Genomic DNA, 110,572 nt, shown 5'->3' on the forward strand with positions numbered 1-110,572 from the left:
CCAGCAACAGCAAGCCGGCCAGCGCGGCGCGTGCGCGCAGCAACAGCAGCAGTTCGTATTTCCACAGCAGCATCAGCGCGCCACTCCCACACGCCGGCCGGCCACCACCAGCATGCACAGCGCCGCCAGCAGCCAGGCACCGACCAGGCCGAGCGCCGCGCCCGCGGCGCGCAATACCTCGGTGGTGGCCGGCGGCTGGAATGCGAACACCGGGATCGCGTGCCAATGCGCGGAGGAGATGCGCTTGCGTTGGTCGGCACCGGCATCCTGCGCGGTGTCGTCGGCCATGCTTACCGCATCGGCCTGCAGCTGGTTGAGCTGCTGCACTAGCGTGTAGCGGTAATGCTCGGCCTGGTCGAGAAACCGCTCGTGCGCACGCAGGTCGGTTTCTGCCAGCGTCATCGACAGCTCGCGCAGCGCGACCGTGGGGCTCAGCAACGCGAACGTGCGCACCAGCAGATTCTGTTGCTGTTGGATGGCCGAATCACGCGCCGCATAGCGCTCGAACAGGCTCGCGGTGAGCCGCTCGCCTTCCAGCGCCAGCAGGCCCTTGTAGTTGACCGGCAGCTCTTCCACCCGCTGCACGCCATAGCGCGCCAGTGTCTGCTGCTTGAACTGCGCAAAGTGCGGGTCATCCGGGTTGTGGCTGTCGCCGAGCGTGCGCAGGTCGCGCTGGATCGCCACATCGGTCTCCAGCCGCGTCGGCAGGCGGTACGCCGCACTGGCCGCATCCGGCGCCACGCGCGGCACCAGCAGGGCCAGCCACACCCACACCGCCAGCGACACCAGCAACGCATCGCGGCCGCGCCGGCACAGCATCGACACCGACAGCACCAACGCGCACCACACCAGCAGATACACCGCATACGCCAGCACCAGCAGCGCGACCCGCAGCGCCTGACCCGGCAACGACGCGATCGGCAGCAACCCGACCAGGGCCGGCAACAGGCAGGCAGCGGCCACCACCGCGAGCGCGAGATATTTGCCGCCGAACAATTGCCCACGCGTGGCCCCCTGCAGCAACAGCGCGCGCAAGGTGCCGGTCTCCTGCTCGCGCGCCACCACGCCATAGCCGAGAAACACCAGCAGCAGCGGCGCCAGCACCTGCAACACGAACGCCGGGGTGAGCTGGCCGAAGCGCACCAGCAGCGAGCTCTGACGCACATCGCCGAAGTTGGCGGTGTTCTGGCGATGGCCTTCCAGGAACATGCTGTTGCCGGTGAACGCGTCCACGCCGGCATCGAAGGCGGCCAGCGCCGGCAACGGGCGATAGATGAAGTGGCCGTAATGCACCACCCGATGCGGGTGGCGGTCCGGCTGCGCTTCGAAGGCTTGCTGCGCGGCCAGTTGCTGGCGCGCGCGGAACTCGGCCACCTCGCGCTGATGATGCGCGGCGGTCAATGCCGCCACCAGCGTGAGCAGCATCAGCAGCACCACACCGATGGCAGCGGAACGATTGCGCGCCATGAAACGCAGTTCCTCGCGCGCGACCAACAGCACAGGACTCATGCAGCCCGATCCTGCGCACGCGCAAAACGCGCATGCAAGCTACGCACGTCGAAGCCGCTGTCGCCGGCACCGGTGTCTTCGGCAATGCGCCCGTGTTCCAGGAACCCGATCCGGTCGGCGACATCCACTGCGCCGAGCAGGTCATGCGTCACCATCAGCACCGCGCCACCGCGCTCGCGCACGCTGCTCACCAAGCGGTTGAAGTCACCAATGGCGCGCGGGTCCAGGCCCGAGGTGGGCTCGTCCAGCAGCAACACCGGCACCTGGCGCAGCGTGGCCACCGCAATCGCCACCTTCTGGCGCATGCCCTTGGAAAACCCCGCCAGCCGCTGACGCCAGGCCTCACGCTGCAGGCCGGCAGCGGCCAGCGCCTGGCCGATCTCGGCCTGGCTGCGGCGCTGGCCGGCCAGCGCGAGCAGGTAGTCGGCATTTTCCAGCGCGCTCAGGTGCTCGTAGAGCGCGACGTTTTCCGGCAGATAGGCCAGCCGCGCACGTGCGCCGCCAGGGTCGGCGACCGGGTCGATGCCATCGACCCGCAGGCTGCCGGAGGTGGGTTTGACGAAGCCGAGCAAGCTGGAAAGCGTGGAGGACTTGCCGGCGCCATTGCCGCCCAGCAAGGCGTAGACACTGCCGGCGGCGACCTGCAGATCCAGCCCCTGCAGCACGGCGCGGTCGCGGTAGGCCACGTGCAGGTTGCTGATCGAGATGGCGGGGGCGACTGGGGGACTGGAAAGCATGGCAAGGCAATGGCTTAACGAAATGATACGTTATCACATTGCGTTCGACGCTTGCAGTGGACCGGGCGACGCCGCGCAAGCGCCAGCCGGAGCGGCGAACGCGCGGCGTTATCCCTCTCGGGCGACAGCACCACAGGAAGCAGGCTGCCCGCGCGGGTGCGCGACCGTCGACGCGAGCGCGGCCCGTCAAATGTTACTGTATTACGCAAATGTTCTGCTGCTTGCTGCAGCGCCGGAGGCAGGAACTCCCTGCACCGCGCGACCTGCGCCCAGGGAATGACCAGCCCTCCGCCCTCCGACCCACGCAGTCCGCTGCAACGCCGCGATGCGGCATGGCGGCCGTCGAACGCCGCTGCCGTCGCAACCACCCAGGAGCAGCAAGCCTTGCCACGTTCTCCCCTCAATAGAGATCCCGTACGTCCCACATGACTTCCGATACGCGCCCCTCTGCCCCGCACGCCTCGCCCCCTCCCGCACCCGCTTCCGGCAACGCCGCCGGACCTGCCAGCCGCAGCACCATACGTGCCGCTGCCGGCCTGCTCGCCGCAACCCTGTTGACTGCCGCCCAGGCCAGCGCGCAGTCCATCGATACCAGCGCGCCGCTGCCACCGGTACGTGCCTGGCATGGGGCCAGCGAGGCGTTGATCGTCACACCGGACGATCCGTGGAGCACGCCGGCAGAGCGCAACGATTTCGCCAGCACCCCCAGCTATGACGAAACGCGTGCGTGGCTGGAACGCCTGGTCGCCGCCTCGCCGCTGCTGTCGCTGGAGGTGTTCGGCAAGAGCAGCGAGGGCCGTGACCTGCTGCTGGTCCGCGCGCACAAGGGCGCGCCCGGCAAGCCGGTGGTGCTGGCGCAGGCCGGCATCCACGCCGGCGAGATCGATGGCAAGGATGCCGGCCTGATGTTGCTGCGCGATATCGCGCAACGCGGCAAGGACCACCTGCTCGACCAGGTGGATCTGGTGTTCGTGCCGATCTTCAATGCCGACGGTCACGAGCAGCGCGGCCCGCTGATCGGCGCCGCATTGCGCGGCCCGCAACAGATGGGCTGGAACACCACCACGCGCGGCATCAATCTCAACCGCGACTACCTCACCCTGGAAGCGCCGGAAACGCGCGCGATGGTCGCGTTGCTGCATCGCCTGGATCCGGCGCTCTACATCGACCTGCATGTCAGCGGCGGGCTGGATCACCAGTACGACATCACCTTTACCTTCGCCGGCTGGGGCACCTATGCGCGCTCGCGCGCCACCGCCGACTGGCTGCAGCAACGCTTTACGCCGGCGGTGAACACCGCATTGCGCAAACAGGGCCACGCACCGGCCATCTACCCGAGCCTGATCGACGAAAACGAGCCGCGCTCGGGCCTGCGTTACGCGCCGGAAGGCCCGCGCTATTCCACCGGGTATGGCGACTTTGCCGGCATCCCCACCGTGCTGGTGGAGAACCATCGCCTGAAGTCGTACCGGCAGCGCGTGCTGGGCGACTATGTGCTGCTGGAAGCAGCACTGCGCCTGGTTGCCCGCGATGCAGGCAACATCGATGCGGCCAAGCGCGCCGATCGCGCTGCCCGCCCGCAGGAACTGATGGTGGCCTGGGAACGCCTGCAGCAGCCGATCGCCCAGGTGCCGTTCAAGGGCGTGAGCTACACCCGCACGTTGTCGCCGGTGTCCGGGCGGCAGGAACTGCGCTGGGAGGGCCGCGATGAAACCTGGACCATGCCGGTGATCGGCTATCGCCAGACCCAGGCGGTGCGCTACCCGCTCGCCTGGTGGATCCCGCCCGGCAACGACGATGTGGTGGAACTGCTCAAGGCGCACGGCATCCGCTACGAACGCCTGCAGCAGCCGCGCCACCTCCAGGTGCAGCAGATCCGCGTAGTGAAGGATGCCGGCACGCAAACGCCGCACGCCGAGCACGTGGAAGAAACCTTCGCCGCCGGCAGCGTCCGCGTGCCTGCCGATCAACCGATGCGCATGCTGGCAGCCGCATTGCTGGAGCCGCAGAGCAGCGACTCGTTGCTGGCCAGCGGACGTTTCCGCAATGCCGGCAGCCCCGACAGCGGCTTGTACGGCGCCGAGTTGGTGGACTTCAGCGAGCGCGTGCTGCGCAGCGACGCCGCCCTGCGCGCCGCCTTCGAACGCAAGCTCGCAGACGATGCCGCATTCCGCGCCGATGGCGATGCACGGCTGCAATGGATCTATGCGCGTTCGCCGTATGCGGCGATCACCGGCTGGCGTTATCCGGTGCGGCGCCAGCTGGCGGAGTGACCCTGCGCATTGCCGATTGCACGCCGTGGGATCGGCAATGCGGCTTGAGCCTCTTTCGTATCGCGCATTGCGCAAGGCCAGTGGCGACGGCAACGGCAACGGCAACCGCAACCGCATCGGCATCGATACCGGCAGCAATGTCGCTTGCATGCCGGCAGACAGGATGCTTCACCACACACTGCGCGCTCCATCATGCGTGCGTGCCCTCAAGTCTGTCGCGCACGACCACGACCACATCAGCCACGCCACGCAGCGCGCTCAGCGCAGCGCCGGCGCTTCCACTGGCGCATGCTCGGCCATCAACGCACTCACCCACTCGATGAACACACGCAGCTTGGCACTGACATGCCGGTTGGGCGGGAACGCGATCGACAGCGGCATCGGCTCCATCCGCCAGTCCTCGAACAGCGGCACCAGTTCGCCACTGGCCACGTGCGCCCTGGCCATGTACACCGGCAACCACAGCACGCCCATGCCGGCCAGCCCGGCGGCCAGATAGGCATTGCCGTCGTCGGACGCCACCACGTAACGCCCTTGTAGATGCACCGCCTCGCTGCCGCGCTGCATGACATAGGGCACGGTCTTGCTGCTGCGCCAGCGCATGAAGCCGACACAGCGATGCCGGGTGTTTTCCAGCTCGCGCGGATGTGTCGGCATGCCCAGCCGCTGCAGATACGCCGGCGCCGCGTACACGCCCGCCTGCAGGTCGCCCACGCGGCGCGCGATCAGCGACTGATCGGTGATGGTGCCGCCGCGCACCACGCAATCCACGTGCTCGCCGATCAGGTCCACGCGGCGATCGCTCACGCCCATGTCCAGCTGGATATCCGGATAACGCGCATGAAAGGCCGGCAGTGCCGGCATCAGGATCAGGCGCGCCAACGGGCTGGGCACATCCACGCGCAGGCGGCCACGCGGCAGCGCCGACGCATCGGACAGGCTGGTCTCGGCATCGTCCATGTCCGCCAGCAGCCGCAGCACGCGCTCGTAGTACGCCGCACCATCGGCGGTGACATGCACCTGCCGCGTGGTGCGGTTGAGCAGCCTCACGCGCAGGCGTGCCTCCAACTGCTGCACCAGCTGGGTCACGCTGGCCCGGCTCATGTGCAAGGTCTCGGCCGCCTTGGTAAAGCTGCCGGTCTCCACCACCCGCGCAAACGCCTGCATCGCGTCGAACCGGTCCATCGCCACTCCCGACTCCAAGATTGTTTGGATTCTACAAACAGTGCTGGTCGGCATCGCCGATTTATCGCGCGCAGGCAAGCACCTACGCTGCCTGCCTGTTCCGATTCGCCACCCGATGGAGGTCACCATGGCAACACGTGAAGCAGTTTTTCCGCAGGGGCGGCACGCGCTGTACGAGCGCCACCGCTATTCGCCGGCAGTCCGCGCCGATGGCTTGCTGTTCGTCGCCGGCCAGGTCGGCAGCCGCGAAGACGGCTCGCCGGAGCCGGAGCTGGAGGCAGAGATCGCCCGTGCCTTCGCCAATCTCGATGCCATCCTCGCCGCAGCCGGCTGCAGCACGCAGGACGTCGTCGACGTCACGCTGTTCATGCTCGACCCCGACGTGGTGTTCGAAGCCATGTGGGACAAATGGGTGAGCTACTGGGGCCCGGCGCCCTACCCCACCGTCACCGCAGTGGGCGTGACCTGGCTGGCCGGCTTCCGCTTCGAGATCAAGGTCGTGGTGAAACTCCCGACACGGCAGCAGTAAACGTTTCCAGTAACTTGCCGACTGTATCTCGTCGCGTCTGCATGCAGCCGAAGCAAATCTTCGCCGGCCGCATCGCACCGGCGATAAAGTAACTGGCACACCCACGCGAAATAACTCAGAGAACGCCACGCCTGGCTCGCCAGGGCGTGGCTTTTTTTTGCGCGCGCACTTCGGAGCAAACGCCTCTTTGTCAATTTCCCCCGGGAAAAACTCGGTTTTTTGCTTACCTCGCCCTTCACCGGCTGCGCTACTCATCGGCAGGCCTGCGATGCGGACGATTATGTCCGCCGATATTCATCCCAGCTGTTCAAAGCACCTAAATCGCGCGCCTCGATAGGGCAAAACTATCGTCAGATTCTTGTGGCGCTTTGCTTTCTTAACCGGTTTTTCCAAGTTGTAAAAATCTCGCTAAAGCAATGATGCAGACGGCCGCTACCGCAATCCAGGGCGTTGCGACGCTCATTACCGTTCTGCCCGCGCGCCTCTCATGGCGCTGCGTCCATCACCCACTCAGCCGAGATTCTCAATGAAATTGACCGTCAAGCTTCTCAGTGGCGCCATCGCCCTGGCGTCGTCGACCTGCGCCTACGCGCAGCAGGACTCGATGTTTTCCTTCAGCGGCTTCGGCACGCTGGGCGTGGTGCATTCGACCGAGGACCAGGCCGACTTCACGCCCGACATCCAGACCGTGGAAGGTGCCGGTGCCAGCCACTCCACCTCGGCACGTCCGGACTCGCGTATCGCCGGCCAGGTCAATGCCAACTTCACCGACAAGTTCACCGGCGTGTTGCAGGTGACCAGTGAGTACGCCGAACGCGGCGATTACGATCCCAAGGTCACGCTGGCGCATGTGAAGTATCAGTTCGGCCCGCAGTTCGCTGCGCGCCTGGGCCGCATCACTGCGCCGCTGTACATGCTGTCCGAGTACCAGCGCGTCGGTTACGCCACCCCGTGGGTGCGTCCGCCGTACGAGGTCTACAACTACCTGCTGCCGATGGACGGCGTCGAAGGCGTGTACACCATCAACGCCGGCGAGAGTGTGGTCAGCGTGCAGGGTTTCTATGGCCGCATCAATTCGAAGAAGGCCGATGTGTACGCCATGCGCGGCCTGGCGCTGGGCCTGGAATCGGGTGCGTCCACGTTCCGCGCCGCCTACATCGTGGGCACCACCGATTTCGATACACCGTCGCTGGAGCGCCTGTTCTCGGTCTATCAGCGCATCAATCCCGCACTGGCCGATCGCCTGACCACCTATGGCGTGGACGGCAGCTTTGCCAGCCTGGGTTACGCCTATGATCCGGGCAGCTGGTTCCTGCGCAGCGAAGTGATCCGCGCCGATTACTCGCCCTCGCTCAACGGCAAGACCACCTCCGGTTATCTCAGTGTCGGCGGTCGCTTCGGCACGCTGACGCCGTCGATCACCTATGCCAACGTCGATCGCAAGGGCCCGACCATCGCGGCCGGCCAGGATCCGGTCGGCGTGATGACGCGCGCACTGGCGCAGGCCGAAAGCGGCCGTCACAGCTTTACCGCATCGCTGCGTTGGGACGCGCGTGAAAGCGTCGCGTTCAAGCTGCAGGCCAGCCACATCAACAACAACGCGGGCTCGTTCGGATCGTTGAACAACATCCAGCCGGGCTTCCGTCCGGGCGGCAGCTACAACCTGCTGTCGGCCTCCGTCGACTTCGTGTTCTAAGAGAGCCCCCATGACCATTTCCAAGTGTTTTGCAGTCTCCCTGCTTGCCGCGTTGTCGCTGAGCGCGTTCTGCGCCAATGCCGATGTCGTGGTGGTGATGTCGGCCAAGGGCGGCCCAGACAGCCTCAGCGCCGCGCAGGTGTCGCAGATCTTCCTGGCCAAATCCAACAGCCTGCCCGGTGGCGGCGCGGCGGTGCCGATCGATCAGGAAGAAGGCGTCGCCACCCGCGATGAGTTCTACAAGAAAGTGGCCTCACGCGACGCGGCACAGCTGAAGTCGTACTGGTCGCAGCTGATGTTCACCGGCAAGGCGCAGCGTCCCAAGCGTGTCAGTGGCGACGATGCGGTCAAGAAGGCCGTTGCCGCCACGCCCGGCGCCATCGGTTACATCAGTGCCAGCGCAGTCGACGCCAGCGTCAAGGTCGTCCTGAAGCCGTGACCCGCCACCTGCTCGAGACTCAAGTCATGAGACGCATCCTGTCGCTACCGTTGTTCTGGAAAATCCTGATGCCGGCCGCGGTGGCGATCCTTTGCCTATCGAGCTATGTGGCCTTCAGTACGCTGGTCTTTCACCGCAACAACGACCGCCTGGAAGCGGTACGCGACGTGCATTTCCCGATGCTCGACGCCATGACACGCAACGTGGCTGCGCTGGACAAGCTCATCAACGGGCTCAACGGCGCCGCTGCCGCCGGCGATGCCGACATGTTGGCGGCCACCAAGCCGGTGGCCGACGAGATCCACGCCTCCTACGTGAAACTGCAGAAATCCGATCCTGCCAATGCGACGGAGCTGGCACGCCTGGGCAAGGAGTTCGACCAGTACTACAGCCTGGCGCACGGCGTGGCCGCCGCGTTCGTGGAACAGCGCGAACCCGATGCGGCGCAGATGAGCGCCATGGCACCGGCACTGGAAACCTATCGCACCACCCTGACCGCCATGCAGAAGCGTGCCGATGCACGCTTCCGCGGCACCGTGCAGGAAGCGGTGGACAGCTCGGTGGCGGCAAGCATCGGCGGGCTGGTGCTGGGCCTGGTCGGTGCGGTGCTGTGCATCGCCTTCGGCTGGATCGTGGCACGCGCCATCACCCAGCCGCTGAACCGTGCGGTGGGCATTGCGCATGCGGTGTCGTCGGGCAAGCTGGACAACAGCATCTCGATCGACCGCAACGACGAGGTCGGCCAGCTGCTGCAGGCGATGGACAGCATGCAGCGCCAGCTGCGTCGCGTGATCCAGGCGCAGACCGACATGGGCGACAAGCATGAAGCCGGCATGGTCAGTCACCGTATCGCCGAGCAGGAATTCCCCGGCGAATTCGGCAGCATGGTGCGGGCCAGCAACGCGCTGGTGTCCAGCCATATCGCGGTGACGATGCAGATCGTCGCATTGACCGAGCGCTATGCCGCCGGCGACCTGTCGCAGCAGCTGGAGCCGTTGCCGGGCGAAAAGGCGGTGATCAGTCAATCGATCAACGATGTGCGGGCCAGCCTGTTGTCGATCAATGGCGAGATCAAGCGGCTGGCATCGGCGGCGGCGGCAGGCGACTTCAGCGCGCGTGGCGACGAGACCGCGTTCGAGCATGATTTCCGCCAGATCGTGGTGGACCTCAATCACCTGATGAGCAGCTCGGACCAGAGCCTGGGCGCGGTGTCGCAGGTATTGCAGGCGATTGCGAGCGGCGACCTGACCACGCGCATGCACGGTGACTTTGCCGGCGTGTTCGCGCGCATGCGCGACGATGCCAACACCACGGTGGACCGCCTGACCGACATCGTCGGGCGCATCCAGCATTCCTCATCGGAGATCGATACTGCAGCCGGTGAAATTGCCGCCGGCAATCAGGACCTGTCGCGGCGTACCGAACAGCAGGCGGCCAGCCTGGAAGAAACCGCCGCATCGATGGAGGAACTCACCTCCACCGTCAAGCAGAACGCCGAGCATGCGCGACAGGCCAACGAACTGGCACGCAATGCAGCCGGTGTAGCCTCCAAGGGCGGCGAGGTGGTCAGCCAGGTCGTCGGCACCATGTCGGGCATCGAAACCTCCTCGAAGAAGATCGCCGAGATCATCAGCGTCATCGATGGCATCGCGTTCCAGACCAATATCCTGGCCTTGAACGCGGCGGTGGAAGCCGCCCGTGCCGGCGAACAGGGCCGCGGCTTTGCGGTGGTGGCCTCGGAAGTGCGCACGCTTGCGCAGCGTTCGTCCGCTGCGGCCAAGGAGATCAAGGAGCTGATCGACGCTTCGGTGGGCAAGGTGGCCGAAGGCTCGGTGCTGGTGCACAAGGCCGGCACCACCATGACCGAGATCGTCGCCAGCGTGAATCGGGTCACCGACATCATGGGTGAGATCACCGCCGCATCCAGCGAGCAATCGGCCGGCATCGAACAGGTCAACCAGACGGTGATCCAGATGGACGAAACCACCCAGCAGAATGCAGCGCTGGTGGAGGAAGCCATGGCCGCGGCACGGGCGATGGAAAAGCAGTCCAGCACCCTGACCCAGCTGGTCTCGCTGTTCCAGCTGCAGCCTGCCAGCGCACCGCAGCTGGAAAAAGAGGTCGCATAGTCGACCGAGCGGATCGTCTCGCGACGTCTTTGACGCCCTCTTCTGCATGGACTGCAGAAGGGGGTTTTTTGTGCCCGCCAGCGGCAAACGCGGCGCAGGCCCGGCAGCGTCGCAAGGCGCGCATCTTGCGCCGACGAACGGCACTGCGCTGCTCCCGACCTGACGTCTGGCGGTGTCGCCTGCCGATGTGTGCTGGCGTATCCCGACCGCGAGGTGGGCGGTTGTCCGACAGCAGCAACCGCGCTCTGCTGATGGCGCAGCTATGCGTCATCGCACAAACCCTGGCGCGGAAGCACATCCGCACGCTCCAGGCATAACCAGGGGCTTATCGCCTGTCAGCCCGTATGCCGCCCAATGCGCGAGACCGGTCACAGTTTTGCCGGAAAAACTGACGCGACTGCACATTCCTCACGCCTACGTCACCACCAAGCAACATTTGCATGCGATAGCTGTCGCGCTCGCTAAAAAGGCGAGCCAACTGTCCCCCTTCCAGCGCGCGTTCCGCTGAGCGTCGATCTGCCCCCCGGCAGCCGGCGAAGGCGTCGTGCGTCCGATTGATTTTCCAGGAGATTCACTGCCCATGCGCTTCCGGACTTTCTTCGCCGTTCTGCTGTTCACCGCTGCCAGTGCCAGCGCAAACGCCCAGGTCGTCACCCTCAACAAGGGCGGCTACACCTTGCGCTACGACTGCACCAACCACACCGCGCTGCGCTACGAGTACGTGCTGCAGGCCGATACCGGCTCGGCCGCGCGCCCGTCCAGTTTCAATCTGGACACCGAACTGCCCAGCGGCTGCGCCGGCCAGACCTCCACCGCCTCCTACGCCAGCGTGCGCACCGGCTACGATCGCGGGCACCTGGTGACCTCCAACCACATGGACTACAACGCGACCTACATCCGTCGCGCCAACCTGATGTCCAACATCGTCCCGCAGGTGTCCAGCTTCAACCAGGGCATCTGGGTACGCGCCGAGAACGTGGCCGAGTGTTACCGCGACATCGCCAGCGTGCAGGTCTACGGCGGTGTGATCTACAGCGACACGACCAACGATTACTTCCTGAGCAGCCACGGCATCCGCACCCCGGACTTCTTCTGGAAGACGATCATCACCGCCAACCCGGGCGGCGGCACCCGCGCGATCAGCTGGCTGATTCCCAACAGCGCCAACCTCGGTTCGCTGGACAGCTACATCGTCAGCATCGACGAACTGGAAGACCTCTACGGCGCCAGCACCATCGGCATCACCGCACCGGCCGCCGTCAAGGCCATGCTGCCCGCCACCACCTGGCCGCAGCCGAGCAATTGCGACCTGGGCTGAGGCCGGCTGCCCGCTTCTCCAGCCACGTCGATCAAGAGCGGCTGACACCATGTTGCGAGCAGTCGTCAGGTGGGTGCGGATGGCGCGTCCAGCATCGGAGTGCCCGAATGGCCCTTGCCGATGTCGGGCACCAGCCGTACCCACCTGGCGTTGAGCGCAGCAGCCTGCTCAGCCGCTCTACACCGCTGGGCGTGCGATCCAGCAGACAAGGCCCGGCATTCCCGGGCCTTGTCGTTGCAGGCGGCGGCATACCTGGCCCGCCGCAACGCGCACTCAGGCCTCGGGCGCGGCAAGCGCCGCAAACCAGTCCGCGTATGGCGTGTTCTTGACCAGATGCCGATTGAAGTCTTTGGCACCATCGCTCCACCACACCGGGCCGCGCTCTCCCAGCGCCGTCTTGGCACGATCGACCGCCGCACGCGCTGCAGCCAGCCCCCCGGCATCCTCATCGCGCTTGGCCGCCTTGACCGCGCGTCGCGCGTCCATCAAGGCGCCGACCAGCCCGGCACGCACGTCTTCGCGCAGATGCGGGTTGGCGGTACGCCAGAGCCGGCCACGCACGATCAGATACCGGCCATCGGGCGTGGTGACTGGCGCAGCGGCGGCGGCCGTCATCGCCAACGCACTCGCAAACGGCCCTGTAACGTCGTGCAGACCAAGCCGCGCCTACTCGACCCGCGCAAAGCGGGGACGCGCAACGCCGTCCACCTCGACCTGCTCGACGAACATCGCATACGGCCGCACCCACAGACCGACCTCGCTGTCCAACGGGCGATAGAGCACCAGCGGGGCCAGCGTTTCGCTGCAACGCACGACGCCGAGCACGTCATAACGGCCGCCCTTGAAGTGGCGGTACTGGCCCAACGCGATGTTGGGCAATGGCGACAGGGAGGTGTCCATGGATGTCACAGGATGGGCAATCCGCAAGTCTAGGCAGCATGGCCGGCCACAGCCAGCACATGCCGCGCAACCGGTGCCCTCTGCCGGGTTCAGCGTTGCACGGCCGCGTGCAACGCTGCCACGCGCCTACTGGTCGTCGTCTTCGTCTTCGTCGTCTTCCGCGCCCAGGTCGTCATCGTCCTCGACCGGGTCTTCGATGCCATCGTCGTCATCGATCTCGCTGTCCTGTGCAGGCCCTTCCTGGATCGGTGTGTTGTCCCTGCCCGGTGCCTTGATGCCATTGGGCGGGGTCGGATCGTCTACGCCGCGGTTGCCGTTTTCGTCGTTGCTCATGGTCTGCTCCAGCGGTAAAAGACCGCACGGCCACCCTCCTCCCGCCGATGTGACGCGCACGTGTGTCCTGCACGATGGCAGCGCCACCGCGCGGCCATGCGTGGGACGAACGAGCGCGACTGCATCCGGCCGGCACCTGTGGCCGTAGTGATGAGAACGCCCACGGAGTCACCCGCATGCCGAGCCTGATCTGCGACCTGAAAGACCTGCTCGCCGCCTGGAAGGCCGAAGCCGGAACCTTCGATGCCTGCGACATGCCCGCCTCCGCGCTGGCCTTCCGCGACTGCCATCGTCGCCTGTCCGCGTTGCTGGACGACCATGCACGCCACGCGGCAGCGCCGACGGCCGCGCTGGCTGCGCACGAGCAGCCGGGCTCAGTGCCCCAGCTGCAGGCGCGCGCCATCGCGTCGATGGGTTCCTAAGGTTTCGATCAGCGTATCGCTGGCCTGATTCACGCCGATCACCTCGACCTCGGCGCCGTGCGCGCGCAGCTTGAGCACCACCCGATCCAGCGCCGCCACCGCGCTGATGTCCCAGAAGTGCGCGTGGCTCAGATCGATCAGCACCTTCGGCGGCGTGCCCGGGAAATCGAAGCTGGCCACGAACTGCCCGGCCGATGCAAAGAACACCTGGCCGCGCACCGCATACACGCGCACTCCGTCGTCACGCTCGCTGGCCTGCACCTGCAACATGCGCCCGACCTTGCGCGCAAAGAACAGCGCCGACAGCAGCACCCCGGCCAGCACGCCGCGGGCCAGATCGTGCGTCCATACCGTGACCACGACGGTGCCCAGCATCACCACCGACGAACTCCCCGGGTGCGTGCGCAGATCGCGTAGCGAGCCCCAGCTGAAGGTACCGATGCTGACCATGATCATCACCGCCACCAACGCCGCCATCGGGATCTGGCGCACCCAGGGCGCGCCATACACCACCATCAGCAGCAGGACGACACCGGCCACCAGGCACGACAAACGCCCGCGCCCGCCCGAGCGCACATTGATCACCGATTGCCCGATCATCGCGCAGCCGGCCATGCCACCGAAGCACCCGGCCAGCAGGTTCGCCAGCCCCTGCCCTGCGCATTCGCGGTTGCGCTGCGACGGGGTGTCGGTGAGGTCTTCGACAATCTGCGCGGTCATCAACGACTCCAGCAGGCCCACCACGGCCAGCGTCGTCGACACCGGCAGCAGGATGCGCACGCTGTCCCACGTCAGCGGTACGTCCGGCAGCAGGAACACCGGCAGGCTGTCGGGCAGACGGCCCATGTCGCCCACGCTGCGGATGTCGATGTGCCAGTACGCGCACACCGCCGTCAGCACCACGATGGCGACCAGCGGCGAGGGAATCGCCGTGGTGAAGCGCGGCAGCAGATAGATGATGACCAGGCCCGCTGCACACACCGCATGCACCGGCCATGGCATGCCGACCAGCTCCGGCAACTGCGCCAGGAAGATCAGGATCGCCAACGCATTGACGAAGCCGGTGATCACCGAGCGCGAGACAAAGCGCATCAATGCGCCCAGGCGCAATGCTGCGGCGATCAGCTGCAGCACGCCGGCCAGCACGGTGGCCGCCAGCAGGTACTGCAGGCCGTGGTCCTTGACCAGGTCCACCATCAACAACGCCATTGCGCCGGTGGCGGCCGAAATCATGCCGGGCCGGCCACCGGCGATCGAGGTCACCACCGCAATGCAGAACGCCGCGTACAGCCCGACCTTGGGGTCGACGCCGGCAATGATCGAAAAGGCAATGGCTTCGGGAATCAGCGCAAGCGCGACCACGATGCCGGCGAGCACATCGCCACGCACGTTGCCGAGCCATTGCTGGCGCAACGAGAAAACTCTGGACATTGAAACGACTCCGCGCACCGGCAAACACACGGCGCGAATACATGAACGTCAAACACCTGGACCTTCGCAGCAACTGCGAGCGCGTGATGCCTTAGGTCAGGGTGGTGTCATGTGTCGGAGGAAATCGCTCTGGACGAGGCTGCATGCTAACGCGCTGAGGTCGGTCTGCACAACCCGACGGCGCGCTGCTGCGCACGCGCGTCCAATAGTGGAGACCGAGCAACGCTGCCAATGCATGAGCAACATCAACGCACAGGCCGCTGGAAGCTGCGTGCTGGCATCGCATGCTGCCGCTGGCGATGGCACGCTGCATGCGTCGCGGGCGCAGGGCGTTGCGTGAGACACCTTCTGCACGCGGTAGATCTACCGGGCCAGCATGCGCCCCGTCGCTTCAGCCGCTGCCGGCAGCGCGTGGCTCAGTCGTCGCCGAGCACACGCTCGCCCATCAGTTCGCGTTCGCGCTTTTCCAGTTCTTCGGCATAGCGCTTGCGCACGAAGCTTTCCGACAACACGCCCAGCACCTTGCGTTGTGCATCGATCACCGCCAGCTCGTCGGCCTGCGTAGCGTCGAAGACCTTCATGACCGCCACGATGTCGGTGTCTGCCAGCAATGCAGCATCGCGGTGCTTGGCGTAGTCGCTCACCGGCGCATCGGCCTGCACGTTGTCCGCATACAGCACTGCCAGCGGCACCACGCCGGCGTAATGGCCGGCGGCGTCTTCCAGCACCACGCGCTGCGTGGACCCCAATGGAAACCGCCGGCGAAACTCGCTCACCGTGGTGTCGTGCGCAGTGTGGTTGGCGTCCTTGCGCATCATCTTGCCGGCCGACAGATTGCGCACCCACCCCACGTCGCGTGCGCTGCGGATGTTCTCGCCACGCAGATGCAGGCGCCAGGTGGAGAACGAATAGCCAAACACCTGGCGCACCACGGTATTGGCCACCAGCACCGCCACCATCACCGCGCTCGCCAGTACAAAGTCGTGCGTGCCTTCCAGGATCAGCATGGCCATCGTCATCGGCGCGCCGACAATGGCTGCCGCCAACGCGGCCATGCCCACCAACGAAGCGCTGGTGATGTCCACCGCCGCGGCACCGACCAGCAGGTTCAGGAACACCGCAAACAGGCTGCCCACCAGCGAGCCCATGAACAGCGAAGCGAAGAACAGGCCGCCACGGAAGCCGAAACCCAGCGAGATGCCCGACGCGATGCATTTGAGCACCAGCAAACCGGCCAATACCTGCAGCGTGCTGCTGCTGGTCAGGTCCAGATGCAGGGCGCCATGTCCCGACGACAGCACTTGCGGCGAATACATCGCCAACGGAATCAGCAGCAACCCGCCCACCACCGGGCGTCCCCAGATCGGCAGCTCGATCCGCCCCACGGCGCGTTCGATACCGGCCACCAGCCGCATCACCGCGATGCCGATCAACGCGCAGGTCAGCCCCAGCGCGATGTAGATCGCATAGTCACGCGGCTGCAATTGATAGGCGACCGCCGCCGGCAACGAATACGGCGCGGCACCGAGCGCGTTGGCCATGAACGCGCCGGCCAGCGCCGCCGCAGCTACCGGCGCAAGCGCCGACGGCGTATAGGCGCCGATCACGATCTCGAACGCGTAGAACGCACCGGCCAGCGGCGCCCCGAACGCACCGGCGATCGCGCCTGCCGCGCCGGCACCGACCAGCGTGCGCATGTCGGCCCGGCGTACCCGCAGGACACGGCCCAGCTGCGAACCGGCGCCTGCGCCCATCTGCGTGTAGGTCGCCTCCAGCCCCACCGATGCGCCAAAGCCGTTGGACAGCAGCGTCTGCACCGCAACGATCAGGTTGTCGCGCATCGACATGCGCCCGCCGTGCAGGGCGTTGGCTTCCACCGCATCCACCAGCGGCCGCTTGCGCCGCCGCGCCAGCAAGGCCACCAGGCCCACCAGCAGGCCGCCCAACGGCAACACCAGCAACTGGGTGGCGGTGATCGATTCGGCGGTACTGAGCCGCTCGCCCGGTGCAAGCGCGTACAGCCAGGCCTGCAGCGCATGCGCCATGCCGGCCTGCACCACCATCAGTGCCGCCGCAATCAGCCCCACCACGGCTGCCAGCCCGATGAACCACAGATCGTTGGCGCGCAACTGCCGGCGCAACCACTCCAGCGGCCGTCGCCAGGATTCTGCCGCCGGGTGCACGGCGTGCGTGGGGTTGTGAGGAAGTGGCTGCATGGAAGACCAGCGCTCCGCCGGATCAGGGTGCCGGCGCACGGGAGACGTCAGCGATGCGGCCTAGTGTGCAGCAAACTGGCTGACCTGCCGCAGTCTGGCCGCGGCAGTGCACGCAACGAACACAGCGGCGGCAGCGGGCGCAGGCCACGCGCCGGGGGACGGCGCGCTCACCCCAGTGCACACAGCGGCGTTTCCCCGGGGCGCAAGGTCAGCACACGCACACCGGTACGCGTGACCGCCACGGTGTGCTCGAACTGCGCCGACAACTTGCCGTCGCGCGTATGCACCGGCCATTGATCCGGCTCGGCGCGGATCGCCGCCCTGCCCTGATTGATCATCGGCTCGATGGTGAACACCATGCCTTCCTGCAGCTGCATCCCCGTGCCGGCATGCCCGTAGTGCAGGATCTGCGGCTCTTCATGCATCTGCCGGCCGATGCCATGCCCGCAATATTCCTTCACCACGCTATAGCCCTGCTCGCGCGCATGCCGCGCGATCGCATGACCGATGTCGCCCAGCCGCGCGCCCGGACGCACCGCGGCAATCCCCTTCCACATCGCCTGATAGGTGGCCTGCACCAGCCGCCGCGCCGGATACGCCACCTCGCCCACCAGATACGTCGTGCTGGAGTCGGCGATATAGCCGTCCTTTTCCAGCGTGATATCCAGATTGACGATCTGTCCGTTGCGCAGCACGTCCGCGGCCGCGGGCACGCCATGGCACACCACATCATCGATCGAGGCATTGAGCACGAAGGGAAAGTCGTACTGGCCCTTGCTGGCCGGCCGCGCGCCCAGTTCGTCGACAATCATCCGCTCGACGAAGTCGTTGAGTTCCAGCGTGCTGCGGCCTGCCAGCGGCAGCTGATCCAGCGCATGGAACACCTGCGCCAGCAGCGCACCGGCGTTGGCCAGCAGCGCAATCTCCGCCGGCTGCTTGATCATGTCCGCGCCGGTTTCAGGGATTGCGGCCGCACGCCTGCCGCGCGCAGTTCCTGCGCCACGATGTCCTGGAACGAGGATTCCGGATGCATCTCGCACAGCATGCCGACCTTGATCCAGAAAGTGGCCTGCGCGTTGATCGACCGGCTGGTCACCGTGCACGCGCGGCGCAGCTGATCGTGCAATTCGTCATCGATATTGACGATGCCCATGCAAGCTCCTGTGTCATGAATATACGAATCGTATATGAAACGTATAAACACCTGCAATGCCGGCAGTTGCCTGCGGCTGCGCTCGCTGGGTACCAGGCGAACGCAGCCGGGAAGACATCAGGCAGGGCAGCGCTAGTGACCGGCAACCGGCGAGCGCGCGCCCGCCGCAAAGCCGTGCTGTCGGGCACGCCATGCAATCAGCAGCCCGATTGCCAGCAGCAAGGCCATGGCAACCGGAAAGGTCTGCGCGCCCCATTGGTCCAGCAGTACGCCGCCCACCACGCCACCGCCAGCGATGACGCTGTTCCAGGCAACCACGTTGAGCGACAGCGCAACATCGGCGCCTTCGCCTGCGCTGTCGGCAAGCGCGGTCTGCAGCAGGGTCGCCGCGCCGCCAAAGGTCAGGCCCCACACCGCCACACAGACGTAGACCACAGGCTGCACGTTTTGCAGCAATGCCAGCACCACAGAAATCGCAAGGAACGTCGCCAACGACACCAACACCGTGCCACGCAGGTGCTGCTCCACCAACTTTGCTGCCACGCCGATGCCGACCAGTGCCGCAACGCCGAAGATCAACAGCAGCACGTCAACGCGATGTGCCAGCCCCGCGTGTGCGGCGAACGGCGCCACATAGGTGTACAGGATGTTGTGAGCCAGCATCCACGCCATCACGGTGGCGAGCACCGGGCGCACGCCGGGCGTGCCGAGCACCTTGCGCAGCGGCACCCGCTGCGCTGCGGACTGGCCGGGGTAGTCGGGCACCTTCAGCAGCACCCACACGATCAGAATGAGCGTCAGTCCGGACATCGCGGCGAACGCGCTGCGCCAGCCCAGTATGCCGCCCATCCAGGTGCCCAGCGGCACGCCGAGGGATAGCGCAACCGGCGTACCCACCATCGCAATCGCCATGGCCCTGCCCTGCTGGTCCGGCTGCACCATGCGCCGCGCGTAACCGGCAAGCAGGCTCCACGCCAGGCCTGCCGCTGCGCCGGCAAACAAGCGCGCCACCAGGGTCAGCGCGTAACTGGTCGACAGTGCGGTGACCGAGTTGAACAGCAGGAAGCCGACGATGGTGAGCAACAGGACGTTACGCCGCCTCCACTGCTGGGTCGCAATGGTCAGCGGAATTGCGGCAATCACCGACCCAAGTGCGTAGGCGGTCACCGTCTGCCCAGCCAGTGCCGGGCTGATACCGAGGCCTGCGGACATCTGCGGCAGCAGTCCTGCCGGAAGGGTTTCGGTCACGATGCAGATGAAGCCGGTCATGGCCAGCGCCAACAGCGCGGCGACTGGCAATGGCGGCGGGATCGCGCTGGCAGTGGATGCAGTTGGAGAGGTCACACGCTGTCCTTTATTGGGGAGGGGGATGCCGGTCAGGCCACTACATATATATCGATCGATACACATAAAGACCGAAAAAAGCAGGTCTTCGTCCTGAGACCTGCCGGCCGGCACCACTGAGTGCCTACATATGTATCGCTCGATATATATATCTACAGGTTGGCTGCATTGTCAACGACATCTGTATCGATTAGTCTTGATGTAGAGATCGGAGGGCGCCATGGCGCAAATGGGAAGGCCACGCAGCTTCGACCGTGACGCCGCGGTGGAAGAAGCGCTTCACCTGTTCTGGGAACAGGGCTACGAGTCCACCTCGTTGAGCCAGCTCAAGGCCGCGATTGGTGGCGGCATCACCGCGCCCAGCTTCTATGCCGCCTTCGGCTCGAAGGAAGCGCTCTTCAAGGAATGCATGGACCGTTACCTGGCGACCTACGCCAAGGTGACCCACTGCTTGTGGGACGCCGCGCTCGGTCCCAGGCAGGCGGTGGAGCTTGCGCTGCGCCGCTCCGCCAAGATGCAGTGCGAGCGCGGCCACCCGAAAGGCTGCATGGTCACGCTGGGAGTGATGAGCGCGCCGTCGCCGGAGCTCTCGGCACTGTGCACACCGCTGACGCGCTCGCGCGCAAGCACGCGCGCCGGCATCCGCGCCTGCGTGGACCGCGCCATCGCCGGCGGCGAACTCGGGCCCGCCGTGGACGCCGCCGCACTGACCTGCGTGTTCGACAGTTTCCTGCTCGGGCTATCCACGCTGGCCCGGGATGGCATGAGCTTCAAGGCGATGGATGCCGCGATCACGCAGCTCATGGGGTTTTGGGACGCCCAGGCGCGCTAGGTAGGCAGCGCTTCAACCTTGCCGCCGAGCAAGGCTGGAAGTCGATGCGCGTGTGCTCAAGCGTATCCGCAAGTGCTGTGCTGGAGCCCCAGCCACAGCCGGTGGCCCCGGCCAATCCCTGATGCACTGGTCCTACGGCGGTTGGTGCGCGGCACCGGCCTCCGCCGTGCAGGCGCAAACTGAACCAACTATTGCACTTTGCAACTATATTTGTAGAGTAGCGCAATGAAAGACGATTCCGCTGTCGCAGCCCTCTCTGCTCTCGCACACACCGATCGACTGGCCGCATTCCGAATGCTTGTTCGCGCAGGCCCTGACGGCATGCCGTCAGGGGAGATTGCCGAGCGGCTTACGATCCCCCCAACACGAATGAGCTTTCACCTCGCAACGCTGGAGCGTGCTCGCCTGCTGCGCTCCTGGCGCGATGGGCGACGTGTCCTTTATGCGGCGAGCTACGAGGACATGCGCCAGCTGCTCTCGTTTCTCACCGAGGACTGCTGCTCGGGGAACCCAGAGATCTGTGGTGTGGCCCTGACTCGTTGCACATCGGAAACCTGCGTTTGAGCCTTCCTCAGCCTTAATGCCCGTCGGCCTGACACGGCCCAGCTCAAGGAGATCATTGCGATGCTGACGATCTATCACAACCCTGCCTGCGGCACGTCCCGGAACGTCTTGGAGATGATGCGCCAGTCTGGCGAGGACCCTGAAATCATCGAATATCTGCACACCCCGCCGACGCGCGAGAAGCTGGTCGAGCTAATTGCCGCCATGGGCATCGCGCCGCACGATCTGTTACGCCAGAAGGGAACCCCGTACGCGGAGTTGGGCTTGGGCAACCCTGCCCTCACTGACGAACAGCTGGTGGACGCGATGATCGCGCACCCAATCCTTATCAATCGTCCCATCGTCGTTTCCGATCGGGGCGTGGCGCTCTGCCGGCCATCCGAGAAAGTGCTCACGTTGCTGGCCCACCCGGTCGCGTCCTTTACGAAAGAAGACGGCGAAGCGGTGACAACAGGCGGAGCGTCGAAGTGATGGGTGGCGTTGCCATGGATCTACCAGGCATCGATCCGACACACCTCACCCCAATCGACGTCAACGCACTGGCCACGCCCGGCGACCCCAGACATCCGCCCCGCATCCTCATCCTGTACGGCTCGTTGCGCGAGCGTTCCTATTCGCGGCTGCTGGCAGAGGAAACTGGCCGCTTGTTGCGCTGGTACGGCTGCGACGTACGCATCTTCGATCCGCACGATCTGCCGCTGCCCGACGGGGCGGCTCCAGACCACCCGAAGGTGAGTGAATTACGCGAGCTCGCCTACTGGTCGGAGGGTATGGTTTGGGTCAGTCCGGAGCGCCATGGCGCGATGACAGGGATCATGAAAGCGCAGATCGACTGGATTCCTCTCACCGAGGGCGCCAAGCGCCCGACGCAGGGCAAGACGCTGGCCGTCATGCAGGTTTGCGGCGGTTCGCAAAGCTTCAACGCCGTGAACCAGCTGCGCGTGCTCGGCCGGTGGATGCGCATGCTCACGATCCCGAACCAGTCATCCGTTGCCAAGGCGTTTCAGGAGTTCGATGAGTCTGGGCGGATGAAGCCGTCTGCCTACTATCAACGCGTCGTCGACGTTTGCGAGGAACTGGTGAAATTCACCTGGCTTGTGCGTGGCCGCTCGGCGTATCTGACCGATCGCTATTCTGAGCGAGTTGAAAACGCTGAAGAATTGTCCAAGCGCGTAAATCAGCGCTCCATCTGACCACTGCGGAGCGCTGCATGCTTGCCCTCGCGATTTTCATCGTCACCCTTGTTTTCGTCATCTGGCAACCGCGCGGGATTGGCATCGGCTGGTCGGCCCTCGCCGGTGCCGCAGTCGCTTTGGCTACCGGCGTCGTCGGGTGGAACGACGTCGGCACCGTGTGGGGGATCGTGTGGGATGCGACCTTTACCTTCGTCGCCCTCATCATCATCTCGCTCATCTTGGACGCGGCCGGCTTCTTTGCCTGGGCAGCACTGCACGTGGCTCGATGGGGCGGCGGCAATGGTCGGAAACTGTTTCCACTGATCGTTCTGCTAGGCGCCACGATCGCTGCGGTTTTCGCTAACGATGGCGCGGCACTTTTGCTGACGCCCATTGTTCTCGCCATTTTGCTGCGCCTGAATTTCCCACCTGCCGGCGCGCTCGCGTTCACGGTGGCATGTGGTTTCATCGCTGACACGGCAAGCCTTCCGCTCGTTGTCTCGAATCTGGTCAACATCGTCACGGCGAACTTCTTTGACGTGTCATTCGGACGCTATGCAACGGTCATGGTGCCGGTGAATCTAGTGTCGGTCGTAGCGACACTGATCGTGCTGTGGCTCTGGTTCCGGCGCGACATTCCTCGCACGTATCCGGTCAGCGATCTCGAAGCGCCGCGTGAGGCGATACGTGACACGGCGGTCTTCCGTGCTGCCTTGCCCCTTCTCGCGTTGCTACTTGTGGCGTATTTCGTGACCGGGCCGCTCGGTGTACCCATCGCTCTGGTGACGGGCGCGGCCGCGCTGATGCTGATGGCAATTGCTGGCCGCTGGGCGACGGGCGGCAGAGGCGCCACGATGCAGCTGACGAAGATCCTGCGCGAAGCGCCCTGGCAGATCGTGCTGTTTTCGGTTGGCATGTATCTGGTGGTCTACGGACTCGGCAATGCTTGGCTAACTAAAGCGGCAAGTGCGGTCCTTGAGTGGCTGGCGGCGCAGGGAAGCTTTGTGGCCACGATCGGCACCGGCTTCGCAGTGGCGGGACTCGCCTCGATCATGAACAACATGCCGGCAACGCTGGTGGGCGCGCTCGCCATCGATGGGGCCAACGTTCCCGATGCTACCCGCGAATTGATGATCTATGCCAACGTCGTGGGCAATGATTTGGGTCCTAAGCTCACCCCGATCGGCTCGCTCGCGACGCTTCTATGGCTGCATGTCCTAGCCGGAAAGGGCCAACGAATCACGTGGGGCCAATACATGAAGGTGGGACTGATACTGACACCGCCCGTTCTATTGGTCACCCTCGTCGCGCTTTGGATCTGGCTGCCACTATCGCAATGATGGTCTGGGCGGTTGCTTGGACTGATGCACAACAGGTTGATGATGGCGCAACGAAATCGGAGCCGAGAATTCTCAGCTCCCGTAAGTTTTACAGGGAGCCTAACCGATCGGACGCATAGCCCACAGAGTGGCTAGTCATCTCCACACCGGTCCAGCCGTATCCCTCAAGCTCGGCCGCTACCAGTGTCGTGCCGCTGCCGGCGAAGGAATCTAGGATTCGTCCGCCTGTCTCGCAGATCTTGACCAGCTGCCGCTTCAAATCGGTGGGTTTGCCGGTCAGGTGATGCTTGTCAGCCTTGCGCACCGATTCACGGATGACCCCCGGCAGCACAGGCGCGCGGCGATCCAGTGGCATGTTGCCCTTGCTGCCCCACACGATGTGTTCGGCTTGGTTCCAGCAGCGCCGCAACTGCGGCCGCACGCCTTCGGTCTTGTCCCACACAGTGATGTCGCGCCAGGCAAAGCCGGCGATCTACAGCGCGTCGGTGAACAGCAGCACCGGCGCGCCTTCCTTGAGCACGCGCGCGCACTCGGACAGCCACAGGTGCATCCACCCCGGCCTTGCACAGCAGGCGGGCGCATTCGCCACAACGGAGGTTCTTGAGCATTGCGTGGTCTTGCGGTGGGACAAGATTACGCCGCTGCTCGTGGCGTAATTCGGTCAGGCTGGCACTACTGAAACTGAAAAGTTGCTGCGTGGAGTGATGGCGCAATTCGCGCCGACATACGCCTATGTCGGCCAACACCGCCTTAAGGATCGCGGCGCTCACCAATCGTTTCGGCACCGCCACCGCTATGAAGTGTGTTGCCTCGAGACTATTGCTATAGCGTTGCGGATTTTCCCGTTGACACGCGCCGTGAGCTGGAGCGAGTATTCGGGCGTCGCCGCACATTCGGCGACCGGGATTGGCGTCCCGTAACCTGAGGCGCACCAGCGCCCATCGATCGATGCATGGCGCTTTTTTATCGCCCGCATCGTCGCGGGCGCATGCCGGCCAGCTTTATGGCGGGCGGTGCGCGGGGGCCGCAAGGCCTACCGGTCCTCAGGCCGGCACGCCAACCGCGTACCGTCCGCCACCCGGATTGGCGTCGGGGTGACGGATTTCCAAAACCTGAGGAGACCCGTATGTCCTACAACACTCAAGGAGCGCCCGCGTCTGCGGCGCGTCAGATGCCCCAGCATTTGGGCATGATCGCCAACACTCTCGAATGCAGCAATGCAGCGTGGCTGGGCCTGATAGCGCGCCTCGCAAGTGCACGCAAAGCCTTCCACACCTCCACGTTTGCCGACGCTGCTGCAGCGATCGCTGCAGTCGATGCCTTAGATGCCTTAGATGCCTTAGATGCGCAGGTGCGCAGGTGCGGCGATGAGCACTAGCAAACAGTTCCGCGTCTGCACCGGCGTCACCCTCAGCTTCGAAATGATGCAGGGCTATGTGCTGGCCATGTTGCATTCCCACGCGCAGCCTGGTCTGCCGCCGGTCCTGATCGCCTGCGAAGCCACCGGCCTTGATGACGTCTTGCCGGGCGGCGATGCGCAGAGCATCGTGCTGGGCCGGCTGCATGTCTGCATGCATGAAGACCCGGCAGTTGACGTCCTCACCTGGCTGCGCAGGCAAGCGCACCGTTACTGAGCGCCACGATGAATACCGCATACGCAATCGCTTATCGGAAAGACGCCGACTACGCGATCAGCGAAGAAGAACACGGCGTTTCCCGGTAGTTTCCGAGTCATAAAAAAGGCACTTGGGCGCGCGTCCAAGTGCCTGCTTTCTATTGGTGGGCCCACCAGGATTCGAACCTGGAACCAAAGGATTATGAGGCAAGGCAACTTACCTCACTAATCACTACGTTAGGCTCTTGAATTTTCCCGTTGCCGTATCTCAAGACCGTTGGCGTTGCGTGTTCTGTCAGGTCATTTTCCCAGCCGCTTACTGTCTTCTACTTGCCCGCAGCAGCTGCGCCAAGGTCAAACCGCGCGGCGCTCAGCGTAGAACTCACAGTGAGACCGAATCACGCACTCCTCGCACTTTGGACCTCGTGCGCGGCAGATCTGCATGCCGTGCTGGATGAGCCATTCGTGAGCATGACGCTTGTAGCTTTTTGGCGTGAGCTCGTTGATCTCTCTCGTTGTCACATCGGTAGAGGTGGTGTGGACGATGCCCAATCGGTTCAACAACCGGTGGATGTGCGTGTCGACAGCGATCAAAGGCTCCTCGAAAATGAAATTCATGATCAAGCTGGCAACCTTGAGCCCTACCCCTTGAAGTTTCAGCAGATCTTCTTTGGTGTTGGGAAGCTGCCCGTCGAAGTCTTCTATAATTTGACGGCACATCTCTTTCAGACTCTTCGTCTTCCTGTTGTAGTGCGCTACCGGCTTGATGATCGCGCGAAGCTCTTCGTCATCCATTGCATACAGTTCTTCGAAGGTAGAGACCTTTTTAAAGAGCGGCACGCAGGCTGAGACCACACGTTTTGTCGTAGTCATCGTCGACAGTGCACCTGAGACAATGCTTCGAAATGGCGTGCTGGATAGCCCGTTGGTCATCCAGGGGTCGTCCGTCTGGTCAAACGTCGTGTAGGTGCGACTGAGAGTACGGTAGATGGCAGTAATTTCTTTCTTGCTGGACATGAGTTGATCGCCGTGAGAATGCGATGACGCGTTGTCATCTGTTTGCGCTGCGCGTTCGAAAGCGAGCAACGATGTTTTCATAACCCCTACAGCGAGGTCAGATCTCCTCGTGCTTTAAGAAGAAGGATCGCGTCCTCAATCATCTCCGCTGCCCGCGAGTCGATTTGTTGTGGATCTCCACTAAAAGTTGCTTGGAACGACAGCGGCTGCAGCGCAACTTCGACGAAGCGAATCGCCGTTCTCTTAGCGCTACCATCGCCTTCTGCACCGTCTCCCGCAGGCCCCAGTAGTGCAGCTACGACACCGTCCACTGCCCCGCGAAAGCTAGACTCATACGCTTGCTGTGCAAGCTGCGGAAAGTTGTCAGCCTCGGCAGCAACAATGCGCATGAAGGAAATGCAGCGCGGCAGTCTGAAGCCATCTGCGAGCGCCTCTCCAACATGCCTAAGGCGGTCCTCAACATCGAGATGCGACGGCACCGGCGTCATATCCGAGAACATCAAGTGAATCGAGCGAAGGACGACCTCTTCGAACAACTCGCCCTTGCTGCGATACCTGCCATACAAAGCTGATTTCCCCACCCCGGCTTCTTTCGCCACTTGATCAAGAGTCGTCCGTCCAAATCCCTGTTCAAGGAACAGAGCGGTCGCGGTCTCTATCAGTTGCGCCTCTACCAGGCCGGCCTCGCTGGCTTTCGGCCTTCCGCGCCTTTGCGTCCGAGCGATCTGCTTGTTTGGTGTTGTCACCCGCCCCCCTAATGGACGATATCGTCCTTTAATGATGGCACGATCGACGTCAGCGGTCCCCGGGGTGCCCGATGAATGTTTAAGCGAGCTTTACCCTCTCGCACCGCCAGCGCGGCTTAGCCTCTTCTACGTTAGTATTTTTGCTAACTTAACTCGCAGTCTCGGCTCGTGAGACCTTGCCCCAAGAGAGTTCCACCATGTTGTCGCTGCCACCTCCTCACACCTACGCTCGGCTGATTGGCCCGGCATGCCTTGAACCGGCGCTGCTCGGTTTGCCCATGAGTGCGCTCCGGATCCAGCTCGGCTTTCCCTCGCCCGCCGAGGACTTTCAGGACGATGAGCTCGATCTCAATCAAGTGCTGATCCGCAACCCGCCGGCCACGTTTTTCTATCGAGCCGAGGGCTGGAGCATGCTTCTGGCTGGTGTTTGCGACGGGGACATCCTTGTAGTGGACCGCTCGGCACGCCCGATCACCGGCGACATGGTGCTTGCTGTGTGGGATGGCAATCAGCCGGTCTGCAAGATCCTGCACATTGCAACGGACCACATCGAGCTACACAGCCGGAGCCCGCACTGCGGGCCGATCGTCCTGGCGCCAGGCACAGAGGTCGAGGTGTTCGCGGTCGTGGGTGTGGTCCGTCAGGTCACGCGCGCTCATTCCCGCGCTGGCCGCTGATGTTCGCGTTGATCGACGGCAACAATTTCTACGCCAGCTGCGAGCGGGTGTTCCAGCCCGAGCTGCGCGGCAGGCCGTTGGTCGTGCTGAGCAACAACGATGGCTGCGCCATTGCTCGATCGGACGAGGCCAAGGCGCTAGGCGTGACGATGGGACAGCCCATCCACAAGGTGCCCACGCAGATCCGCCGGCGGCTGGCGTTGCGCTCCGCAAACTTCGGTCTGTACGGCGACATCGCCTCGCGCATCGGCGTGATCCTTCGCCAAGCCGCGCCGCGTGTGGAGGTGTACTCCATTGACGAGTCTTTCCTTGACCTGGCCGGGATGCGCGATCGCCGGCAGCTCGCCGTCGACCTACGCGAGCGCGTTCACCAATGGACTGGCATCCCGAACTGCATCGGCATCGCGCCGACGAAGACCCTGGCCAAGTTAGCCAACCGGGTCGCCAAGGATGCGGCGCGCAAACCGGGCAGCTACCCGGCCGATCTGGCCGGCGTCTGTGACTTGGCAGCGCTTAGTGCAAGCGAGTTCGATGCCGTGCTGCGGGCCACGTCAGTTGGCGACCTCTGGGGCGTTGGTAGGCGCTGGAGCGCCAGGCTGCAGGCACGCGGTGTGTACACGGCAGCGGATCTGCGGGATGCGGCTGCAGACGACCTGCTCGCGGAGTTCGGAGTGGTGATGGCGCGCACGCAGCGCGAGCTGCAGGGTCACGCCTGCCTCGAGCTTGAAGAGGTCGAGCCAGACCGGCAGCAAATCATGGTCAGCCGATCGTTCGGGACATGGGTAAGCGACCCGCAGGATATGTCAGAGGCGCTGGCCACCTTCGCCATGCGTGCCACCGAGAAGCTGCGCGCTCGCGGATTGACGTCGAGCGCGATTGGCATCTTTGCCGAAACGGACTCGTTCAAGCCGGGCGTACAGCAGCACAACCCATCGCGCACCGCCCCACTCGCCTCCGCCACCTCTGACAGCCGCATCGTGCTCACGACTGTACGCCGGCTGTTCCAGGGCTTCATGCGAGAAGGCTTCGCCTACAAAAAGGCCGGCGTGTGCCTGATGGATCTAGCCAAGCCTGAAGACCTGCAGGGCGACCTATTCACTCCGGCTCGCATCGGCGACGAGAAGCTGATGAGCGCCTTGGACGCTATCAACCGACGCTTCGGGCGGGGTACGGCCGGCCTCGGTGCAAGCGGGTGGCAGAACTCTCCAGCATGGGCTTCGCGGCAAGAGCTCTTGTCGGGACGCTTCACTACCTCACTGGCAGATCTACCGCGCGCCACGTGCTGATCGCGCGCCGGCAGGCCTGACTCAGGCGGCTCGGACTAGCTCCAATTTCTATGGCAGCGTGCAGGCCTGGCAATCCACGAGAGATGGGCGGTCGATGCGCTTGTGCTCAAGCGTATACGCAAGTGTGGTGGCCGCAGCCCCGTTCCAGGCCCCTAATAGGCAATTTTTGGGATGACCATCGGGAGGAGGTAATTTAGGTAATCCGTCCTCATAAATGCGAATATCCATATGGTTATCAAATACTTACACAAAAAAATCAAAGGTAATTAAAGGGTAACTTAGAGGTAATGGGATTACCTTTTAGGGAGGTAATTAAGCTTCCAAAAAATACCCTTAAAATTCAATGACATAACTTTTTTATGGGAGGGCAATTACCTCAAATCACCCCAAAAGGTAATCCATAATTTCCCATTGAAATCAGCCGCTTAGGCCCTGTTTCAGGTCTCGGATTACCGATTACCTTGTTCCGATGGTCATTTGCCGAAATGCGCCCGGCGGTCAAGCCAAGGAAAGCAGCCGTACCCACCCGCAAAGCGCCCTAGGCGCGCAGGGATCTGCAGGGAAGAGAGGCCCCCCTTGAATCGTACGGGTCGGTAACAGCAGCGCGCCCTAGGCGCGCCCTGCGGGGGTGCAGCGAAAACCGTGCATGAAGCCCGCAGGCGTGGCGGGGCGACGATTGCGCGCGCCGACGCGACCGGGACAAGCTGTTGAAGATGGACCGTCGACAGTAGATGGGCGGAGCGGCTATTGACGGGCAAGCATGTGGCAGCTGATAAGAGCCGCCTATCAACCGGCGGCAGAACGATGGCTATCAACAGCGAATGGATAGAGCGGCTTGTGCAGGACCAGGTGCAGGAGTCGCTTCATTTGGACTTCAAGCGCGAGCTTCCGACCAAGCGAGAAGACAGCCGAAAAGAATTGCTGAAGGACGTATGCGCCCTGGCAAATACCGAGGGCGGCCGAATTGTTTATGGAGTCCGGGAAGGTAGCGATGGCCTCGCTGAGGCAATCGTTCCTATCGCTAGCGAGGACCGAGATGATGCACAGAGGCGCCTGGATCAATGCATTGCAGACGGTATCGAGCCGCGGGTAGTTGGATATACCGTACTGGCGATCTCAGTAGACGGCGGATACGTGCTTGTAGTCGAAGTTCCGCAGCAGTACGGCGGTCCGTTCCAGACCAATTTCAACAATCAGAGAAAATTTATCTATCGGCAGGGAACGATGAACTTGGAAATGAACTACGGCCAACTTCGCGCAGCATTTCAGCTTCGCGGAAGAGCATCACAAGCCGCAACTGAGTGGCGAATTGGGCGTCTCGCTCACCTGGATCGTTCAATCCAGAAACGGCAGCTTGAAGACGTAGCTTGGCTTACCTTGCACATCGTTCCACACCAAAGCTTATTTGGTGATTCACAAATAGACATCCATGCCGTTAGAAATAGACATCGATCTCTAATTGAGGGCGACCATACGCTTTCATCTACCTTCACTGCCGATGGCCTACTTTACACAGACGCAGGACGCGGCGAGCCGAAGAGCAAATTCATCCGTATGTTTCGGTCGGGTCTGGTTGAAGTGGTTTGGAAAGGCAGAGCTAGACAGGAGCCAGGGAAACTTGTCATCCACGGCTACACTGCCACGGCTCTGATGAGAAATGCATCCAAAAACTGCGCAATAGCGCTTGGCCAAGTGGGTATTAGCGGGCCAGCGTACATCGCTCTCTCGGGCATTAATGCAGAAGGGTACGGCCTACTTTATCCTGGACCGGACTTCCTACAAGAGGCAGCGGCGCCATGGGAGCCGGCGATCGAACTACCCATGCTTGAGGTGGATAGTCTTGCTCAACTTGCAACCGATCCCGACATCTGGTGCCGCCAACTGGCTAACATGTTATTCCAAACATTTGGACTTGAAGAATGTCCATTTTATTCAGCAGATGGCAAATGGATCTCCAGAGGGTAAGAGAGATAAATCTCTAGCAACTTCCTGTGTTGGACGAGCTTATGTAAGGCTGAATGGTGGGTTGGAGGGCATAGAACATCGTGATCGGAAATAAGTAAGAGGGCGGCTATGCGCCCCCTCATTTCTTAGACACCGCCAAGACGATCGCGCGCCACAGCAGCGTATTGGTCGGTCATCTCAATTCCAACCGCCTCGAAGCCTTCCAACTGGGCAGCAATTAAGGTAGTGCCAGACCCGGCGAAGGGATCAAGCACACGCCCACCCGCCTCGCAGATCCGCACCAGCTGTCTCATCAAGTCGGTGGGCTTGCCGGTCAAGTGATGCTTATCAGCCTTGCGCACCGACTCACGGATGACACCAGGCAGCACAGGCGCGCGGCGGTCCAGCGGCATGTTGCCCTTGCTGCCCCACACAATATATTCGGCCTGGTTGCGGAAGCGGCCCAGCTGGGGCCGCACGCCTTCGGTTTTGTCCCAGACAGTGATGCCGCGCCAGGTGAAGCCGGCGATCTGCAGCGCGTCGGTGGTCAGCGGTAGCTGCCGCCAGTCGGTGAACAGCAGCACCGGCGCGCCGTCCTTGAGCACGCGCGCGCACTCGGATAGCCACAGGTGCATCCATTTCAGGTGCGAGCGCTGGTCGCGCTCGTCGCCAACAAAGTCCGCATGGAGATGCGGACCGCCGCCCTGGACGTATTTCTGCGATGGCGACTTGGCCCGTGCAGCAGCGGTGAGGCCACCGCTGGCATACGGCGGGTCAGTGATCAGCGCGTCGAACGAATTCGCTTCGAGCGTGGGTAGGATGGTCAGGGCGTCGCCCTGGAGCAGCTGGTTTTTCATGGTGAGAGCCTTCTTGGATTCGCTCGCGGCGATCGGAGGTGAGGCTCTCGGCCTTCAGGTGATTGAGCGTGCCGCAGCGCGGGCACTTGATCTGGATTTCCTCGAATGCGCCGGCCTTGCACAGCAGGCGGGCGCATTCGCCACAACGGAGGTTATTGAGCATTGCGTGGTCTTGCGGTGGGAAAGGATTACGCGGCCGCTGGCGGCGCGTAGGGGGCGAAAGAGATCACCTCATCGCCCACCCAGTCGTTGATCTTCAACATGCGCGCCTGCAGCGGTTCCAGCTCATTGGCGGCCCAGACGGCAGCGGCCTCACGGATGGACCCGAAGCCGCCGGCGTTCTGCGGCACGATGCCCATGAGCTGCGGCGGGATCCGCAGCGCGGCCAGCATGTCGTCGCGGGTGATGCCCTTGATGCCGCTGAACTCGTCTTTGGCTGCCACCTCGCTGACCGGTATCAGCTTCAGTCCATCCTTGTTGCCGCCTGGCGAGTACAGGAACAGGTTGCGGAAGTTGCCCGGCCCCTTGGCGCCCTTCATGGCGTTGCGTAGCGCGTCCACGTCCTCCTGGCTCTGCTGCGGGTCGGTCAGGTACAGGATGAAACCGGCATGCGAGCCGTTGTTGTAGTACTTGCGGCGGAACAGCGTGGCCGATTCGTTGAGCAGCGCCGACTGCATGGCCGGCATCCACTCGGGCAGGCCGTAGAGCTCCTGATCGACATCGGCTTCGCGCAGCTGGAACACGCTGCCCGGCTCGAACACGTGCTCGTCGTGCCAGGTGCGCACCTGGAAGTACTCGCCCTCGGTGATACCGCGCCGCATGTACTTGGACAACGGCGCAGCCAGCGACAGCGCACCGCCCATGCGGTTGCGGCGGCGCTCAAGGTAGCCATTGCCCAGGGTGATCCAGTCCAGCGACAGCTGCTCGAAGGCCTCACGCGTCAGCAACCGGTGCGGCTTGAAGGTGCGCGCCAGCATATTGCGCTTGAAGATCAGCCCGGACTGCAGGAACGGATTGCTGCGCGTGGTCTTGGACAGGCCATCCAGCGCCACCGGCGGTTCGTACCAACGCCCGTTCTGCCAGCACTCCAGATAGTCCAGCACCCCGCGCCCATCGAGCACCGGCGTCGGGTCGCCAAAGGTGAAAGCCTCGGCACGCGTGGGCGCTGCAGGCCCAATGGCGGGCAGCTGGTCGGTCGACATCAAGAGATCTCCATGAAGCCGGAGTTGCGCGCGGTGCGCCCTTCCAGCGGTTCGTTCTGCAGCGCGTGGAACAGTGCCCACGCCAGGTCGGCGTGGCCGGTCTCTTCGGAGCGGCCTGCCGTGAAGGTGGATTGGCGGCCGCTGGCCGTCATCGTCTTGCGGATGGCCATCAACGACTGCGCCACGTCGGTCCAGCCGGCATCGAATTCCAGCCGCCCGTTGTGGATCACATCGAACGCCTTGAGCACCAGGCGCGTTTTGACCTCTGGCGAGTAGCTGAAGGTGACCAGATTCGGGAAGAACTGCTTCACCAGCTGCGCCACGCCGCTGCCCATGCCGGTGGTGTCGATGCCGATGTAGGTCACCCAGTACCGGCGCGTGATGCGCTCGATCTCAGCCGCCTGCTTGGCAAAGTCCATGCCCCGGAACTGGATGCGCTCTAGCAGCCGGAACTTGCCGCCTGGCTGCTGCGGTGGCGCCACCACGACCAGGCCGGCGGTGTCGCCGGTCTCGGCCGGGTCGTAACCGATCCACACCGCGCGATCGCCGTAGGGGCGCGCGGCAAAGGGCTTGTAGTCCTGACCCCACTCGACCCAGCTGTCGACCATGCACGGCTGCAGCATCGCCAGCGGGAAGATGCTGGCGCCGTCGTCGACGAACTCGCACATCAACAGGTTGGCGAAGGCGTCCGGGCTGTATTCCTCGCGCAGCTCGTCGATGTCGAACAGGTCGCAGCCACGGCGCTGGGCGTCGAGGATGTTAACGATCTGCCGCCAGGCGCGGTCCTGGCAGCGGCGGCCACCGGCCAGCGCCTCATGCGACACATCGATCTGGATCCGCTGCGCGGCCGGCTTGCCCTTGTTGCGGCGCTCGCCGGTCCAGAACGTGTAGGCCTCGTGCGCCATGCTCGATGGCGTGCTGAAGTAAGTCTTGCGCCACTTCTTGTGCATCGCCATGCCGCTGGCGACCTTGTTCAACTCGTTGAACCCGTAGGTCCAGAAGAACTCGTCGAAGTAGAAATTGCCGTGGTAGCCCTGCGCGGTGCGCGCATTGGTGCCCAGGAAGAACAGCTCCGCGCCGTTAGGAAACACGATGCTATCGCCGCCGGAAAGCGTCTCGTCGATCGTCTCGCGCACGAACTGCTGCATGTAGCCGCGGAACAGATGCGCCTGCGCCTTGGAGGCGCTGAGGAAGATCTGATTGCGCCCGGTGGTGAGTGCATCGATCAGCGCCTCGCGGGCGAAGTAAAACGTTGCACCGATCTGGCGCGATTTGAGGATGATGCGGGTGCGTTCGTTGCTGGCCCGATACCAATCGCGCTGATAGTCGAAGCAGCCGTCGACGAACGCCGTGGTCAGCTGCTCGACCTGTTCCTCAGTGAAGTCGTTGCGCTTGGGCTTCTTCTTCGGCGCGGCATTGCGATTCGCCACAGCCGGATTCAAGTCGGCTTCGTTGCCACCACCCTGGTAGCGCTGGATGCGTGCTTGGCGCTCCAGCTGCCGATGCAGCAGATCAATTTCTTTGAAGTCGCCGCCGGACTTTTCCGGCTTCATGATCAGCACGACTAGCCGCGCTTCGAGCGCGCCACCGATGCGCTCAACATTGTCTGCGCGATCCCACTCGTCACGCGACTTCCAGCTGTGTACAGTCTTCTCGTTCTCGCCGATGGCCTGTGCGATTTCCACCACGCGCCATCCCATCCAGTACAGGAATTTCGCCTGTCTGCGGGTGTCCATCGGGAGCTGGGTGGCAACGCTTTGCATGCCAATCAGGGTGCGGCACACCTCTTAATCCCGACAGCTGACTGACACGTAATTGCTTGGCGTACATGGCGATTTCGTTGCTGCGCTATGCCTTGCGTTTGACCATGGATCCATCGCAACGCAAACGCATCCAGCGCAGAGGATCCCCATGTCGGGCAAGACCAAGAAGTTCCGTTCCAACTGGTTCCGTGTGGCCGTCGAAGGTGCCACCACCGATGGCCGGACGATTCAGCGCAGCTGGATCGACGACATGGCCGCGACCTACAACCGCGAGACCTACGGTGCGCGCATCTGGATCGAGCACATGCGCAGCCTGCTGCCGGACTCGCCGTTCCGCGCGTATGGCGACGTCACCGCCGTCAAGGCTGAAGAGGTCGAGATCGATGGCGCCAAGCGCCTGGCGCTGTTTGCCCAGATCGAGCCGACCGCCGACCTGATCACCATCAACAAGTCCAAGCAGAAGCTCTACACCAGCATCGAGGTGCAGGAGAAGTTTGCCAACACAGGCAAGGCGTATCTGGTTGGCCTGGCAGTTACTGATTCGCCGGCAAGCCTGGGCACCTCCATGCTCAGCTTCGCCAGCCAGAACCCCGAGGCCAACCCGCTGGCCGATCGCAAGCAGTCACCGGGCAACCTGTTCACCGTCGCCGAAGAAACCGCGCTGGAATTCAGCGAAGTCAGCGAAGGCCCCGTCGCCAATCTGCTCAGCCGGATCCGCACCGCGCTCAAGAGCGAGGATGCCACCAGCATCACCGCCGAGCAGTTCGCAGAGCTTGGCGAAGGCGTTGAAGAGATCGCCGAGCACGTGCGCGGCCAGGACGAACGCTTCAACCGCCTGCAGGCCGAACACGCCGAGCAGAAGACCAAGCACGAGCAGCTGGCGAACGACCTGGCGCAGCTGCGCGAGTTGCTGTCCCAGCAGCCCGACCCCGCACAGCCCGCACGCCCGGTGGTCACCGGCGGCGGCGCGGCTGTGCTGACCGACTGCTGATCCCACACCACCACACGCACACGCCGCCAGCGCCACATCTTCGGAGCCACCATGCAAAACGCCACCCGCCTGCAGTTCAACCAGTTCGCCGAGCAGATCGCCAAGCTCAACGGCATCACCTCCGCCTTCCACTCGTTCGCCGTCGATCCGACCGTGCAGCAGAAGCTGGAAACGCGCATGCAGGAATCCAGCGAGTTCCTGTCCAAGATCAACATCATCCCGGTGGACGAACTGTCCGGCCAGAAGGTGGGCATCGGCGTCACTGGCAGCATCGCCAGCCGCACCGACACCGGCGCCGGCAAGACCCGCACCCCGCGCAACGTCGCCGCGCTCGACAAGAACGAGTACGTCGCCAAGAAGACCGACTTCGACACCGCCATCCCGTATGCTTTGCTCGATGCCTGGGCCAAATTCCCGGACTTCCAGGCGCGGCTGCGCGATGCCATCGTCAAGCGCCAGGCGCTGGATCGTCTGCAGATCGGCTTCAACGGCACGCACGCCGCGGCCGACACCGACCGCGCGGCGTTCCCACTGCTGGAAGACGTCAACATCGGCTGGCTGCAGCAGTACCGCACCAATGCCGCCCAGCGCGTGTTGGCCAGCGGCAAGACGGCCGGCAAGATGACCATCGGCGCCAGCGATGGCGCGGACTACCGCAACCTCGACGCGCTGGTGTTCGATGTGGTGAGCAACTTGCTCGACCCGTGGCACCGCAAGGATCCGAGCCTGGTGGTGGTGCTGGGCCGCGACCTGATGCACGACAAGTATTTCCCGATGGTCAACAAGGACCAGCCGGCCAGCGAGAAGATCGCCACCGACCTGATCTTGAGCCAGCGCCGCGTCGGTGGCCTGCAGGTGGCCGAGGTGCCGTACCTGCCGGACGGCGCGTTGATGGTGACCTCGCTGTCCAACCTGTCGATCTACTACCAGACCGGCGGCCGTCGCCGTTACATCCAGGAAGTGCCCGCCCGCGATCGCATCGAGAACTACGAGTCCTCCAACGATGCCTACGTGGTCGAGGACTACGGCCTGGGCTGCGTGGTCGAGCACATCGAGATCGAGGCATAAGCCATGGCCGACAGTCCCGCCAAGCGCCACCACAGCCGCGTGCTCGCCGAGCTGGAAGCCGCCCAACGCGCACCGCACCAGCTGATGGCCGGCGCTACCGCGTACGAGCAGCACATGGCGCAGCTGCAGAGCGATCGCCTGCGGCTGAAGCAGATCCAGTCCACTCAGGGCAAGGCTGCGCTCAAGCTGCAGCTGCTGCCGACCTACGTGCCGTATCTGGCCGGCGTGCTGGCCGGCGGCCAGGGCGCGCAGGACGAGATCGTCATGACCTGCATGGTGTGGCGCATTGATGCCGGCGACTATGCCGGGGCGCTGGAGCTGGGCGCCTATGTGCTCAAGCACGGCCTACAGATGCCCGACCGCTTCTCCCGCACGGTGGGCTGCGTGCTGGCCGAAGAGATCGCCGAGGCGGCGCTGTCTGCGCAGAAGACCGGCCAGGTGTTCGATGTGGCCGTCTTGGCCGACACCGCCACGCTGACCGCCGAGCAGGACATGCCCGATGAGGTGCGCGCCAAGCTGCACCTGGCGCTTGCCCGCGCCTCGCTGGCAGACCTCACCGACGAGACGCCCGCCGACCAGGCGCAGCCGATCGCCGCCGCCGCTGTGGCCAACCTGCAGCGCGCCATCGCACTGCATGGCAGCTGCGGGGGCAAGAAGGATCTGGAGCGCGCCGAGCGCCTCTTGAAGAAGTTCAGCGTTGAGCCTGCGGGCACCAGCGCATAACCGAGCGTCCCCGCAACCCTCGCCGGCTCGGGGCTGATCCACAGCAACGCATCGCTGCGGTGACGCCCCGACCACCGGCGATCTCTTCCGAGCCATCCATGAGCGGATTTACTGCCACCGGCACCACCAGCGCCACGCCTGATGCGATCGCCAATGCGCCGTTCTGGCCGGCGATCGCGCCGGGTGCCGTGCGCGCGAGCATGCGCCTGGATGGCACCGTGACCGATGCGCGCCTGCGCCACGCCATCGTCGCCGCCATGCTCGCGGTGAACGATGAGCTGCAGACCTGGGCCGACACGCAGCAGCAGGCCGGCTTCACAGCGCTGGCCGATGTGCCCAGCACCACGGTGGATGGCATCTCGCGTCGCGTGCAGCTGTATCTGCGCGCAGTGGCATGCGCCACCGCCGTCGAGGTGGCAGAGCGTTACCGCAGCTTCGACGCCACTGACAGCGCCAATCAACGCGCAGACGACCTGTCGCCGAGCATCACCGAGCTACGCCGTGACCAGCGCTGGGCCGTGCGCGATCTGCAGAACCTGCCGCGCAGCACGGTGGAGCTCATCTGATGCGCGTGCATGCCATGCAAGGCGACACCGTCGACCTGCTGTGCTGGCGCCACCTGGGCAGCACGGCCGGCTTGGTCGAGCGCACCTATCTCCTCAATCCCGGCCTGGCCGAACTGGGCGCCGTGCTCCCGCACGGCACGCCGGTGGAGTTGCCCGAGGTAACCACCACCACGGCGGCGATGACGCCGCTTGTGCAGCTATGGGACTGACCTGATGACCGAACCCACCTCCGTATCGAGCGGCTTTCTGATCGCCACCGGTGTGGGCCTTGCCTCCGTGCTGCCTGGCATCGACGGCGATGCGCTGATCGGCGCGTTTGCCGGCGGCGCCTTGTTCGTGGTGTCGGCCGCCAAGCAGCCGCTGTTGGCGCGGCTGATCTATTTCCCGGTGAGCGTCATCGCCGGCTACCAGCTGGCGCCGGAGCTGCTGCGCTGGCTGCCGATCAAGTCCAGTGGCGTCGCCGCCTTCGCCAGTGCCGCGTGCGCCATCACGGTCACGCTGGGCCTGATCGAAAAGAGCAAGTCGTTCGACTTTTCCTTCCTACGTCGTGGAGGTCCGCCCAGTGCATAGCCTGGTCACCGTCCTGACGTTGATGGCCTCACTGGCCATCTGCGTCCGCCTGCTTACCTACCACCGGCCCGTCGATGCGCGTCACCGGCGTGGCGCCGGCTGGTGCGCGTGGCTGCTGATCGCCAGTACCGGCGGTCAAGCGCTGCACATCCTGCTGGCCGGCGCAGGTTCGCAGGTCAGTCCCTGGCACCTGGGCACGTTGACCGTGCTGGCAGTGCTCACCTACCGCGCCCAGGGCAACGTGGCGCGCATCCTGAAGGTCGATTGATGTTCACCGATACCCAGCTCGCCTCGATCATGCAGTGCTCGCCGCAACGCGCCCAACGTTGGCATGGCCCGCTGCTCGCCGCTGCCAACCGCTTCGGCATCACCACCAAGCGCCGCGCCGCGCATTGGCTCGGCCAGGTCGGCCACGAAAGCCTCAGCCTGTCGCGCATGGAAGAAGGCCTGCACTACACGACCAGCGTACGACTGCTGGAAGTCTTCGGCGCACGCATCACCCCGGCGCAGGCGCCCAAGTTCCTGCGCAACCCGGTCGGCCTGGCCAACTTCGTCTACGCCGACCGTCTGGGCAACGGCAACGAAGCCAGCGGCGATGGCTATCGCCACCGGGGTCGTGGTCCGATGCAGCACACCTTCCGGGGCAACTACCGCCGCATCGGCGTGCTGATTGGCCTGCCGGTGGAAGAGCAGCCGGATCTGCTGCTGCAGGTGGAGCCCAGCGCATTGGGCGCAGCGGCGTACTGGCACGACAACGGTCTCAATGTGCTGGCCGATGCCGGCGACGTACTCGGCCTGGGACGCAAGATCAACCTGGGCAACGTGCGTGCCAAGCGCTTGCCCGAAGGGCATAGCGATCGCGTCACGCGCACGCAGCGCGCCTTGCAGATCCTAGGCGTGAGCTGATGATCACGCGCGTGATCATCCTGCTGGCCCTCATTGCCGCGCTCGTGGGCGGCTGCGTGTGGCAGGAGCAGCGCGTCAGCGCTGCGCAGAAAGACCGCGACGCCGCGCTGCAGGCAAAGCGCCAGGCCGAAGCGGAACGCGATAGTGCCAAAGGCTCCACCACCGTCGTCACGCAGTACGTCGACCGCGTGCAGATCGTGCGCGAAGCCGGCGCCACCATCACCCGCGAGATCCCGATCTATGTCACCCAGAAAGCAGACGCTGCTTGCGCTATCCCTGCTGGCTTTGTGCGGCTGCACGACGCCGCCGCCACGGGCCAGCCTGCCGGGCCGCCCACCAGAGATCCTGATGCGCCGGCCGCCGGCATTACGCTCTCTGGCATTGCCGGCACCGTCGCCGACAACTACACCAGCTGCCACGCCACCGCCGCGCAGCTGAGCGCACTGCAGGACTGGATCGACCTGCACGCACCGGAGCTGGCGCCGTGATCAAGCCCGCCAGCCTGCGCGCGCATCTGGTCGCGGCACTGCCGGACCTGGCACGTGATGCCGACCGGCTGCTGGTGTTCATTGACGCCGGCAGCCTGGTCAGCACGTTTCAGCCGGGTCTGTCGTTCGAGTACCAGTACACGCTCAACCTGATCCTGACCGACTACGCCGGCCACCCGGACAGCGTGATGTTGCCGCTGCTGGAATGGGTGCAGGTCAATCAGTCCGAGCTGCTATCCAATCCGGCGCGCCGCGGCGAGATTGCCTTCGAGGCTGACATCCTCGCCAACGATGCCGTGGATCTGTCGATCAAGTTGCCGCTGACCGAGCGCGTCGTCGTGACGGCGAAGGACGGCGGCGGCTACGACATGACACATGCGCCTGAGCCGCAGATCGACCATACATGGATGAGCTGAACGCGCTGGAGACATGGGCCGCGCCGCTGCTTGCGCGTCTGCAGGAGGGCGAGCGCCGCAAGCTCGCGCGCAAGATCGGCACCGCGCTGCGACGATCGCAAAGCCAGCGCATCGGTCGGCAACAGGCACCTGACGGGACGCCCTACGCACCGCGCAAGGAGCAGCTGCGCGATAAGTCCGGCAGGGTCAAACGCAAGAAGATGTTCGCCAAGCTGCGGCAAACCAAGTTCCTCAAGGTCAGCGCCAGCCCCAACGAGGTGAGTGTTGGGTTCGTGGGGCGCGTGTCACGCATCGCGCGGGTGCATCAAGAGGGATTGAATGAGAGCGTGAGGCCTGGTGGTCCGAGGGCACGGTACGAAAGGCGTGTGCTGATGGGTTTTACTGCAGACGACCGGCAAATGGTCTACGACCAGCTTTTACATCATCTCGTCTAGGAAAGGCAGCAGAAGCCACTTGGCAACGGACACGACCATAAGATCGTTGAGTGAATTATATCTAAATGATAGTGTCGGGTCCTGACCCGTGCCGTATGCAGGATTCTTCCGTGAAGACGCTCAAGTCATGGACCAATTTTCTGAGAATGGATTTCTAAAAAACATGACAGTGATTCGTGAAGAAAATACGATTCGGTTTCAAGGTAAATATCGAGATGCCGACCTTCATGCACCGTTAGCTTGCGTTCACCAAGCCGTGAAGGACCTGGGGTATCGGGACGTCATTCTAGATTTTTCTTCATGTACCGAGACTTATCCGGGACCCATGCTCAGCCTCTGCGCTGAGGTATTACGTCTGCGGACAGAAATGATCGACACACAGTTGGTGTTGCCAACCAAGCCAGAGCTTTCCCGCCTCTTCATTAATGCTAACTGGGCCCACATCCTTGAGCCAAGGGCATACAGTGCATCTCGCTTTCGTGGTCACAGCCAAATCCCGGCAACCCAATTCACAAATCCCACCGAACAGAATGACGCTGTAAATCGCATCGTCAACGCAATACTAGGCGGAATACCAGGAATTAGACGGGAGCATTTTGCTGCCTTAGAGTGGGCTGTAAACGAGCTTACCGATAACGTAATTGTCCACTCACAATCGGTCATCGGCGGGCTAGTTCAAGTCTCCAGCTTCAAACGTGATTCCAAAGTTGTTGAATTCACCATCGCTGATTCTGGCCTTGGAATTCCCGCAACCCTAAGATCCGGCAAAGAATTCTCCGGCTCTGATACAGATGCTCTGGACAGAGCGATCAGGGAAGGTGTGACACGAGATAAATCAGTAGGCCAAGGCAACGGCTTATTTGGTAGCTATCAGATTTGCTCTCATAGTGGTGGCGCATTTCAAATCGAGTCAGGGCATGCACGACTTCTTTTGAGGCCGGGCCAGCAGGGCCTACTAGAGATCCGCGACCAAAAAATTCCTGTGAAAGGGACTCTCGTTATCGCTAAGATAAATTTTAGCGACCCTGACCTCCTAAAAGATGCCCTTAATTTTTCCGGAAAGTCTCATAAACCGGTTGACTACATCGAGACAAAATATGAAGGCGACTCAGATAACATAATTCATGTCTCTCTAATAGAAGAGACACAATCATTTGGCAGCAGGGTTGCTGGCACGCCAATACACATTAAACTTCACAACCTGGTTCTAATGTGCCCAGGACAGCCTATAGAGATTGACTTCTCCGGAGTTCCATTAATCTCTAGCAGCTTCGCTGACGAAGTGTTTGGAAAGCTATTTGTTAAACTAGGACCGCTGGAATTCATGCAAAGAATCAGGTTCAAGAACGTTGAGCATACAGTCCGTATGCTTATAGATAAGGCAATATCTCAACGCGTTAGTACCGGACTAGGAAGCTAAATATCAATTTTAAAAATTTACTTTCATGACCCTTGCACCAGCCGCAAAGGTAATTAAATGAATGAAGGTTGCGATATCGATACCGTCTTGCGGTGTGGCTTGCAATCAACAGCTGAGTGTCAAAACTTCTTACGAAGCATGGTTATGAAGTGCCCAGCATGAAAATTCCGTAATCAGGTGTTCTACATAGAAGAACGGTAGAGCAGTCAGATCCACAAGCGAAGAATGTAGCTTCGCACGTGGACCCGCCATGGCTTCTTTCACAGCTGTCGATCTATCAAAACTTCAAGCGCCGGACCTAATCGAAGCGCTGGACTTCGAGACGATTCTTGCCGAGGCGTTGGCCCAGTTCCGACGCCTGATGCCCGAATTTTCTGCGCTCACGGAAGCCGACCCTGTCTACAAGCTACTGCAGCTGTTCGCTGCACGCGAGCTGCTGCTCCGCCAGCGCGCCAACGACAAGGCGCAGCAAACCATGCTGGCCTTTGCCACCGGCACCAACCTCGATCACCTTGGCGCGTTATTCGGTGTCGCACGCCTGGTGCTCGATCCGGGACAACCCGAGATCGACATTGCGCCGACCTACGAGTCGGACGTGGACTTCCGCCGCCGGATCCAGTTGGCGCCGGAGGGCTTCAGTGTTGCCGGCCCCGAGGGCGCCTACATCTATCACGCGCTCAGTGCGGCGGCCGATGTCATGGACGCCAGCGCCACCAGCCCCGCGCCTGGCCAAGTCCTGGTCACGGTCCAATCGCGCACCGGCGATGGCGCTGCTCCCCAGGCGTTGCTGGATGAGGTCGCTGCGATCCTCACCAACGATGATGTGCGCCCGCTGACAGACAATGTCACGGTCCAGAGCGCCGAGATCGTCCCGTACGCCATTCGTGGGCGCGTCTACACCTACGCTGGCCCCGACTCGGCGGTGGTCATGCGCGAGGCCATGCGCAGCTTGCTGGCCTATCTTGCCGAGGCCCACCGCATTGGCCGCGACGTCCCCGAGTCAGCGATCAAGGCCAAGTTGTTTGTCGATGGCGTGCAGCGTGTTGAGCTGGACTCGCCTGCAGCCGACATTCGGATCAGCCGCACGCAGGCTGCGTACTGCACATCAATCGACATCGTGCACGCCGGCATCGATGAGTAGTTCACCGCTGCCGCCTAATGCCACGCCGATGGAACGCGCCCTGGCGACCGTCACCGAGCGCCTGGAAGCGATCCCGCTGCCATATCCAGACCTGTGGAATCCGGACACGTGCCCAGCCGGCCACCTGCCGTGGCTGGCGTGGACGCTATCGGTCGACGACTGGAAGGCCGACTGGAGCGATGCGGTCAAGCGCTCGCGCCTGCGTAGCGCCATGGCGATCCAGCGCCGCAAGGGCACCGCCAATAGCGTGCGGATGGTGGTCGAGTCGTTTGGCGGCGCGGTGGCCATCCGCGAGTGGTGGCAGACCGAGCCGCGCGGCCAGCCGCACACCTTCGAGCTGGCGCTGACGCTGACCGGGGCCGATGGGCAAAGCGCCAGCGCCCGGTTCGTCGAGGAAGTCATCGCCGAGGTCGAGCGCACCAAGCCTGTGCGTTCGCATTTCAGCTTCACCCAAGGATTCCAGGCCGAAGCACGACTCAACGTCGTGGCGCGCGGCAGAACCACCTTGTTCCTGCGCCTGCAGGGCGAGGCGAGCTAGAGAGCACACATGCCCGGACTCAAACTCAAGATCACCACCGCCGGCCGCCAGGCCCTGATCAATGCCAAGCAGACCGGCACCCAGGCGGTGACCATCGCCGCTGTCGGATTGACCAGCGCGGCCTTCGTTGCCGATGCCGCGCTCACCGCACTCCCGTTAGAGATCAAGCGCCTGACCACCATCGGCGGGACGGTCACGGCCAAGGACACGATGCACGTCTCGGTGCGCGACGAATCCAACGCCGTCTACAGCTGTTACGGCTTCGGCCTGTACCTGGCCGATGGCACGCTGTTTGCCGCTTACGGCCAACCCGCGTTGCTGGTGGAGAAGTCCGGTGCCGCCTCTGTGCTGCTGGCGATCGACGTGGTGCTGGCAGACGTGGACACCGCGCAGATCACCTTCGGAGACACCAACTTCACCGATCCAGCGGCGACATTGGACGTGCCGGGTGTGGTGCGCTTGTCCACCGACGCGCAAGCAATCGAAGGCCTGGACAAAGAGCGGGCGGTGTCGCCGGCCAATCTGATTGCCGTATTGAATGCGCGCCTGGGCGATGCTGCGCCTACCGAGTTCATCAAAGGGCTACTGGCCCGACCGACTGCGGCAGCGGCACGCAACATGCTCGGCCTTCGCTCTGCGGCGACGTTTCATGTTGGCCCTGGCAATGGCTTGGATGCTGATCTCTTGGATGGGCAGGAGGGCGCGTGGTATCGCGACTTCCGCAATCTGCAGAACGTCCCCAGCTCGTTCCTGCTGCCGGGCCAGATCGTCATCATGGCGTCGCTCTTTCCGCCTGCAGGCCTGCTGCTTTGCGACGGCACAGCAGTCTCGCGCACCAAGTATTCGGCACTATTCGCTGCCATCGGCACCGTCTACGGCGCCGGAGATGGCAGCACCACGTTCAACCTGCCGTTGATGCGTGAGGGCACCACGGTCACACACACCAACTCCTCCCAGTTTGTTGGCGTCCACAGCAGTGGGCAGATGATCAGCCACACCCACAGCGCCACCGCCGCTGCTGTAGGCGACCATGCGCACTACACGGCACTCGGCGCGGCTGGCATCCACGCACACGGTGCCAGCGCCAATCCAGCCGGCGATCACGTACACGGTGCGTGGACCGATACGCAGGGCCACCACGGTCACGGTGGTAGCACCAGCGCCTCGGGCGACCACCAGCACCCCGGTGTTATCCCATCCGGCGCTATCAACGGCTATGGCGTGTATCGGGAACGCGACAACGATGCATCTCCCTCTGACGGGTGGACAGGTGCAGGAGGCAACCACGCCCATAGCTTTGGCACCGACGGCGCCGGCAATCACGCCCATAACATCGGCATGAACGGTGTCGGCAACCACACCCATGGCATCGGCATCGCCGAGGGCGGTAATCACGTACACGTGGTGGACCACCGCGGCGCTGGCGCCCACACCCACGCCATCACCGTCAATGCTGCCGGTGGCGCAGACAACTTGCCTGCTGGCCTGCGCATGACCTACTGCATCGCCTACTGAGGAATGACCATGACCAACCCGCTGCCACGCACCAGCACTGCATACGCCTACGACGCTACCACCGGGGAATACACCGGTCCGGTGACCGTCCACCTCTCCGAATTGGAGGGACGCTACCCGCTGCCACCCAACACCGTCGCCGTCGCGCCGGCGCAGCCCGCAGGACTGTATCAACGCCACCGCATAGCGGCGCAGTTGGGGACGTGGGAAGTGGTGCCAGACTACCGCAGCGTGATGCTCTACAGCACCGACACCGCAACGCCTATCGCTAACACGCTTGCACTGGGCGACACGCTGGCGGCAGGGTGCACCACCTCTCAACCCATCGCGTTCCTGCCCACCGACTATCGCCGCAATGTGTGGGACCATGAACGTGCCACTTGGCGCGCGGAGCCCGACTACAGCGCGGCCCTGGTCTGGGAAAAGGCCACCGGTGCGGTCGCACCACGCCTAGCCGCAGGCATCGCGTTACCAGGTCAGCTGACCACCGTGGCGCCGCCTGTGGTGGTCGATGGCACACTGGTGTGGGATGAGGACGCGCAGGCATGGTCCGTGCAACCCAAAGCTCCGGATCCCGCTGCACTGTAGTACCGCGCGTTACGCGGCAAGCACAGTGCGCCACAACATGCAGCCACCGACCATGGCTGCATGGGCAACGCATCCTCCGCACTAAGTAACGCTATTCGTCTGGGCACCGTCGCTGAGGTGAACCTGACGAACGCACGTTGCCGCGTGCAGGTCGGCGAGATGCTGACCGACTACCTGCCGTGGGTGGTCACGCTGGCCGGCACCACCATCATCTGGTCGGCGCCGGCGGTCGGCGAACAAGTGGTGGTGCTATCGCCTGCAGGCGACCTGGCCGATGGCCTGGTGCTACGCGGCCTGTACTCCGACCAATTCGCAGCTCCAGCTGCCTCGGACACGTTGCACGTGCTGCGCTTTGCAGACGGCGCGCAGATCCATTACGACACTGATGCGCATGCGCTGCAGGCCACGCTGCCCAGCGGCGGCACCGCGACCATCACCGCCGATGGCGGCATCACGCTCAACGGTCCGCTGACGGTCAATGGCGCCACCCAAATCAATGGCGAGGTCGGCATCACTGGCACCGCGACCGTCGACACCGACGTGGTGGGCGGTGGGATCAGCCTCAAGAACCACAAGACCACCGGCGTGACCGCCGGTACCGCGCTCAGCGGGGGCCCGCAATGATCGGCATCGACGCCACCACCGGGCGGGTGATCGAGGGCGAGCAGCACCTGGCCCAGTCGATCGCCTGCATCCTCACCACGCCGATCGGCACGCGCGTGCATCGCCGCGACTTCGGCTCGCTGCTCCCCGAGCTGATCGACCAGCCGTTCAACGGCGCCACCCGCACGCTGCTCTACGGCGCGACCGCCACCGCGCTGATGCGCTGGGAGCCACGCCTGCGGCTGACACGCGTCGGCTTGGTCGTCGGTGATGCCCCCGGCAGCTTCGTACTGACCGTCGAAGGCCAGCGCACCGACGTTGCGCCTGCCAATGCGCGCTCGCGCCTGACCATCCCGCTCCGCTTCCGCTCGTCCTGATCGAGGAACCTATGTCCACTGCCTACCACCACGGCGTTCGCGTCATCGAAGTCAGCGCGGGCACGCGCACCATCCGCACCGTCTCCACCGCCGTTGTCGGCCTGGTCGCCACCGCCGCCGATGCGGACGAGACCCTCTTTCCGCTCAACAAGGCTGTGCTGCTTACCGACGTGCTCGGCGCGATCGCCAGCGCCGGCACCAAGGGCACGCTGCGCGCAACGCTGCAGGGCATCGCCGACCAGACCAACCCGGTGACCATTGTCGTACGCGTGGCCGAGGACGAAGACGCGGCCAAGACCACCAGCAACGTCATCGGCGAGGCCAAGTCCAGCGGCTATACCGGCCTGTATGCCTTGCTCGCCGCGCAGGCGCAGCTGGGGGTGCGCCCGCGCATCCTGGGCGCGCCTGGCCTGGATACGCTGCCGGTCGCCAAGGCACTGGCGACCATCGCCAAAAAGCTGCGCGCCATGGCCTATGTGCGACCGGTCGCCGACACCGTCGCCGAGGCAGTCACCTACCGCGGCCAGTTCAGCGACCGCGAGCTGATGCTGATCTGGCCGGACTTCCTAGCCTTCGATACCACCACTAGCACCACGACCGCCGCGTATGCCACCGCGCGTGCGCTCGGCCTGCGCGCCAAGATCGACACCGAACAGGGCTGGCACAAGAGTCTGTCCAATGTGCCCGTGGCCGGCGTCACCGGCATCTCCAAGGATGTGCACTGGGATCTGCAGGATCCGGCCACCGATGCCGGCGTGCTCAACGAAGGCGACATCACCACGCTGATCACCTTCAACGGCCAGCGCTTCTGGGGTTCGCGCACGTGCGCCGAGGACAGCATGTTCGCGTTCGAGACGGCCACGCGCACGGCGCAGATCCTGGCCGACACGATCGCCGAGGGCGTGGCGTTCTACGTCGACAAGCCGATGCATCCCTCGCTGGTCAAAGACCTGCTCGAAACGATCAACGCCAAGTTCCGCGATCTCAAGTCCTCCGGCTATCTGATCGATGCCAACGCCTGGTACGACGGCACGGTCAACAGCGCCACCACGCTGGCCGATGGCGCGCTGCGGATCGATTACGACTACACGCCGGTACCGCCGCTGGAGAACCTGCAGCTCTACCAGAAGATCACCACCAGCTACCTGGCCGACTTCGCCGACCGCGTCAACGCGTAACGCACCTGATCTGATTCCCGGAGAAACCCATGGCTTTGCCCAAGAAACTCAAAGCGCTCAACCTGTTCAACGACGGCGAGAGCTATCTCGGCCAGGTGGTCGAGGTGAAGCTGCCAACGCTCACTCGCAAGATGGAGGAGTACCGCGGCGGCGGCATGAATGGCCCGGTCGATATCGACTTCGGCCAGGAAAAGATCGAGCTCGAATGGAAGTGCGGCGGTCTGATGCGCGGTGTGCTGAATCAGTACGGCGCCACCACCCACAACGCCGTGCAGCTGCGCTTTGCCGGCGCCTACCAGCGCGACGACACCGCAGAAGTCGATGCAGTGGAGGTGGTCGTGCGCGGCCGCCACAGCGAGATCGATCCGGGCACCGGCAAGTCCGGCGATGACACCGAGTTTTCGGTCAAGACCTCGGCCAGCTACTACAAGCTGACCATCAACGGCACCACCGTGATCGAGATCGATTTCGTGAACATGACCGAGATCGTCAACGGCGTGGATCTGCTCGCCGCCCAACGCCGCGCCATCGGCGCCTGACCCTTCCGGCCTGGCGCCGCCGGGCCTATGTCCTGAGACCATTCCGATGACCCCGACATTTTCCCCAGCCGTTCTCCTCGACCAGCCCATCGTGCGCGGCGAGCAGACCATCACCCAGATCAACGTGCGCAAGCCTGGCGCCGGCGAGCTGCGCGGCCTCAAGCTCACCGACGTGCTGCAGCTGGATGTCACCGCACTGGCAACGCTGCTGCCGCGTATTTCCTCGCCCACGTTGACCACCGCCGACGTCAACGCGATGGATCCGGCCGATCTGCTGGCCGTGGGCCAGGAGGTGCAGGTTTTTTTCTTGCCCAAGGCACAGAGGGAAGCGGACTTCCCGACTGCGTAGAGGATGCGATGGCCGACATCGCGGCCATCTTCCATTGGCCGCCGTCTGAAATGGACGGCTGGTCGCTGCACGAACTCACGGCGTGGCGCGAGCGTGCCCGCCTGCGAAGCGGAGCCGAATGATGCCCCACCCGAATCCCGAGGCCGCCTAAATGGCGGCCTCTGACAATCTGCGCCTGCAGGTCATCCTGGCCGCAGTCGATCGCGCTACCGGTCCGTTCCGCCGCGTGCTCAATGGCAGCCGTGGCGTTGCCACGGCGCTACGCAACCAGCGTGATGCGCTGCGCCAGCTCAACAGCCAACACCGCGACATTGGCGCCTACCGCGAGCAGGTGGCTATGGCGCAGCGCGCCAAGGCCGCGCTCGATGCGCAGCGGCAGTCGGTGCGCACGCTTGCCCAACAGATGAAGGCCGCCGGCACGCCCACTGCGGCAATGAATGCCGAGTTCGAGCGCGCCGTACGCACCGCTCGTGAGCTCAAGGCCGCTCATGGTGCACAGGAAGCCGGCCTGCAGCGGCTGCGCGGCCGGCTGGAGACGGCCGGGATCAGCACGCGCGACCTGGTCACCCACGAGCGCCGCTTGCGCAGCGAGATTGAGAGCACCAACACCGCCATGCGCGCCCAGCAGCAGCGCCTGGTGGCGATCGATGCTGCACAACGACGCAGCGCCCGCATCCAGAGCGCCGGCCTGCAGGCGAGCGCCTATGGCGCCGGTATGGCGTTCGCCGGCCAGCGGGCCTTGCGCGCCTCCGCACTGCCGATCAGCGATGCGATGGAATTCGAGTCGGCGATGGCAGACGTGCGCAAGGTCGTGGACTTCAGCACGCCGCAGCAGTTCGCCCAGATGGGCCGCGATGTGGAGAACCTGTCCATGCGCCTGCCGATGCTGCCGGCCGACATCGCCAAAATCGTCGCGGCCGCCGGTCAAGCGTCCATCCCGCGCCAGGAGCTGGTCCGCTTCGCTGAGGACGCCGCCAAGATGGGCGTGGCCTTCGACAGCAGCGCAGAGGAAGCCGGCCAGACGATGGCGACCTGGCGCACAGCGTTTCGCATGGGCCAGGCCGAGGTGGTCGTGCTGGCCGACAAGATCAACTACCTCGGCAACACCGGCCCGGCAAGCGTCAACAAGATCAGCGCGGTGGTGAACCGCATCGGTGCCCTGGGCGAAGTCGCCGGCCTGCAGAGCGGCCCGCTGGCGGCCTTGGGCGCCACGATTGCCGGCATGGGCATCGAGTCGGAAGTCTCGGCCACCGGCATCAAGAACATGTTGCTCACCCTGGCCTCGGGCGAGTCGGCCACCAAGAGTCAGCGCGAGGCCTTCGACAAGCTTGGCATCAAGGCCACCACCATGGCCCAGGTGATGCAGAAGGACGCCGGCGGGGCAATCATGTCCGTGCTGCAGAAGCTGCGCGCACTGCCCAAAGCCGAGCAGGCTGCGACCATGACGCAGCTGTTCGGGCGCGAGTCGATCGGTGCGATCGCACCGCTGCTGACCAATCTGGAGCTGCTGCAGGGCAACCTCGCCAAGGTCGCCGACGCGCAGCGCTACGGCGGTTCGATGTCGGCCGAGTACGCATCGCGGGTGGCCACCTCGGCCAACTCGCTGCAGCTGCTGAAGAACACCGCCGTGGTGGTGTCCCAATCGATCGGCCAGACCCTGCTGCCGCAGTTCAAGGAATTGACCGAGCGCACCGCCGCCGTGGTCGGCCAGGTCACAACGTGGATCCGCGCCAACCCAGCCCTGGTCGGTGCGATCGCCAAGGTCGCAATCGGTGGCGCGGCGTTGCTCACCGTCCTGGGCGGGCTGCTGGTCGCCGGCGGCGTGGCCGCGATGGCGTTCTCGCAGATCCACGGCGCCGTCGCACTGCTGTCGGGCGGCGGCGGATTCGGCGCGCTCATTCGCCAGGTCCTGTCTTTTGGCGGCCGCGTGCTGCCCATGCTCGCCAACGGTGCGCGCCTGCTGCTGCCGCTGCTCGGCGGCGTCAGCCTGCCGGTGCTGGCGATCGGTGCAGCCGTTGCGGCGGTGGCGCTGCTGGTGTGGAAGTACTGGGGGCCGATCAAGGCCTTCGCCATCGGCGTGTGGCAAGGCATCGTCGATGTGGCCGCGCCGGTGCTGGCCGAGCTGCAGACCGCGCTCGCGCCGCTGGGCCCGGTGTGGGACACGGTGGCCGCCGCGATGGGCCAGGCCTGGGCGTGGGTGAAGCAGCTGCTGACACCGTTCGAGGCCACCACCGCGCAGTTGCACGGTGCAACGCAGGCCGGCCGCGGCTTCGGGCAGATCCTGGGCGCGGTACTGGTCACCCAGCTGCAACTGGCGGTCAAGGCGATCGGCTGGCTCGTGCAGGCGTTCGTGTTCGTGCTGCCGGTGATCAAGCAGATCCTCGGCGGCGTGTGGCAGACCGTCCAGGGCACGTGGTCGCTGATCGTGGGCGTGTTCACCGGGAACGGCGATCGCATCCGCCAAGGGCTGCTGCAGCTGTGGGCCGGCATCAACCTGCAGCTAGCCAACTGGCCGGCCCGCATGCTGCAGGCCGGCGCAGACATGATCAGCGGCCTTGTCCAGGGCATCCGCTCCAAGCTCGGCGCCGCCGGCGATGCGATCGCCAGCGTCGGCAGCGGCGTGGTCGATCGCTTCAAAGGCTTGCTGGGCATCCACAGCCCCTCGCGCGTTTTCGCCCAGCTGGGCGACTTCACCATGCAAGGCCTCACCGTGGGCCTGCAGCGCGGCCAAGGCGCGCCTGTGCAGGCCGTGACGGCGCTTGGCAACCGGATGCGTGCGGTGGGCACTGGGCTGGCCCTGGCGACCGCCACAGCGCCGGTGGCAGCGATCGACAGCCGCGCGCCATTGACCGCACCTGCGCGCGCACCAGGCGCGCCTGCAGGCGGGAATAGCTACGTCATCCACGTCCACGCCGGGCCCGGCATGGACGCCACCACACTGGCGCGCGAAGTCGCCCGCCAACTTGAAGAGCGCGACCGGCGCACAGCGGCGGCCCGCCGCTCCAGCCTGCGCGACGACTGAGGATCCACCCCGATGATGATGTCCTTCGGCACCTTCGTGTTTTCCCTCGACAGCGCCGCCTTCCTGCAGCTGCAGCGGCAGATGAGCTGGCGCCATGCCACCAGCGAGCGCGTCGGCGCGCGGCCAGCCAGCCAGTTCCTGGGCCCGGGCGACGACACCATCGACCTGTCTGGCTTGATCGCACCCGAGCTCACCGGCACGCGCGCGTCGCTGGACACGCTGCGCGAGCTCGCAGCCGATGGTGAGCCGCTGCCGCTGGTGGATGGCGCAGGCGTGGTCTACGGGCCGTATCTGCTGCTGTCTATCAACGAGACAGCCTCGCTGTTCTTCGAGGACGGAACACCGCGCCGCATTGAGTTCCAGCTGAGCCTGCGCCGCGCAGACGACAGCACCCCGGAGGCGACCGCCGCATGAGCTACCCGATTCCGCAGTGGCGCGTGGTGCTCGATGGCATCGACCTCACCGAGCGCATTGCCCCGCGCCTGCTCGACCTCACGCTCACCGAGTGCCGCGGCGGCGAAGCCGACCAGCTGGATCTACGCATCCACGACCACGACGGCAAGATGGCGCTGCCCAAGCGCGGCGTGCGCCTGGCCGTGGCGTTGGGCTGGAAAGATACTGGCCTGGTCGACAAAGGCACCTTCATCGTGGACGAGGTCGAGTACCGCGGTGCGCCGGACATCATCACCGTGCGGGCGCGCAGCGCGGATCTCACCGCCGACATGCGCACGCGCCGCGAACGCAGCTGGCACAACACCACGCTCGGCGCCGTGCTCAACGCGCTGGCCGGCGAGCATGGATTGACGCCGCGTGTGGCAGAGGCGCTCGCACGCACGAAGCTGCCGCACCTCGACCAGGCAAACGAGAGCGACATGAATCTGCTTACCCGCCTGGGGCAGCGCTTTGATGCAGTGGCCACGGTCAAAGCAGGCGCGCTGCTGTTTGCGCCGATCGGCGCGGGCACAACTTCAACCGGCAAGCCACTACCGACCGTCACGCTGACGCGCCGCGACGGTGACCAGCATCGCTACTCGGTAGCGGACCGCGACGCCTACACCGGCGTGCGTGCGTACTGGGTGGACAAGGCCAAGGCGCGGCGGCAATCGGTGCTGGTGGGCACGGACGACAATGCCAAGCGCCTGCGCGAGTCGTATGCCGATGAGGCTACCGCACGCCAACATGCGCACGCGGAGCTGGAGCGGGTGAAACGCGGCTTGGCGAAGTTCGACTACACGCTGGCGATCGGGAGAGCGGATCTGTTCCCAGAGCAAATCCTCACGGTGAACGGATTCAAGCTGGAGATTGATAAGCAACGTTGGCTGATTGCAAAGACTACCCACACGGTCAACGGTTCGAGCGGCTTCACCACTGCACTTGAGTTAGAGAGTGCGTCTTAAGCCGTCGCGCACCCTTATCACGAGAGCATCATCCGCTCCTGTGTGACACGTCAACAACGAACCATCGCTCGATACTCTGCACCTCACCAACTGTTCCTGTGCATGCGCAACAGCCTGGGCATACGTAGCAAAACCAGCTGTTGGGAACTGGTGTCTATGCAACGTCAGACCGCCGCACCTTGATACCAGCACTTCCGAAAAAAACATAGCGCCGAGGGTGGCAGCATGCGCGGTCAGAACGTAATCACCAAGCTGTCGAATCATATGTGCATCCATGCAAAGCCGTTCTAGCAGTTGGACATTTTAAGACACTGCAGAGCACGCTTCATCGGCGCATTTCCTACCGAAAATATAGGAATTACCTGATAGCCGAACAGACCCAGCCTGTGTAGCGTCGGCAATGGATGTCAGGTCATCTCGCGCTGCCAGGACGGCGGCGAAAGGATCGCACGGAGCTACGCGCCGACACCTGGAAGCCGCCGGAACTTTCCGGCGGCTTTTTTTTAGATGCCCGCAATAGTCCCAGACAGGCTGGCTCTTCTGCCCCAGCGGAGCAGCAAGCCATGCCGAGTGGTTGGCACGCTATCTACTCAAGAGGACTCGGAGGCGCGCTTTTTCGCGCACGATCTGATGATGTAAGTCCGCCATGCTCCCCACTTCCGCTTTGATCACGTGCCGCCACTGGTCTCGCTTAGCCTTTAACTGATCAGGCATACAGACACGAGTGGCAAACGGAATGAAGGCAAAGACCATTACGTAGACGAGAAGATCAAACGGCCCAGAGTTGGGTGGCAGCTGATGGGGCAGCACAGCCCATAGAAACGCCGTCAGCCCCATCCAGGGCAACGCGCACACTGCGGACCAGAGACGCGCCTGGCGCAGCGTTTCTTCCGACGTGCTGTAAGCAAGCTGCAAAGCAGACAGGCTTGGGGCTGCTGGTGCAACCGCCTCAACGTGGTAGTGCTGCACGATGCGCTCAGCGACGTTGAGCTGCCCGACCTCCGAGTCGTTCACCCCGACATGCATCGACTCGTTTTGCGAATTTGTTCCCATTACTGCCACCTTCTCAACCTAACCCCTAAAACTCACCGGGCAACCGCCGATAACGCACTCTTTTGCGAGGACCAGCTGTCCGATCTGCAGTTCAATTAGGACTTCTTTTTTTTCCGATCGCCCATGTTGATCTGCATGTTGTTTTGATTGATCGCGCCCGTGCTGGTCACCATAGTACCCACCCGGCTGTTGTCGTTGAACGTCACCGTAGGCGCATCCCTTTCGCTAACACTCCTTGCAAGTCCAAGGTTGTCCAGCATCGCAGCGCGCATGTCCTGCGGCGCCGCGCGGAACGCAGCCACCAGCGCAGCCTCGCACGGGTCTAACTCCATCCGCTGTTCCAAGAGCACGTACGTGATGTCTACACCACGCGCGTGCGCAGCCAATAAATAAGCTCCTCCGGGCATGTTCTGGTCTTTCTCGAAGTACAGCTGCGCCCACTTCGAGATGCCGCACGCGTCGGCCATCTCTTGCTGCGTCAAGCGCAGACGCTTTCGCTCTTCCTTCAGGCGTTTCCCTACAGTCACTAAGGTTTTTCCTCATATTGACAAAGTTGGTGTTAACACCAACAATTTCCAAAACCGCAGACGACCGCCAACGATGCCCCGCAAAGAGCAACCTCAGCAGCAGTTCCACCCCCGAACCACAGCAGAGGCGCGGCAATGGTTGGTGTCCAACGGCATCACGGTTTCAGGATTCGCCCGGCAACTTGGGGTGAATCGCACTGTTGTCGACGATCTGCTCCGAGGCCGCTCACAAGGCAAGTACGGCGATGCGCACACGGCTGCGATTGCTCTTGGCCTCAAAGCACCGCCGAATTATGCCGCAAAAGTCCAAACTTCCAAGCGCTCTAAGGGGTGAGCATGTTCGGTCGGAAAAAAATCGTTTTTCGCTGCGAGGCGTGCAGTGCAAGGCTGATCAAACGCACAAGCTTCCTCGCGCACAAGTTCCTTCGACACGACTCCTATGTGTGTGAGAACCCGATGTGTGGCGCGACCTATACAGGCCATTCGGAGTTGACCGGCATTGCCAGCCCCAGCGGTGTGCCCACATCTCACAGCGAGCTTCCACCGACACCCGCGTATGAGCGCGCACAAGCGCTGCAGGCTTACCGCGAGTCGTTAGGCGACCGCCAGCTGGATCTGATTCCTCTCAGCGGCGAGCCGCTCTTCCCTCACATCTGAGGCATTTCTAATGCGAAAGACCCTTGATTGGGCGGCATTGCCGCCCACGGCGAAGCTTTGCCTGCAGGTCGCCCTCATCCACGGCGGGCTGGTGAAAACCGAGTACGGCTACATCGGCCGCACAGCCTCGCCAGACACGGATCAGCGCTTTGGCGCGGTCGTCGTTGCCACGCTGATGCGGGAAGGGCTTGCGACCTCTGCTGATGATCGCCTGGTCGTGCTGACCGACACTGCCACCGTTCTGTCTCATCTCCACCGCGCGAAGAGTGGGGTAGGCTCGTGAGGCATGCCAATAGTTGGTTCACCGCACAGGAGCCGCGCTTCGTCGATGCGGCGAGCAACGTCCCACAGCGCGTTGCTCCGCATGCCAAGCACGAGGAAGCGCGCCTGCTCGCCGCCGCAGTTGATGCGCACCGTCGTGCAGGCGGCGCGTATCACGTGATCGACAACGCCACATCTCCGCCTGCGCCTCGGCGCGTGCTCGGCGTTTAAGGAAGCTCGATGCAAGAGGATCTGCGACAACAGGTGCTGTCCCGGCTGGAACGGGATTACGGACTCAAGCACCGTAGTGGTACTGAGTACATGCGCGGCGGCAAATGCCCCTCGTGCAGCAAGAAAGAGCTCTACACCCACCATCTCAAGCCGTGGGTCGTGAAATGCGGCCGTCAGTCCAAGTGCGGCCGCGAACTGCACGTCAAGGATCTGTACGACGACCTGTTCGACGACTGGTCCAAGCGCTTCCAGCCAACGGCTGCGGCGCCCAATGCTGCGGCCGACGCTTACCTGCAGTTCTCGCGCGGCTTTGATTTGGCGCCGCTCAAGGGCCTCTACAGCCAGGACAGCCACTACGATCGCAAGATCAGCGCCGGCACTGCGACCGTGCGCTTTGCGCTGGTCAAGGGCGGCTGGTGGGAGCGACTAATCGACCGCCCGCATCGCTTCGGCAAGCAGAAGGCGCGCTTTGCGCCAGGTCAGAGCTATACAGGGGTATGGTGGGCGGCGCCTGCCTCGCTGGCAGCCATGCAGACGGCACGCGAGGTGTGGATCGTTGAGGGCATCTTTGATGCGATCGCGCTCCTGCAGCACGGCGTGTGCGCCGTATCGGCCATGTCTTCCAACGCATTCCCAGAAGAATCGCTGCGGGAGCTGGCCAAGGCACGCATGGCCGATCTTCCGACGCTCGTCTGGGCACTGGACAACGAGCCAGGCGCCCGTGCTTACACGCACAAGCACATCAAGCGCGCCCAGGGGCTGGGCTTCAATTCCCGAGCCGCGCAGATCGTCCAGCGCGATAGCAAGAAAACAGACTGGAACGACCTGCATCTGCGCGCCATCGCGTCCGACGAGCCCAAGCAGTGGGACAACGACGTCAAGGAAGCGCGCTACCAGGGCGATCTGCTGGTGGCCCGCTCGGCAGTGGACAAAGGCCTGTTGATGTTCGACCACGACGGCCGTAACGACTTCTGGCTGGAATACCGCTCCCGCCTGTACTGGTTCGACTTCGACACCCAGCGCTTCGACAAGCTGCGCAAAGAGAAGTTGGGGGACGTCGACGCTGACGATGCGGACGACTTGCAAGCCGAGGATCTGCGGAAGATCAAGCGGGCCGCTTGCTCTGTACAGAAGATTGCCAACTGCTTCCCGGAAGCCCTGTATTTCCAGCGCCAGGAGGTCACCGACGAAAGTTGGTACTACTTCCGCGTCGACTTTCCGCACGACGGGCCCAGCGTCAAAGGCACCTTTACAGGTGGGCATGTCGCCAGTGCCTCCGAGTTCAAGAAGCGCCTCATCTCCCTGGCCGCCGGCGCGATGTTCACCGGCAGTGGCCACCAGCTGGACCGCCTGATCGAAGAGCAGACCGAGGCAATCAAGACGGTGGACGCTATCGATTTCGTCGGCTACAGCAAGGAACACCGCGCCTATCTGCTCGGCGATATTGCCGTGCGCGACGGTGAGTTGGTGACGGCCAACGAGGAGGACTACTTCGAGTTCGACAAGCTGCGCCTGAAGACCACGCAGAAGTCCATCCGCCTAGAGATCCAGCGCGACGCCGAGGCGTTCCGCGTGGATTGGCTGCCATGGCTGTGGCAGTGCTTCGGCACACACGGCATGGTCGCGATGACGTTCTGGTTTGGCTCACTGTTCGCCGAGCAGATCCGCACTGGGCACAAGAGCTTTCCCTTCCTTGAAGCCACCGGTGAGGCCGGCGCCGGCAAGACTACGCTGCTGACCTTCCTGTGGAAGCTGTTGGGCCGCTCAGACTACGAGGGCTTCGACCCGGCCAAGTCGTCTAAGGCCGGCCGTGCCCGCGCCATGGGCCAGGTGTCAGGTATGCCTGTCGTCCTGCTGGAGGCCGACCGCAGCGAGCCAGACAAAGCGCACTCCAAGACGTTCGAGTGGGATGAGCTGAAGGACTTCTTCGGCGGCGGCACCCTGGCGACACGCGGCGTGCGCAACGGCGGCAACGAGACCTACGAGCCGCCATTTCGCGGCACCATCGTGATCACCCAGAACGCTGCCGTGGACGCCAGCGAAGCAATCCTGACGCGCATCGTGAAGCTGCATTTCAAGCGGCCGCAGGTCACCACCGAAAGCCGCATCGCGGCCGACAACCTCAACGCGCTGCAGGTCGAAGAAGTCAGCCACTTCCTCGTGCGTGCCGTTCGGCAGGAGCGCGCAATCCTCGATCTGTTCGCCGAGCGCGTGAAGGTATTCGAGGCCAAGCTTCGCGCTCAGCAGGATCTTCGCCTCGAGCGCGTTATCAAGAACCACGCGCAGATGCTGGCGCTGTTCGACTGCCTGCGCCTGGTCATCGCTATCCCTGACGAGATGGTCGAGCAGACGCGGCTCGCGTTGTTGGACATGGCGCTGGAACGGCAGAAGGCGATCAGCGCTGACCACGCGATGGTCAACGAGTTCTGGGAGGTCTACGAATACCTGGAAGCAACAGGCCACGGTAAAGCCGTCGTCAATCACAGCCGCGATGCACAGCGGATTGCGATCAACCTCAACCACTTCGCTGCGCGGGCTGCGCAGTTCAGCCAAGCCGTGCCCGACCTCAAGGTGCTGCGTGCGTTGCTCGGTGATTCGCGCCGGCACAAATTCATCGGAGCGAACGTGGCCGTCAACAGTGCCGTCCTCAAGGACGATCTGACGGGTGTCGGCACCACCGTGAAGTGCTGGGTGTTCCAGAAATGAGCGCGCTCGCACACGTTGGAAATTTTGGGAAATTTTCGTTGACATCAACCTGGGAGCGGAGCAACCATTACCCGGTCGCCGCACAATCGGCGACCGGGTTTAGCAGCCCGACTAGGAGGCGCACCAGCGCCCATCGATCGATGCACGGCGCTTTTTTTATGCCCGCTGTGTCGACGTGGGCACGTGCCAGCCAGTTCTATGGCGGGCGGTGTGCGGAGGCTTTCGGGCCTGCCGGTGACTCCTACCGGTCTGCTAACCGCGCACCGTCCGCCACCTCGTTTAGCAGCGATGTGCCGGACTCCAATGACTTAGGAGCCCGCATGTCTTACGACGCCCAAGAAGCGCCGGCTAATGCCGCGCGTCAGATCGCCCATTTCTTCGGCTTGATCGCCGACACCCTCGACTGGAACCACACCGCCTGGCTCGCCCTGCAGGCGAAGCTGCAAGCCACGGGCAAAGCACCCGAGGCACTGACCCTGGCCGATGTCGAGGCCGCCATTTCCAGCATCAATGCCGACCTGGCCGAGGTGCACCAGTGAGCCGGCGCGACCTGCACAAGGCGACGCGCATCGCTCCAGGTGTCTACCTGCTCCTGCAGATCCGTGCGACGGATGTGCTGGCCGAACTGTACGCGGACTGCCTGCATGACCGCCCGCCGGTGATGTTCGCCTGCAGCGCGATCGAGGAACCGAGCGAATTGTTTGTTGTCGATGACGGCACCGGCTTGGTCATTGGCTCGTTGCACGTGGTCATGCCGGAGGCCGAGGCCGTCGCGCTGCAGAAATGGGTGATCGAGCGCATGCCTGCATCGGAGGTGGCTTGATGGACACCGCCCACCCGAACACGCAGCTGCCAGAGGATGCTGATTTTTCGATCAGCGAAGAAGATCAGTCCCGCCTTTGGCTCGCCTACCACGCGACCACATTGCTCGCCGCGCTGACCAACGATATTGCGACCGAGGCGGGCATCAATCACGACGGGCCAGCCGCGGTGGCCGAGTACATCCGGCACGAACTGCTCGATGTCCTCAGCAACGCGCAGCGCCTGCGCGAGCCTGATCCCAGCATTCCGCCATCTGGCGCCGACCTGATCTAACCCCGTAACAGCGGGGCCGGCGGGCGGTGCTCGAACACCGCCCCAAGGCCCTCCACCAACGCAACTTGGAGAGTCGATATGCAACAGCAAACTGGAACACGTCCAGCCGCGGCAGCACGTCCGTTGGCTTTGGGCACCGGACCCGGCGCGGAGGCTACCACGCCGGCTGTCATCGCCTACGACAGAGGCACGGGCGACTGCTCAGCGACCATCACCATGCACGTCACGCATGGCTCGGTCGTGGTCACTGCCGCTCTGAGCATGGGACCGCTTCGGGAAGCTCGCCAGTCTTGGGAGCGCCGCCGTGGCCCTGGCAGCGGCTGGAAGCTCATAGACGGCCCTCGCTTGTGGACCAAGGCGGAAAGCTGCATCAGCACAGAGCTCGCCGAATTCATGGACGGCCTGGACTTCCCCTTTGACCTGGCCAACATGCTGCCGCGCAGGCCGACAGCCGCCGCAATTGCCGCTGTGGCCCAGGCCGCACGGGAGGTGGGCAATGGTTGAATTGCTCGCTTTGGCGATGGTCCTGGCACCGGCGGCTGGTGGCGCCCTGGTGTACAGGCTGTGGACCACCCGTCGCCCGCGCCTTACTCAGACCGGCCTGGCGGTGGGCCAGGTACCGCAGCGGCTGCGCCGCCGCGCTCGGATGGCCGTTCGCCGGGAGGTCGCTCATGGCTAAGTCCGTCGTCGTGATCGGCCCCCAGGGAAGCGGCAAGACACTCAACGCGGAAGCCATGCGCCAGCTGTTTGACCTGCAGGCTGTCGTCGACCTCGACGAAGTGCTCTTCGGGCTGCGCGCCGATCGGGTGGAGCCAGAAGGGCAATTGATCTTGACCTGCAACGAGCAGCAAGCCCGCACGTGGTCAGTGCGCTGGGGCCTGACCGTTGTGCACATCGATGTTGTGCGCGCCCGCCTGGGCGCCGCCTGGAGGGCGACCCTATGAATCTGCAGCGCACGATCGAGATTGCCCGCGCCGCCGCGCGGTTGGGAGAGCCCGGCCCGCTGTCCACGGGTGAGGCACTCACCGCCGCCCTGGTGCTGAATCGGCACGACTGGCTGGCCGAAATGGGCTACACCATCGCTCAGGCGTTGGATCGGATCGACTCCGACACCGCGCAACTTCTTCGGGACGCCGAGCGCGTGCTGCGCCTGGATGTGCCATGACGCAGCGTCAGGTCGACCACGACAGTCCTCTGCCGCCGTGCACGAACGGCCACCTGGCTCGCCACATGCTCGACGCCCGCCGCCCCGAGGCGGGCGGCGGGCATTTCATCGAGTGCGTGTGTGGGCGCACGCAGAAGCATCCCAGTTACGAGCTGGCCATGACCGAGTGGCGCCGAGCTCATCGGATCCGCGCACCGCGTCAGCCACATCCCTGCGCGCCAAGCGTCGTGCAGCTTGGTCTGCGCTTCACTGGTACACGGCTGCGATGATCGATGGCGCAAATATGGAAGCATTTCGCAGGGCTTGCGAGGCGCGCCACTGGCTACGGCAGGGCTACATGGACGCGGCCAAGGTGCGAGAGCTACGGCTCCGCATCGCTGCCCAGCGCGGCTACGCCGCTGCTGACTTGCTCGTCGAGGAAATGCGAGAGCAATGGCGGCGCAGGCGAGAGTGGACCAAGGAGCAACATGCATGAGCGGAGGTGTACTGACATTTGAGGATCTACGGCGCCTATGCGCGCCGGTTGGCCCCTCACCGCGAGCAGCGACCGTAGTGCGTTGGGCCAACGATCAGGGCATCCGTTACAAGTACGACGGTCGAGGTGGAATCTGGACAACGCTAGATGCCCTCAATGCCGCCCTTGGATTGCAGCAAGACAATGACATTGAGATGGATACAGAACAGGAGCTGATGTAATGGCACGAGGCCGCAAGCGGAAATTCAATCCACTCATACCAGCCCATATTGACCAGGCCGCGCTCCCGCGCGGCCTGTATTGGGAGGATGGCCGGTGGTACGTCGTCGAGCCGCATCCAGAAGGCGGCGCCACACGAAAGCAAACAGTGGCGTACGCTGGAGCTCGTCTATCGGAATTGCATGGAATCGTTGAGGAACGTGCCGGCAAAGGCACGCGTGGCACGTTGCGTTATCTCTTTGATCGCTTCCATGAGTCATTGGAGTTCAAGGAACTAGCGACCGACACACAAGATGACTACAGGCGCTATGCCAATTCCATTGCCGACTATCTCCGCAAGGACGGATCGAAACTGGGCTCGGTGCAGGTCGATCGCATCACCACGCCTGTGATCCAGCGACTCGTGGAAGTCTTCGCAATGGGACGGCTTGCCAACCGTCACCAACCCGCGCTTCCAGCAACGCCCAGTAAAGCAAATCACCTTCACCGCTACTTACGTCGCACCCTCGCATGGGGTATGCGTGTCGGCCTATGTAGATCGAATCCAGCCATCGGCGTGAGGCAAGCACGCGAAGCAAAGAAGCACCGGATGCCAACGCCGGCCGCATTCGACAAGGTGTTGACCTTCGCCCGTGAACGCGGTTCCCGTCCACCACACACAAAAGGCAGTTGCCCGAGCTATCTCGCGCCAGTCATGGTGCTGGCGTATAGCGCGCGCTTACGCGGTATCGAAGTATGCACACTCAACGACACACATAAGCAGCCGAAAGGCATACATGCTCAGCGGCGCAAGGGATCACGCGACACGCTTACCGAGTGGGATCCAGAGATGATCGCAGCGTGGGATTTCCTTGTAGCGCGACGCACCGCCATCTGGACCAAGAACGGCCGCAGCTTTCCAGTCCCTATCAAGGCTGAGGATCGGCGGCTACTCGTTGAGCAGTCTGGTAACCCAATGGCTAAGTCTTCGTTGGACAGTGCCTGGCAGCGATTTATCACCCTCGCAATGACTGAAGGGATCATCACAAAGCAAGAGCGCTTTTCTCTGCATGGCCTCAAGCATCGCGGCATTACGGACACAGTGGGCAACCGGGGTGACAAACAAGACGCTGCGGGGCACGTGACACCAGCAACAACAGGTCGCTATGACCATGCGCTGCCGGTAGTAAAACCGCCCAAGCGCAGCTAATTTTCCCGGCAATTTTCCCGGTAGCCTCAAATCAAGGTACTTAGCACGAGCTAAGCCCTTGATTTTATGGTGGGCCCAGAAGGATTCGAACCTTCAACCAAAGGATTATGAGTCCTCTGCTCTAACCGTTGAGCTATAGGCCCGGCAGGGTGGGTGGCGAGATGCGGGGCATGTCGGACCGTCCAGCTGAGGCGAAAGTTTACCTGTCCGCGCGCGTCGCTGTCTGCTGACATCAGGCATTGATGAGGAGAAGCGCCCGCACCCACCCGTGCCCGTGCATGCCCACAAAAAAAGCCCGGCGCGAGCCGGACTTCTAAATTTATATGCGATGACCGCGCCTTGCGCACCATTCGCGGTAGGTGATCCGGTGCTACAAGCACCTCAGCAATCAGCTCCTCAGCAATCCCGAATCCCCACTCCCCAATCCCGGCCTCTAAGCCACCTCAAGCTGCGCATCGACCAATTGCCGGCCTGCACGGAATCCCTGCGCGATGGCTTCCTGGTAGGTCTCCCATCCCTGTTCCCGGCCACCGATGCGTGGCTGGCGTTTGCCGCCCAGTGCATACACGTCGACCCACAACGTCCACCTGGCGCCCGGGGACGCCTGCTCGGTGCGTACGCGAATCTCGTGCTCGCGGTATGTGGTGGTTTCAAAGCGGCTTTGCCTGCTCATACGACGGCCTCGTTCCATTCGTCCATCAACTTAGAAGCCACGGCTAGAACGTCACGTGAGTCAGGCAGAAACATCGGCTTCATGTTGCGCCGCTGTCTGGCTTCGTCGCCGGGGCGTGAATGTCGCCTGCGCCATCCCCGGCGCGTCCGTGCTTCGGCGACGTCCACCCGGGCAAGCATAGCGCGCAGCATGCCCCACAACGCAACAGCCCCGCATGTGCGGGGCTGTTGTGTGATCACTGCACCGATACGGCTACCGGATCAGTCGATGTCCAGGAACGAGCGCAGCTGTTCCGAACGGCTCGGGTGACGCAGTTTGCGCAACGCCTTGGCCTCTATCTGACGGATCCGCTCGCGGGTGACGTCGAACTGCTTGCCCACTTCTTCCAGCGTGTGATCGGTATTCATGTCGATACCGAAGCGCATCCGCAGCACCTTGGCCTCGCGCGGGGTCAGCCCTGCCAACACGTCCCGCACCGTCTCGGAGAGATTGATGTTGGTGGTGTTGTCGATCGGGGACTCCACGTTGGTGTCCTCGATGAAGTCGCCCAGATGCGAATCCTCGTCGTCGCCGATCGGGGTTTCCATCGAGATCGGCTCCTTGGCGATCTTCATCACCTTGCGGATCTTGTCCTCGGGCATGTCCATTTCCTTGGCCAGCTCCTCCGGCGTGGCCTCGCGGCCGAACTGCTGGAGCATCTGGCGGGAAATGCGGTTCAACTTGTTGATCGTTTCGATCATGTGCACCGGAATACGGATGGTGCGCGCCTGATCGGCGATCGAACGGGTGATGGCCTGACGGATCCACCACGTCGCATACGTCGAGAACTTGTAACCGCGGCGGTATTCGAACTTGTCCACGGCCTTCATCAGGCCGATGTTGCCTTCCTGGATCAGGTCGAGGAACTGCAGGCCGCGGTTGGTGTACTTCTTGGCGATGGAGATGACCAGGCGCAGGTTGGCCTCGACCATTTCCTTCTTGGCCTTGCGTGCCTTGGCTTCGCCATAGGCCATCGCGCGGCTGATCTCCTTGATCTCGCCCAGGGTCAGGTAGTTGGCCTTCTCCATCTCGATCGAGCCCTGCTGCTCGGAGACGATCTGGTCCTTGACGTCGCGCAGCGCCGACGACCACTTCTGCTTGCGCTTGAGCGCGTCTTCCACCCATTCCAGGTTGGTCTGGTTGCCTTCCCAGGAGCGGATGAAATCCTTGCGCGGCATGCGTGCCACGGTGGTGGCCAGGTGCAGCACCTTGCGCTCGTGATCCTTGATGCCGTTGACCACGCCACGCAGCTGGGTGACCAGCGCATCGGTCAGCGGCAGCGGCAGCTTGAGCGTGGTGAAGATGGCGGCCATGTCCTCGCGCGCCTTGACCACGAGCTTGTGCTCGGCGCCGTTCTTGGCATAGATCTTCTTGAACTTGGCGTATTCGTTGGCCAGGTTCTCCATGCGCGTGGCCACTTCCACCGGGTCCGGACCGGTCGGGCCGGCCTCTTCCTCGGCAGCGTCGTCATCGCCGTCTTCGTCGTCGTCTTCATCGACCGCGTCTTCGTCGACGGCGACCGGGCCGGCGGCGGCCAGCGCAGCAGCGGCGGCGTCGGCTTCTTCGATCAGGTCGTTGAAGCCGACCACGATCTCGGCCAGACGCTTCTTGCCTTCCTTGTGCGCTTCGTAATCAGCCAGCAGCATTTCGGTCGACAGCGGGAACACGCCCAGCGCTGCCTGGACCTGGCTCAGGCCTTCTTCGATACGCTTGGCGATGGCGATTTCGCCTTCGCGGGTCAGCAGCTCGACCGTACCCATTTCGCGCATGTACATGCGCACCGGGTCGGTGGTGCGGCCACCTTCGGTGTCGAGCGCGGTCAGCGCGGCGGCAGCTTCTTCGGCTGCGGTGTCGTCAACCTCGCGGTTGCCGGTGTTGCCATCGTTGAGCAACAGGGTTTCAGCATCGGGGGCAACTTCATGGACATCGATGCCCATGCCGTTGATCATGCTGATGATGTCTTCGATCTGCTCCGGGTCGACCAGGTCGTCGGGCAGGTGGTCATTGACTTCGGCGTAGGTCAGATAGCCCTGTTCCAGGCCCTTGCTGATCAGTAGCTTGATGTCGGATTGCTGGGCAGGACGTTCGTTGGCCATGAGTGCTCGCGCCACCGGCTTTGAGATTGGAAAGAGAACCTAGCATTATACCAGCGTGAAGCCCGGTCTGCCGGATTCAAGACAGGACCGCTGGTGGACGTGGGTTTCTAGGGTCTGAGAAGGAAGGTCACCGGGCCATCGTTGACCAGGTCGACAACCATATGGGCACCAAAGCGCCCGGTTTCCACCCCGCCGCGATGTTTTTGCCGGCAGATCGCCACCAATTGATTGAACGCCCGTTCAGCCTCCAACGGCGGCGCGGCCGTGCTGAAGCCGGGGCGATTGCCGGAACTGGTGTCTGCGGCCAGGGTGAACTGGCTGACCAGCAGCAGGCCGCCGCCGGTGTCGGTGAGTGAGCGGTTCATCTTGCCGGCGTCGTCGGCGAACACGCGGTAGCCAAGCAGGCGCTCGGCCAGGCGCCGGATCTGCGCGTCGCTGTCGCCGGGTTCGACCCCGACCAGGGCCAGCAGCCCGGGACCGATCTGCCCGACGGTCTGCGCATCGACCGTGACGGCGGCGCGGGTGACACGTTGGATCAGCGCAAGCATGGGCACTCTCCGGCAGCAAACTGTGCCGCGCAGCATGCCCAGCAAGGTTGGCACTGTCACGCGCGGGTCATCGCCGGCCGCGCTGTTTAGAATTGCGCGGATGAAACCCGATGTTCGCGCTCGCCTGCTCTACGCCACCGCCGCCACCGTGGGCCGCCTGCCGTGGCCGTTGCTCAAACGTGTGGCCGACGCGCTGGCCTGGAGCTGGCGCAAGCTCAATGCGCGCGAGGCGCGCGTGGCACGCCGCAACCTGGAACTGGCGTACCCGGAACTGGATGCCGGCCAGCGCGCGCAGCTGCATGCGCAGGTGCTGCGGTCGACCGCGCGGCAGACGCTGGAAGTGCTGCGCACCTGGACCCGCCCGCCAGCCGAGAACCTGGCGCGGCTGCAACGCAATGGCCAGGCGCTCTACGACGCCGCGCTGGCTTCCGGGCGTGGTGTCATCGTGGCCGCGCCGCACTTCGGCAACTGGGAGCTGCTCAACCAGTGGCTGTCCGAACGCGGGCCGATCGCCATCGTGTATCGCCCGCCCGAATCGGACGCGGTGGACGGCTTCCTGCAACTGGCACGCGGCGGCGACAACGTGCGCCAGGTGCGTGCCGAAGGCCCGGCGGTGCGGCAGTTGTTCAAGGTGCTCAAGGACGGTGGCGCGGTCGGCATCCTGCCCGACCAGCAGCCGAAAATGGGCGATGGCGTGTTTGCGCCGTTCTTCGGCATCCCCGCCCTGACCATGACCCTGGTCAACCGACTGGCCGAGCGCACCGGCGCGATCGTGCTGTATGGCTGGTGCGAACGTGCCGGTGGCGACCTGCAATTCGCGTTGCATGTGCAGCCGGCCGACCCGGCAGTGGCCGACGCCGACCCGGTGCGCGCCGCCAGCGCGCTCAACGCGGGCATCGAACAGATCGCCCGGCGCGACCCGGCGCAATACCAGTGGACCTACAAGCGCTACACGCTGCGCCCGCCGGGCAGCGGCGAGCCCAACCCGTATGCGACCGAGCGGCATCCGCACTGACGCCGGCTGGCTGAAGACGGAGCCGCTCGCACACAGCGCGGCGGCGGCGGCGGCAGCGGCAGCGGCAGCGGCTCAATCGTCGTGCGGATCGGCCGGCGTGGCGAGGATGCGCTGATAGAACGCCAGGTCCAGCCAACGCCCGAACTTGAAACCGGCCTCGCGCACGGTGCCGGCATGGGTGAAGCCGAACTGTTCGTGCAGGGCGATACTGGCCTGATTGCTGGCATCAATGCCGCCGACCAGCACATGCACGCCGCGCTGCTCTGCCGCCGCGATCACGCCCTGCAGCAGCAGGCGTCCAAGCCCCTTGCCGCGATGGTCGCGGTGCACGTAGATCGAATGCTCCACGCTGTACTTGAACGCCGGCCAGGCGCGGAAGGTGCCGTAGCTGGCGAACCCCATCAGGCTGCCGTCGGCCGCTTCCACCCCGATCACCGGAAAGCCGCCCGCGCGCTTGGTCGCAAACCAGCCGACCATGCTCTCCGGTGGCCGCGGCTTGTAGTCGTACAACGCGGTCGAGTTGGCGATGGCGTCGTTGAAGATCTCCAGGATGGCGCTGGCGTGGCGGTCTTCGCTGCAATCGATGAGAGACATGGGGTCCGGTGCGGGCAGAGGGTCTTGGGATTAAAAGGCATTGCCGGGCGATGAACAACGCAGCCGGCACGCAACCAATCCACGCCTGCCGCGCAACTCAAACGGCGGGCGCTGGATGCAGCGTTCCACCCGGCCGTGGCGACTGGCGCTTGCGAACCACGCGACAATGGCCGCACGCGGCAGGCAACGGCCGCAGCGGCGTCCGCCTTGAAGCGGCCGTGGCAATCCCCATCTGGAGTCGTGCATGAGCAGCCCCGTCCCCTCCCCCAGCGCGCAGGCCTTCGGTGATCCGGCCGCGATCCGTTGCGAGCGCGCCGCCTCCGAGCTGCGCGCCGGCCGCCCGGTGCTGCTGACGGCGGCCAACGGGCAGGCGCGCGCGGTGCTGGCGCTGGACAGCAGCACCGCGCAGTCGTACGCGGCCTTCGCGCGTGCGGCGCAGGGGCGGCACTATCTGTTCGTCACCCCGACCCGCGCCCAGGTGCTGGGCCTGAGCGCGCCGCAAGGCGCACGTGTGGCGCTGGTCGAACACGACTACGACCAGCTCGCTGCCCTGGCCTACCTGCGCGACACCCCGGTACCGACGCAATGGACCCCGGGCGATGCGCTGGATGCCGGCGCGGTGGAAATCGCGCGGCTGGGACTGCTGCTGCCGGCGATGCTGGCCGTGGAACTGCACGACGCGGATGACCACGCCGCCTTCGCCGGTTGCCAGTCGCTGGCACTGGACGATCTGGGCAGCGGCTGCGCCAAATCCGCCGCGGCCGGCTACGAGCTGGTCACCCGCACGCCGGTGCCGCTGCGCGGGCTGGGGATGAGCGAGTTCGTGGTGTTTCGCGGCGGGGTGGCGCAGCGCGACCAGGTGGCGATCGTGGTCGGCCAGCCCGACCTGTCGGCCGCAGTGCCGGTGCGCGTGCATTCCTCCTGCCTGACCGGCGATCTGTTCGGTTCGCTCAAATGCGATTGCGGCGACCAGCTGCGGCATGGCCTGGCCAAGCTGAAGGAACTCGGCGGCGGCGTGCTGCTGTATCTGGACCAGGAAGGCCGTGGCACCGGCATCGCCGCCAAGATGCGCGCGTACGGTTACCAGCATGCCGGCCTGGACACCATCGATGCCGATGCGCAGCTGGGCTTTGGCCCGGACGAGCGCCGCTACGGCAGTGCGGTGGCGATGCTGCGCGGCCTGGGCATCGGCCGGATCCGGCTGCTGACCAACAATCCCGCCAAGGCCGAGCGTCTGCGTGCGGCCGGCATCGCGGTCGAAGACCGCATCCCGGTGACCGGCGACATCACTCCGGAGAACGAGCAGTACCTGCGCACCAAGGCCGCGCGTGCCGGGCATGCGCTGGATGTGGACGCGCTGATTCTGGCCGCGCAGTAAGCGCCGCTGCGCCGGATGCGCCCGTCCGCGGCGCCCGGCTATGCTTGCGCACCGCTCCTGCAGGCCAACCTTGTGCACGACGCTCCACCGCCGCACCCCGAGGTCATCGTCGCTGCCGCGCCGGCACAGGCTCCGGCGATGGACCACACCCAGTGGCAACCGCTACCGCAACGCGGGGCGTATGTGGCCGGCGTCAACGGCGCGCTGGGCGGCGGATGTGCCGGGCTGATCGCCGCCGGCGTGACCGTCATCGTGCTGCACGCCTGGCATGACTGGCCGGCGGTGCTGGGCGTGACCGTGGTGGCCGCGCTGCTGGGTGCGTGGTTCGCGGTCAAACGGCATCGGCTCACCCACTGGAAACTCGACCAGCACGGCCTGGCGCTGCAACGCGGCCATCTGTGGCAGAGCGACACGCGCATCCCGATTTCGCGCGTGCAGCACGTGGACCTGCGCCGCGGCCCGATCGAACGCGCCACCCGGCTGACCACGCTGGTGGTGCATACCGCCGGCAGCCGGCTCAACGCGGTGGCCTTGTCCGGCCTGGATCAGGGCGATGCCGAACGCCTGCGCGACCGCCTCGCCCGCCAGCTCGATCACGACGACGACGCGCTGTGAGCGCCATCGAACACTCCGGCCAGGACGAGCAGCGCCTGCATCCGCTGTCGTGGGTGTTCGTGTTGTTGCAGCAGATCCGCCAGTTCCTGATTCCGCTGGCGGCCCTGGTGCTGTTCGGCAGCCGCGATGGCAGCCGCGACTCGGCCGACCACATCGCCACCGGCGTGGTGATGGCAGTGCTGGTGGCAATCTCGGTGCTGCGCTATTTCACCTACCGCTACCGCATCGGCACCGATGGCGTGGCGATCCGCAGCGGGCTGCTGGAACGCAGCCGGCGCGATATCCCGTTCGCGCGCATCCATAACGTGGTGGTGCATCAATCGCTGCTGCACCGGCTGGCCGGCGTGGCCGAGGTACGCCTGGAATCGGCCGGCGGCCACAAGCCCGAAGCGGAAATGCGCGTGCTGCGGCTGGACCAGGCACTGGCGCTGGAAGACCTGATCCGTCGCCGCACGCATGACGCCGATGCCGGCACGCCGCAGATCGAGGCCGACAGCAACACGCTACTGCGTCTGCCGTTGGGCGAAGTGATCCGGCTGGGGCTGATCTCCAACCGCGGCATGGTGGTGGTGGCTGCCAGCTTCGGCGTGATCTACCAGATGATTCCGCGCCGCACCGTGTCCAACTTCGTCGAGCACAACGGCGAGCTGGCGTACCGCTACGTCAGCCAGATCCATCCGGGGGCGGCGGTGACCGCCGCGTTGGTGGTGCTGGGCGCCCTGGCCGTATTGGTCGCGATGCGCGCGCTGTCGGTGGCGCTGGCGGTGGCGCAGTACCACGGCTTCCATCTCAGCCAATCCGAGCGCCGCCTCACCGTGGAGCGCGGCCTGCTGACGCGCATCCGCAGCAGCGTGGCGCTGCGGCGCATCCAGTCGTGGACACTGTACGAAAGCCGCCTGCATCGCCTGTTCGGCCGTCGCCAGTTGCGGGTGGAGACTGCAGTAGCCGGCAGCGCCGACCGCGAAGGCAGCGCATTGAAGGAGCTTGCGCCGATTGCCGACCCGCAGCGCTGCGATGCCTTGTTGCAGCGCCTGCTGCCGGGGATCGCCTGGCCGCCGGCACAGTGGCAGGCGATCGCCACGCATTGCTGGTGGCGCTTGAGTCTGCCCACGCTGTTGTTGCTGCTGCCGCTGGTGATGGGCCTGGCCTGGCAGTTCGGCAACCAGGCGGCGTGGTTGCTGCTGTGGTTGCCGTGGAGCGCATTCAAGGCGCATCGCCAGGTGCACCGCATGGGCTACGCGGTGGATGCACGGTTTGTCGCCGTGCGCGGCGGCTGGTGGAAACGCTGGTGGCGGCTGGCCGAGCTGGACAAGCTGCAGGCGCTGCAACTGCAACGCTCGCCGCTGGACCGTCTGTCCGGCACCGCAACGCTGTGGCTGGACACTGCCGGCGCCAGCGCGGCCGGCCCGGGGTTGCGGCTGCGCTTCGTGCCGTTGGCGCAGGCGCAGGCACTGCAGGCGCAGTTGGGTGCCGCGTTGGCGCGACGCAAGCTGCGTTGGTGATTGGGAATCGGGATTGGGTGAAGTGCTGATTGGTAGCGGTATCTCGTCGATGCGCAACTCGCAGCGATCAGCGTTGTGCCGGGCCCCAGTATCCGAGTTCGCGGCGGATCTGCAGGCCTCGCCACACTGCGCCCAGCGGCTTGCGCCGCAGTGGGCCGAGCTTGCCGGCGATGAAGTCCTCGGTCGCTGCGATCACCCGCTCCGACGACTGCCCGTCGCGGTACGGGTGGATCGCATCGGCATAACGGGCGAGCGCATCGCGCAGCGACGCATCCGGCGCCAGCGCGCGCGCCAGCTGCTGCGGCAATTGCCCGGGCTGCTGGAAGTCCAGCATATGCGGCTGCGGCACGCGGTTGCGGAAGGTCACCACCGGTTTGTGCTGCACCACGAACTCGGACACGATCGACGAGGTATCCGACACCAGCACATCGGCCGCACGCTGCGCGGCCATCACTTCTTCGGGTTCGACAAAGCGGGCATGCGGCCCGGCCAGCGCGCGATAGCGATCGAACAGCTCCGGCGCGCACTTCGGATGCAGCGTCAGCAGCCAGTAATGCGCACCGCGTGCGATATCGGCGGCGATCTCGTCGTAGAGCGCGGGCGCAGCGCTCAAGCGCTCGGTAAACGTGGAACCGAACAGGATCACCGGCCGCCCGTTGGCCGGCGCGCGCAGTGCAGCGCTGCGGCCGCCATCGTCGCGGAACACCGGGTCGAGCTTGGGCCAGCCGGTTTCGACCACGGCAAAATGCCCTTCGCGCTCGGCGAGCGCGCGAAACGGCGCCGTGGTGGCCGGGCCCTGCGTGCAATACAGATCGAACAGCCCGCGCACGCGGAAGTGCCCGCGGTTGTCTTCGCGTTTCTGCACATTGAAGCCATGGAACAGCTGCACCTTGGCGCCCGCAATGAACGGCGGCACCCAGTTGGCCGCGCTGAACACCGCACGCGGGCGCAACGCCAGCGCCTCGCGCAGGCCGACCTCGCGCACCTCCGGCAACACCAGCCCGCGCGCACCGCCCTCCAACCACGCCGACACGGCGTGCCCGCGGGCCTGTAATGCCTGCGCCAATGGCGCCAGAATAGGCAACGCGTAACGTTCCGTTGCGAACAGCAGGTATTGAGCCATCACATGTCCTCTTCGACCGCACCCGACGAACGGCCGCGCATCAGCGCCTGCATTATCGCGTTCAACGAGGCCGATCGCCTACGCGACTGCCTGCGCTCGCTGGCGTTCTGCGACGAGATCGTGGTGGTGGACTCCGGCTCCACCGACGCCACCGTGACGCTGGCCACCGCGCACGGCGCACGCGTCCTGCAGCGCGCCTTCGATGGCTACCGCAGCCAGAAGGCGTTCTGCGTTGCGCAGGCCAGCCACGACTGGGTGCTGTGTCTGGATGCCGACGAACGCGTCAGCGATGCCTTGCGGGCGTCGATCGTTGCCGCGCGCGATGGCGGCTTTGCCAATGCCGCCGGCTATCGCTTCGCACGGCTGTCGGATTATTTCGGCCGGTTCCTGCGCCATGGCAATGCCTATCCGGATCGGGTGCTGCGCTTGTTCGATCGACGCCGCGGCGGCTGGCGCGGCAAGCGCGAGATCCACGAGGCGGCCAGTGTCGACGGTGCAGTGGTGACCCTGGCGGGCGATCTGATCCACTATCCGTACCGCTCGCTGGCGCAGCAACTGGCCAAGACCCAGCGCTATGCGCAGATGATGGCCGAACACGAGCATGCGCGCGGCAAACGCGCGACCTGGAGCAAGCTGGTGCTGGCGCCGGCCTGGCGCTTCTGGCGCGGCTACCTGCTGCGCGGCGGGTTTCGCGATGGCTGGCACGGGTTGATCTATGCCTACGTGCGCGCCAACTACGTGCGCCAGAAGACCATCATGTTGTGGCTGCTGCAGCACAACCAGCCGGTGCAGGATCCGCCGCGTGCGGACGAGCGGCGCGGCGACTGAGAGCGGTCAGCAACACGACTGCGCTCGCCGCTACCTCGGCGCAAGACGCGCTCGAAGCCGGCACTCCACCACGTCAATTCCGGTGACGAGCGAATAACCCATCGCCACCGCAAGCCCGCTTGCTAGACCTTGTCGGCCTCTCGAGCCGGCAACTCCTGCGCCTGACGCGCTGCCAGCCCGACCAGCACACCGACCATCGCCGTGTAGAAGCTGGCCGACACCTGGTGCGCAAACATCGACTGGGTCAGTCCGCACAGCGCATAGCTCACCACGATCATCACCCCGGCCGCGGCCGGTCCGCGGAACTGGCGCTGGCCGCTGCGGCGATGCAGCCGCACGAAGACCCATAACGGCACCCCGTAGACCGCAAACAGCAGCAACAGGCCCGGCACGCCCTGGGTGGCGCCCCACTCGGCCAGATCGTTGTGCGCATGGCCCAGATGGCAGCGCAGCAGCCAGGTGTCGCCGGCGCACACCGGCAGCTCGCGCATCGCATCGTCGAAGCGCCCGACGCCGATGCCGGTGAGCGGATGCGCGCGCAAGGTGTCCCAGGCCACATGCAGGCGCTCGATCCGGGCACCGGCGGACGAGTCGCTGTCGCCGACCTCGTAGCGCTGCAGGTCGCTCTGCAACTCGCCCAGGCGCATCTGCTGGGTCAACGCCGGCACGCTGAGCACCACGCCCACCGCCAGCACCGCACTGCCGACGAAGGTCAGCAAGCGCATGCGTGCGCTCTGCCAGGGCGCGCCCCAGATCAGCACGCCCAAGGTCACCAGCAGCGACAACCACACCCCGCGGCTGCCGCTGAGCACGATCACCACCACCGTAGCGATGGCTGCGCCCACCAGCCAGCGCACCTTGCCAGGCGGGCGGCAGAACACCGCCACTACCAGCAACATCAGCGCGATATCGGCAAATACAATCGCATTGGTCCAGCCTTCCGCGCGGTCGGCACCGTTCATCACCTGCAGCATGGCGATCAACATTGCCGCGAACACGCCGGCCAGCGCGCCACGCCATAGCCAGACCTGGCGCGGCCGCAGTGCGTACGCCCACACCGCCGCCCACGGCAGCACCAGAAAGCGCGAGCGGTTGTCGACATCGCGCAGCCCGTGTTCGAACAGCACGATCGACAACAGCGACATCGCGATCACCGCCGCGGCCAACCACCCCAGCGCACGCAGCGACCAGGGGCGCATGGCAACGCCTGCGCGCAGGCTGCGCCACCCCACCAGCGAGCCAAGCAACAGGCACAGCCCGAACGGCAGCAACCCGCTCGGCATGCTGACCACCAAGGCGGTCAACGCGAACACGCCCAGTTCGGCAATGCCCACACCTGCAGGTGATGCGATGGGGGCCGACGAGGAAAGCGCAGCGGGCTGGGTGGGCAAGGAATTCATTCAGACATCGGTGGCAAGTGGGGGTGACATCGGGCAACACGCGTCAGCGACGCCGGCCAAGCTAACGATGCCCCGCATGAATCCATGCTAGACAGCGGCCGGCGACGGCATTGACGGGCCGCCGATCGCGGCAGACACCTGCGCTGCGCCGGCTCATTCGGTGTCCAGGTTGCCCTGCTCCTGCGCTTCCACTGCCCGCTGCTCGGAGCTCGCCACGCAGCTGCCGTGCACGGCATCGGCCGGCACCAGCCACCAGCGACGGCGGTTGGCCACCCCCACCATCTGGCTGCGGCTGCGGTCCACGCAGGTCAGCAGCGCGGTCTCCTGCGCCATCAGCCAACGTCGATCGGGACGCTCTGCCTGCCAGGCCACCGCGCGCTGCAGCTGTTGTTCCCACGGCACCTTGAAGCCGAAGGTCTGCGCGGGGCGGTCGGCCATCAGCAGGTTCTGCTCTTTCCAGGCCACCAGCCCGAGCTGCGCGTCCGGGCCGATCCGGCGCCCGGCCTCGCGCATCACCGCGCCCGCCGAACTGGAGTCGTTGAAGATCGGATAGCAGACCAGGCCGAACGCCACCCACCACGCGCCCAGCAGCGATGCAGCGGCAAGCGCGGAGCGGCGCACCCGCAGCAGCAACAGGCTGGCCACGCCCCACAGACCGACCGCCAGCAGCAGCCAGCCGAGCGGGTCGGTGGCCTCGCTGCCGACCCCGCGGCTGTCCATGATCTTCTGCTCGAAGCCCGGATGCCCGATCAGCATCGCCGCGCCGCCGGCAGCGAAGGCCAGCGTCAGCAGCAGCACGAATCCGAACAGCAGCCGCTGCACCCCGGCGCGGCGCAGCAGGCCTGCCGCCAGCGGCGCCAGCGCCAGGCAGAACATCGGCAGCGCCGGCAGGATGTACACATCGCGCTTGCCGCTGGGAATGGTGAAGAACACCAGCACCAGCAGCCACCAGGCCAGCGGCAACAGATAGCGCGCATCGCGTCGCTTGAGCCGGCGCCACCAGGCCGGGATCGCCCAGGGCAGCACCAGGATGGTCGGCAGCCACATCGTGGCCATGCCCTTGAAGTGGTACCAGACCGGCTGCGCGTGATCCCAGGAATTGGCATAGCGCTTGGCGGTCTGGCGCAGCAGGATGTCGTTGAGATAGACGCGGTACTCGGGCTGGCCGGCGGTCAGCGCGGTCACCATCATCGGCACGAACCACAGCAGGATCGCGACGAAGAAGAACAGCGGCCCCAGCCAGAAGCGCCGATCGCGCACATGCACGCGCACGCCCGGCCAGCCGCGCGCCGCCGCAATGCCGGCCGGGATCAGCATCAGCAGGGCGATGATGCCGACGCCCTTGGTAATCACGCCCAGCCCGGCGGCAAACCAGCCCAGCGTCCACCAGCGCCAGGCCGGCCCCAGCAGCAGATGGCGCAGCAACCCGTAATTGGCCAGGGTGATCCAGAACACCACCAGCGGATCGATCTGCGCCTTCTTGGCCTGGAAGGTGAAGTGCAGCGTGAACAGCAGCATCCACGCCGCATACGCGCCCACACGCCGGGTCCACAGGCGCCGCCCCAGGTCGTACACGCAGGCCAGCGTGCCCAACGCCGCCAGCAGCGACGGCAGCAGGAACGCCACCCGCCAGTTGCCCAGCAGCGTGTAGAACAGCGCCTGCAGCCACATCAGCATCGGCGGCTTGTCCGAGTACAGCTCGTTGCCGCGATGCGGGAACAACCAGTCGCCGCTCATCACCATTTGCTTGGCGACCAGTGCAAACCGCGGCTCGTCCGACGGCCAGGGGTCGCGCAGTCCCAGGCCGGCGCCGATCACCAGAACGGCGGTGATGGCCAGCAGCCAGAAATCCTTGGAAGCACGAGTCTTGAGCATGACGGGCGGCAGTGGATGCGAAGGTGGAGCGCCGGGGTCGGCGCGCGGTCAGGACGCTTTTAGCAAAAGCGCGTAGAAAAAACCGTCGCAGTGCTGCTCGCCGGGGAAACGCTGACGTCCGGCACCGGCCGCATGACCGAATTGCGCGCCCAGCGGCTGCGCCTGTGCATCGGCAGTGCGTTGCAGGAATGCCTGCACCTGCGCCTGGTTCTCGCGCGCAAGCAGGGAACAGGTGGTGTAGAGCAGCTGCCCGCCCGGTCGCAGCGTGCGCCAGGTGGCATCGAGCAAGCGCGCCTGTAACGCGCACAAGACGTCGATATCGTCGGCACGGCGATGCAGCAGCACGTCGGGCTGACGGCGCACCACGCCGGTGGCCGAACACGGCGCATCCAGCAGCACCGCATCGTACGGCTGGCCGTCCCACCATGCGGCGTTATCGGCGGCGTCAGCGGTGTGCAAGGTCACCTGCGCGCCCGGCACGGTGCGCTGCAAGGTCTGCTGCACCCGCTCCAGCCGGCGCGCATCCACATCCAGCGCGGTGAGCTGCAGGCCAGGATGACGTTCCAGCAGATGCGCGGCCTTGCCGCCGGGCGCCGCGCAGGCATCGAGCACGCGTGCCGACGGCGCCAGCGCCAGCGCATCGGCAACCTGCTGGGCAGAGCCGTCCTGCACCGAGACATCGCCGTCGGCAAAACCCGGCAACTGGCTCACCGGCACCGCCCCGTGCAGACGCACCGCATCCGGCAACAGCGCATCCGTGTCCGCGCCGATGCCCAGCGCGGCCAGCCGTTCGACATAACCGGCCGGGTCGATCCGCGAGCGCTGCACGCGCAGCCACATCGGCGCCATCTGCGCGCTTGCCACGAAGATGCGTTCGGCCTGCTCGCCCCAATCGGCACGCAGTTGCTTGCGCAGCCAGGACGGCCAGCCCGCATCGGCGGACACCGCCGGAAACCCCTCGCGCTGGGCGCGCCGCAGGATCGCGTTGACCATGCCGGCCTGGCGCGGCCGGCCCAGCGCGCGGCACGCGTCCACGGTGGCCGACAAGGCCGCATGCGCGGGCAGCTGCAGCACGTCGAGCTGGGCGAAGCCGGCCATCAGCAGCGCTTTCAGTTCCGCATCGCGCGGCGGCAACGGGCGTTCCAGCCACTGCCGCAATGCCACGTCATAGGCCGGGCGGCGGCGCAGCACCGCAAAGCAGATCGCCTCCACCAGCGCGCGGTCGCGTGGATCATCAAGACCGGGCAAGGTCGCGGCCAGTTCGGCCTTGAGCGAGCGGCCCTGGTCGAACACCGCCGTCAGCACCCGTGCTGCGGCCAGACGCGAGCCGACGCCGGCGGTTGCGGTCTCTGCCGACATCAGCGCAGCGCCGGCAGGTCGCGGCGCGCGTTGAGGTAGTCGGCAGCGGTGATCGCCTTGCCGCCCTCGCGCTGCAGCACGCGCACCCGCAGCGCGCCCTGCCCGCAGGCGATGTCGATGCCCTGCTTGCTGGCGGCGAGCAGGGTGCCCGGCGCCTGCTGATGGGCCAGCTCCAGCGCCACCGCACCATGCAGGCGCACGCGCTCGCCGGCCAGGACCGCCTCGGCCACCGGCCATGGATTGAACGCGCGTACCCGCCGCGCCAGTTCCTGCGCCGGCTGGGTCCAGTCCAGCCGCGCCTGCGTCTTGTCCAGCTTGTGCGCATAGGTCACGCCCTCGGCCGGCTGCGGCTGCGCCACCGGGCGGATGCCGGCACGCAGCAGGCCCAGGCCATCGGCCAGCACCTGCGCGCCCAGCGCGGCCAGGCGATCGTGCAGCTGCCCGCCGGTTTCCTGCTCGCCGATGGCCAGCCGCTGCGACAGCAGCACCGGGCCGGTATCCAGCCCGGCTTCCATCTGCATCAGGCAGACGCCGGTTTCGGTATCGCCGGCCTCGATCGCGCGCTGGATCGGCGCCGCGCCACGCCAGCGCGGCAACAACGAGGCATGCACGTTCCAGCAGCCATGGGTCGGCGCGGCCAGCACCGCCTTGGGCAGGATCAGGCCGTAGGCCACCACCACCATCAGATCGGCATTGAGCGCGCGCAGCGTGGCCAGGGCCTCCGGCGAGCGCAGCGTCTGCGGCTGGAAGACCGGGATCCCGCGCGCAATCGCGTCCAGCTTGACCGGCGACGGCGTCAACCCGCGGCCACGGCCGGCCGGCCGATCCGGCTGGGTGTAGACCGCCACCACTTCATGCCGCTGCGCGGCTGCGCGCAACGAGGCGACGGCAAAATCCGGCGTACCGGCGAATACGATTCTCATAGGGTGGGGATTCGGGAGTGGGGATTTGGGAGTGGCAGCAGCGGCGGCGGGGAATGGGGATTCGGGCATCGGGATTCACAGCAGGGGGCTTGGGCAACAGCGCAGTGGCTGGCCAATCCACATCCCCAATCCCGACGTGTCGCCCCATCCGTGTACACGGAGCGCGCGCAGCGACGGCCTGCGCCATCGCCTCAATCACACGCAAGAATGCCGCGCCTGGCGATTGGGCTTGGGTGCCAACGGATCCGGCAAGCAGCCAGAAAACCCGCTTCACCAATTCCCAATCCCAACTCCCCAATCACTGCCCTCAGGCCACGTGCTTACGCTGCTTGGCCAGTTTCTTGCGCACCATTTCGCGCTTGAGCGGCGACAGGTAATCGACGAACAACTTGCCGTCGAGATGGTCCATCTCGTGCTGGATGCACACCGCCAGCAGGCCGTCGGTGCTCAGTTCCTGCGCCTTGCCCTGGCGGTCAAGATAGCGCACGGTGATCGCATCGGCGCGGGCGACGTCGGCATAGATGCCCGGTACCGACAGGCAACCTTCCTGGTAGACCTGCTCGCCCTGCCTGCTCACGATCTCCGGGTTGATGAACACCTGCGGGAGCGTCTTCTCCTCGCTGACGTCGATCACCATGAAACGCTTGTGCACGTCCACCTGACTGGCGGCCAGGCCGATGCCGGGCGCCTCGTACATGGTCTGGAACATGTCGTCGAGCAGGGTCTGGAATGCCGGGCTGGTGAGCTCGGCAGCATCGACCGGCACGGCCTTGGTGCGCAGCCGCGGATCGGGGAATTCGAGAATAGGGAGCAAAGCCATGGGATTACCCGTCTGGGAACACCGGCGCTGCGCCGGCAAGACGCTGTCATTCTAGCGCAATGCTTGCGTGACGCCCCGGTTTCTGGACTATAGTGCGCAGACCTGTTGGGGAATCAGGCAAGAAGGCACTCATGTTGAACCGACTTCGTACGGTCGTCGCTGCGGCGATGCTGACCGTCGCGACCTACGCTGCCGCGCAAGCGGTGGGCGAGCATCCAGAGACTTACGTGGTCCGCAAGGGCGATACCCTGTGGGACATCGCTGGACGTTTCCTGCAAAAACCCTGGTTGTGGCCGGAAATCTGGCAGGCCAACCCGCAGATCCAGAATCCGCACCTGATCTATCCCGGTGACGTGATCAGCCTGGCCTACCTGGATCGCGTCGCCAAGGGCACCGTCCAGCCCGGTCCGCGCCAGGAAGCGCCGATCAATGCGATTCCGCTGGCCGATGTCGAGCCGTTCCTGAAGAACCTGCGCGTCACCGACGACTTCGACCAGCTGCCGTACGTGGTGGGCCTGGAAGGCGGCCGCACGCGCGCCACCACCGGCCAGGTGGCCTATGTGGTCGGCCTGGACGATGCACAGCCGGGCCAGCGTTTTGCGGTGGTGCGCCCGACGGTGAAGTTCAGCTTGCCCAAGCACAACGAAGACCTCGATGCGGCCGGCAACATCACCGCAGGCGCCGGCAACATCTGGAAGAACTACATCGCGCCGAGCACGCGCCGCGAGTTCCTCGGCTACGAACTGGCACAGGTCAACGTCGGCACCATCACGCGCAGCGCGGCGGGCGGCAACTCCAAGGCGGCCACCCTGCTGCTGCAGGACAGCGGCCGCGAAGTACGCGCCGGCGATCGCATCGTCGCCGTCGAGGCGCAGCCCTACGACCTGCAGTTCATCCCGCATCCGCCGTCGGAACAGGCCCTGCAGACCGAATTGCGGGTACTGGCCATCTCCGATGCCTTCACCGTCGGCGGCACCCGCGACGTGATCGCTATCTCCGGCGGTGCCCGCGAAGGCATCAACAACGGCACGGTGTTCTCGATCTGGCGCAAGGGCCGCACGGTCAGCGACCGCGTCAAGCACTCGCGCTTCTCGCGGACCGACGACGACTTCAGCGGCCCGGCCGGCTCCACCGTCGGCCTGCCCGACGAATACGCCTCGCACGCGATGGTGTTCCGTACCTTCGACAAGGTCAGCTATGCGCTGGTGATGGAAAGCGTCAAACCGACCGGCCTGGGCTACTTCGTCAAGCATCCCGACGCGCAGTAAGCGAAAATTCCGATGCGGTAATACGACGGCGCCTGAGGGCGCCGTCGGCGTTTGCGGTTCAGGCTGGACGTATGGCCCTCCCCACTTCCGACCTGCGCGCGCTCCTGACCCTGCTCCTGGCGGGCGGCCGCAGCCCGCCGCGCCATGCGCTGCTGGACTGCTTCGCCAGCCCGGCCGAGCTACTGGCGGCCGGGCCCGAGGCCTGGCTTGCCGCCGGCTGCGACGAGTTGCAGGCGGCACGGCTGCAGACTCCCGATGCGCGCGCGCTGGACGCCGCCCTGCAGTGGTGCGAGCAGCCCGGCCATCACCTGATCGGCCTGAACGATCCCGACTACCCCGCCCTGCTGCGCCACATCGTCAATCCGCCGCTGGCCCTGTTCGTGGACGGCGACCCGAACGCGCTCTGGCACCCGGGCGTGGCCGTGGTCGGCAGCCGCTCCGCCACCGCCGGGGGCCGCGACCACACCCGCGCGTTCGCCTCCGGCCTGGCCGGCGCCGGGTTGGCCATCGTCAGTGGCATGGCCGCCGGCGTGGACGCGATCGCGCACGAGGCCGCGCTTGGCCGTGCCGGGGCCATCACCGTGGCAGTGGTGGGCACCGGCGCGGATGTGGCCTATCCGGCAAATCACCACTCCCTGCGCGATCGCATCGCCGCGCGTGGCGCGGTGGTCAGCGAATACCTGCCCGGCACCGGGCCGGTCGCGGGGCACTTCCCGGCCCGCAACCGGATCATCGCCGGGCTGGCCCTGGGCACCCTGGTGGTGGAAGCGGCCATGCGCTCGGGCGCGCTGATCACCGCGCGGCTGGCGGCGGAGGCCGGGCGCGAGGTGTTCGCCCTGCCCGGCTCGCTGCACAATCCGCTCGCGCGGGGCTGCCATCACCTGATCCGGCAGGGCGCCACCCTGGCCCAGGAGCCGGCCCAGGTCATCGACGGCCTGCGCCTGCTGTCGGGCGAACTGGCAAGCGCCTTGCGCCAGCGCCTGGCCGCCCCCACTGATCAGGCCAGGACACCGCCGCAAGCCGGCCCGGCGCGCCCGGATCCGGACTACCAGCGCTTGTGGCAGGCGCTGGGCCATGACCCAACCCCTATGGATTCCCTGGTCGAACGCACCGGATTGACGGCCGCCGCGCTGTCCTCCATGCTGCTCATCATGGAACTGGAGGGAGACGTGGTCACCGAGCACGGTCGCTATACCCGCAATCCCTAGTTTCTTCACCTCCACAGCGTCGCGCGACGCAGGCCGAGGGGCAATGAAAGAGAGCATTCTTGATGTACTGCTGTACCTGTTCGAACATTATTTCAGCGAAGATGCGGACCTGGTCCGCGACCGTGACTCGCTTCAGAATGGCCTGATCCAGGCCGGTTTCAGCCCCGCAGAAATCAGCAAAGCCTTCGATTGGCTGGACGCGCTCTCCGAGCAGCGGCCTAGCGTGGCGCGCCCGCATGTCGATGGACCGGTACGCATCTACCACGGCCCGGAGCTGGACAAGCTCGATGTGGACTGCCGTGGATTCCTGCTGTTCCTGGAGCAACACCGCATCCTCGACGCCGACCAGCGCGAGCTGGTGCTTGATCGCGCCATGGCGCTGGACCAGGACGAACTGGACCTGGACGACCTCAAATGGGTGGTCTTGATGGTGTTGTTCAACCAGCCGGGTGCCGAAGCGGCCTACGCCTGGATGGAAACGCAGATGTTCCTGGACGAGCCTGAACCCGTACACTGAGACGGAAGCCGCAACGGACGCGTGCGAGGGGACGGCAATGAGTAGTTGGTATTACGCCGAGGGCAACCGCCACCGGCGTGGCCCGGTGGCCGACGAGGCCTTGCTGGCGCTGTATCGCGATCACGCGATTGCACTGGACACCCTGGTCTGGCGCGAAGGATTTGCCCGATGGGTGCCGCTGTCTGCATGCACCGACGAGCTCGGGCCACCGATTTCCACCGATCTGCGCGCCGCAGCGCTGCCGCCGCCCCTGCCGTCGGTTCCGCCAGCGGCTGTTCACAACGCAGCCGCCAGTGCACCCTCTTCGTCAGCACATCGCCTGCCTGGCAACGGGCCGGGGTGGCCGCTGGCGTTGGTGCTGGGCGCGGTGGTGGGCATGTTCGTGCTGGTGGCGATGATCGGCATCCTGGCGGCGATCGCGCTGCCGGCGTACCAGGACTACACCACGCGTACCAAGGTCGCCCAGGCGATCGCGGCGCTGACGCCCCTGAAGCCGCAGATCGCCGAATTTCTCGCGCAGCAAGGCCGTTGCCCGGTCAACGGCGACGCCGGCTTTCTCGCGCCCGAGCAGTATGCAAACGATGTCCTGAGCAGCGTGCGGATCGGCCGTTTCGACACCACCAACTGCGGAGTCGAGGCGCTGCTGCATGCGCCGAAAATGACCAAAATTGACGGCAAGGCGCTGTGGCTGGATTTCGACGCGGACGCCGGCAGCTGGCAGTGCAGCTCCGAGATCGACGACAACCAACTTCCGCCGGACTGCCGCGGCTAGTCAATCGCTTTACGCAAGGGGACTTCAATGACGCAGTGGTATTACGCCGACGCACAACGCGAGCGCCAGGGGCCGGTGGACACGGACACGCTTCGCGCGCGCCTGTCGGAGGGCCTGATCGATGCATCCAGCCTGGTCTGGCGCGAAGGCTTTCCGCAGTGGGTGGCACTTGGCGAGGTCATGGCCGAGCTGGGGATCGACACCGCCGTTCCAGCGCCCGCCGCGCCGAGCGTCGGAGATGTGCCGGTGAACGTTGCGCACAGCGAGCCGCAGGCGACGGTTCACCCGACCAGCGTCGCGGTGGATCACACGCCTGGCGCAGATGCGCCGTTTGCCGACCCGGCGGCAGACGCTGCGCTCGGGCGGTCCGACTCCGGCCTTGCCGATCAGCCTGCCGCAGTCGATCACCAGCAGCGTCCGCCGAGCGTTCAGGCTGCGCTGACAGATCCAGCGGCGTGGCCCACCACGCCGGCAGACCCTGCGGCACCCCCGGCGGCATCGAGCCCGCTCCTGACCGACACCTCCCACGCGCCTGCAACACCCGCGCATGCCGTGTCGCAACCACCGGCCGGCGCGCCGCTTCCAAGCGCCTGGGATTCCGTCGCCGCGCCCGCGGCAAGCGTCGCATTGCACGATGCCCCGGTCGTCTACGCCGGCCTGTGGCGGCGCGTGGCCGCCAGCATCCTGGACAGCCTGATCACCAGCTTTGCGGTGTACCTGATCGTGATCCCGCTGGTGTTCGTCGTGGCGTTGGCGACCAGCCGGGGCGATTCCGGCTCGGCGCTGGACGACGGCAGCGCGCTCAGCATCGCCATCCTGGTGATGTCCTACGGCATCGGCCTGGCGATCCCGACGCTGTATTTCGCCTGGATGCAGTCCAGCCGGCACCAGGCCAGCCTGGGCAAGCTCGCCTGCGGCATCAAGCTGGTGCGCGCCGACAGCAACGGCGGCCGGGTCGGTTTCTGGCGCAATGTGCTGCGCTACTTGGCCTACATGCTGATCAGCGTGCTCACCCTGGGCATCGGCGTGGTCGTGGCCGCGTTCATGGCCGGCATGACCGCGCGCAAGCAGGCTCCGCACGACAAGGTCTGCGACACCCTGGTGGTGGACCGCTGGGCGTTTACGGATCACCCGGAGCGCCAATCCAGGGGTCTGGACACGGTCACCATCGTGGTGCTGGCCATTTATGCGGTGATGCTGGTGATCTCGGTGGTGGTGGTGGGCTTCATGCTGGCCGCCATCGGAATGAGCCAGAGCTAGCAGTTGGCAGCCCTGGCCGCTTGACACGGCGGCGTCCGCCGTGATCTTTCTAATAAGAGAACTGAACGCCCGGGCTCGTTTCCCGGGCGTTGACCTGTGGGAAACGGTCGATCTGCTTCCCTCCACCGGCCAATTAGGCCACGCTACCCGCCCCCCGGGCCCTGCCCAAAGAATTCGCCACCATGCCCAAGCACCTGCTCATCGTCGAATCGCCTGCCAAGGCCAAGACGATCAATAAATACCTCGGCAAGGACTTCACCGTCCTGGCCTCGTATGGGCACGTGCGCGATCTCGTCCCCAAGGAAGGCGCGGTCGATCCGGACAACGGCTTCGCAATGCGCTACGACCTGATTGAAAAGAACGAGAAGCATGTCGAAGCCATTGCACGCGCGGCCAAGAGCGCCGACGACATCTATCTGGCGACCGACCCGGACCGCGAGGGCGAGGCGATCAGCTGGCACATCGCCGAGATCCTGAAAGAGCGCGGGCTGCTCAAGGACAAGACGATGCAGCGGGTGGTGTTCACCGAGATCACCCCGCGCGCGATCAAGGAAGCCATGCTCAAGCCGCGCGCGATCGCGGCCGATCTGGTCGATGCGCAGCAGGCCCGTCGCGCGCTCGACTATCTGGTCGGCTTCAACCTGTCGCCGGTGCTGTGGCGCAAGGTGCAGCGCGGGCTGTCGGCCGGCCGGGTGCAGTCGCCGGCGCTGCGCATGATCGTCGAGCGCGAGGAAGAGATCGAAGCCTTCATCGCGCGCGAGTACTGGTCCATCGATGCGCATTGCCGGCATCCGTCGCAGCCGTTCAATGCGCGCCTGATCAAGCTGGACGGGCAGAAGTTCGAGCAGTTCACCGTCACCGATGGCGATACCGCCGAAGCGGCGCGGCTGCGCATCCAGCAGGCCGCGCAAGGCGTGCTGCATGTCACCGATGTGGCCAGCAAGGAGCGCAAGCGTCGCCCTGCCCCGCCGTTCACCACCTCCACGCTGCAGCAGGAAGCCTCGCGCAAGCTCGGCTTCACCACCCGCAAGACCATGCAGGTGGCGCAGAAGCTGTACGAAGGCGTGGCGCTGGGCGACGAAGGCTCGGTCGGTCTGATCAGCTATATGCGTACCGACTCGGTGAACCTGTCGCAGGACGCGCTGTCGGAAATCCGCGATGTGATCGCGCGCGATTTCGGTACTGCCTCGTTGCCGGACCAGCCCAACGCCTACACCACCAAATCCAAGAATGCGCAGGAAGCGCATGAGGCGGTGCGCCCGACCTCGGCGCTGCGCACCCCGGCGCAGGTGGCGCGCTTTTTGTCCGACGACGAGCGCCGCCTGTACGAGTTGATCTGGCGCCGCGCCGTGGCCTGCCAGATGATCCCGGCCACGCTCAACACCGTCAGCGTCGATCTGTCGGCCGGCAGCGAGCACGTGTTCCGCGCCAGCGGCACCACCGTGGTGGTGCCCGGCTTCCTGGCGGTCTACGAGGAAGGCAAGGACACCAAGAGCAGCGAGGACGAGGACGAAGGCCGCAAGCTGCCGCTGATGAAGGCCGGCGACAACATCCCGCTGGACCGCATCGTCACCGACCAGCATTTTACCCAGCCGCCGCCGCGCTTCACCGAAGCGGCACTGGTCAAGGCACTGGAGGAATACGGCATCGGCCGGCCGTCCACCTACGCCTCGATCATCCAGACCCTGCAGTTCCGCAAGTACGTGGAAATGGAAGGCCGCAGCTTCCGTCCCACCGACGTGGGCCGCGCCGTGTCCAAGTTCCTGTCCGGGCATTTCACCCGTTACGTGGATTACGACTTCACCGCCAAGCTCGAAGACGACCTGGATGCGGTCTCGCGGGGCGAGGAAGAGTGGATCCCGCTGATGGAGAAGTTCTGGGGCCCGTTCAAGGAACTGGTCGAGGACAAGAAGGATTCGCTGGACAAGACCGACGCCGGCAGCGTGCGCGTGCTGGGCACCGACCCGGTCAGCGGCAAGGAAGTCAGCGCGCGCATCGGCCGGTTCGGCCCGATGGTGCAGATCGGCACCGTCGAAGACGAGGAAAAGCCCACCTTCGCCTCGCTGCGGCCAGGCCAGAGCATTTACTCGATCTCCATCGAAGACGCATTGGAGCTGTTCAAGATGCCGCGCGCACTGGGCCAGGACAAGGACCAGGACGTCAGCGTCGGCATCGGCCGGTTCGGCCCGTTCGCGCGCCGCGGCAGCGTCTATGCGTCGCTGAAGAAGGAAGACGACCCATACACCATCGATCTGGCGCGCGCGGTGTTCCTGATCGAGGAGAAGGAAGAGATCGCGCGCAACCGCGTGATCAAGGACTTCGACGGCAGCGACATCCAGGTGCTCAACGGCCGCTTCGGCCCGTACATCAGCGATGGCAAGCTCAATGGCAAGATCCCCAAGGATCGCGAGCCGGCGTCGCTGACGTTCGAGGAAGTGCAGCAGCTGCTGGCCGACACCGGCAAGCCGGTGCGCAAGGGCTTCGGCGCCAAGAAGGCCACGCTCAAGAAGAACGCGGTGAAGGATTCGGCCAAGGAAGCCAAGGACGCCGCTGCCAAGAAGACCGCGGTAAAGAAGACCGCCACCAAGACCGCGGCGAAGAAGGCGCCGGCCAAGAAGGCCGCTGCCAAGAAGGCCAGCAAGCGCGTGGTCAAGAAGACCGCGAGCAAGGCCGCAAGCTAAGGCCGCCGCATGCAGCACACGCTCAGCCTGGACAGCGCCGTCGCCACCCTGACCCGGGGCGGCGTGATCGCCTATCCCACCGAAGCGGTGTGGGGGCTGGGCTGCGACCCGCGCCAGCAGGCCGCCGTGCTGCGACTGCTGGAGATCAAACGCCGCCCGGTCGACAAGGGCGTGATCGTGGTGGCCGCCAGCGTGGATGTGCTGCACGACTGGGTGGATCTGGACGCGCTGGCGCCGGCCCGCAAGCAGGAGGTGCTGGCCAGCTGGCCAGGCCCGCATACCTGGATCCTGCCGATCACCGCCCAGGCGCCGCGCTGGGTCACCGGCGCGCATGACGGGCTGGCGGTGCGCATCAGCGCGCACCCGCTGGTCGCCGCGCTCTGTGCGGCCTGGGGCGGCCCATTGGTGTCCACCAGCGCCAACCTGGCCGGCGAACCGCCCGCGCGCAGCCGACAGGCGCTGGACCCGGCCCTGCTGGCCAGCATCGACGGGGTGACGGATGGCGAGGTGGGCGCATTGGCGCAACCGACCCAGATCCGCGACGCCCGCAGCGGACAGATCCTGCGCGACTGAGCAGCCGCCACGCGCCGCCTGTCGGCGCGCTTGGCCTTGAACACCGCCTGCCCCTTTGCCCACAGCCGGGTAGACGCGCACACTGCGGCCATGCGTACCGTCCTGACCCTTCTGTTGCTGGCCACCGCGCTGCCTGTCGCTGCGGCCAGTACCGCCAGCAAACCGGATCCGAATGTGCGGATCTACCGCTGCGTCAGCAGCACCGGCACCGTCGCCTTGCAGGATGCGCCATGCAGCAGCGGCCGCCAGCAGGTGCTGGACCTGCAGCGTCCGCAGGATCCGCCGCCGCGGCCGCAGCGCGCCGTTGCCGCCCCGGCCGCCGTCGCGACGCAGCCACCGCGCGAGGTGCGCATCATCACCGTGCAGCCGCCGCAGCCGATGTACGAGTGCACCACCGAAGACGGCAACCGCTATACCAGCGACAGCCCGGAAGGCAATCCGCGCTGGGTGCCGACCTGGGGCCCGGCCTATGTGGGCAACGGCATTGCCCCGCCGGTCAGCGGCGGCGGCATCCAGCGTCCGCCGATTTCGGTCCGCCCACGCCCGGCGATGTCGGTGCAGGGAAGCGCCGGTCGCGGTGGAAGTCTGCGCGGCAGCGCAAGCTTCGGCGGCGACGGTTATCAGGGCGGCTACAACGGCGGCGGCTACGGCGGCACGGTGATCGTGCCGTACGGCAACGTGCAGATCCGCGACGAATGCCATGCCCTGCCCGAACAGGAAGTCTGCGCGCGCCTGGCCGACCGTCGCTGGGAACTGATCCGTCGCTACAACAATGCCCTGCAGAGCGAGCGCCAGGATCTCAGCCGCGAACAGCGCGGTATCGACGCGCGCCTGCAGCGCGATTGCGGCGGCGCATGAGGCGCTGGCCGTGGGCGGTATTGCTGGCGTGTGCCTCGGTGGCCGGCGCACAGGAAGTGGCGATCTACCGGTGCACCGACTCCAGCGGCGCGCTTACCGTGCAGAACATGCCCTGCCCGAAAGGCATGCAGCAGCAGAAGAAACTGATGACGGCACCGGCCGCGGTACCGTTGACGGCGGGTGGATCAGGCGCAGCATCGCCTGCGCGTAGCACGCCCGCTGCGCAGCCCCCCACCATGCCCAAGACCGATGTGCCCGCCGCCGTCCCGGCTGCAACGCCGGCACCGACGCCACCTGCCGCGGCCTCGACCTCCACGCTGCCACCGCCGCCCTTGTTCGAATGCACCGCGCACGACAACGGGCGCTATTTCACCGAAGACCGCGAGCCGGCCACGCGCTGCCTGCCGATGCAGACCACCAACCTGGCGGGCGGGCCGGCAACCGGCGGCGGCAGCGCCTGCGAGGTGGTCACCGACCGCTGCGCACCGGTGCCGGACCAGAGCCTGTGCGAGGCCTGGCGCCAGCGTGCCGAGCAGGCCGAATCGACCTGGCGCTTCTCCGACGAGGCGCAAGCGGCCGAGCGCAAGCAGCGCTATTTGCAGATGCGTCGGGTGCTGGACGAAAGCCGCTGCGCGAATCCGTCCGCCACGCCATGACGCTGCAGCCGGCGTGGCAGCGCATGGCAGCCAGTGTGCCGGTGCAGTGCTTGCCGGGCTGATTCTTTCGAGCCACTGCAACCGTTAGCGATCACCGGATGACCTGCGCGGTGCAGCGAGCCGCATGCGAGCAAGCCCGCCGCACTGTCGCCTGCGTTGCGTGCAGACGCGGCGGACGAACACTGCAGGCGCAGCGACGGGTCGGCGCCTGCCTGCGCAGCTTCCGATGCCATGCGCAGGCATTGTCCGCGCGACCACGCACGCAGGCGTGTCAGAACCCGTAGCGCAGGAAGCCACCATCCACCGCGATGCATTCGCCGGTGATGTAACTGGCGGCCGGCAGGCACAGGAAACCGACGGCGGCGGCCACTTCTTCCGGTTCGCCGATGCGGCGCATCGGGGTGCGCTCGATGACCTGCTCGTAGTAATCCGGATCCGACAACGGCCCGGAGGTGCGACGGGTGCGGATGTACCACGGCGCCACCGCGTTGACGCGGATGCCGTCCTCGGCCCATTCCACCGCCAGGTTGCGCGTCATCTGCTGCAGCGCGGCCTTGGTCATGCCGTACGGCGCGCCGCTGCGCACATGGGTGATGCCGGAGACGCTGCCGACGTTGACGATTGCCGACGCTGCGTGACGGGTCAGCAACGGATGCGCATAACGCGACAACTCGAAGGCGGCGAACACATTGGTTTCGAAGATGCCGCGCCACTGGTCTTCGGTGTAATCGATCGCCGCGCGGGTGATGTTGCCGCCGGCATTGTTGATCAGCAGGTGCAGGCCATCGGCATGGTCTTCCACCCAATCCAGAATCGCGCGCCGCTCTTCGTCGTCGGCCACATCGGCGGCCAGCCCATGCAGCTCGCGCTCGGGAAATTCCTCGGCCAACTCGTCGCGCGCCTGCGCCAGCGCATCGGCATCGCGCGCCACCATCAGCAGATCCGCGCCGAAGGCCAGCAATTCGCGCGCGATGGCAAAGCCAATGCCGGCGCTGGCGCCGGTGATGAGCGCGGTCTGTCCATCCAGCCGCCAACGGTGGGTTGTCACGTGGGTCATCCTCTTTCAAGACGCAGGAAACGGCCGCAGCAGCGCGCTTGACGCATGCCTGCGGCCCGGGCGTTAGGATACCGCCACCCCGAGCGAGGTCACGACGATGAAACGGCATTGGATTCTTGCGATCAGCCTGACGTTGCTGCTGGGCGCCTGTCAGCGGCCGCAACCTGCGCCCACCGAGCAGAAGCCCGAGCCGCAGGCCACCGCCCTGCGCGACCACATCCAGGAACCGTTGAACAAGGCGCACGCAGTGCAGGCGGCAAGCGACCAGGCCGCAGACGATCAACGCAAGGCGATCGATGCGGCCACGCAGTAACCGAAGTTTGCTGACTGAAGCACGCGCGTTTTTTGTCGACCCAGCAACTGCGCGTGCGCGCCTGCGATTGAGCGCAAGGCGATCACTGCATCTGCGCGCACGGCAAACACGCGTGAGGTCGCTCGACCGATGGCTGACTGCCTGTGATCGTGGCGCCGTGCGTTCTGCCATTTTTGCGCCGTTGGCACGCCGCATTGCTGCATCGCCTGAGCGCAGATACAACAACGCCGGCACAAGGCCGGCGTTGTCGATCCATCAGGTTGCGAACCTGCCGCGTCAGAAGCCGCAGAAGCAGTACGCCAGCGACTTGACCGGGGTACCGCCCGCCTTGCTGTCGTGCACGGCGTCTTCGACAAAGCGCAACTGCGTGTCCACTTCCGGCAGCGAGCGCGCCAGCAGTGCGCGCGCCATGCCCGAGTCGCCCAGCATCCAGGCGCCCATGCGGCTGCCGGCAAATCCGCTCATGAACTGCGAGAACGGCGTCGCCGGCTTTTCCACATAGCGCACGCGGAACTTGCCGCGGCTCAACTTGGCGCGGTCGGCCGCATCGGCCACCGCTTCGGACATGCCGCCGAACGCGTCCACCAGGCCGTGCTGCCTGGCCTGCGCACCGCTCCACACGCGGCCGCGTGCGACCTTGTCGATGGCGTCCACAGACTGATGCCGCGCCTGCGCCACCTTGCCGGTGAAGTCGGCGTAGCCCTTGTTGATCACCGCCTGGATCACCTGGCCGGCGGCCGGGTCCAGCGGACGGGTGATGTCGAAGGCGCCGGCAAAGCGCGTGGTGCCCACGCCGTCGGTATGCACGCCGATCTTGTCCAGCGCGCGGGTCAGGTTGGGCACCATGCCGAAGATGCCGATCGAGCCACTGATGGTCGACGGGTCGGCATAGATGCGATCGGCGTTCATGCTGATCCAGTAACCGCCCGAGGCGGCCAGATCGCCCATCGACACCACCACCGGCTTGCCGGCCTGCTTGAGCGCGACCACCTCGCGACGGATCTGCTCGGAGGCGAACACTTCGCCGCCGGGCGAATCCACGCGCAGCACCACCGCCTTGACCTCGTCGTCGTCGCGCGCCTGGCGCAGCAACGCGGCGGTGGACTCGCCACCGATGCGGCCGGCCGGCTGCTCGCCACCGCTGATCTCGCCAGCGGCCACCACCACGGCCACCTGCGGACGGCTGTCCATCGGCGAACGCTGCGCCTGCAGCTGGCTCAGATAATCGTTGAAGCCGATGTTGCGAAAGCCGCTGTCGGCGTCGCTGTCGGCCACGCCGCGCTTGGTCAGCAGCGCATCGACGTCCTCGCGGGTCTTGAGCCCGTCGACCAGCTTCTGCTGCAGCGCGAACTTGGCCAGATCGCCACCGGCGGCGGCCACGCCCTCGGGCAGCGTGTCGATGCCGGCGGTCAGCTGCGCCGGGCTCAACTTGCGCGCCTTGCCGACATCGGCCAGGTAGCGCTGCCACACGTCGTTCATCCAGAACAGGTCCGCTTCCTTGGCGTCGGCCGAAGCGGCATCGAGAATGTACGGCTCGGCGGCGGACTTGTACTCGCCCACGCGGAACAGATGCACGTCCACGCCGAGCTTGTCCTGCAGGCCCTCGCGGAAATACTGGCGATAACGGCCAAGCCCTTCCAGCAGCACGCTGCCCATCGGGTCGAGATAGACCTCGTTGGCCTGTGCGGCCAGCAGGTACTGGCCCTGGCTCATGCTCTCGCTGAAGGCGACGATCTGCTTGCCGGAGGCGCGCAGCTTCTGCAACGCCGCGGCCACTTCGCGCTGCGAGGCGAAACCGGCGGGCTGAAACTTGTCCAGGTTCAACACCACCCGCTCGATCTTGCGGTCCTTGCCGGCGGCCTCGATCACCCGCACCAGGTCGCGCAGCTGCACTTCCTCGGCGCTCTTGTCACCGACCGCCTTGGCCAGCGACCGGCTCACCGGGTCGGCGCTGAACTGCTCGACCAGCGTGCCTTCGGGGTTGATCACCAGGGTGGTGCGCTCGGCCAGCGGCTTGCTGCCGTCGCCACGCGCGATCGCCACCACAAACAGCAGCAGCACCAGGAACAGGAAGCCGAAGAACACCAGGTTGAAGATCAGGCGCCGGGTGAAATTCATCACATCCCACAGGCCGACGAAGAAACTGGCGATGGGACTGCGATGCACGGGGTGGTTCATGGAAAACTCCGTCGAAAGACGCTGCATACAATTCAATGGTGTCCAGCATACCGGCTGCGCGGTGCGCGCGGCATGCGCTGGAAGTCAGGGGGCCGTGCCGGCAGTCAGCCGCCGGCTGGTCTGCCGGAAGCGCAAGCCCATCAGGACCGACGCCACGGTCAGACCCAGAATCAGGCCGATCCACATGCCTTGCGGCCCCCAGCCCAGCCCCAGGCCGAGCCCGGCGCCGATCGGCATGCCGACACCCCAGTACGAGAACATCGCCAGGAACATCGGCACACGGGTGTCCTTGAGCCCACGCAGCGCGCCGCTGGAAAGCACCTGGATGCCGTCGGGAAACTGGAACGTGGCGGCAAATAGCAGCAGCACCGAGGCCAGCGCGGCCACCGCCACATCGTCGGTATACACGCTCACGATGGCATCGTGGCCCAGCAATAGCACGCTGGCCGACAGCGCCTGGGTGCCCAGCACGATGGCGTAACCGGCCCAGGCCGCGCGCCGCATGCCGAGCGGATCGCCGCGCCCGACCGCATGCCCGACCCGCACGGTGGTCGCCTCGGCCACGCCCATCGGAATCATGAAACACAGCTGCGCGACGTTGATCGCAATCTGGTGCGCGGCCGCTTCGGTGGAGCCGAGCCGGCCGATCAGCAAGGCAGTGACGATGAACAGGCCGCCCTCCATCAGCACGGTGATGCCGATCGGCAGACCGGTGCGCAACAGATCGCCGATCGCACGCCAGCGCGGGCCTTCGAAATGGGCGAACAACTGCAGGTGCGCAAACCGGCGCGAGCGCCACAGATACAGCGCAAACACGCTGGCCTGCACCCACATGGTGACCGCCGAGGCCATGCCCAGGCCCTGCGCACCGTGCTCGGCAAAGCCGAACTTGCCATAGGTCAGCGCATAACCCAGCGGCGCCAGCACCAGCAGGCCGCCAAAGCCCAGCAGCATGGTCGGCAGGGTCCAGTGCATGCCCTCGCTGAGATAGCGCATGCAGAAGTAGAACGTCAGCGCCGGCCCGCCCCAGCGCACCGCGTGCAGGAAGTCGGTCGCGCCCGGCACGATGTCCGGCGCAATCCCGAAGGTGGGCAACAGCGGCGGCACCGCACTGAGGAACGCGAACATCACCGCGCCCAGTCCCAGCGACAACCACAGGGCCTGGCGGAACAGCGGGCCGATCTCGCGCTCGCGGCCGGCGCCGCGCAGCTGCGAGACCGAGGCGGTCAACGAGATCAGCGTGCCGATCGGCACCAGCATCGGCAGCCACAGCAGCGAGGTGCCGATGGTGACCGCCGCCAGCGTGGCGGTGCCGTGGTGACCGGCGATGACGTTATCGACAAACCCGATCAGGCCGGTGGAGACGTGACCGAGTACCAGCGGCAATGCGAGCAGGCCGGTGGTGCGCACTTCCGCGCCGAAACGCGGCGTCGCGGAGGTGGGTACAGGAGAGACAGACATGACAACCGATCGCTGCGCGGACTACGGCCGTGCCGGGAGGCGCTGGCACCGGGTCGCGTGGGGCCGCTATCTTACCCGCACTTGCGACACGGGCAGCGGCAAGGCGCAAGCCGGGAGATGCGCGGCGGCGAGCGGCCGGCGTGGCTGGTCAGCGGAACGGGATGCCCGGGCTTCAGCGCGGTCCGTGTCCTTCGTGACGCCCGCCGCTTCGCGCACGCATCGTCGAAGGCGGCAGACCTGCATGCTCTCCGCTCGGTGTCCGGCCCGACTGCCCGGTATCGAGGACGAGCAGCGAGCACGCGTGGAGACGACGCCGGCGCAGGGGGCTGCAGCGGCGCAGTCCCGCCGCTGTCGGTCAGCGCGCCAGCTGGCGCTTCAACCAGGCGCTGCGCGTTGCCGGCGCCTGCGCAAGCAGGGCATCGCGCAAGCCATCGCGCTCCTGAGGCGGGGTGCGTTGTGCCAGCATCGCCAGCTGTTCCAGCTGCCCGGCGTCCAGGCTGCGCAACGCCGCCAGCAGCGTATCGCGTTGCGCTGGCGGCACGTAGCCGATCAGGGGCTGCAACTGCGGATAGAACGCGCCCAGCTGCGAGCCCAGGCGCCAGCCATCGCGGTGCAGGCGATCCATCGCGGTGAACTGCGTGCGCAGCGCGCGCTGCTGGTCGTCGGGCAAGCCATGCAGACGCTCGCGTGCCTGCCGCAATACCACCCGGTCGGTGGCGGTGAGCCCTTTCCAGGCCGCATAACGGGCGCGCAGCTCGGCCCGCTGGGCCGGCGTCAATGCGTCCCAGCGCGCGCGCTGCTGCGCGGCGCTCGGAGTTGCGGCAGTGGCGGCGGCGGGCGTCGGCATGCCGGCAGGCGCAGTCGCGTTGCCTTCCTCCAGCGGCGCCGGCAGGGTCTGCGCAGCGGCCATGCCGACAACCGCCAGCGCCAGCAGGCCGCACCACTTAATTGTCGTCATCGACGGTCTCCAGGGTGGCGGCAGGCTGGTCGGCGGCGGTGGCATGCGCGCCGGATTCGTCGGCCGGCACCGGATGGCCGGCCGCATACCAGGCGTAGAAATCGGCCGAACGCGCCAGTTCCAGGTCCGGGTCGGCCAGCATCGCCTGGTCGCGCGGATCCAGGCCGGGGTTTGCCACCGCCTCCGGCAAGTCGGCGGCGGGAAGGTCTTCCACCAGCACCGGCGCGGCATCGGTGACGTGCAGCACGCCGGCCGGGGCCTGCGAGACCGGCTCGGGCGGCAGGGCCGGGCGGCGATGCGTCCACCACCAGCCCAGCGCCGCAAGCAGCAGCGCCAACGCCAGCACGGCCAGCACGAGACCGGCGTGGCGGCGGTCGATCCGCGGCCACTGCCACTGGCGTGCAGGACGGCGGCGCGGCGCGGCCGGGCGGCGCGCTTCGGCGGCGGCCGCAGGCGCGGCCGCGACAGGCTGCAGCGGCATGCCGGCCAGGGCCGACTCGCGGAGCTGTGCCAGCCGGCTGACCTGCGCCGGGCTGAGCTCGCGCAACTCCTGCTGCGCCGCCTCGGCCAGTGCCCGCCAGGCCTGCGCATCCGGGTTGCCGGCCGCATCGCGCGGGCAGGCACGGGCCAGCGACTGCCGATAGGCCGCCACCTCGATGCCTTGCACCTCGCTGGCAGGCTCTTCTTCCAGCCCGGCCACGATACGCAGCAGCAGCGCCAGCCGGTCGCTGGTCTGCATCCGCCCCAGTGCGGTGAACGGCGGCAGCCAGGTCCCCGGCATGGGCTCGCGCCGCAGCGGCGGTGCCGTTGCCAGCAGGCTCCAGAAGCGCATCGGCCAGCCGGCCATCGGGCGACCCGCCGCCTGGCTGCTGAATGCACGCAACGCCGCCGCCAAGGCCCGCTCGGCCGCCGCGCCATCGCCGCATTGCAGTTGTGCGAGCACCAGACCCCGGCGTTCGACACCGCGCAGGAAAGCAGACAGCGCGGCAGGGGTGACGGGGGCGTCGGGGACTACGGTCATGGGAACTCCAGCATCGGCCGGCATGATACCGACGCAATCGGCCCCCGCCGATGGCTTGACAGATCGACCCGGCTGCGCTGCGTCCCGTTGCCATCGACTGCCGTCACCTGCGCAGGTTGTGCACAGCGGCAGACATACCGATACGCGGGCGTCTGTCAACTGTTGATTTTTCTTTGTTGCATTCGTGTTTCACGCCTAAGTGATTGATCCTTATCGCTTTAAGCCGATTGGTGAAAAAATGTCCAACAGGTTGCAGAGGCTAGTGAATCCGCCTTCACAGCGTGGAGCACGAGACTAATTCACAGGCTTATCCACAGGCAGTGTGGATAAACCCGTTTCCCTAGCCCTCACATAGGTTTACGTCGGATTTATCACTTCCGTCACACAAACGCGTCGTAAGCCGAAGCACCGATTCGGAGACGACCGAGCGGCGTCTGCCGGGTACTGGACAGGGTCGGTAGACTGACCGGATGTCTTCGACCGTCGCCACCCTGCGCGTCGCCCTGCCGGTGCCGCTGCCCCAACTGTTCGACTATCTGCCTCCGGCCGACGCGCCGCTGACCGACCCGGCGCGGGTCGGCTGCCGGGTGCGGGTGCCGTTCGGGCCGCGCGAGCTGGTCGGGGTGGTGGTGGAGATCGGCCAGTTGGCCTCCGCCGAAGCACTGCGCCCGGCGCTGGCCTGGTGCGACGACGCCCCGCTGCTGGTCGAGGAGCTGGCCCGTTCGCTGCAGTGGCTGGCGCGCTACACCCACGCCCCGCTGGGCGAGGCCCAGTCCAGCGCCCTGCCAGGCCCGCTACGCCGCGGCGAGCCGCTGGCCGACACCCATGCCTGGGCCTGGCAGCTCACCGAGGCCGGGCGCACCGGCGCCGCCAGCCTGCGCGCCGGCAGCCGCCCCGCCTTGCTGGCCGCCCTGCTGCTGACCGGTGCGCTGGGCGAAGAACAGCTGGACCCCTTGCTGCCGCAGTGGCGCGAGGCCGCACGCAGCCTGGCCAAGCGCGGCCATGTCGAGCGCGTGGCGGTGCCGGCCGACAGCATCCCGCCCCGCCCCGGCAGCGGCCCGCAGCTCAACGACGAACAGCAGGCCGCCGCCGACGCCATCCGTGCGCAAAGTGGTTTTGCCACCTATCTGCTCGATGGCGTCACCGGCAGTGGCAAGACCGAGGTCTACCTGCAGGCGATCGCCGACTGCCTGGCGGCCGGCCGCCAGGCGCTGGTGCTGGTGCCGGAGATCGGCCTGACCCCGCAGACCCTGGGCCGCTTCCGCGCCCGCCTGGGCGTGCCGGTGCACGCGCTGCATTCGGGGCTGTCCGATGGCGAACGGGCGCGGGTATGGGCGGCGGCCTGGCGTGGCGAAGCCAAGCTGATCGTCGGCACGCGTTCGGCGGTGTTCACCCCGTTGCCGAATGCCGGGCTGATCGTGATCGACGAGGAACACGATGGCAGCTACAAGCAACAGGACGGCATCCGCTATCACGCCCGCGATTTCGCACTGGTGCGCGGCAAGGCGCTGGATGTGCCGGTGATCCTGGGCAGCGCCACGCCGTCGCTGGAAAGCCTGCACAACGCCTATTCCGGTCGCTACCGGCATCTGCGCCTGTCGCGCCGCGCCGGCGAGGCGCGTCCGCCGCGCGTGCGCGTGCTCGACGTGCGCAAGCGCCCGCTCAAGGACGGCCTGTCGCCGGAAGTGCTGGCCGGCATCGGCGCCACCCTGGCGCGCGGCGAGCAGGTACTGGTGTTCAAGAACCGCCGCGGCTATGCGCCGGTGCTGCTGTGCCACGACTGCGGCTGGACTGCCGCCTGCCAGCGCTGCAGCACGCCGCTGCACCAGACCCCGATGACCGTGCACGCCGGCGGGCGGCGCCTGCAATGCCATCACTGCGGCGCGCGCCAGCAGGCACCGCTGGCCTGCCCGGCCTGCGCCAGCCTGGCGCTGCAGCCGCAAGGCATCGGCACCGAGCGGCTGGAAGAACGCCTGACCGAAGCGTTCCCGGAGTTTCCGGTGGTGCGCATCGACCGCAGCACCACCCAGCGCCGCGACGCGCTGGAGACCCAGCTGGCGCGCCTGGGCAGCGAGGCCGGCATCCTGGTCGGCACCCAGATCCTGGCCAAGGGCCACGATCTGCCACGGCTGACCATGGTGGTGGTGGTCGGCATCGACGAAGGCTTGTTCTCGGCCGACTTCCGTGCCGCCGAAAAGCTCTCCCAGCAGCTGATCCAGGTGGCCGGACGCGCCGGGCGCGCCGACCGCCCCGGCGAGGTCTGGCTGCAGACCCATCACCCCGAACATCCCCTGCTGCAGACCCTGGTCAACGGCGGCTACCACGCCTTCGCCGATGCCGAATTGCAGCAGCGCGAGGCCGCGGGATTTCCGCCGTTCGCGCATCTGGCGCTGTTCCGCGCCGAGGCCAAGGACGTGGCCGCGGCCAACCAGTTCCTGATGGCGGTGCGCGGCCTGACCACGGCAGACAGCACCGCACAATCGCCTGCGTTTGCCGCAGTGGAGTGCTACGGCCCGATGCCGGCACCGATGCCACGTCGCGCCGGTTTCCAGCGCACCCAGTTGCTGTTGTCCGCGCAACAGCGCTCGGCGCTGCATCGTCTGCTGGATGCGCAACTGCCTGCGATCTATGCGTTGCCGCAGGCGCGGCGCGTACGCTGGTCGCTGGATGTGGATCCGATCGATCTGTATTAGGGCGGGCGTATCGCACGCGGGGCTGCAGCCAGACCACCGTGTACCCAGCTTGCGTAGGAGCGCACCTGGGCGCGATGTGGCGTTACCGGGAATGCCCTCGCGCCCGGGTGCGCTCCTACAACACCGCGAGCGAACAGGCCACAAGTGTCCTCACGTTTTTGTAGGAGCGCGCTTGCGCGCGATGGGGCGTTACCGGGAATGCCCTCGCGCACAAGTGCGCTCCTACAGAGAACGCGGGCTATTTGGCCGCGCGATGTACGAGGCGCATGTCCTTGCAGCAACGTGCCGTGTCGGCAGCGCGTGCGGTGTCTGCCATGGGCCATGTTGGCCTGAGCGGAAACGCGAAACTCAGGTCAGCGCGGTCATCACGCCACGCTGGTACGCAGGCCGTGCGCGCAGGCGCTGGTACCACGCCTGCAGATGTGGCAGCTCGGGCCGCTCGATCGGCATTTCGAACCAGGCGTAGATGAAGCTGCCCAGCGGAATATCACCCATCGCAAATTGCGCGCCGGACAGATACGGCTGCTGCGCCAGGGCCGCATCCGCGCGTGCGAGCAGGTCGCCCGAGTGCGCCAGCGCCGCGGCGATGCGCGCAGGATCGCGCTCGGGTTCCGGTGTGCGCAGCACGCCCCAGAACAGGTCGCGAAACACGCCGGCAAACGTCGAGGTGGTCCAGTCCATCCAGCGATCGCCCAGCGCGCGTTCGGCCGGTGCCTGCGGATACAGGGCCGGCGCATATTGCGCGGCCAGGTAGCGCACGATCGCATTGGACTCCCACAGCACCAACTCACCATCCTGCATCGTCGGCACCAGACCGTTGGGATTCAACGCGCGATACCCGGGCGTGTCGTTACGACCAAACGCACCACCGACTTCGATCGAGGTATAGGGCACCCCGGCTTCTTCGGCGCACCACAGCACCTTGCGCACATTGCTGGAATTGCGCCGCCCCCATAGCGTGATCGAGGCGTTTCCTGCCGCCGATTGCATTGCAGCGTCAGCCATCGTCATTTCCCTGCTGGCGGTTTGGGCGTCGCGCGCGCCGGACGCTTCGCGGTGGACGCCTGCGTGGCGACGGCGGCCGCTGGCTGCGCTGCTTTCGCCCGCCCGCCCTTGGGCGCATCGCGCACCCACAGGGCCTGCTCGTCCTGCTTGATCTCGAACAGGCCGATCGCACGCACCAGGTCGCTGAGTTTGCGATAACCGTAGTTGCGTGGGTCGAACGAGGCCTGGTTGGCCACCTGCTTGCCCACCGCGCCCAGATGCGCCCAGCCATCGTCTTCGCAGGCACTGTCGATCGCATTGCGCAGCATCTGCACCAGCCGGGTGTCGCCGCGCAGCGCGGTGGCATCCTTGCGGCCGGCGGCGGTGTCGCTGGCGGCTGCCGCCTGCTCGCCCAGCGCTTCGACATAGGTGAACTTGGAACAGGCATTGACGAACGGCGCCGGGGTTTTCTTCTCGCCAAAGCCATACACCTTCATGCCATCGGTGAGCAGACGCATCACCAGCGGAGTGAAATCCGCATCGCTGGAAACGATCGCAAAGCCATCCAGATTGCGTGCATACAACAGGTCCATCGCATCGATCACCATCGCCATGTCCGAGGCGTTCTTGCCCGAGCTGTAGGCAAATTGCTGGATCGGCCGGATCGCGTATTCGTGCAGCGCCGCTTCCCAGCTCTTCAGGTGCGGACTCTTCCAGTTGCCGTAGGCGCGGCGCACGTTGGCCACGCCATAGCGCGCCACTTCGGCCAGCACCACGTCGATCTTGCCGGCCGGCGCGTTGTCGGCATCGATCAGCAAGGCGATGCGTTTGTCGGGATTGTCGATCATGGTCATTCCTCGAAGGTGTCGGCAGAGTCGGTGTCGATTTCGGTGTCGGCCGCATCGGCCGACGGCAGCGTGTACTGGCTGCCATCGTGCATGGTCAACACGCCATCGCTCAGGATCTCGCGCTCGGAGCCGCCGCTGACCCAGGTGGCATGCACGCGGCCGCGGCCGCGATCGCCTTCCACCGTGAACACGAAATCGTCGTCGCCCGGCGCCAGACCGGTGCGCACCAGATCCACCCGCATCGTGTGGATCTGGCCGATCTGTTCCTGCACCACCGCATCGCCCTGCAGCGCGGCGCGTGCCTGGTCGGCAAACAGCGACCAGCCGAACACGATCAGCCAGCCGAGCGCGCCCAGCACCAGCATGCCGAACAGCACCACGCAGGCCGCCAGCCCGATCAGGCCGAGTGTGACGCCGCTGAGTTTCTGTCCGGGCGCACGCGCGGCAGCCGGTGCCATCGCCGGAGAAGCGGATGGCGGTGGCGACAGCGGCGGCAACGGCGGCGGTAGTGACGGCATGCGGTCATCAGGTGGATGAGATGCGACATGATGCCGCAGGCAGGCTGGATCCAGGCGGCATGTTCATTACCGATGCGGCATGCTGATGAGCCCGCGTCGCAATCCATCGGACCTTACGATGACTTCTTCCCCCTCCCAAGCTCCGCTGCACCTGGTTGTGGTTGGCGGCGGTTTCGCCGGCTTATGGGCCACCCGCGCGCTCGACGATCCCGGCATCCGCATCACCCTGATCGACCGCCAGAACCATCACCTGTTCCAGCCGCTGCTGTACCAGGTCGCCACCGCCGGCCTGTCGGCACCGGATATCGCCGCGCCGCTGCGCCACATCCTGCGCGAGCAGCGCAATGTCGAAGTGCTGCTCGGCGACGTCGCCGAAATCGCACCGGCCCGCCGTGAGGTGGTGCTCGCCGACGGCAGCACGCTCGGCTACGACATGTTGCTGCTGGCCACCGGCGCCACCCATGCCTACTTCGGCAACGATCAATGGGCCGAGCATGCGCCCGGCCTGAAGACGCTGTACGACGCGCTGGTGCTGCGGCGCAAGTTGCTGCTCGCCTTCGAACGCGCCGAGGCAGAGTCCGACCCGGCCGCACGCGCAGCCTGGCTGAGTTTTGCCGTGGTCGGCGGCGGCCCGACCGGCGTCGAGCTGGCCGGCACGCTGGCCGAGATCGCCCGCCACACGCTCAAGAACGAATTCCGCCATATCGACCCGCAGCAGGCGCGCGTGCGCCTGGTCGAAGCCGGCCCGCGCGTGCTGCCCTCGTTCCCGGACGATCTCACCGCCAAGGCGCGCAAGCAGCTCGAGCGCCTGGGCGTGGAGGTGCACACCGGCACGCCGGTCACCCACATCGATGCGCTGGGCTATCAGCTCGGCGACACCTTCGTGCCTGCACGCACCGTGGTGTGGGCCGCCGGCGTGGCGGCATCGCCGCTGGCGCGCACGCTGGGCGTGCCGCTGGATCGTGCCGGCCGCGTGCTGGTGGAGCCGGACCTGAGCGTACCCGGTCACCCGGAGATCTTCGTCGGCGGCGACCTGGCCTCGGTGCAGCAGGACGGCCGCCCGGTACCGGGCGTGGCACCGGCGGCAAAGCAGATGGGCAAGCACATCGCCAAGGCGATCCGCGCCCGCCACCGCGGCCAGCCTGCACCAGCCTTCCGTTACCAGGACTACGGCAACCTGGCCACGATCGGCCGCATGGCCGCCATCGTGCATGTCGGCAAGCTCAAGCTCTCCGGCATCGTGGCCTGGTGGTTCTGGCTGGCCGCGCACGTGTACTTCCTGATCGGTTTCCGCAACCGGTTCGTGGTGCTGGTGAACTGGGCGATGGCGTACTGGAGCTACCAGCGCGCCGCGCGCATCATCTTCGGCGGTGCCACCGACGACCCGCCGCCCAGCAGCAAGGACGGATGACAGCGGCGCAGGCCGTGCGCGATGCTGTGCGGCCTGATGCGACGGTCTGATCGTGACCACTCTCCTGTTCCTGCTGGATCTGCTCGGCACCTTCGTGTTCGCCCTCAGCGGCGCGACCGTGGCGGTGCGCAATCGCCTGGATCTGTTCGGCGTACTGGTGCTGTCGTGCGCGGCGGCGGTGTCCGGCGGCATCGTGCGCGATGTGCTGATCGGCGCCACCCCGCCGGCCGCACTGGTGCATCCGCAGTACCTGCTGGTCGCCTGCCTGGCCGGCGTGGCCGGTTTCTACTGGCATGCGGCGGTGGAACGGCTGCGCAACCCGGTGCAGTTGTTCGACGCGGCCGGGTTGGCGCTGTTTGCGGTCTACGGCACCAGCAAGGCGCTCGATTACCAACTCAGCCCGCTCAGCGCGACCTTGCTCGGCATGCTCAGCGGCATCGGCGGCGGCATCGCGCGTGATCTGCTGGTGGCGCGGACGCCGGTGGTGCTGCAGGCCGAGCTGTATGCGGTCGCCGCGCTGGCCGGTGGCGGCCTGGTCGCGATCGGGCACATGCTCGCAGTGCCGCAGGCCTGGTCGCTGGCGACCGGCGCGCTGGTCTGTTTCGGGCTGCGTTTCATGGCCATCCGCTACGGCTGGCATCTGCCGGTGGCGCGCCTGCCGGAATAGCGCCGGCGGGCGCAGCGCGGTCGATCATCGGCGAACGACCACGACGAACCACCGCGCGTCGTCGGACTCGACGCAGCACAAGCAGCCCACATGCAAACGGCCCGGAAAACCGGGCCGTTTGTGCAACACCTGGGGCATGATCGAAGGATCAGGCCACGAACAGTGCCTTCATCTTCTTCAGCGCATTCGCCTCGATCTGGCGGATACGCTCGGCCGACACGCCATACTCGTCGGCCAGCTCCTGCAGCGTCACCTTGGAGTCGGAGTCCAGCCAGCGGCGCTTGACGATGTCGCGCGAGCGCGTGTCCAGGCCGGCCATGCCTTCGCGCAGCAACTGCAGCTGATTGTCCTCGCTGTCGTGACGCTCGTAGGCCTGCGACGGATCTTCATCGTTGGCCACCAGATAGCTCACCGGCGACGGCGGGCCGTGATCGTCGTCTTCGTCGGACGAGGCATCGAAGCCGATATCGCGACCGGACAGACGCGACTCCATCTCCATCACTTCGCGCTCGGAGACGTTCAGGTCCTTGGCGACCGCAGTCACCTCGGACGCGTTGAGCCAGCCCAGGCGGGTCTTGGACTTGCGCAGGTTGAAGAACAGCTTGCGCTGCGCCTTGGTCGTGGCGACCTTGACGATGCGCCAGTTCTTCAGGATGAACTCGTGCATCTCGGCACGGATCCAGTGCACTGCGAAGCTGACCAGGCGCACGCCCATTTCCGGGTCGAAGCGCTTGACCGCCTTCATCAAGCCGATGTTGCCTTCCTGGATCAGGTCGCCCAGCGGCAGGCCGTAGCCGTTGTAGCCGCGAGCGACGTGCACCACGAAGCGCAGGTGGGAATGGACCAGCTCGCGCGCGGCGTCCAGATCCAGCTCGTCACGGAAGCGACGGGCAAGATTCTGTTCCTCATCGACCGACAGCACCGGGATCTGGTGCACGGCACCGATGTAGGCGTCCAGCGAACCGAGCGCACTGGGAATCGGGAGATTGTTTGCCACTAGGGCAGTCGAGGTGATCTGGTTCATAGGGCACCATCTTAGCAGTCGAACTATTGGACTGCCGGGTACAGAAAGAGTTCCCAGCGTTCCATTTATAGGACGTTCGGGCTTTTGGTATCGCCGTCGTTCTACGGCGCAACTCCCGACTTCGAGCACCTACGCTACCACCGCCGCCCTGCGCAGACCGTGACAAAGCCGCCGCGAAACGGGCCGGCGCCGGTACCGTTCAGCCGCTGGCCGGAGTGGTGTCCAGCGCGTTGCGGGGCGGCAGCGACCAGTCGATCGGGCCCAGCCCGCGGCGCTGCAGGTGCTCGTTGGTCTTGGAGAAGTGCTGGCAGCCCAGAAAGCCGCGATGCGCCGACAACGGCGAGGGATGCGGGGCCTTGAACACGCGATGGCGCGCCTGGTCGATGACCTTGCCCTTGGACTGCGCGTAGCTGCCCCAGAGCAGGAACACCAGGCCTTCGCGCTCGCGGTTGAGGGTCTCCACCACATGGTCGGTGAAGCCTTCCCAGCCCTTGTTCTGGTGCGCGCCGGCACGGCCCTGCTCCACCGTCAGCACCGCATTGAGCAGCAGCACGCCCTGGCGCGCCCACGGCATCAGATAGCCATGGTCCGGACGCGCGATGCCCAGGTCGTCCTGGATCTCCTTGTAGATGTTGAGCAGCGACGGCGGCACCGGCACGCCGGGCAACACCGAAAAGCACAGCCCATGCGCCTGGCCTTCGCCGTGATACGGATCCTGGCCCAGGATCACCACCTTGACCTGCTCGAACGGGGTGGCGTCGAAGGCCGCAAAGATCTGCGGGCCCGGCGGGAACACCCGCGCCCCGGCCGCCTTGCGCTGGCGCAGGAATGCGGACAGCTCCTGCATTTCCGGGCGCAGCAACCAATCGCCCACCCGCGCCTTCCACGACGGTTCCAGCTGGATACGCGCTTCCACTTCAGCCACTTCGGTCATAGCGTGACAGCCTGGTCCTCAAGCCGTGCCAGGCGCAGCTGGAACAGCACCTTGGTCACCAGCAGACGTTCTTCGATGGGTTTCTGCACCAGGTCGTTGGCGCCGGCGCGCAGCAGCTCGGACTGGTTGCGCGGATTGGTGTCGCCGGTCATCACCAGCACCGGCAGGCGACGCTTGCCGTAGGCGAAGTCGATGCGGATGCGCTCGACCACGTCGCGGCCGTTGAGCTCGCCCTTCAGGGTCACATCGGTCAGCACCACGTCGATGCGGCGCTCGGTGCGGCCCAGCGATTCGGCGGTGAGCAGCGCAAAGGCATCCTCGGCGGTGAGCACATGCACCACCTTCAGGCTCTGCCGCTCGAGCATGCGCTTGGTCGCCTCGGCCACCACGCGGCTGTCCTCGATGTACAGCACGGTCGCGCCGACCACCGGCTCGGGCTGCACATAGCCGCGGATGAAGGTCGCCAGGGCTTCGTGGCCCAGCGCCTTGTCGAAATAATCGGTGACGTATTCGGTGAAGCGGCGCTCCACCAGATGCTGCTGCGCATCGCCGGAGACCACGATCACCGGCACATAGGCCTGGCCGGCCGCTTCGCGCACGCTGCGCGCCAGGGTCAGGCCATCGCCATCGGGCAATGACAGCGAGGTGGTGACCAGATCCACCGCACCGGCTTCCAGCGCCTGGCGCGCCTCGGCGATGCTGGAGCAGCCGATCACCTGCACGTTGGGCAGATCACGCTGCAACACATCGGCGATCAGCTTGCGCACCAGCTTGGAGCCATCGACCACCATCACACGCGGCGCGTCGCTGATCAGGTGCTTGAGATCCGGTGGATGCATGGCAGGCCTCAGGTCTCGGTGGGACGGGTCTGGCGAAGGAAATGGCCGGTGACCAGCCAGGCGCCCAGCCAGCCCAGGACCAGGGTGCCGACCAGCACCAGCGCAGAATGCAGCAGATCCAGCCCGTGCAGGGTAAAGGAGCTGCCGTAACTGTCGGCCAGGGTCGCCAACGGCGCGCGCAGCGCCAGCCCGGAGGCGGCGATCAGCGCGAGCGCCACAGCGCCGGCACCGAGCCCATACCAGGCCCCCAGGTACAGGAACGGACGCCGGATGAAGCCATCGCTGGCACCCAGCAACTGCAGCACGCCGATTTCCTCGCGCCGCGACTGGATGTCCAGCCGCACCGTATTACCGACCACCAGCACCGCGCCGACACCCAGCAGAGCCGACAGCACCTGCACCAGCCGCTCGCCGAAGTGCAGCCAGCCATCCAGGCGCTTGCGCCACAGCGCGTCGTGCTGCACCTGGTCGGCCTGCGGCAAGGCCTGCAGCGCGCCGGCCAGCTGCGCATCGTCGGCCGTCTCGCTGGGCGTGACGACCAACAGCGTCGGCAGCGGGTTGTCGCCCAGCGCATCGATCGCCTCGTCGAGCTTGGCGCTCTCGCGCAGCTCGGTCAGCCCCTGCGCCGGCGTGCGCAGCGTGACCTGGGCAACGTCCGGGCGGGCGCGCAGTTCGCCGGCCAGGGCCTGCGCGGCCTCGGCGCCGATCTCGACCTTCAGGAACAGGTTGATCTCGCGCGACTGTTGCACGCTGCCGGCCAGCAACTTGACGTTGTCCAGCGCGATCGACAGCCCCAGCGGCAAGGCCAGCGCCAGCGCCATCACCACGATGGTCAGCAAGGTGGCCCAGGGCTTGCGCATGGCACGGCCCAGGCTGAAGGCGATGCTGTGCAGATGATGGTCGATCCACACGCCGACCCGCGAAGGGGCGACGGCTTCGGTATTGGCGGGCTTGCTCATTCGGCCAGATCCTGCGGCGAGATGTCGTCGACCAGGCGGCCGTGATCCAGGATCAGCACGCGCTTGCGCATCTGCTTGAGCAGGGCCAGGTCATGGCTGACCACCAGCACGCTGGTGCCGCGCGCGGGCAGCTCGGCGAACAACTGCATGATTTCCGCAGCCAGAGCCGGATCCAGATTGCCGGTGGGCTCATCGGCCACCAGCAGGCGCGGTTCGCCGACGATGGCGCGGGCGATGCCCACGCGCTGCTGCTCGCCGGCCGACAACTGCGACGGCAAGGCCCGCTCGCGATGGGCCAGCCCGATCCGCTCCAATGCCGAGCGCACGCGCTTGCCGATCTCCGCACGCCGGGTGCCGCGCAGGATCAGCGGTAACGCCACGTTCTCGGCGATGCTGCGGTCGTTGAGCAGGCGATGGTCCTGATAGACCGCACCCACCTGGCGACGGTGCAGCGGAATCTGCCGGCCGCGCACCTTGAGCAGGTTGCGTTCGCCCAGCAGCACCGCGCCCTGGCTGGGCCGCTCGCTGAGGTGGATCAATTTGAGCAGGGTGCTTTTGCCGGCGCCGGAGTGGCCGGTCACGAACAGCATCTCGCCATCGGCCACTTCGAAGCTGACATCGGTCAGCGCCTGGTGGCCACCGGCGTAGTGCTTGCTGACGTTGTCGAAACGCAGAACGGTCATCCAGCGATTATGCCGGAGCGCCAGCGCCTGCGTCGCATCGCCGGAGCCCGGCAATGCGACGCAGGCGCTGGCGATCAGTTGCCGGACACCAGCGAGCGCAGGCGACGGCCGATGCGGCTCAACAGCGACGGGCTGCCGGACGGCTTGGCGGCGCTGCGCACCGGCTTGGCGACCACCTGGGTGGGCTTGCGCGGTGCGGCAGGTGCGGCGACCGGTGTGGAGGCCACTGCCGGCTCGGCACCTTCGACCGGACGGCCGTTGCGACGACGGCGCCGCTTGCGTGGTGCGCGCTCGGCATCGGCCACGATGGTGGAAGGCGCCTCGACCGACGCCGCCGCAACCACCGGCGTTTCGGTCGGCGCTGCCGCTGCCGGGGCTTCGCCCTCCACACGCGGCTTGCGACGCGGACGCGGCTTGCCATCGGCACTGCCGCCGTCGCGGCGACCGCCGCCACTGCCGCTGCGCGATGCGCCACCCGAGCCGCTGCGACCACCGCCGCGGCGCTGCTCTTCGGCAGCACGCTGTTCGCGCGCCTCGCGGAAGATGGTGCCCACGCTGTCGCCAGCATCCTCGTCGGCCTCTTCGCCTTCCACCGGTACACGCGCGGTGCGCGGCAGCGGCGTCAGCAGCTCGGAGGTCACCGGCTCGACCGGGATCTTCTGCTCGATATAGGCCTCGATGTCCGGCAGGCTCATCGCATAGCGCTCGCAGGCGAAGCTGATCGCATCGCCCTCTTCGCCCAGCCGCGCGGTACGGCCGATACGGTGCACGTAGTCTTCCGCATCGAACGGCAGGTCGTAGTTGTAGACGTACTTGACGCCGTCGATGTGCAGGCCGCGCGCGGCCACGTCGGTGGCGACCAGGATTTCGAGCTGGCCCTTCTGGAAGCGGTTGAGCAGCGACTCGCGCTTCTTCTGCGGCACGTCGCCCGACAGCACGCCGACCCGGTAGCCATGCCGCTCCAGCGTGCGCGCCACGCGCTCGACGAACGCCTTGGTATTGACGAACACCATGGTGCGCGCGCCTTCGCTGCGCGACAGCAGGCCCAGCAGCAGCGTCTGCTTCTCTTCGTCGGACGGGAAATAGATGCGCTGGCGCACCCGTGCGGCGGTGATGCTCTCGGTTTCGACGACCAGCTTTTCCGGCTCGTTCATGTGCTCGTAGGCGAGCTCGAGCACGCGGTGGCTGAGCGTGGCCGAGAACAGCAGGGTCTGGCGGGTGCCGCGCTCGGGCATGCGCCGCAGCAGGAAGCGGATGTCCTTGATGAAGCCCAGGTCGAACATGCGGTCGGCTTCGTCCAGCACGCAGATCTCGCAGGCATGCAGCGAGACCACCTTGTGCTGCTTGACGTAGTCGATCAGCCGGCCCGGGGTGGCGATGATCACGTCCACGCCCTGCTGCAGCAGCTCGCGCTGCTTGTCATAGTCCACCCCGCCGTAGACCAGCGCAAAGCGCAGGCCCAGGTCGGCGCCGAACTTGACCGCATCCTTGTGGATCTGGATCGCCAGCTCGCGGGTCGGCGCCAGGATCAGCGCGCGCGGGTCTTCCGGCTTGCGGTCGGCCAGCGCCGGGCGGATCAGCAGGCGGTTCATCACCGCCACCAGGAACGCCAGGGTCTTGCCGGTGCCGGTCTGGGCCTGTCCGGCGACGTCGCCGCCCGGCAGCGCGACCGGCAGGGTCAGCGCCTGGATCGGGGTACAGCGGGTAAACCCGGCGCTCTCCAGCCCGGCGATCAGCGCCGGATGCAGGTCGAACGTGGAAAAAGTCAAATCGGTCAGCGGTTTGTCGCTCATTATTCCGTCTTCGTGAGGCGCCCTGGGCAGCCCGGGCGCGGCTTGCATCGATGCCGACAGCGTCGCAAACTGCGGCTGTTGTGGCGGACAGCGCGGCTTCAGGACTGACACTTGATTCAGTCGCGCAATGCCCCAGTTTAACGCAATGTAGCGGCCTGCCCGTTCGGGCGGGCCGTTTTGGTTTCCAGGAGACCCAACGTGAGCGATAAGGTTCAACATGTCGGCGATGCCGACTTCGATACAGCTGTACTGCAATCCGGCGAACCGGTGCTGGTGGATTTCTGGGCCGAGTGGTGCGGACCCTGCAAGATGATCGCCCCGGTGCTGGACGATCTGGCCGATACATACCAGGGCAGACTGAAGGTTGCCAAGGTCAATGTGGACCAGAACCGCGCCCTGGCCATCAAGTACCACGTGCGTTCGATCCCGATGCTGTTGCTGTTCAAGGATGGCCAGGTGCAGGCCACCCAGATCGGTGCGGTTGGCAAGGGCCAGCTGACCCAGATGATCGACAAGACCCTGGGCGGCGCGGCCGCCTGAGCGAGCGGGCGTCCAGCGATGGGCGCCCCGTGATGCGCCAGCAGTTAAATCCTGCTGCGGCAGGCGCTTGC

At 65.6% G+C, this 110,572-nt stretch carries 119 protein-coding genes, 1 tRNA gene, 1 other RNA gene and 3 pseudogenes (1 of these 124 cut by a window edge); 76 read left to right on the forward strand and 48 right to left on the reverse strand.

Features of this window, described 5'->3' with window-relative positions; genetic code table 11:
- The 3 genes in view from AC06DU_RS17980 to AC06DU_RS17990 are tightly spaced (each overlapping or abutting the next) and all read right to left on the reverse strand, a layout consistent with a single transcriptional unit that may run on beyond the window.
- Positions 1–73 carry the 5' end (the start) of a DUF3526 domain-containing protein gene (locus AC06DU_RS17980; RefSeq protein WP_478202942.1) on the reverse strand. Its footprint begins 1,196 nt before the window's first position, so only the first 73 of its 1,269 coding nucleotides appear in the window; its start codon is at positions 71–73; the stop codon falls past the left edge of the window.
- A complete protein-coding gene (locus tag AC06DU_RS17985) occupies positions 73–1,509 on the reverse strand; it encodes an ABC transporter permease (RefSeq protein WP_478202943.1) in 1,437 nt (478 codons plus the stop codon). The genes AC06DU_RS17980 and AC06DU_RS17985 overlap by 1 nt, the downstream gene beginning before the upstream one ends.
- Entirely contained in the window at positions 1,506–2,246 is a 741-nt protein-coding gene (locus tag AC06DU_RS17990; protein WP_478202944.1) for an ABC transporter ATP-binding protein, read from the reverse strand. The genes AC06DU_RS17985 and AC06DU_RS17990 overlap by 4 nt, the downstream gene beginning before the upstream one ends.
- A gap of 425 nt (positions 2,247–2,671) precedes the next feature.
- Between AC06DU_RS17990 and AC06DU_RS17995 the strand changes: the two genes are divergently transcribed.
- On the forward strand, positions 2,672–4,519 hold the full coding sequence (locus AC06DU_RS17995; RefSeq protein ID WP_478202945.1) for a M14 family metallopeptidase: 1,848 nt from the start codon (positions 2,672–2,674) through the stop codon (positions 4,517–4,519).
- 258 nt (positions 4,520–4,777) lie between these two features.
- On the opposite strand, the gene AC06DU_RS18000 is transcribed toward AC06DU_RS17995, so the two are convergent.
- Complete coding sequence (locus AC06DU_RS18000) at positions 4,778–5,704, reverse strand: LysR family transcriptional regulator (RefSeq protein WP_374057815.1); 927 nt, start codon at positions 5,702–5,704, stop codon at positions 4,778–4,780.
- 127 nt (positions 5,705–5,831) lie between these two features.
- On the opposite strand from AC06DU_RS18000, the gene AC06DU_RS18005 reads away from it, so the two are divergent.
- The 5 genes from AC06DU_RS18005 (at position 5,832) to AC06DU_RS18025 (ending at position 11,815) form a co-directional block, all read left to right on the forward strand.
- Positions 5,832–6,233, forward strand: a complete 402-nt coding sequence (locus AC06DU_RS18005; protein ID WP_039529666.1) for a Rid family hydrolase — start codon at positions 5,832–5,834, stop codon at positions 6,231–6,233.
- A gap of 526 nt (positions 6,234–6,759) precedes the next feature.
- Complete coding sequence (locus AC06DU_RS18010; RefSeq protein ID WP_102251167.1) at positions 6,760–7,929, forward strand: hypothetical protein; 1,170 nt, start codon at positions 6,760–6,762, stop codon at positions 7,927–7,929.
- A 10-nt stretch (positions 7,930–7,939) separates the two neighbouring features.
- Entirely contained in the window at positions 7,940–8,368 is a 429-nt protein-coding gene (locus tag AC06DU_RS18015; RefSeq protein ID WP_024938495.1) for a type 2 periplasmic-binding domain-containing protein, read from the forward strand.
- Entirely contained in the window at positions 8,365–10,497 is a 2,133-nt protein-coding gene (locus AC06DU_RS18020) for a methyl-accepting chemotaxis protein (protein WP_102251168.1), read from the forward strand. Before AC06DU_RS18015 ends, AC06DU_RS18020 begins: the two co-directional genes overlap by 4 nt.
- A 580-nt stretch (positions 10,498–11,077) precedes the next feature.
- A complete protein-coding gene (locus AC06DU_RS18025) occupies positions 11,078–11,815 on the forward strand; it encodes a DNA/RNA non-specific endonuclease (protein WP_039518674.1) in 738 nt (245 codons plus the stop codon).
- A 39-nt stretch (positions 11,816–11,854) separates the two neighbouring features.
- On the opposite strand, the gene AC06DU_RS18030 is transcribed toward AC06DU_RS18025, so the two are convergent.
- The 4 genes from AC06DU_RS18030 to AC06DU_RS18045 all read right to left on the reverse strand — a co-directional run bounded on the left by AC06DU_RS18030 (position 11,855) and on the right by AC06DU_RS18045 (position 13,048).
- Positions 11,855–11,931, reverse strand: a non-coding RNA gene (locus AC06DU_RS18030) — sX9 sRNA.
- Positions 11,932–12,088: 157 nt separating this feature from the next.
- Positions 12,089–12,430, reverse strand: coding sequence for a hypothetical protein (locus AC06DU_RS18035; protein ID WP_102251169.1), 342 nt, complete (start codon positions 12,428–12,430; stop codon positions 12,089–12,091).
- A gap of 51 nt (positions 12,431–12,481) precedes the next feature.
- Positions 12,482–12,715 (reverse strand): DUF1653 domain-containing protein, encoded by a 234-nt coding sequence (locus AC06DU_RS18040; protein WP_046344579.1) that lies wholly within the window; start codon positions 12,713–12,715, stop codon positions 12,482–12,484.
- A gap of 126 nt (positions 12,716–12,841) precedes the next feature.
- Complete coding sequence (locus AC06DU_RS18045) at positions 12,842–13,048, reverse strand: hypothetical protein (protein WP_047127422.1); 207 nt, start codon at positions 13,046–13,048, stop codon at positions 12,842–12,844.
- Positions 13,049–13,224: 176 nt separating this feature from the next.
- On the opposite strand from AC06DU_RS18045, the gene AC06DU_RS18050 reads away from it, so the two are divergent.
- Positions 13,225–13,470, forward strand: coding sequence for a hypothetical protein (locus AC06DU_RS18050; RefSeq protein ID WP_228960576.1), 246 nt, complete (start codon positions 13,225–13,227; stop codon positions 13,468–13,470).
- Here the strand turns inward: AC06DU_RS18050 and AC06DU_RS18055 are convergent.
- The 5 genes from AC06DU_RS18055 to AC06DU_RS18075 form a co-directional block, all read right to left on the reverse strand.
- On the reverse strand, positions 13,423–14,901 hold the full coding sequence (locus AC06DU_RS18055) for a SulP family inorganic anion transporter (RefSeq protein ID WP_478202946.1): 1,479 nt from the start codon (positions 14,899–14,901) through the stop codon (positions 13,423–13,425). The genes AC06DU_RS18050 and AC06DU_RS18055 overlap by 48 nt on opposite strands.
- Positions 14,902–15,317: 416 nt before the next feature.
- Complete coding sequence (locus tag AC06DU_RS18060) at positions 15,318–17,117, reverse strand: chloride channel protein (RefSeq protein ID WP_478202947.1); 1,800 nt, start codon at positions 17,115–17,117, stop codon at positions 15,318–15,320.
- 167 nt (positions 17,118–17,284) lie between these two features.
- Complete coding sequence (gene map, locus AC06DU_RS18065) at positions 17,285–18,061, reverse strand: type I methionyl aminopeptidase (RefSeq protein WP_478202948.1); 777 nt, start codon at positions 18,059–18,061, stop codon at positions 17,285–17,287.
- Positions 18,058–18,270, reverse strand: a complete 213-nt coding sequence (locus AC06DU_RS18070) for a ParD-like family protein (protein WP_024938505.1) — start codon at positions 18,268–18,270, stop codon at positions 18,058–18,060. Before AC06DU_RS18070 ends, map begins: the two co-directional genes overlap by 4 nt.
- Positions 18,271–18,402: 132 nt before the next feature.
- On the reverse strand, positions 18,403–19,539 hold the full coding sequence (locus AC06DU_RS18075) for an MFS transporter (protein ID WP_206515362.1): 1,137 nt from the start codon (positions 19,537–19,539) through the stop codon (positions 18,403–18,405).
- A 391-nt stretch (positions 19,540–19,930) separates the two neighbouring features.
- Between AC06DU_RS18075 and AC06DU_RS18080 the strand changes: the two genes are divergently transcribed.
- From AC06DU_RS18080 to AC06DU_RS18100, 5 genes are all read left to right on the forward strand, one after another.
- On the forward strand, positions 19,931–20,446 hold the full coding sequence (locus AC06DU_RS18080) for a TetR/AcrR family transcriptional regulator (RefSeq protein ID WP_478202949.1): 516 nt from the start codon (positions 19,931–19,933) through the stop codon (positions 20,444–20,446).
- 225 nt (positions 20,447–20,671) lie between these two features.
- Positions 20,672–21,010, forward strand: coding sequence for an ArsR/SmtB family transcription factor (locus AC06DU_RS18085; RefSeq protein ID WP_104552820.1), 339 nt, complete (start codon positions 20,672–20,674; stop codon positions 21,008–21,010).
- A gap of 60 nt (positions 21,011–21,070) precedes the next feature.
- Complete coding sequence (gene arsC / locus AC06DU_RS18090) at positions 21,071–21,481, forward strand: arsenate reductase (glutaredoxin) (RefSeq protein ID WP_081280644.1); 411 nt, start codon at positions 21,071–21,073, stop codon at positions 21,479–21,481.
- A gap of 14 nt (positions 21,482–21,495) precedes the next feature.
- Complete coding sequence (arsH, locus tag AC06DU_RS18095) at positions 21,496–22,203, forward strand: arsenical resistance protein ArsH (protein ID WP_184379437.1); 708 nt, start codon at positions 21,496–21,498, stop codon at positions 22,201–22,203.
- Between the two features lie 17 nt (positions 22,204–22,220).
- Positions 22,221–23,525: an arsenic transporter gene (locus AC06DU_RS18100; RefSeq protein WP_184519310.1), complete on the forward strand. Its 1,305-nt coding sequence runs from the start codon at positions 22,221–22,223 to the stop codon at positions 23,523–23,525.
- 88 nt (positions 23,526–23,613) lie between these two features.
- Here AC06DU_RS18100 and AC06DU_RS18105 read toward each other — a convergent pair.
- Together AC06DU_RS18105 and AC06DU_RS18110 are read right to left on the reverse strand one after the other, a co-directional pair.
- Positions 23,614–24,078 (reverse strand): annotated as a pseudogene (locus AC06DU_RS18105) (DNA methyltransferase); the annotation flags it as partial.
- Between the two features lie 25 nt (positions 24,079–24,103).
- A pseudogene (locus tag AC06DU_RS18110) lies at positions 24,104–24,418 on the reverse strand (hypothetical protein); the annotation flags it as partial.
- A 233-nt stretch (positions 24,419–24,651) separates the two neighbouring features.
- Between AC06DU_RS18110 and AC06DU_RS18115 the strand changes: the two are divergent.
- Together AC06DU_RS18115 and AC06DU_RS18120 are read left to right on the forward strand one after the other, a co-directional pair.
- Positions 24,652–24,903 carry a hypothetical protein gene (locus tag AC06DU_RS18115; RefSeq protein WP_478202950.1) on the forward strand — a complete coding sequence of 84 codons (252 nt, stop codon included), beginning with the start codon at positions 24,652–24,654 and terminating at the stop codon, positions 24,901–24,903.
- A complete protein-coding gene (locus AC06DU_RS18120) occupies positions 24,893–25,159 on the forward strand; it encodes a hypothetical protein (RefSeq protein ID WP_181109737.1) in 267 nt (88 codons plus the stop codon). The genes AC06DU_RS18115 and AC06DU_RS18120 overlap by 11 nt, the downstream gene beginning before the upstream one ends.
- A gap of 335 nt (positions 25,160–25,494) precedes the next feature.
- Here the strand turns inward: AC06DU_RS18120 and AC06DU_RS18125 are convergent, their stop codons facing one another.
- Together AC06DU_RS18125 and AC06DU_RS18130 are read right to left on the reverse strand one after the other, a co-directional pair.
- Positions 25,495–26,157: an endonuclease III domain-containing protein gene (locus AC06DU_RS18125; protein WP_478202951.1), complete on the reverse strand. Its 663-nt coding sequence runs from the start codon at positions 26,155–26,157 to the stop codon at positions 25,495–25,497.
- A gap of 86 nt (positions 26,158–26,243) precedes the next feature.
- Positions 26,244–26,903 carry a TetR/AcrR family transcriptional regulator gene (locus tag AC06DU_RS18130; protein ID WP_478202952.1) on the reverse strand — a complete coding sequence of 220 codons (660 nt, stop codon included), beginning with the start codon at positions 26,901–26,903 and terminating at the stop codon, positions 26,244–26,246.
- A gap of 197 nt (positions 26,904–27,100) precedes the next feature.
- Between AC06DU_RS18130 and AC06DU_RS18135 the strand changes: the two genes are divergently transcribed.
- From AC06DU_RS18135 to AC06DU_RS18145, 3 genes are all read left to right on the forward strand, one after another.
- Positions 27,101–27,580: a LexA family protein gene (locus AC06DU_RS18135; protein ID WP_478202953.1), complete on the forward strand. Its 480-nt coding sequence runs from the start codon at positions 27,101–27,103 to the stop codon at positions 27,578–27,580.
- Positions 27,580–28,866 carry a Y-family DNA polymerase gene (locus AC06DU_RS18140; RefSeq protein WP_478202954.1) on the forward strand — a complete coding sequence of 429 codons (1,287 nt, stop codon included), beginning with the start codon at positions 27,580–27,582 and terminating at the stop codon, positions 28,864–28,866. Before AC06DU_RS18135 ends, AC06DU_RS18140 begins: the two co-directional genes overlap by 1 nt.
- A gap of 804 nt (positions 28,867–29,670) precedes the next feature.
- Positions 29,671–30,831, forward strand: a complete 1,161-nt coding sequence (locus AC06DU_RS18145; protein ID WP_478202955.1) for an AlbA family DNA-binding domain-containing protein — start codon at positions 29,671–29,673, stop codon at positions 30,829–30,831.
- Between the two features lie 125 nt (positions 30,832–30,956).
- Here the strand turns inward: AC06DU_RS18145 and AC06DU_RS18150 are convergent, their stop codons facing one another.
- The 4 genes from AC06DU_RS18150 to AC06DU_RS18165 are packed head-to-tail and all read right to left on the reverse strand — an operon-like array spanning position 30,957 to position 34,632.
- Positions 30,957–31,667, reverse strand: coding sequence for a DNA-methyltransferase (locus AC06DU_RS18150; protein ID WP_478202956.1), 711 nt, complete (start codon positions 31,665–31,667; stop codon positions 30,957–30,959).
- Positions 31,585–31,830, reverse strand: a complete 246-nt coding sequence (locus tag AC06DU_RS18155; RefSeq protein ID WP_478202957.1) for a Com family DNA-binding transcriptional regulator — start codon at positions 31,828–31,830, stop codon at positions 31,585–31,587. Before AC06DU_RS18155 ends, AC06DU_RS18150 begins: the two co-directional genes overlap by 83 nt.
- Before the next feature lie 25 nt (positions 31,831–31,855).
- Positions 31,856–32,869, reverse strand: coding sequence for a phage portal protein (locus AC06DU_RS18160; RefSeq protein ID WP_478202958.1), 1,014 nt, complete (start codon positions 32,867–32,869; stop codon positions 31,856–31,858).
- Complete coding sequence (locus tag AC06DU_RS18165; RefSeq protein ID WP_478202959.1) at positions 32,869–34,632, reverse strand: terminase ATPase subunit family protein; 1,764 nt, start codon at positions 34,630–34,632, stop codon at positions 32,869–32,871. Before AC06DU_RS18165 ends, AC06DU_RS18160 begins: the two co-directional genes overlap by 1 nt.
- Before the next feature lie 148 nt (positions 34,633–34,780).
- On the opposite strand from AC06DU_RS18165, the gene AC06DU_RS18170 reads away from it, so the two are divergent.
- From AC06DU_RS18170 to AC06DU_RS18290, 25 genes are all read left to right on the forward strand, one after another.
- A complete protein-coding gene (locus tag AC06DU_RS18170) occupies positions 34,781–35,623 on the forward strand; it encodes a GPO family capsid scaffolding protein (protein ID WP_478202960.1) in 843 nt (280 codons plus the stop codon).
- Positions 35,624–35,674: 51 nt separating this feature from the next.
- Positions 35,675–36,691: a phage major capsid protein, P2 family gene (locus tag AC06DU_RS18175; RefSeq protein WP_478202961.1), complete on the forward strand. Its 1,017-nt coding sequence runs from the start codon at positions 35,675–35,677 to the stop codon at positions 36,689–36,691.
- A 3-nt stretch (positions 36,692–36,694) separates the two neighbouring features.
- On the forward strand, positions 36,695–37,414 hold the full coding sequence (gpM, locus tag AC06DU_RS18180; protein ID WP_478202962.1) for a phage terminase small subunit: 720 nt from the start codon (positions 36,695–36,697) through the stop codon (positions 37,412–37,414).
- A 98-nt stretch (positions 37,415–37,512) separates the two neighbouring features.
- Positions 37,513–37,980, forward strand: coding sequence for a head completion/stabilization protein (locus tag AC06DU_RS18185; protein ID WP_478202963.1), 468 nt, complete (start codon positions 37,513–37,515; stop codon positions 37,978–37,980).
- Positions 37,980–38,189: a tail protein X gene (locus AC06DU_RS18190; RefSeq protein WP_005917735.1), complete on the forward strand. Its 210-nt coding sequence runs from the start codon at positions 37,980–37,982 to the stop codon at positions 38,187–38,189. Before AC06DU_RS18185 ends, AC06DU_RS18190 begins: the two co-directional genes overlap by 1 nt.
- A gap of 4 nt (positions 38,190–38,193) precedes the next feature.
- Complete coding sequence (locus AC06DU_RS18195) at positions 38,194–38,550, forward strand: phage holin family protein (RefSeq protein ID WP_005917737.1); 357 nt, start codon at positions 38,194–38,196, stop codon at positions 38,548–38,550.
- Positions 38,543–38,818 (forward strand): phage holin family protein, encoded by a 276-nt coding sequence (locus tag AC06DU_RS18200; protein ID WP_029220345.1) that lies wholly within the window; start codon positions 38,543–38,545, stop codon positions 38,816–38,818. Before AC06DU_RS18195 ends, AC06DU_RS18200 begins: the two co-directional genes overlap by 8 nt.
- Positions 38,818–39,456, forward strand: a complete 639-nt coding sequence (locus AC06DU_RS18205; protein ID WP_478202964.1) for a glycoside hydrolase family 19 protein — start codon at positions 38,818–38,820, stop codon at positions 39,454–39,456. The genes AC06DU_RS18200 and AC06DU_RS18205 overlap by 1 nt, the downstream gene beginning before the upstream one ends.
- Complete coding sequence (locus tag AC06DU_RS18210) at positions 39,456–39,944, forward strand: hypothetical protein (RefSeq protein ID WP_478202965.1); 489 nt, start codon at positions 39,456–39,458, stop codon at positions 39,942–39,944. Before AC06DU_RS18205 ends, AC06DU_RS18210 begins: the two co-directional genes overlap by 1 nt.
- Positions 39,941–40,360 carry a phage tail protein gene (locus tag AC06DU_RS18215; RefSeq protein ID WP_478202966.1) on the forward strand — a complete coding sequence of 140 codons (420 nt, stop codon included), beginning with the start codon at positions 39,941–39,943 and terminating at the stop codon, positions 40,358–40,360. Before AC06DU_RS18210 ends, AC06DU_RS18215 begins: the two co-directional genes overlap by 4 nt.
- Positions 40,348–40,794 (forward strand): phage virion morphogenesis protein, encoded by a 447-nt coding sequence (locus AC06DU_RS18220; RefSeq protein WP_323488052.1) that lies wholly within the window; start codon positions 40,348–40,350, stop codon positions 40,792–40,794. The genes AC06DU_RS18215 and AC06DU_RS18220 overlap by 13 nt, the downstream gene beginning before the upstream one ends.
- A 127-nt stretch (positions 40,795–40,921) precedes the next feature.
- Positions 40,922–42,214, forward strand: a complete 1,293-nt coding sequence (locus AC06DU_RS18225) for an STAS-like domain-containing protein (protein ID WP_323488051.1) — start codon at positions 40,922–40,924, stop codon at positions 42,212–42,214.
- Positions 42,215–42,464: 250 nt separating this feature from the next.
- Positions 42,465–43,355 (forward strand): baseplate assembly protein, encoded by an 891-nt coding sequence (locus tag AC06DU_RS18230; protein ID WP_478202967.1) that lies wholly within the window; start codon positions 42,465–42,467, stop codon positions 43,353–43,355.
- Positions 43,348–43,893, forward strand: a complete 546-nt coding sequence (locus AC06DU_RS18235) for a phage tail protein I (protein ID WP_478202968.1) — start codon at positions 43,348–43,350, stop codon at positions 43,891–43,893. Before AC06DU_RS18230 ends, AC06DU_RS18235 begins: the two co-directional genes overlap by 8 nt.
- Before the next feature lie 87 nt (positions 43,894–43,980).
- Positions 43,981–45,408, forward strand: coding sequence for a phage tail protein (locus tag AC06DU_RS18240; protein ID WP_478202969.1), 1,428 nt, complete (start codon positions 43,981–43,983; stop codon positions 45,406–45,408).
- A gap of 9 nt (positions 45,409–45,417) precedes the next feature.
- On the forward strand, positions 45,418–45,996 hold the full coding sequence (locus AC06DU_RS18245; protein WP_478202970.1) for a phage tail protein: 579 nt from the start codon (positions 45,418–45,420) through the stop codon (positions 45,994–45,996).
- 60 nt (positions 45,997–46,056) lie between these two features.
- Entirely contained in the window at positions 46,057–46,620 is a 564-nt protein-coding gene (locus tag AC06DU_RS18250) for a phage baseplate assembly protein V (protein ID WP_055821091.1), read from the forward strand.
- A complete protein-coding gene (locus tag AC06DU_RS18255) occupies positions 46,617–46,976 on the forward strand; it encodes a GPW/gp25 family protein (RefSeq protein WP_228427348.1) in 360 nt (119 codons plus the stop codon). The genes AC06DU_RS18250 and AC06DU_RS18255 overlap by 4 nt, the downstream gene beginning before the upstream one ends.
- Before the next feature lie 11 nt (positions 46,977–46,987).
- On the forward strand, positions 46,988–48,154 hold the full coding sequence (locus tag AC06DU_RS18260) for a phage tail sheath protein (RefSeq protein WP_228427347.1): 1,167 nt from the start codon (positions 46,988–46,990) through the stop codon (positions 48,152–48,154).
- Positions 48,155–48,183: 29 nt separating this feature from the next.
- Positions 48,184–48,693, forward strand: a complete 510-nt coding sequence (locus AC06DU_RS18265) for a phage major tail tube protein (protein ID WP_055821085.1) — start codon at positions 48,184–48,186, stop codon at positions 48,691–48,693.
- A 46-nt stretch (positions 48,694–48,739) separates the two neighbouring features.
- Positions 48,740–49,042, forward strand: coding sequence for a phage tail assembly protein (locus AC06DU_RS18270; RefSeq protein WP_228427346.1), 303 nt, complete (start codon positions 48,740–48,742; stop codon positions 49,040–49,042).
- Between the two features lie 8 nt (positions 49,043–49,050).
- On the forward strand, positions 49,051–49,164 hold the full coding sequence (locus AC06DU_RS18275; protein ID WP_005922203.1) for a GpE family phage tail protein: 114 nt from the start codon (positions 49,051–49,053) through the stop codon (positions 49,162–49,164).
- A 29-nt stretch (positions 49,165–49,193) separates the two neighbouring features.
- A complete protein-coding gene (locus AC06DU_RS18280) occupies positions 49,194–52,064 on the forward strand; it encodes a phage tail tape measure protein (RefSeq protein ID WP_478202971.1) in 2,871 nt (956 codons plus the stop codon).
- Positions 52,065–52,076: 12 nt separating this feature from the next.
- Entirely contained in the window at positions 52,077–52,478 is a 402-nt protein-coding gene (locus tag AC06DU_RS18285) for a phage tail protein (RefSeq protein ID WP_478202972.1), read from the forward strand.
- The gene (locus tag AC06DU_RS18290; protein WP_478202973.1) at positions 52,475–53,461 is read left to right on the forward strand and encodes a phage late control D family protein; all 987 of its coding nucleotides are present in this window, start codon (positions 52,475–52,477) and stop codon (positions 53,459–53,461) included. Before AC06DU_RS18285 ends, AC06DU_RS18290 begins: the two co-directional genes overlap by 4 nt.
- 582 nt (positions 53,462–54,043) lie before the next feature.
- On the opposite strand, the gene AC06DU_RS18295 is transcribed toward AC06DU_RS18290, so the two are convergent.
- Positions 54,044–54,514, reverse strand: a complete 471-nt coding sequence (locus AC06DU_RS18295; RefSeq protein WP_478202974.1) for a hypothetical protein — start codon at positions 54,512–54,514, stop codon at positions 54,044–54,046.
- A gap of 95 nt (positions 54,515–54,609) precedes the next feature.
- Complete coding sequence (locus AC06DU_RS18300) at positions 54,610–55,041, reverse strand: helix-turn-helix domain-containing protein (RefSeq protein ID WP_478202975.1); 432 nt, start codon at positions 55,039–55,041, stop codon at positions 54,610–54,612.
- A 73-nt stretch (positions 55,042–55,114) separates the two neighbouring features.
- On the opposite strand from AC06DU_RS18300, the gene AC06DU_RS18305 reads away from it, so the two are divergent.
- The 15 genes from AC06DU_RS18305 (at position 55,115) to AC06DU_RS18375 (ending at position 63,039) form a co-directional block, all read left to right on the forward strand.
- Positions 55,115–55,375, forward strand: coding sequence for a helix-turn-helix domain-containing protein (locus tag AC06DU_RS18305; RefSeq protein ID WP_323488114.1), 261 nt, complete (start codon positions 55,115–55,117; stop codon positions 55,373–55,375).
- A gap of 2 nt (positions 55,376–55,377) precedes the next feature.
- The gene (locus AC06DU_RS18310) at positions 55,378–55,698 is read left to right on the forward strand and encodes an ogr/Delta-like zinc finger family protein (protein WP_040941069.1); all 321 of its coding nucleotides are present in this window, start codon (positions 55,378–55,380) and stop codon (positions 55,696–55,698) included.
- A 10-nt stretch (positions 55,699–55,708) separates the two neighbouring features.
- Entirely contained in the window at positions 55,709–55,981 is a 273-nt protein-coding gene (locus AC06DU_RS18315; protein WP_478202976.1) for a hypothetical protein, read from the forward strand.
- The gene (locus AC06DU_RS18320) at positions 55,978–56,190 is read left to right on the forward strand and encodes a hypothetical protein (RefSeq protein ID WP_076036772.1); all 213 of its coding nucleotides are present in this window, start codon (positions 55,978–55,980) and stop codon (positions 56,188–56,190) included. Before AC06DU_RS18315 ends, AC06DU_RS18320 begins: the two co-directional genes overlap by 4 nt.
- A 9-nt stretch (positions 56,191–56,199) precedes the next feature.
- Entirely contained in the window at positions 56,200–58,896 is a 2,697-nt protein-coding gene (locus AC06DU_RS18325; protein ID WP_478202977.1) for a toprim domain-containing protein, read from the forward strand.
- Between the two features lie 320 nt (positions 58,897–59,216).
- Entirely contained in the window at positions 59,217–59,435 is a 219-nt protein-coding gene (locus AC06DU_RS18330; RefSeq protein WP_478202978.1) for a hypothetical protein, read from the forward strand.
- Positions 59,432–59,719, forward strand: a complete 288-nt coding sequence (locus AC06DU_RS18335; RefSeq protein ID WP_478202979.1) for a hypothetical protein — start codon at positions 59,432–59,434, stop codon at positions 59,717–59,719. The genes AC06DU_RS18330 and AC06DU_RS18335 overlap by 4 nt, the downstream gene beginning before the upstream one ends.
- The gene (locus AC06DU_RS18340) at positions 59,719–59,991 is read left to right on the forward strand and encodes a hypothetical protein (protein ID WP_478202980.1); all 273 of its coding nucleotides are present in this window, start codon (positions 59,719–59,721) and stop codon (positions 59,989–59,991) included. The genes AC06DU_RS18335 and AC06DU_RS18340 overlap by 1 nt, the downstream gene beginning before the upstream one ends.
- Before the next feature lie 78 nt (positions 59,992–60,069).
- Positions 60,070–60,495 (forward strand): hypothetical protein, encoded by a 426-nt coding sequence (locus tag AC06DU_RS18345; RefSeq protein WP_478202981.1) that lies wholly within the window; start codon positions 60,070–60,072, stop codon positions 60,493–60,495.
- On the forward strand, positions 60,488–60,670 hold the full coding sequence (locus tag AC06DU_RS18350; protein ID WP_055821049.1) for a hypothetical protein: 183 nt from the start codon (positions 60,488–60,490) through the stop codon (positions 60,668–60,670). The genes AC06DU_RS18345 and AC06DU_RS18350 overlap by 8 nt, the downstream gene beginning before the upstream one ends.
- Positions 60,663–60,935, forward strand: a complete 273-nt coding sequence (locus AC06DU_RS18355; RefSeq protein WP_323523795.1) for a hypothetical protein — start codon at positions 60,663–60,665, stop codon at positions 60,933–60,935. The genes AC06DU_RS18350 and AC06DU_RS18355 overlap by 8 nt, the downstream gene beginning before the upstream one ends.
- Complete coding sequence (locus tag AC06DU_RS18360; protein ID WP_478202982.1) at positions 60,932–61,156, forward strand: hypothetical protein; 225 nt, start codon at positions 60,932–60,934, stop codon at positions 61,154–61,156. Before AC06DU_RS18355 ends, AC06DU_RS18360 begins: the two co-directional genes overlap by 4 nt.
- Positions 61,157–61,421: 265 nt before the next feature.
- On the forward strand, positions 61,422–61,631 hold the full coding sequence (locus tag AC06DU_RS18365) for a DUF7696 family protein (protein WP_478202983.1): 210 nt from the start codon (positions 61,422–61,424) through the stop codon (positions 61,629–61,631).
- Positions 61,628–61,852, forward strand: coding sequence for a hypothetical protein (locus tag AC06DU_RS18370; protein WP_478202984.1), 225 nt, complete (start codon positions 61,628–61,630; stop codon positions 61,850–61,852). The genes AC06DU_RS18365 and AC06DU_RS18370 overlap by 4 nt, the downstream gene beginning before the upstream one ends.
- Positions 61,852–63,039 carry a site-specific integrase gene (locus AC06DU_RS18375; protein ID WP_478202985.1) on the forward strand — a complete coding sequence of 396 codons (1,188 nt, stop codon included), beginning with the start codon at positions 61,852–61,854 and terminating at the stop codon, positions 63,037–63,039. Before AC06DU_RS18370 ends, AC06DU_RS18375 begins: the two co-directional genes overlap by 1 nt.
- A gap of 67 nt (positions 63,040–63,106) precedes the next feature.
- Here AC06DU_RS18375 and AC06DU_RS18380 read toward each other — a convergent pair.
- The 4 genes and pseudogenes from AC06DU_RS18380 to dtd form a co-directional block, all read right to left on the reverse strand.
- Positions 63,107–63,182: transfer RNA gene (locus AC06DU_RS18380), tRNA-Ile, on the reverse strand.
- Positions 63,183–63,472: 290 nt separating this feature from the next.
- Positions 63,473–63,786 (reverse strand): annotated as a pseudogene (locus AC06DU_RS18385) (hypothetical protein).
- Positions 63,787–63,972: 186 nt separating this feature from the next.
- Complete coding sequence (rpoD, locus tag AC06DU_RS18390; RefSeq protein ID WP_016902493.1) at positions 63,973–65,847, reverse strand: RNA polymerase sigma factor RpoD; 1,875 nt, start codon at positions 65,845–65,847, stop codon at positions 63,973–63,975.
- A 107-nt stretch (positions 65,848–65,954) separates the two neighbouring features.
- Positions 65,955–66,395, reverse strand: a complete 441-nt coding sequence (gene dtd / locus AC06DU_RS18395) for a D-aminoacyl-tRNA deacylase (protein WP_046344664.1) — start codon at positions 66,393–66,395, stop codon at positions 65,955–65,957.
- Here dtd and AC06DU_RS18400 point away from each other — a divergent pair.
- Positions 66,394–67,410: a lauroyl acyltransferase gene (locus tag AC06DU_RS18400; protein WP_478202986.1), complete on the forward strand. Its 1,017-nt coding sequence runs from the start codon at positions 66,394–66,396 to the stop codon at positions 67,408–67,410. The two genes, dtd and AC06DU_RS18400, sit on opposite strands and share 2 nt — an antisense overlap.
- 72 nt (positions 67,411–67,482) lie before the next feature.
- Here AC06DU_RS18400 and AC06DU_RS18405 read toward each other — a convergent pair whose 3' ends face one another.
- Positions 67,483–68,004, reverse strand: coding sequence for a GNAT family N-acetyltransferase (locus AC06DU_RS18405; RefSeq protein WP_016902496.1), 522 nt, complete (start codon positions 68,002–68,004; stop codon positions 67,483–67,485).
- A gap of 244 nt (positions 68,005–68,248) precedes the next feature.
- Here AC06DU_RS18405 and ribA point away from each other — a divergent pair, with 244 nt between their 5' ends.
- Genes ribA through AC06DU_RS18420 form a run of 3 tightly spaced genes read left to right on the forward strand, consistent with a single transcriptional unit; the run spans position 68,249 to position 71,499 of the window.
- Positions 68,249–69,382: a GTP cyclohydrolase II RibA gene (gene ribA / locus AC06DU_RS18410; RefSeq protein WP_016902497.1), complete on the forward strand. Its 1,134-nt coding sequence runs from the start codon at positions 68,249–68,251 to the stop codon at positions 69,380–69,382.
- Positions 69,383–69,397: 15 nt separating this feature from the next.
- Positions 69,398–69,997 carry a PH domain-containing protein gene (locus AC06DU_RS18415; protein ID WP_478202987.1) on the forward strand — a complete coding sequence of 200 codons (600 nt, stop codon included), beginning with the start codon at positions 69,398–69,400 and terminating at the stop codon, positions 69,995–69,997.
- A complete protein-coding gene (locus AC06DU_RS18420) occupies positions 69,994–71,499 on the forward strand; it encodes a PH domain-containing protein (protein WP_478202988.1) in 1,506 nt (501 codons plus the stop codon). Before AC06DU_RS18415 ends, AC06DU_RS18420 begins: the two co-directional genes overlap by 4 nt.
- 67 nt (positions 71,500–71,566) lie before the next feature.
- On the opposite strand, the gene AC06DU_RS18425 is transcribed toward AC06DU_RS18420, so the two are convergent.
- Positions 71,567–72,625, reverse strand: a complete 1,059-nt coding sequence (locus tag AC06DU_RS18425; protein WP_478202989.1) for a CDP-glycerol glycerophosphotransferase family protein — start codon at positions 72,623–72,625, stop codon at positions 71,567–71,569.
- Here AC06DU_RS18425 and AC06DU_RS18430 point away from each other — a divergent pair, their 5' ends adjacent.
- Complete coding sequence (locus AC06DU_RS18430; RefSeq protein ID WP_102580477.1) at positions 72,626–73,450, forward strand: glycosyltransferase family 2 protein; 825 nt, start codon at positions 72,626–72,628, stop codon at positions 73,448–73,450.
- 122 nt (positions 73,451–73,572) lie between these two features.
- Here AC06DU_RS18430 and AC06DU_RS18435 read toward each other — a convergent pair whose 3' ends face one another.
- From AC06DU_RS18435 to def, 5 genes are all read right to left on the reverse strand, one after another.
- Complete coding sequence (locus tag AC06DU_RS18435; protein WP_478202990.1) at positions 73,573–74,850, reverse strand: O-antigen ligase family protein; 1,278 nt, start codon at positions 74,848–74,850, stop codon at positions 73,573–73,575.
- A gap of 153 nt (positions 74,851–75,003) precedes the next feature.
- A complete protein-coding gene (locus tag AC06DU_RS18440; protein WP_478202991.1) occupies positions 75,004–76,725 on the reverse strand; it encodes an ArnT family glycosyltransferase in 1,722 nt (573 codons plus the stop codon).
- A 48-nt stretch (positions 76,726–76,773) separates the two neighbouring features.
- Positions 76,774–78,084 carry a 16S rRNA (cytosine(967)-C(5))-methyltransferase RsmB gene (rsmB, locus tag AC06DU_RS18445; protein ID WP_478202992.1) on the reverse strand — a complete coding sequence of 437 codons (1,311 nt, stop codon included), beginning with the start codon at positions 78,082–78,084 and terminating at the stop codon, positions 76,774–76,776.
- On the reverse strand, positions 78,084–79,007 hold the full coding sequence (fmt, locus tag AC06DU_RS18450; protein ID WP_104646464.1) for a methionyl-tRNA formyltransferase: 924 nt from the start codon (positions 79,005–79,007) through the stop codon (positions 78,084–78,086). The genes rsmB and fmt overlap by 1 nt, the downstream gene beginning before the upstream one ends.
- Positions 79,008–79,314: 307 nt before the next feature.
- Positions 79,315–79,827 carry a peptide deformylase gene (gene def, locus AC06DU_RS18455; protein ID WP_024938525.1) on the reverse strand — a complete coding sequence of 171 codons (513 nt, stop codon included), beginning with the start codon at positions 79,825–79,827 and terminating at the stop codon, positions 79,315–79,317.
- 131 nt (positions 79,828–79,958) lie between these two features.
- Here def and AC06DU_RS18460 point away from each other — a divergent pair, with 131 nt between their 5' ends.
- The 9 genes from AC06DU_RS18460 (at position 79,959) to AC06DU_RS18500 (ending at position 89,620) form a co-directional block, all read left to right on the forward strand.
- The gene (locus AC06DU_RS18460; RefSeq protein WP_104575567.1) at positions 79,959–81,095 is read left to right on the forward strand and encodes a LysM peptidoglycan-binding domain-containing protein; all 1,137 of its coding nucleotides are present in this window, start codon (positions 79,959–79,961) and stop codon (positions 81,093–81,095) included.
- Between the two features lie 71 nt (positions 81,096–81,166).
- Positions 81,167–82,303 carry a DNA-processing protein DprA gene (dprA, locus tag AC06DU_RS18465; RefSeq protein ID WP_024938527.1) on the forward strand — a complete coding sequence of 379 codons (1,137 nt, stop codon included), beginning with the start codon at positions 81,167–81,169 and terminating at the stop codon, positions 82,301–82,303.
- A 43-nt stretch (positions 82,304–82,346) separates the two neighbouring features.
- Positions 82,347–82,820 carry a DUF494 family protein gene (locus AC06DU_RS18470; protein WP_003484452.1) on the forward strand — a complete coding sequence of 158 codons (474 nt, stop codon included), beginning with the start codon at positions 82,347–82,349 and terminating at the stop codon, positions 82,818–82,820.
- Between the two features lie 37 nt (positions 82,821–82,857).
- Complete coding sequence (locus tag AC06DU_RS18475) at positions 82,858–83,592, forward strand: pilin (protein ID WP_478202993.1); 735 nt, start codon at positions 82,858–82,860, stop codon at positions 83,590–83,592.
- A 27-nt stretch (positions 83,593–83,619) separates the two neighbouring features.
- Positions 83,620–84,852 carry an RDD family protein gene (locus AC06DU_RS18480; protein WP_434982581.1) on the forward strand — a complete coding sequence of 411 codons (1,233 nt, stop codon included), beginning with the start codon at positions 83,620–83,622 and terminating at the stop codon, positions 84,850–84,852.
- A 182-nt stretch (positions 84,853–85,034) separates the two neighbouring features.
- Positions 85,035–87,533: a DNA topoisomerase I gene (locus AC06DU_RS18485; RefSeq protein ID WP_478202994.1), complete on the forward strand. Its 2,499-nt coding sequence runs from the start codon at positions 85,035–85,037 to the stop codon at positions 87,531–87,533.
- A gap of 9 nt (positions 87,534–87,542) precedes the next feature.
- Positions 87,543–88,106, forward strand: a complete 564-nt coding sequence (gene tsaC / locus AC06DU_RS18490) for an L-threonylcarbamoyladenylate synthase type 1 TsaC (RefSeq protein WP_039515356.1) — start codon at positions 87,543–87,545, stop codon at positions 88,104–88,106.
- Positions 88,107–88,196: 90 nt separating this feature from the next.
- A complete protein-coding gene (locus AC06DU_RS18495; protein ID WP_478202995.1) occupies positions 88,197–88,964 on the forward strand; it encodes a DUF4124 domain-containing protein in 768 nt (255 codons plus the stop codon).
- Positions 88,961–89,620 (forward strand): DUF4124 domain-containing protein, encoded by a 660-nt coding sequence (locus AC06DU_RS18500; protein WP_478202996.1) that lies wholly within the window; start codon positions 88,961–88,963, stop codon positions 89,618–89,620. Before AC06DU_RS18495 ends, AC06DU_RS18500 begins: the two co-directional genes overlap by 4 nt.
- A 271-nt stretch (positions 89,621–89,891) precedes the next feature.
- Here the strand turns inward: AC06DU_RS18500 and AC06DU_RS18505 are convergent, their stop codons facing one another.
- On the reverse strand, positions 89,892–90,668 hold the full coding sequence (locus AC06DU_RS18505; protein ID WP_024938534.1) for an SDR family oxidoreductase: 777 nt from the start codon (positions 90,666–90,668) through the stop codon (positions 89,892–89,894).
- Between the two features lie 106 nt (positions 90,669–90,774).
- Between AC06DU_RS18505 and AC06DU_RS18510 the strand changes: the two genes are divergently transcribed.
- Entirely contained in the window at positions 90,775–90,990 is a 216-nt protein-coding gene (locus AC06DU_RS18510; RefSeq protein ID WP_016903674.1) for a hypothetical protein, read from the forward strand.
- Between the two features lie 276 nt (positions 90,991–91,266).
- Here the strand turns inward: AC06DU_RS18510 and sppA are convergent, their stop codons facing one another.
- From sppA to AC06DU_RS18530, 4 genes are all read right to left on the reverse strand, one after another.
- A complete protein-coding gene (gene sppA, locus AC06DU_RS18515) occupies positions 91,267–93,168 on the reverse strand; it encodes a signal peptide peptidase SppA (protein ID WP_024938535.1) in 1,902 nt (633 codons plus the stop codon).
- An 84-nt stretch (positions 93,169–93,252) separates the two neighbouring features.
- On the reverse strand, positions 93,253–94,629 hold the full coding sequence (locus AC06DU_RS18520; protein ID WP_054591083.1) for an MATE family efflux transporter: 1,377 nt from the start codon (positions 94,627–94,629) through the stop codon (positions 93,253–93,255).
- Positions 94,630–94,984: 355 nt separating this feature from the next.
- Positions 94,985–95,587, reverse strand: coding sequence for a DUF3106 domain-containing protein (locus AC06DU_RS18525; RefSeq protein WP_039515368.1), 603 nt, complete (start codon positions 95,585–95,587; stop codon positions 94,985–94,987).
- On the reverse strand, positions 95,574–96,608 hold the full coding sequence (locus tag AC06DU_RS18530; RefSeq protein WP_054591081.1) for a hypothetical protein: 1,035 nt from the start codon (positions 96,606–96,608) through the stop codon (positions 95,574–95,576). The genes AC06DU_RS18525 and AC06DU_RS18530 overlap by 14 nt, the downstream gene beginning before the upstream one ends.
- A 470-nt stretch (positions 96,609–97,078) precedes the next feature.
- On the opposite strand from AC06DU_RS18530, the gene AC06DU_RS18535 reads away from it, so the two are divergent.
- The gene (locus AC06DU_RS18535) at positions 97,079–99,301 is read left to right on the forward strand and encodes a primosomal protein N' (protein ID WP_478202997.1); all 2,223 of its coding nucleotides are present in this window, start codon (positions 97,079–97,081) and stop codon (positions 99,299–99,301) included.
- 348 nt (positions 99,302–99,649) lie between these two features.
- Here the strand turns inward: AC06DU_RS18535 and AC06DU_RS18540 are convergent, their stop codons facing one another.
- From AC06DU_RS18540 to AC06DU_RS18550, 3 genes are read right to left on the reverse strand one after another with little or no spacing between them, the layout of a single operon-like run.
- Positions 99,650–100,312, reverse strand: coding sequence for a glutathione S-transferase family protein (locus AC06DU_RS18540; RefSeq protein WP_425519470.1), 663 nt, complete (start codon positions 100,310–100,312; stop codon positions 99,650–99,652).
- Positions 100,309–101,139: an NYN domain-containing protein gene (locus tag AC06DU_RS18545; protein WP_024938888.1), complete on the reverse strand. Its 831-nt coding sequence runs from the start codon at positions 101,137–101,139 to the stop codon at positions 100,309–100,311. Before AC06DU_RS18545 ends, AC06DU_RS18540 begins: the two co-directional genes overlap by 4 nt.
- Positions 101,136–101,651 (reverse strand): hypothetical protein, encoded by a 516-nt coding sequence (locus tag AC06DU_RS18550; protein ID WP_184519280.1) that lies wholly within the window; start codon positions 101,649–101,651, stop codon positions 101,136–101,138. Before AC06DU_RS18550 ends, AC06DU_RS18545 begins: the two co-directional genes overlap by 4 nt.
- A gap of 118 nt (positions 101,652–101,769) precedes the next feature.
- Here AC06DU_RS18550 and AC06DU_RS18555 point away from each other — a divergent pair, with 118 nt between their 5' ends.
- Positions 101,770–103,062, forward strand: coding sequence for an NAD(P)/FAD-dependent oxidoreductase (locus AC06DU_RS18555; protein WP_026064621.1), 1,293 nt, complete (start codon positions 101,770–101,772; stop codon positions 103,060–103,062).
- 52 nt (positions 103,063–103,114) lie between these two features.
- Positions 103,115–103,729 carry a trimeric intracellular cation channel family protein gene (locus tag AC06DU_RS18560; RefSeq protein WP_016903683.1) on the forward strand — a complete coding sequence of 205 codons (615 nt, stop codon included), beginning with the start codon at positions 103,115–103,117 and terminating at the stop codon, positions 103,727–103,729.
- A gap of 148 nt (positions 103,730–103,877) precedes the next feature.
- Here AC06DU_RS18560 and rpoH read toward each other — a convergent pair whose 3' ends face one another.
- From rpoH to rhlB, 6 genes are all read right to left on the reverse strand, one after another.
- Positions 103,878–104,753 carry an RNA polymerase sigma factor RpoH gene (gene rpoH / locus AC06DU_RS18565; protein ID WP_024938885.1) on the reverse strand — a complete coding sequence of 292 codons (876 nt, stop codon included), beginning with the start codon at positions 104,751–104,753 and terminating at the stop codon, positions 103,878–103,880.
- A 199-nt stretch (positions 104,754–104,952) separates the two neighbouring features.
- Positions 104,953–105,678 carry a uracil-DNA glycosylase gene (gene ung / locus AC06DU_RS18570; RefSeq protein WP_054591102.1) on the reverse strand — a complete coding sequence of 242 codons (726 nt, stop codon included), beginning with the start codon at positions 105,676–105,678 and terminating at the stop codon, positions 104,953–104,955.
- 5 nt (positions 105,679–105,683) lie between these two features.
- On the reverse strand, positions 105,684–106,526 hold the full coding sequence (locus tag AC06DU_RS18575) for a response regulator (protein ID WP_016903686.1): 843 nt from the start codon (positions 106,524–106,526) through the stop codon (positions 105,684–105,686).
- Positions 106,527–106,534: 8 nt separating this feature from the next.
- The gene (gene ftsX / locus AC06DU_RS18580) at positions 106,535–107,485 is read right to left on the reverse strand and encodes a permease-like cell division protein FtsX (protein ID WP_104541799.1); all 951 of its coding nucleotides are present in this window, start codon (positions 107,483–107,485) and stop codon (positions 106,535–106,537) included.
- Positions 107,482–108,168, reverse strand: a complete 687-nt coding sequence (gene ftsE, locus AC06DU_RS18585) for a cell division ATP-binding protein FtsE (RefSeq protein WP_016903688.1) — start codon at positions 108,166–108,168, stop codon at positions 107,482–107,484. Before ftsE ends, ftsX begins: the two co-directional genes overlap by 4 nt.
- 74 nt (positions 108,169–108,242) lie before the next feature.
- The gene (gene rhlB / locus AC06DU_RS18590) at positions 108,243–109,961 is read right to left on the reverse strand and encodes an ATP-dependent RNA helicase RhlB (RefSeq protein ID WP_184231291.1); all 1,719 of its coding nucleotides are present in this window, start codon (positions 109,959–109,961) and stop codon (positions 108,243–108,245) included.
- Positions 109,962–110,159: 198 nt separating this feature from the next.
- On the opposite strand from rhlB, the gene trxA reads away from it, so the two are divergent.
- The gene (gene trxA, locus AC06DU_RS18595) at positions 110,160–110,501 is read left to right on the forward strand and encodes a thioredoxin TrxA (protein WP_005923050.1); all 342 of its coding nucleotides are present in this window, start codon (positions 110,160–110,162) and stop codon (positions 110,499–110,501) included.
- Positions 110,502–110,572 lie beyond the last annotated feature (71 nt).

The sequence above is a fragment of the Xanthomonas sp. NCPPB 3200 genome (assembly GCF_056393585.1).

Bases quoted from the DNA above. Each gene is read 5' to 3' on its own strand.
- AC06DU_RS18060 (WP_478202947.1), bottom strand. From the start codon at position 17,117: ATGCAGCCACTTCCTCACAACCCCACGCACGCCGTGCACCCGGCGGCA.
- AC06DU_RS18550 (WP_184519280.1), bottom strand. From the start codon at position 101,651: ATGCCGTCACTACCGCCGCCGTTGCCGCCGCTGTCGCCACCGCCATCC.
- AC06DU_RS18520 (WP_054591083.1), bottom strand. From the start codon at position 94,629: ATGTCTGTCTCTCCTGTACCCACCTCCGCGACGCCGCGTTTCGGCGCG.
- AC06DU_RS18220 (WP_323488052.1), top strand. From the start codon at position 40,348: ATGGATGAGCTGAACGCGCTGGAGACATGGGCCGCGCCGCTGCTTGCG.
- arsC (WP_081280644.1), top strand. From the start codon at position 21,071: ATGCTGACGATCTATCACAACCCTGCCTGCGGCACGTCCCGGAACGTC.
- dtd (WP_046344664.1), bottom strand. From the start codon at position 66,395: ATGCTTGCGCTGATCCAACGTGTCACCCGCGCCGCCGTCACGGTCGAT.
- AC06DU_RS18100 (WP_184519310.1), top strand. From the start codon at position 22,221: ATGCTTGCCCTCGCGATTTTCATCGTCACCCTTGTTTTCGTCATCTGG.
- AC06DU_RS18075 (WP_206515362.1), bottom strand. From the start codon at position 19,539: ATGACCGGCTTCATCTGCATCGTGACCGAAACCCTTCCGGCAGGACTG.
- AC06DU_RS18305 (WP_323488114.1), top strand. From the start codon at position 55,115: ATGCCCCGCAAAGAGCAACCTCAGCAGCAGTTCCACCCCCGAACCACA.
- AC06DU_RS18260 (WP_228427347.1), top strand. From the start codon at position 46,988: ATGTCCACTGCCTACCACCACGGCGTTCGCGTCATCGAAGTCAGCGCG.
- rpoD (WP_016902493.1), bottom strand. From the start codon at position 65,847: ATGGCCAACGAACGTCCTGCCCAGCAATCCGACATCAAGCTACTGATC.
- AC06DU_RS18525 (WP_039515368.1), bottom strand. From the start codon at position 95,587: ATGACGACAATTAAGTGGTGCGGCCTGCTGGCGCTGGCGGTTGTCGGC.
- AC06DU_RS18190 (WP_005917735.1), top strand. From the start codon at position 37,980: ATGCGCGTGCATGCCATGCAAGGCGACACCGTCGACCTGCTGTGCTGG.
- AC06DU_RS18195 (WP_005917737.1), top strand. From the start codon at position 38,194: ATGACCGAACCCACCTCCGTATCGAGCGGCTTTCTGATCGCCACCGGT.
- AC06DU_RS18310 (WP_040941069.1), top strand. From the start codon at position 55,378: ATGTTCGGTCGGAAAAAAATCGTTTTTCGCTGCGAGGCGTGCAGTGCA.
- AC06DU_RS18250 (WP_055821091.1), top strand. From the start codon at position 46,057: ATGGGCAACGCATCCTCCGCACTAAGTAACGCTATTCGTCTGGGCACC.
- AC06DU_RS18210 (WP_478202965.1), top strand. From the start codon at position 39,456: ATGATCACGCGCGTGATCATCCTGCTGGCCCTCATTGCCGCGCTCGTG.
- AC06DU_RS18145 (WP_478202955.1), top strand. From the start codon at position 29,671: ATGGCTATCAACAGCGAATGGATAGAGCGGCTTGTGCAGGACCAGGTG.
- AC06DU_RS18355 (WP_323523795.1), top strand. From the start codon at position 60,663: ATGGCTAAGTCCGTCGTCGTGATCGGCCCCCAGGGAAGCGGCAAGACA.
- AC06DU_RS18345 (WP_478202981.1), top strand. From the start codon at position 60,070: ATGCAACAGCAAACTGGAACACGTCCAGCCGCGGCAGCACGTCCGTTG.
- AC06DU_RS18045 (WP_047127422.1), bottom strand. From the start codon at position 13,048: ATGAGCAACGACGAAAACGGCAACCGCGGCGTAGACGATCCGACCCCG.
- AC06DU_RS18225 (WP_323488051.1), top strand. From the start codon at position 40,922: ATGGACCAATTTTCTGAGAATGGATTTCTAAAAAACATGACAGTGATT.
- AC06DU_RS18285 (WP_478202972.1), top strand. From the start codon at position 52,077: ATGATGATGTCCTTCGGCACCTTCGTGTTTTCCCTCGACAGCGCCGCC.
- AC06DU_RS18475 (WP_478202993.1), top strand. From the start codon at position 82,858: ATGAGTAGTTGGTATTACGCCGAGGGCAACCGCCACCGGCGTGGCCCG.
- AC06DU_RS18015 (WP_024938495.1), top strand. From the start codon at position 7,940: ATGACCATTTCCAAGTGTTTTGCAGTCTCCCTGCTTGCCGCGTTGTCG.
- AC06DU_RS18245 (WP_478202970.1), top strand. From the start codon at position 45,418: ATGACCAACCCGCTGCCACGCACCAGCACTGCATACGCCTACGACGCT.
- def (WP_024938525.1), bottom strand. From the start codon at position 79,827: ATGGCTTTGCTCCCTATTCTCGAATTCCCCGATCCGCGGCTGCGCACC.
- AC06DU_RS18375 (WP_478202985.1), top strand. From the start codon at position 61,852: ATGGCACGAGGCCGCAAGCGGAAATTCAATCCACTCATACCAGCCCAT.
- AC06DU_RS18070 (WP_024938505.1), bottom strand. From the start codon at position 18,270: ATGGGCATCGTCAATATCGATGACGAATTGCACGATCAGCTGCGCCGC.
- AC06DU_RS18150 (WP_478202956.1), bottom strand. From the start codon at position 31,667: ATGAAAAACCAGCTGCTCCAGGGCGACGCCCTGACCATCCTACCCACG.
- AC06DU_RS18500 (WP_478202996.1), top strand. From the start codon at position 88,961: ATGAGGCGCTGGCCGTGGGCGGTATTGCTGGCGTGTGCCTCGGTGGCC.
- AC06DU_RS18255 (WP_228427348.1), top strand. From the start codon at position 46,617: ATGATCGGCATCGACGCCACCACCGGGCGGGTGATCGAGGGCGAGCAG.
- rpoH (WP_024938885.1), bottom strand. From the start codon at position 104,753: ATGAACCAGATCACCTCGACTGCCCTAGTGGCAAACAATCTCCCGATT.
- tsaC (WP_039515356.1), top strand. From the start codon at position 87,543: ATGCAGCACACGCTCAGCCTGGACAGCGCCGTCGCCACCCTGACCCGG.
- gpM (WP_478202962.1), top strand. From the start codon at position 36,695: ATGGCCGACAGTCCCGCCAAGCGCCACCACAGCCGCGTGCTCGCCGAG.
- AC06DU_RS18405 (WP_016902496.1), bottom strand. From the start codon at position 68,004: ATGTCTCTCATCGATTGCAGCGAAGACCGCCACGCCAGCGCCATCCTG.
- AC06DU_RS18290 (WP_478202973.1), top strand. From the start codon at position 52,475: ATGAGCTACCCGATTCCGCAGTGGCGCGTGGTGCTCGATGGCATCGAC.
- AC06DU_RS18575 (WP_016903686.1), bottom strand. From the start codon at position 106,526: ATGCATCCACCGGATCTCAAGCACCTGATCAGCGACGCGCCGCGTGTG.
- rsmB (WP_478202992.1), bottom strand. From the start codon at position 78,084: ATGTCGGCAGAGACCGCAACCGCCGGCGTCGGCTCGCGTCTGGCCGCA.
- AC06DU_RS18140 (WP_478202954.1), top strand. From the start codon at position 27,580: ATGTTCGCGTTGATCGACGGCAACAATTTCTACGCCAGCTGCGAGCGG.
- AC06DU_RS18295 (WP_478202974.1), bottom strand. From the start codon at position 54,514: ATGGGAACAAATTCGCAAAACGAGTCGATGCATGTCGGGGTGAACGAC.
- AC06DU_RS18350 (WP_055821049.1), top strand. From the start codon at position 60,488: ATGGTTGAATTGCTCGCTTTGGCGATGGTCCTGGCACCGGCGGCTGGT.
- AC06DU_RS18545 (WP_024938888.1), bottom strand. From the start codon at position 101,139: ATGACCATGATCGACAATCCCGACAAACGCATCGCCTTGCTGATCGAT.
- AC06DU_RS18555 (WP_026064621.1), top strand. From the start codon at position 101,770: ATGACTTCTTCCCCCTCCCAAGCTCCGCTGCACCTGGTTGTGGTTGGC.
- AC06DU_RS18115 (WP_478202950.1), top strand. From the start codon at position 24,652: ATGTCCTACAACACTCAAGGAGCGCCCGCGTCTGCGGCGCGTCAGATG.
- arsH (WP_184379437.1), top strand. From the start codon at position 21,496: ATGGATCTACCAGGCATCGATCCGACACACCTCACCCCAATCGACGTC.
- AC06DU_RS18415 (WP_478202987.1), top strand. From the start codon at position 69,398: ATGCGCCCGTCCGCGGCGCCCGGCTATGCTTGCGCACCGCTCCTGCAG.
- AC06DU_RS18010 (WP_102251167.1), top strand. From the start codon at position 6,760: ATGAAATTGACCGTCAAGCTTCTCAGTGGCGCCATCGCCCTGGCGTCG.
- AC06DU_RS18535 (WP_478202997.1), top strand. From the start codon at position 97,079: ATGTCTTCGACCGTCGCCACCCTGCGCGTCGCCCTGCCGGTGCCGCTG.
- AC06DU_RS18230 (WP_478202967.1), top strand. From the start codon at position 42,465: ATGGCTTCTTTCACAGCTGTCGATCTATCAAAACTTCAAGCGCCGGAC.
- AC06DU_RS18035 (WP_102251169.1), bottom strand. From the start codon at position 12,430: ATGACGGCCGCCGCCGCTGCGCCAGTCACCACGCCCGATGGCCGGTAT.
- AC06DU_RS18280 (WP_478202971.1), top strand. From the start codon at position 49,194: ATGGCGGCCTCTGACAATCTGCGCCTGCAGGTCATCCTGGCCGCAGTC.
- fmt (WP_104646464.1), bottom strand. From the start codon at position 79,007: ATGAGAATCGTATTCGCCGGTACGCCGGATTTTGCCGTCGCCTCGTTG.
- rhlB (WP_184231291.1), bottom strand. From the start codon at position 109,961: ATGAGCGACAAACCGCTGACCGATTTGACTTTTTCCACGTTCGACCTG.
- AC06DU_RS18205 (WP_478202964.1), top strand. From the start codon at position 38,818: ATGTTCACCGATACCCAGCTCGCCTCGATCATGCAGTGCTCGCCGCAA.
- AC06DU_RS18025 (WP_039518674.1), top strand. From the start codon at position 11,078: ATGCGCTTCCGGACTTTCTTCGCCGTTCTGCTGTTCACCGCTGCCAGT.
- AC06DU_RS18315 (WP_478202976.1), top strand. From the start codon at position 55,709: ATGCGAAAGACCCTTGATTGGGCGGCATTGCCGCCCACGGCGAAGCTT.
- AC06DU_RS17995 (WP_478202945.1), top strand. From the start codon at position 2,672: ATGACTTCCGATACGCGCCCCTCTGCCCCGCACGCCTCGCCCCCTCCC.
- AC06DU_RS18170 (WP_478202960.1), top strand. From the start codon at position 34,781: ATGTCGGGCAAGACCAAGAAGTTCCGTTCCAACTGGTTCCGTGTGGCC.
- map (WP_478202948.1), bottom strand. From the start codon at position 18,061: ATGATCAAGCAGCCGGCGGAGATTGCGCTGCTGGCCAACGCCGGTGCG.
- ftsX (WP_104541799.1), bottom strand. From the start codon at position 107,485: ATGAGCAAGCCCGCCAATACCGAAGCCGTCGCCCCTTCGCGGGTCGGC.
- AC06DU_RS18160 (WP_478202958.1), bottom strand. From the start codon at position 32,869: ATGTCGACCGACCAGCTGCCCGCCATTGGGCCTGCAGCGCCCACGCGT.
- AC06DU_RS18460 (WP_104575567.1), top strand. From the start codon at position 79,959: ATGTTGAACCGACTTCGTACGGTCGTCGCTGCGGCGATGCTGACCGTC.
- AC06DU_RS18530 (WP_054591081.1), bottom strand. From the start codon at position 96,608: ATGACCGTAGTCCCCGACGCCCCCGTCACCCCTGCCGCGCTGTCTGCT.
- sppA (WP_024938535.1), bottom strand. From the start codon at position 93,168: ATGAACCACCCCGTGCATCGCAGTCCCATCGCCAGTTTCTTCGTCGGC.
- AC06DU_RS18435 (WP_478202990.1), bottom strand. From the start codon at position 74,850: ATGAATTCCTTGCCCACCCAGCCCGCTGCGCTTTCCTCGTCGGCCCCC.
- AC06DU_RS18235 (WP_478202968.1), top strand. From the start codon at position 43,348: ATGAGTAGTTCACCGCTGCCGCCTAATGCCACGCCGATGGAACGCGCC.
- AC06DU_RS18540 (WP_425519470.1), bottom strand. From the start codon at position 100,312: ATGACGATGGCTGACGCTGCAATGCAATCGGCGGCAGGAAACGCCTCG.
- AC06DU_RS18330 (WP_478202978.1), top strand. From the start codon at position 59,217: ATGTCTTACGACGCCCAAGAAGCGCCGGCTAATGCCGCGCGTCAGATC.
- AC06DU_RS18480 (WP_434982581.1), top strand. From the start codon at position 83,620: ATGACGCAGTGGTATTACGCCGACGCACAACGCGAGCGCCAGGGGCCG.
- dprA (WP_024938527.1), top strand. From the start codon at position 81,167: ATGGCCCTCCCCACTTCCGACCTGCGCGCGCTCCTGACCCTGCTCCTG.
- AC06DU_RS18155 (WP_478202957.1), bottom strand. From the start codon at position 31,830: ATGCTCAATAACCTCCGTTGTGGCGAATGCGCCCGCCTGCTGTGCAAG.
- ftsE (WP_016903688.1), bottom strand. From the start codon at position 108,168: ATGACCGTTCTGCGTTTCGACAACGTCAGCAAGCACTACGCCGGTGGC.
- AC06DU_RS18085 (WP_104552820.1), top strand. From the start codon at position 20,672: ATGAAAGACGATTCCGCTGTCGCAGCCCTCTCTGCTCTCGCACACACC.
- AC06DU_RS18120 (WP_181109737.1), top strand. From the start codon at position 24,893: ATGAGCACTAGCAAACAGTTCCGCGTCTGCACCGGCGTCACCCTCAGC.
- AC06DU_RS18165 (WP_478202959.1), bottom strand. From the start codon at position 34,632: ATGCAAAGCGTTGCCACCCAGCTCCCGATGGACACCCGCAGACAGGCG.
- AC06DU_RS18125 (WP_478202951.1), bottom strand. From the start codon at position 26,157: ATGTCCAGCAAGAAAGAAATTACTGCCATCTACCGTACTCTCAGTCGC.
- AC06DU_RS18370 (WP_478202984.1), top strand. From the start codon at position 61,628: ATGAGCGGAGGTGTACTGACATTTGAGGATCTACGGCGCCTATGCGCG.
- AC06DU_RS18275 (WP_005922203.1), top strand. From the start codon at position 49,051: ATGGCCGACATCGCGGCCATCTTCCATTGGCCGCCGTCTGAAATGGAC.
- AC06DU_RS18135 (WP_478202953.1), top strand. From the start codon at position 27,101: ATGTTGTCGCTGCCACCTCCTCACACCTACGCTCGGCTGATTGGCCCG.
- AC06DU_RS18360 (WP_478202982.1), top strand. From the start codon at position 60,932: ATGAATCTGCAGCGCACGATCGAGATTGCCCGCGCCGCCGCGCGGTTG.
- AC06DU_RS17990 (WP_478202944.1), bottom strand. From the start codon at position 2,246: ATGCTTTCCAGTCCCCCAGTCGCCCCCGCCATCTCGATCAGCAACCTG.
- AC06DU_RS18265 (WP_055821085.1), top strand. From the start codon at position 48,184: ATGGCTTTGCCCAAGAAACTCAAAGCGCTCAACCTGTTCAACGACGGC.
- AC06DU_RS18485 (WP_478202994.1), top strand. From the start codon at position 85,035: ATGCCCAAGCACCTGCTCATCGTCGAATCGCCTGCCAAGGCCAAGACG.
- AC06DU_RS18325 (WP_478202977.1), top strand. From the start codon at position 56,200: ATGCAAGAGGATCTGCGACAACAGGTGCTGTCCCGGCTGGAACGGGAT.
- AC06DU_RS17985 (WP_478202943.1), bottom strand. From the start codon at position 1,509: ATGAGTCCTGTGCTGTTGGTCGCGCGCGAGGAACTGCGTTTCATGGCG.
- AC06DU_RS18270 (WP_228427346.1), top strand. From the start codon at position 48,740: ATGACCCCGACATTTTCCCCAGCCGTTCTCCTCGACCAGCCCATCGTG.
- AC06DU_RS18430 (WP_102580477.1), top strand. From the start codon at position 72,626: ATGTCCTCTTCGACCGCACCCGACGAACGGCCGCGCATCAGCGCCTGC.
- AC06DU_RS18400 (WP_478202986.1), top strand. From the start codon at position 66,394: ATGGGCACTCTCCGGCAGCAAACTGTGCCGCGCAGCATGCCCAGCAAG.
- AC06DU_RS18495 (WP_478202995.1), top strand. From the start codon at position 88,197: ATGCGTACCGTCCTGACCCTTCTGTTGCTGGCCACCGCGCTGCCTGTC.
- AC06DU_RS18055 (WP_478202946.1), bottom strand. From the start codon at position 14,901: ATGTCCAGAGTTTTCTCGTTGCGCCAGCAATGGCTCGGCAACGTGCGT.
- AC06DU_RS18470 (WP_003484452.1), top strand. From the start codon at position 82,347: ATGAAAGAGAGCATTCTTGATGTACTGCTGTACCTGTTCGAACATTAT.
- AC06DU_RS18050 (WP_228960576.1), top strand. From the start codon at position 13,225: ATGCCGAGCCTGATCTGCGACCTGAAAGACCTGCTCGCCGCCTGGAAG.
- ribA (WP_016902497.1), top strand. From the start codon at position 68,249: ATGAGCAGCCCCGTCCCCTCCCCCAGCGCGCAGGCCTTCGGTGATCCG.
- AC06DU_RS18005 (WP_039529666.1), top strand. From the start codon at position 5,832: ATGGCAACACGTGAAGCAGTTTTTCCGCAGGGGCGGCACGCGCTGTAC.
- AC06DU_RS18510 (WP_016903674.1), top strand. From the start codon at position 90,775: ATGAAACGGCATTGGATTCTTGCGATCAGCCTGACGTTGCTGCTGGGC.
- AC06DU_RS18340 (WP_478202980.1), top strand. From the start codon at position 59,719: ATGGACACCGCCCACCCGAACACGCAGCTGCCAGAGGATGCTGATTTT.
- AC06DU_RS18040 (WP_046344579.1), bottom strand. From the start codon at position 12,715: ATGGACACCTCCCTGTCGCCATTGCCCAACATCGCGTTGGGCCAGTAC.
- AC06DU_RS18365 (WP_478202983.1), top strand. From the start codon at position 61,422: ATGATCGATGGCGCAAATATGGAAGCATTTCGCAGGGCTTGCGAGGCG.
- AC06DU_RS18185 (WP_478202963.1), top strand. From the start codon at position 37,513: ATGAGCGGATTTACTGCCACCGGCACCACCAGCGCCACGCCTGATGCG.
- AC06DU_RS18000 (WP_374057815.1), bottom strand. From the start codon at position 5,704: ATGGACCGGTTCGACGCGATGCAGGCGTTTGCGCGGGTGGTGGAGACC.
- AC06DU_RS18175 (WP_478202961.1), top strand. From the start codon at position 35,675: ATGCAAAACGCCACCCGCCTGCAGTTCAACCAGTTCGCCGAGCAGATC.
- AC06DU_RS18440 (WP_478202991.1), bottom strand. From the start codon at position 76,725: ATGCTCAAGACTCGTGCTTCCAAGGATTTCTGGCTGCTGGCCATCACC.